Raw genomic sequence first — 115,343 nt, 5'->3', positions numbered from 1 at the left:
CCGTCGGCTGGCCGCTGGTGCCGGCGGTGGTGCTGCTCGTCGGGGTCGCCGCCCTGCTCACCGCCGCGCTCGGCGGCCCGGGTACGCCGGTGACCACCTCGGTCGGTCTGCTGTGGACCGCCGCCGGTCTGCTCGGGCTGTTCGCCAGCCGGGCCGGCACGCTGGCCGGGCTGGCCCTGCTGGTGACCGCGGCGGCCGTCGTCGGCGCGGTCGGCCGGTGGGCCGGGGTACGGCTGCTCGGCTGCCTGACCACTGTCGCGGCGGCCACCTGCTTCGCGCTCACCGCGACGCTGGCCGCCGGCCTGCCCCTGCGGACGGCCGGTCTCCCGGTGCTCGGGGTGGCGGTGGCGGTGCTCCTCGGCGCCCCTCTGCTGACCCGGCGCGGGCCGCTGACCGTACGGGCGTTGGAGGCGGCGGCGCAGGCGGTGGCCGTGCTCGCCCTGCTGCTCACCATCGGCGCGATCCGGCACGCGGCGGTGATCTGCGTGCTCTGGGGGGCCGCCGCCGCGCTGCGGGTGCTGTACCCGGGTCAGTCGGCCGGCGGCCGGTGGGTCATGGGTGCGGTGGCCGGTGGCAGTGAGCTGCTCGGGGCGTGGCTGCTGCTGGTCAGCGGCGAGGTGGCGCTGTTGGAGGCGTACACCCTGCCGGCGGCCGGGTTGACGCTGGTCGCCGGCCTGCTGGCGCTGCGTGCCCGACCCGGGTTGACCAGCTGGCTCGCGCTCGGCCCGGCGCTCGCCGCCGGTCTGCTGCCCAGCCTGGTGTCGGTGCTGGTGGCCCCGGACCCGCAGCCCTGGCGGCGGCTGCTGCTCGGCGCGGCGGCCCTGGGGGTGGTGCTGGTCGGGGCGGTGCGGCGCTGGCAGGCCCCGGTGGTGCTGGGCGGCGGCAGCCTCGTCCTGCTCGCGCTGCACGAGCTGGTCCGGGGCTGGGACCTGCTGCCCCGCTGGATCTACCTGGCGGTCGGCGGGCTGACGCTGATCACCCTCGCCGCCACCTACGAGCGACGTCGGCGCGACGTGACCCGGCTGCGGGCGGCGGTGGGCCGGATGAGTTGACCCGGCCACCGGTAGGGTCGTGCCAAGGCAGCGCCTGCCCACCGCCGAGTCGGCGCGGGCGCTGGTCGGGCCGGCGGTGGCGGCCCGGCAGAGCGACGAGATCCCCCGGAGCGCGCGATGAGATTCGAGATCAGCAAGGTGCTGGACGCCATCGAGGGGCGGGTCTGCACCGACCCGTCCCTGGCCCGAGCCGTCCTGGACCTGGCCGAGGTGATCCGCTACCAGGACCTCGACGGGGGCCGTCCGGCGAGCCTGCTGCGGCTCGGCATGGTGATCGACGCGCTCTCCCGCGAGCTGGCCGAGGACAGCGTCCCGGTCTACGCGGTCGTGCACCGGGCGCTGCTCTCCGACGCCGACCTCACCTCCAACGAGCGGATGGTGGTCCGTCGCTGGGCCGACGACGGCCTGGTGGAGGTGCTCGACAACCCCGGTGACCGGATGCTGGAGGTGGCCGACCTGCTCGGTCTCCCGGTCGTCAGCCGGGTCCGCTGGGACGGCCTGCGCGGTCGGTTCCCGTGGCTGGTGGAGCAGCCGGGGCGGGTGGTCGCCCCGGTGCCCGGTGCCGGCGGTCCGGCCTTCGTCGCCCACGTCGGCGGCGGGCACACCCCGGTCGAGGGCGACCGGTCCCCGACCGGCGGGCAGTTGCTGGCCCGGCAGTGGCGCTGCCCCGAGCCGGGGTGCGCGCTGTTCGGCGGCGGCGGTGGCGGTGGCGCGTTCGCCGACCTGGCCCGGGTGGACCGCGCCCCGGCCGGTCAGCCGCCGCCGGCCCTGCGTAACGGTGTGCCGACCTGTCCCCGGCACGGGGTCCGGCTCTCCGACGCCGGCCCCCGGCCGCGCAGCGAGGTGCTGGCGATCCGGATCGGCGGCCTGATCCGCCGCCGCTTCGTGCTGACCGAGGACCAGCCGGTGACGGTCGGCCGGGCACCCGAGGAGTCCGGCGGCGTGATGCTCGGCCAGTGGCTCAACGACGAGGCGCGACGCTGGATCAGCCGGGCCCACGTCCGGTTCGAGCTGCGGGTCGGCGAGGTGATCGTCACCGACGTCAGCACCAACGGCTCCGGCATCCGGCCGAACGGCTCGATGACCGAGGCGGAGCGGGTCGCGTTGGCCCCGAAGCAGTCCCGGGTGCTCGGCGGCGCGGACATGGTGGAGCTGTATCCCGGGGTGCAGATCGGCCGGGCCCGCGAGCTGCCCACCGGCGCGGCGTTCACCCCGACGTCGGTGATGGCCGAGGCCCCCACCATGGCGATGCGGCTGCCGCGCAACTGACCGGCACCGCTGCCGGGGGTGCGCCCCCGGCACGTGTCCGGAGCCCCGCCACCGTCACCGCCCCTGCCCGTCGGGCGGCGGCGTCCCACCGGGCGCGGGTCCAGTAGGGGTAACACCACCCCGGAATCGGGGGCTGACAGGATTGTCCGAAGCGGTCGATGTGGCGAGGATTGGTCACGGAGGGTCGCACACCGAGTGCTACCCGCGTTACCGGAAGGCGACATCAGATGAGTTCTTCGACGTTGGCAGCGTCGACCGCCCGGCGGGGCAGCGACTACGCGCGCCTGTCCCGCCGGGTCGCCGAGGCGGGGCTGTTGGATCGGCGCCCCAGCCGGTACGCGGTCCGCATCGTCGGAACCCTGGGCGCTTTCCTGGCCGGCTGGGTCCTGGTGGCAATGGTCGGCGACTCGTGGTGGCAGCTGGCGACGGCGGTCGTGATGGCGGTGGCCACCACCCAGGTGGCGTTCCTCGGCCACGACGCCGGGCACCGGCAGATGTTCCGCCGCCGCGGTCCCAGCGAGGCGGCCGGCCTGATCGCCGGCAATCTCGCCGTGGGCCTCAGCTACGGCTGGTGGGTGGACAAGCACAACCGACACCACGCCAACCCGAACCACGCCGACGACGATCCGGACGTCGGCGCGGGCGTGCTGGTCTGGACGGACGAACAGGTAATGGCGACCCGGGGCCTCGGCCGGTGGATGGCCCGCCGGCAGGCGTGGCTGTTCTTCCCGCTGCTCCTGCTGGAGGGGCTGGCGCTGCACGTGGCGAGCATCCGGGCGCTGACCGACCGGGAGCCGGACGGTAGCTGGCGGGTGCCGATGCGGCACCGGGTCGTGGAGGCGCTGCTGCTGGTGGTGCACACCGTCGGCTACGTCGGCCTGCTGCTGGCGGTGATGTCACCGGGGAAGGCGCTGGTCTTCGCCACCATCCACCAGGCGCTCTGGGGGCTCTACATGGGGTGCGCGTTCGCCCCCAACCACAAGGGCATGCTGATGCCGACCGACGAGGACGACCTCGACTACCTGCGCAAGCAGGTGCTGACGTCGCGCAACGTGGCGGGCGGCCGGCTCGTCGACCTGGCGCTGGGCGGCCTCAACTACCAGATCGAGCACCACCTGTTCCCGAACATGCCCCGGGGCAACCTGCGCCGGGCCCGGCCGCTGGTCCAGGCGTACTGCGCCGAGCAGGGCATCCCGTACGCGGAGACCGGGCTGATCGACTCGTACCGGCAGGGGCTGGCGCACCTGCACGCCGTGGGCCGACCGCTGCGCGAGGGCTGAGCCCGGGACGTCGGCGGAAGGGCGCCGGGACCACCGCGGTCCCGGCGCCCTTCCCGTGGTACGGGGTCAGCCGGCCAGCACCGCGGCGAGCTGCGCCACCGCGTGGTCGATCTCGTCGGCGGTGATCACCAGCGGCGGGGCCAGCCGGATGGTCGAGCCGTGGGTGTCCTTGGCGAGCACCCCCCGCGCCATCAGCCGCTCGCAGGCCTGCCGGCCGGTCATCAGCGCCGGGTCGATGTCCACCCCGGCCCACAGCCCGCGTACCCGCACCGCCACCAGACCCTTGCCGAGCAGCCCTTCCAGCCCGGCCCGCAACCGTTCCCCCAGCTCGGCGGAGCGGCGCTGGAACTCGCCGGTGGCCAGCAGCCGGACCACCTCGGTGCCGACCGCGCAGGCGAGCGGGTTGCCGCCGAAGGTCGAGCCGTGCTGGCCCGGCTTGAGCACGCCGAGCACGTCGGCGTCGGCGGCCACCGCGGAGACCGGGACGATGCCGCCGCCGAGCGCCTTGCCCAGCAGGTACATGTCCGGCACGACGCCCTCGTGGTCGCAGGCGAAGGTGCGCCCGGTCCGACCCAGGCCGGACTGGATCTCGTCGGCGACGAACAGCACGTTCCGCTCGGTGCAGGCCCGGCGTACGCCCGGCAGGTAGCCCTCCGGCGGCAGCACGACCCCCTGCTCGCCCTGGATCGGCTCCAGCAGCACGGCGACGGTGTTCTCGTCGATCGCCGCCTCCAGCGCCGCCAGGTCGCCGTAGGGGACCACGGTGAACCCCGCCGTGTACGGCCCGAAGTCGGCGCGGGCGTCCTCATCGGTGGAGAAGCTGACGATGGTGGTGGTCCGACCGTGGAAGTTACCCTCGGCGACGATGATGTTCGCCCGCCCCGGGGCGACCCCCTTGACCTGGTAGCCCCACTTGCGGGCCACCTTGATGCCGGTCTCCACCGCCTCGGCGCCGGTGTTCATCGGCAACACCAGGTCCTTGCCGCACAGCGCGGCCAGCTCCCGGCAGAAGTCGGCGAACTGGTCGTGGATGAACGCCCGGCTGGTCAGGGTGAGCCGGTCGAGCTGCTGGTGGGCGGCCCGGATCAGCTCCGGGTGCCGGTGGCCGAAGTTCAGCGCCGAGTAGCCGGCGAGGCAGTCCAGGTAGCGGCGGCCGTCGACGTCGGTGAGCCAGGAGCCCTCGGCGGAGGAGATCACCACCGGCAGCGGGTGGTAGTTGTGCGCGGTGTACCGCTCCGCGTCCCGGACGGCGGACGGGGTCCGCAGCATGTCGTCGATCACTGGCTCGCCTTTCCCTGACGGAGTCGCAACGTGCAGCACTTCGGTCCGCCGCCGGCCTTGCGCAGCTCGGACAGGTCGACACCGATGGTCTGGTAGCCCCGGTCGCGCAGCTGCGCGGCCAGTCCGGTGGCCTGCGCGGGCAGCACCACGTGCCGGCCGTCGCCGACCGCGTTGAGGCCCAGCACCTCGGCGTCGGCCATGCTGGCGTGGACCGCGTCCGGGAACAGCCGACGCAGCACCGCGCGGCTGCCGGGGGAGAACGCCTCCGGCAGGTACGCCACGGTCCGCTCGTCGAGCACGGTCAGCGCGGTGTCCAGGTGGTAGAAGCGCGGGTCGACGAGCTGCAGGGTGATCACCGGATAGCCGAAGACCTCCTGCAGCTGGGCGTGCGAGGCGTGCGCGGTGCGGAACCCGGTGCCGGCGAGCAGGCGGTCGCCGACCAGCAGCACGTCGCCCTCGCCCTCGTTGACGTGCTTCGGGTCGTACACCTCGAAGCCGGCGGCCTCGAACCAGGCCCGGTAGGCGGGGGCCTCGTCGGCGCGCTGCGGGTCGCGGAACTGCACCGCCATCGCCCGGTCCCCGATGACCGTGCCGCCGTTGGCGGCGAAGACCATGTCCGGCAGGCCGGCGACCGGGTCGATCAGCTCGACGGTGTGGCCGAGGTCGAGGTAGGTGCGGCGGAGCTGCTCCCACTGCCGGATCGCCAGCGCGGTGTCGACCGGCGCGGTCGGGTCCATCCACGGATTGATGGCGTAGTCGACGGCGAAGTACGTCGGCCGGCACATCAGGAAGCGCTGGCTGGTGGCGTCCATCGGCATTGTCCTGCTCCCGGGTTCGGGCGCGCCCGGCCTCCGTGGCCCACGGGCTGGCGCCGTGGCTCAACGGTATGCGGGCCTGGGGTGCGACAACCACCGCCGACACTTGCGTACCACGGTGGTTCGTTGCGTCTGGCCCGGCGGCAGTGGCGATCCGTTGCGTGGGGCGGACGCGCGAAGGGGCCGCCACCCCGGCGGAGGTGACGGCCCCTGTACGCATCGGTGGCGGCGAACCGCTGCCCCCGAACGAGCGGGTGCCCGGCTGGTGAACCACCAGACTGGTCGGGCGGTGCCGGCGAGCCGGCTGGTCCAACGTCGCCGGCGAACCGCCGGCGAGATCAAATGTGCCCTCAGAACCGGTCCACAAACTGTGAGTCAAGCCACTCGCGGAACCGGGCCACCCAGTCGCCGTCGGTGGTCGGCCAGTCGAACTGACCGGTGAAGGCGAGCACCCCCAGCACCACCGCGGTCAGGCCGACCAGCACGCCGAGCAGCGCGTCCGTGGTGCCGGCCACGTGCCGCCGCCGGGTCGCGACCAGGCCCAGCACCGCGAAGACCGCGCCGAGCGCGCCGAGGGCGATGCCGTACCCGGCCAGGGTGCCGGTGAGCACGAACGCCGCACCCACCACCGAGACGACCAGACCGAGGGTGGCGAGCAGGCTGGTCCGCGCCTTCGGACCGGCCGCCACCGGGGGCTCCGGGCGGGCCTCGTCGGCGGCCACCCGGTCCCGGTCGGCGGGGCGGGCGGCGACAACGGCCGGTGCAACGACACCGGCGGGTGCGGCGGGCGTCGTCCGGTCGGCGGGCGTCGTCCGGTCCCGGTCGCCCGGGCGGTCGGCGTCCACCGGGCGCGGTGCGGTCCGGACCGGAGCGGTGTCGGCGACCCGGATCGGGTCGGTCGGCGTACGCGGCTCGTCGTCGACCGGTGCGGGCCGGGTGGCAGCGGCGGCGCTACGGGTGCCGTCGACGGCGCTGCGGGCGGTCGCCGCCCGCGCCAGCGCGGCGCGCTCCGCCGCCCGCTGCTCCGCGTCGCCGTCGCGCTGGCCGTCGGTGCGTCGCGCCACGTCGGCGTCGCGCTGGCCGTCGGCGACCGGCGACCCGCTGCGGTACGTCGTCCGGTCGCCGTCCCGGTCCGTCACCACCGGCTGGCCGTCGCGCGCGTCGACCACCCCGTCACCGTTGCTGTCCTGCGCCGTACGACGCCGCAGGAGCGAAGGAACGTTCACCACCACACCTCCTTGTCGATGCGTGCAGCCCTCGGAAGGGTCGGTGGCCGCCACGCGGGAACGACCGGTATGTACCCCGTGCGTCGATCGACCACACTCCCGCTGTCCGGGCATGGCCGTCCAAGGAGGCGCGACCGTGGCGGTGCGCGCCCGGTCGCCGGCCGACCGGCGTACCGGACGCCTCACCTCGGCCAGGTCCGCGTGCGGGGCTATGGCCGCGCGGCGACGAACGTTCCCCGGGCGTGAACGGTGACGACCAGACCGCGTTCGCGCAGCTCACGCATTGCCATCCGGACGGTTCCCCGGGCCACGCCGTACGTCTGCTGCAGGTGCAGTTCGCTGGGTAACGGTTGGCCGGGCCGCAGCTTGCCCTCTTCGATCTCCCTGGCGAGCCGGTCCGCCAACTGCCGGTAGAGCGGCACGTTGTGCAGCGGGCTCGTCATGGGCGGCAGCGTAAACACGCACATGATCTGTACGTGTCCGGGGATGTCCAGCGTGTAGACGTCTAGCATCTGAACGTATAGTGACTGTACGTTTGTCACAGCCAGTACGAAGGCGGCCCCCGGCCAGCGATTGCGCCGCTGGCCGGGGGCCTTGATCGCCCGCTAGGAGGCGACCCTTGAGCACCCTACCCACCCTGCCCGCCTGCGGAGAACTTGCGACGGTCCGGATCGAGTTGTATACGCCGGGCTCCTTGGACGCCTGCGTGTACGCCTGCGCAGCGCACATCGTCCGCGCGGCTGTAGCCGTTGACAGAGCCGGCTTGGCAGCACAGCTGACGGGCATGGCACCGGACGTGGAGCGGTCCTGTGGTTACGTGTTCGTCTTCTCGACCGGGACCTTCGGCGATGCTCCGGCCGACCTGGTGCACCCGTGCTGGTGTAACCGGGACGACTGCGAACGTCGGGGTCAGCACCGCTCCCGTACCCTCAGCGCGGGCACCAACCGGCCAGCAGCGTTCGGCGTCGATGTGGCCCTGGTGCAAGCCGTGCACCCGGCCGCTGAGCCGATGGTGCGCCTGACGAGCGTGGAGAGCAGCACGCCAACGAGCCTGGTCCTGTCGGTCGGGCAGACGCGGATCTTGCGGTACCGCCTGGCCAACCTGCTCGACACGGCCAGAGCGGAGCGCAACGGAGGGCGCTGGGCGTAGTCCAGCCGGCGAGGGAGCCGCCCCGTTCGGAGCCGGGCGGTTCCCGACTACCCTTGGTACCCGTGCCAGAGGGACACACCATCCACCGCCTGGCGGCCCGGCACGCCGAGCTGTTCGCCGGGGACAAGGTCACCGCCAGCAGCCCGCAGGGCCGCTTCACCGAGGGCGCCGCCGTGCTCTCCGGCACCGTCCTGGACGGCACCGAGGCGTACGGCAAGCACCTGCTGCACCACTACGCCGACGAGCGGACCCTGCACGTCCACCTCGGCCTGTACGGCAGGTTCACCGACGGGGACGGCGAGCCGCCCGTACCGGTGGGGCAGGTCCGGTTGCGGCTGGCCAGCGACCGGCACTGGCTCGACCTGCGCGGACCCACCGCCTGTGAACTGCTCACCCCGCCCGAGGTGGCGGCGCTGCGCGGCCGGCTCGGCCCGGACCCGCTGCGCGCCGACGCCGACCCCGACCGGGCGTACGCCCGGATCCGGCGCAGCCCCACCCCGCTCGCCGCGCTGCTGCTGGACCAGTCGGTGGTGGCCGGCACCGGCCTGATCTTCGTGACCGAGGCGCTGTTCCGGGCCGGCCTGCGGCCGACGCTGCCCGGCCGGCAGCTCACCCCGGCGGGCTGGGTGGCGCTCTGGGCCGACCTGGTGACGCTGATGACCCGGGCGGTGGGGCGCGGCCGGATCGACACCGTCCGCGACGCCCACCTGCCCGAGGCGATGGGCCGCCCCGCCCGCGTCGACCGGCACGGCGGTGAGGTGTACGTCTACCGCCGTCCCGGCGAACCCTGCCACGTCTGCGGCAGCCCGGTCAGCCGGGGCGCGCTGGCCGGTCGCAACCTCTACTGGTGCCCCACCTGCCAACCCTGACCCCGTCCCCCGGTCGGTGGCTCAGGGGCCGTCGACCAGCCAGCTGGCCACCTCGACCTGGTTGGTGAAGACCGTGTCGCCGTCCAGGCTCCACGCGAGGCAGTGCGCGACCGTCCAGTCGGCCACCCGTTCCCGGTCCAGCCCGAGCGCGCCGGTGATCCGGTCCAGCCGCCGCCGTACCGCCGCCGGGGAGTGCCCCAGCTCGACGCCGCGCACGATCGGCACCACCGCGAACTCCCGTTCACCCAGCAACGGCTTCGGGTCGATCACCAGCCACGGCTCGCGGGTCGCCCGCAGCACGTTGCCGGCGTGCAGGTCCTGGTTGACCAGGACCTGCTCGCCCTGGCTGTCGACCAGCCGGTCCAGCCGGTCGAGCGCCGCGTCGACCAGTCGCCGCTCGTACGGCCGGCCGGCCCGTTCCCACGCGCGGGGCAGCCGCCGCCGCCAGCCGGCGGCCTCCTCGGCGAGCGGGGTGAACGGCCCGGCCGCCCGCCGCCACAGCCGGGGCAGCAGGGCGGCGACCACGTCCACCGCCTCGTCGGCGGGCAGCTCGTGCAGCGGCGAGCCGGGTCGGCACCGCTCCACCAGCAGCGCCCGTCGCCGCGGATCGTGGGCGAGCAGCCGGACCGCCGCCTCGCCGTCCCAGTGCGCCAGCGCGTCGGCCTCGTGCCGGCTGTCCGGATCCGGGTACTGCAACTTCAGCACCGCCGAGGTGCCGTCGGGCAGCTCGGCCGGCATCGCCAGCGAGGCGAACGCGTACGGAAAGGGCGGCCCGAGCCGCAGCGACCACTGCTGCGCGCACTCGTCACGCCACCGGGGCAGCGTCGCCAGCCACTCCGGCCCGCCCGGTCGCCGCCGCACCCACGACAGGCCCGCCGGTATCTCCACCCGTCCATGATGCGGATTGTGGAGAGTTGTTGTCGTCCTGGCGACAACAACTCTCCACAAAGACACCAGCCCGCCGGCGACAGTGTCGGTCAGTGCGCGTGCGGGCGGCGTTGCCCTGCCGGCTCTCGCAGCGCACCCGGCGTCGGTGCGCGGTCCGCTCTCGGAGCACCCGGTGTCAGCGTGCGGCCCGGCGTCGGTGCGCGGTCCGGTGCTCGCGTGTGGGGCGGTGTTGCGCGTGGCTCGTTGTCAGCGCGCGGCCCGGTGTTGGTACGCGGCCGGGGGTCGGTGCGCGGTCCGGTGCTCGCGGGTCGGGCGGTGTCAGCGCGTCGGCCGGTGCCAGTGTGCGGCCGGGTGTCAGTGCGTGGGGCGCTACTCGTGCGTGAGGCGGTGTCGCGTGCGGTCGGGTAGTAGGGCGGTGGAGCGGGTGGGGTGGAGTGGGTGGGGCTGGTCAGGGGTGCCAGCCGGCGGCGGTGAGGGCCGCGCGGAGCTGGGCCGCCACCTCTTCGGGGCGGTGCCGGACGTCGAAGGCGGTGAACCGCAGGATTCGGTCTCCGGAGATCCAGACTCCGTTCTGCCGGCGCAGGTCCGCCGCCCAGTGCCGGACGTCCATGTGGTGCGCCCCATCGACCTCGACGTGCAGGCCCCATCGCCGCCAGTAGGCGTCCAGGTACCGCACTCGCCCGTCGGCGTCCCGCCGCCGTTCCTGCAACTCGGGCCGGGGCAGTGCGTACCGGCGACAGAGCCGGACCAGGTCGATCTCGGACAGCGCCTCCGCCCCGCCGGCCAGGTCGCCGATGGTGTGCCGGATCAGGGTCGCCCGCCGCAGGCAGGGCAGCCGGCGGGTTACCGTGTCGAGTTCCCCGGGGGTCACCCGGCGCTGCTGGCAGCCGGCGGCCAGCACCGCCTGCGCCTCGTCGTCGGACCTCATCCACTGCGCGGCGTCGACGAGCGACCGGGCCATCGTGGTGCGGTCCGGCCGCCCCCGCTGCCGGTCGTCGTCGCCGAGGTGCCGGGTTCGGCGGACCCGCACCGCCGGCATCCCGAGCGGCAGCCGGCGCAGCAGGTCGGGGGCCTGGCGCTGGTACGGGATCAGCACGTCCACCGCCTCGTGCCGCCACCGCCCGCGGAGCCCGGCCGCCTGCGCCGCCGCGAGACCGGCCAGGACCGCGCCGTCACCGGCGGCCAGTACCGCCACCCAGCGCGACTGGTCGACGGTCACCGGGCCACCGCCGACCCGCAGGATGCCCCGGCAAACCCGCTCCCAGCGGCCGGTGGCCAGCAGGTGGCGGATCCGGGAGGGGGTGAGTTCGGCGGTGGCCTGTGCCCAGCTCACCACCCCCGCCTGCGTGAAGAGCAACCAGTCGAGGGCGGCATCGTCGTCGCCGGGCATCCGCATCCGCCGAGCAGACCATGCTTTGTGGAGAGTTGTTGTCGCCAGGGCGACAACAACTCTCCACAAAGCGCGCCGCGTGGCGGGGGGACGGGGGTGTCAGCGGTCGAGGGCGTCGACGGCCTTGCGGGCGGCGATCAGCACCGGATCCCAGACCGGGGCGTACGGCGGGGCGTAGCCGAGATCGAGGGCGGTCATCTCGTCCACCGTCATCTCGTTCCACAGCGCCACGGCCAGCGCGTCGATCCGCTTCGCCGCCTCCGAACGGCCGACGATCTGCGCGCCGAGCAACCGCCCGGTGGGACGTTCGGCGATCAGCTTCACCGTCATCGGTTCGGCCCCCGGGTAGTAGCCGGCCCGGTTCGTCGACTCGGCGATCACCGAGACGAACTCGAACCCGGCCGCCCGGGCGTCCCGCTCCCGTAGCCCGGTACGCCCCACCTCCAGGTCGCAGACCTTCGTCACGGCGGTGCCGATCACCCCGGGGAAGGTGGCGTACCCGCCACCGATGTTGATCCCGGCGACCCGGCCCTGCTTGTTGGCGTGGGTGCCGAGGGGGACGTGCACCGACATGCCGGTGACCCGGTGCAGGGTCTCCACGCAGTCGCCGGCCGCCCAGACGTCGGGCACCCCGACCACCCGCATCCGCCGGTCCACCAGCACCCCGCCGGTCTTGCCGAGCGGGAGGCCGGCGGTGGCGGCGAGCGCGGTGTTGGGGCGTACCCCCAGGCCGAGGACCACCACGTCGGCCGGCACCGGGCCGGCGGAGGTGACCACCGCGGACACCCGGCCGTCGCGCTGCTCGACCCCGCTGACCGTGACGCCGGTACGGATCTCGACGCCCAGCCCCCGCATCGCCTCGGCGACCAGGCGGGCCATGTCCTCGTCGACCGTGGCCATCGGCTGCTCGCCCCGCTCGACCAGGGTGACGGCGAGCCCGCGCTGGATCAGCGCCTCGGCCATCTCCACCCCGATGTAGCCGCCGCCGACCACCACCGCCCGGCGGGGCGCGGGGGTGTTGTCCAGCCAGGCCCGCAGCCCCGCCGCGTCGTCCAGCGTCTGGATGCCGAAGATGCCGTCGACGTCGTCGTCCGCCCAGTCGGGCAGGTTCGGGACCGCGCCGGTGGCGTACATCAGGGTGTCGAACCGTTCGCGGACCTCGCCGCCGTCGTCGAGCCGGCGGGCGGTGACCTCCCGCCGGTCGAGGTCGATGCCGGTGACCTCGGTGCGCAGCCGCACGTCGATGGCGAAGTCGTCGCGGAAGGTGGCCGGGTCGCGGGCGATCAGCGCGTCCCGCTCCTCGACCAGCCCACTGATCCAGTACGGGATGCCGCACGCCGAGTACGACGTGAAGTGTCCCCGCTCGAACGCCACGATCTCCAGGTCGTCGACGCCCCGGCGACGACGGGCCTGGGAGGCCGCCGCCATCCCGGCGGCGTCCCCTCCGACGACGATCAGCCGCTCTGCCACGACGCCCACTCTTCCACGCACCGGCCGTCCCCGGGCGGCCCACCGACACCCCGGCCGCCGTCGGGCCGGTCCGCACGACGACGGTCACCGACACGCCGGTCGCCGGAACGACGACCGGCGTCGGGTCGGCCGGCCCGACGGCGGCCAGTCCCGGGCCGGTCAGCCACGGGTCTGCCGGGCGACCTCGGCGACCACGTCCTCCAGCCGGCCCGACCGGGCGAACACGGCCCGCTGCCGGGCGGCCCCGGTGCCGTGCCGGCGCAGCCCGGCCAGCAGGTCGGTCACCTCGGCCAGGTCGTCGTGCGCCTGAAGCGCCGGGCGGACCCGCTCGACCAGCCGGTCCACCAGCTCCCAGGCCGGGCACAGCTCACCGTTGGCCAGGTCGACGCCGTCGCCCTCCAGCCCGTCGTGGGCGGCCCGCCAGTGCGCGGCGACCAGCAGGTGGTGGTCGGTGTTGACCGCCGGGCGGCCCGCCGCCACGTCCGCCATGGCGGTGGCGACCAACGCCCGGACCAGGGCGGCCACCAGCACCGCGTCGTCGACCGACGGGCAGACGTCGCCGATCCGGACCTCCACCGTCGGGTACTTCGCCGACAGCCGGGCGTACCAGTAGAGCATCCCCTCGTCGAGCATTACCCCACTGGAGATCAACTGCCGGATCAGCCGCTCGTAGTGCTCGTGGGACTCCAGGTAGGGGGTGGGCGCCACCGACGGCCAGCGTTCCCACTCGACGGACCGCCAGCTCGCGTACCCGGTGTCGACGCCCTCCGAGAACGGCGAGTTGGTGGTCATCGCGTGCAGCACCGGCAGCCACGGCCGGATGTGGTTGAGCACCTGCACCCCGGTGTCCGGGTCGGGGACACCCACGTGCACGTGCATGCCGTTGTTGCCGGGGCCGGGCACCAGCAGCCGGAACCGCTCGATCATCCGGTCGAAGCGGGGCTTGTCGACCACCGCCGGCACCGGTCCCGCCACCGGCCCCGTACCGATGGCCAGCACCCGGACGCCGGCCCGCTCGGCGGCGTCGGCCAGCGCGCCGCGCAGCACGCCCAGCGAGTGCCGGATCGACGCCAGCTCCAAGCCCGGCGGGCTGCCGATCTCGATCTGGCTGGTCTGGAACTCCCGCTCCACCTGCCCGCGCAGCTCGGCCGGCACCTGCTCCATGACCAGGTCGACGGCGGGCACCGCGGCACCGGTGTGCGGATCGACCAGGAGGAACTCCTCCTCCACCCCCACCGTGAGCCGGTCGACCCCGGTCCGCTCCGGAGTCACCTCCCCGGCCGCCACCCCACTGGTCATCGCCATCACCGTCCGTCCGTCCCGGCCGCGGCGGGTCCGCTGCGGTCCTGCCCGGCCCATTACCCGCGGTGTCCGGCGGAGAAAACGCGACACGGCGAGCCGTCGCGCCGGATGCTTACCATGACCCGGTCCGCCGACCGGTGCCGTGCCGCACCCCCGCCCCGGCCGGGGCGGGTCGGGGCGGCGAGGGAGGGAGGCCAGGTGACCCCGACGACGGTGGCCCGGGAGGCGTCCCCGCTGCCCGTCCGGCCCGGCCAGCCCGTCCGGCCGCCCGCGCCGGACTGGCGGCGGCAGGTGCCGAGGATGTTCGCGTCGCTGCTGTGGTTCGTCGCCGCGATCTGCGCGCTGGCGGCGGTGAGCAGCGCGGCCAACGCCGAGTTCCAGCCGGTCCGCAGCACCATCGACACGCTGCTGGTGCCGGCCCCCGCCAATCTGGCGTACGCCGTCTTCCTCGGCACCCTCGCCGCGGCCGTGCTGCGCCGCAAGCGGCTGGCGTACTGGGTGCTGGTCGTCTACTTCATCCTCAGCCTGGTCGTCGGCGTGCTGACCGGCCTGCTGCTGGTGACCGTCGGCGCGGACCAGCTCACCGACGACGCCGGCCGACGGCTGTTCACCCTGGTCGAGACCGTCGGCGTCTGGGTGGGCACCGGCTTCGCCGCCGTCGCGCTGGCGCTGCTGCGGGCCGCCCGACGGGAGTTCTACGCCCGGGTCCGCAGTGGCAGCACCCGGCGCGCCCTCGGGGTGTTCTTCGGCCTCGCCGCGGCGGCCGTCGGGCTGGGTTACCTGCTGCTCACCGCCGTGCCCGGCAGCCTGCGGAGCTGGCTGGACCGGGTCGGGTACGCCATCGAGAAGGTCTTCGGCGGGGCGATCACCCTGGACGTCACCCGGCAGGGCCAGGCCCCCGGCTGGGTCAACCTGCTGCTCGGCGGGATGGGTGCGGTCGCCTTCCTCGCCGGCCTGTTCACCCTGCTGCGCTCGCAGCGCGCCGCCGCCGTGCTGCACCCCGACGAGGAGCAGCGGATCCGGGAACTGCTGGCCCGGTACGGCGACCGGGACTCGCTCGGCTACTTCGCCACCCGGCGGGACAAGGCGGCGATCTTCTCGGCCAGCGGCAAGGCGGCGCTGACCTACCGGGTGGTCAACGGGGTGAGCCTGGCCAGCGGCGACCCGGTCGGCGACCCGGAGGCGTGGGGGCCGGCGATCACCGCCTGGTTGGACCAGGCCCGGGAGTACGCCTGGACCCCGGCGGTGATGGGGGCCAGCGAGATCGGCGCGCGGGCCTACCACCGGCACGGGCTGAAGGTGCTGCAACTGGGCGACGAGGCGATCCTGCTGGCCCGGGAGTTCGACCTGGGCGGGCGGGACATGCGGCCGGTCCGGCAGGCGGTGCACCGGGCCGAGCGGGCCGGTCACACCGCGCTGGTCCGCCGGCACCACGAGATCCCGCCGGACGAGCTGGCCGACCTCGCCGCGCTGGCCACCCGCTGGCGGGACACCGAACACGAGCGCGGCTTCTCGATGGCGCTGGGCCGGCTCGGCGACCCGGCCGACGGCGACTGTGTGCTGGTCGAGGCCAGGGACGGCAGCGGCCGGGTGCGGGCGCTGCTGTCGCTGAGCCCGTGGGGGGCCGACGGGTTGTCGCTGGACCTGATGCGTCGGGACCGCACCGCCGACAACGGGGTCACCGAGTTCATGGTGGCCGCGCTGCTCGGTGCCGCGCCCCGGCTGGGCGTCGAGCGGGTGTCGTTGAACTTCGCCGTGTTCCGGTCGGTCTTCGAGCAGGGCGCGCGGATCGGTGCCGGCCCGGTGATCCGGTTGTGGCGGCGTACCCTGCTGTTCTTTTCCCGCTGGTGGCAGTTGGAGTCGCTGTACCTGTCCAACGCCAAGTACCAGCCGCACTGGACGCCCCGCTACCTGTGCTTCGGCGAGCGGCGGGAGCTGGCCCGGGTGGGGTTGGCCGCCGCCGTCGCCGAGGGCTTCCTGGCGTTGCCCGGTGGCCGGCCGTCCCCGCTGCACGGGGTGCCCCCGGCCGGGGGCGGGGTGGGTTTCGTGCCGCCCGACGCCGGTGCGGTGCAGGCGGTCAGCCCGGAACCGGCCCGCGAGCAGCTTCCCGAGCAGGTCCGGGTCCGGCGGGCGAAGCTGGACCGGCTGCGGGCGCAGGGCGTCGAGGCGTACCCGGTGGGGTGGCCGCGTACCGACGACTGCGCGGCGGTGCGGCGGCGGCACGCCGGGCTGGCCCCGGACACCGGGACCGGGGAGACGGTCTCGGTGGCCGGGCGGGTGCTGCTGGTCCGCGACCACGGCCGGATCTGCTTCGTCACCGTCCGTGACGGTGGCGGCGACCTGCAACTGGTGCTGGAGAAGGAGCTGGACCGGTGGCGGGCCACCGTCGACATCGGCGACCACGTCGGCGCGACCGGCGAGGTGTACGCCACCCGGCGCGGCGAGGTGTCGGTCCGGGTGGCCGACTGGCGGCTCACCGCCAAGTGCCTGCGCCCGCTGCCGGACAAGCACCACGGCCTGGCCGACCCGGAGGCGCGGGTCCGCCGCCGCTACCTGGACCTGGCGATCAACCCGCAGGCGCGGGAGCTGCTGCGGGCGCGTAGCGCCACCCTGACCAGCCTGCGGCAGACCCTGGTGACCCGGGACTTCCTGGAGGTGGAGACGCCGATCCTGCAACGGGTGCACGGCGGTGCCAACGCCCGCCCGTTCGTCACCCACAGCAACGCCTACGACCTGCGGTTGACCCTGCGGATCGCCCCCGAGCTGTATCTCAAGCGGCTCGCGGTGGGCGGCGTCGAGCGGGTGTACGAGCTGGGCCGGGTGTTCCGCAACGAGGGCGTCGACTTCAGCCACAACCCGGAGTTCACCGTGCTGGAGGCGTACCAGGCGTACGCCGACTACCACGACATGCGGGAGCTGGCCCGGGAGCTGATCGTGGCGGCGGCGGTGGCGGTGCACGGCGCTCCGCTGGCCCGTCGACCCGACACCGGTGAGCTGGTGGACATCGGCGGGCCGTGGCCGGTGCACACGGTGCACGGGGCGGTCTCCGCCGCGCTGGGCGAGGAGGTGACCGTCGAGACCGGGGTGGCCACCCTGCGCCGCCTCGCCGATGCGGCCCGGGTGCCGTACGACCCGGGGTGGGAGCGCGCCGAGCTGATGTCGGAGCTGTACGAGCGGCTCGTCGAGGCGGCCACCGACCTGCCCACCTTCTATCTGGACTTCCCGACCGAGGTCTCGCCGCTGACCCGCCAGCACCGGGCCGATCCCCGGTTGGCCGAGCGGTGGGACCTGGTGGCGTTCGGGATGGAGCTGGGCACCGCGTACTCGGAGCTGGTCGACCCGACCGAGCAGCGACGGCGGTTGACCGCCCAGTCGCTGAAGGCGGCCGGCGGTGACCCGGAGGCGATGGAGCTGGACGAGGACTTCCTCACCGCGCTGGAGTACGCGATGCCGCCGACCGGTGGTCTGGGGCTGGGCGTGGACCGGCTGGTGATGCTGCTGACCGGCCGGTCCATCCGGGAGACCCTGCCGTTCCCGATGGTCCGCGAGTCCTCGTGAGCCGCCCCCGCCCGCACTCTGACCCGGACCCGGCGTCCGGGTCGGCGGGCCGTGCGGGCGACGGGCACCGGGCCGCCCGGACCGGGGCGGCGGTGGCGTTGCTGGCGGCGGCGGTCTGCTACGCCTCCTGGCTGCTCGCCCCGGTGCTCAATCCGGGGCTGCGGCCGGTGCGGAGCTACCTGAGCGAGCTGGCCGCGCGGGACCAGCCGTACCACCTGTTCTTCCAGCTCGGCGACGTGGTGACCGGGCTCTGCGCGGTGGTGGCCGGGGTGCTGCTGGGCCGGGTGGCCCGGGAGGTGCCCCGGGTGGCCCGCTGGGGGCTGGTGGTCTTCGGGGTGGCGACCGCCGTGGACGGCGGCTGGACCACGATGGACTGCGCGCCGTCGGTGGACGCCCGCTGCGCGCGGCTGGAGGAGCTGGGTGAGCTGTCCTGGCGGCACCAGGCGCACACCGTCACCTCGTCGGTGGCGGTGGCCGGGGCGTTGCTCTCCCTGGTGGCGCTGCTCGCCGTGCTGCGCGGCCCGGCCCGCCGCCGGGCCGGCCTGGTGGTGGCGGTGGTGCTGGCGGTCGGCACGGTCGGGACGCTGGTCGCCTCGGTCCACCCGGGGTACGGGCTGGGCCTGTGGCAGCGGACCCAGCTGACCGGGCTGTCCGGCTGGCTGCTGCTGGCCGCCGCCGTCGCCCTCCGGGGGACCGGCCCCCGCCCGGAGCGGCCCCGGTGACCGGCCCGCCCGCCGACCGGCCCGCCGCCGGCGCCGACCGGGTGGTCCGCCCCGCGGCCGACGACGACCGGGCGGTCCGCCCCGCGGCCCACGACGACCGGGCGGTCCGGCCCGTCGCCGAGGCCGACCGGGCGGCCCGGGCCGGCGGGCCGGGGGTGCTGCTCTGCCCGGGGATGGGGGAGGGGGCATCGACCTGGGACCGGCTGGTCCCGCTGCTGACCGCCGCCGGCTGCCGGGTGCGCCGGCTGGACCGGCCGGACGACGGCCGGGTGCCCACCCTCACCGCCGAGCTGGGCCGGATCGACGTGGCCGTCGCGGGGCTGGGCCGGCCGGTGCTGGTGGCGCACTCGGCGGCGGCGTTGCCCGCCGAGGCGTACGCCCGGCGGCATCCGGGCCGGCTGGCCGGGCTGGTGCTGGTGGATCCGAGCCTGGTGGATCCGGGCGGGGCGGCGCGGTGGGGGTGGTGGTCGGCGCGGTCGGCCGGCGCGGCGGCGGCGCTCGCCCCGGTGCTGGCCGGAGGGCTCGACCGGTCCGGGCTGGCCCGTCGGTGCGGCCCGTGGGCGTGGCGGCGGGCGGTGCGCCGGATGAGCGTCCGGCCGCCCGACCCGGCGTCGGCGGTGCCGTGGGGGTCGGGGGCGGTGCTGGTGGGGGCGTTGACGCAGTGGCTGGCGCATCCGGCGGTGGCGGCGGAGCTGCTGGCGTTGCGGGCGGTGACGCCCGCGCCGGTGCTCCCGGTGCGGGTGCTGACCGCGCTCGGCGACGTGGCCACCCCGGCCGGTCGGGCGGCGTGGCGGGTCGGGCACGCCCGGTTGGCGGCGAGCTTCCCGGCCGGTCGGCAGGAGGTGCTCCGGGACGCCCGGCACCTGGTGCACGTGGACCAGCCGGCGGTGGTGGCCGCCGCGGTCGCGGCCGTCCGGCGTGACAGCGGGTCCTAGTCTGGGGCGCGTGTCGGGGCTGCGGATGGTGACGGGTCTGTGGGCGTACACGCTCGTCGGGCTGACGTTGCTCGCGGACCGGCCGGGCGACCTGCTGGCCGGGGCGGCGGTGGTGGCCGCGCTGCTGCTGGTCGCCCTGCTGGCGGCCCGGCCCCGGCCGGCGGTCGGGTCGGGTGGCGGGCGGCGGCAGGCGGTCGGGTTACGGGCCCGGCGTCGGGACGTGCCCCGCCAGGTCGATCCGGACGCGCCGGGTCGGCCGCGTCCCCGGGCACCCGGGGGTTCCCCGCCGGTCGGCTGGTCCCCGGTCGCGGGCTGATTCCGCGCGCCGCCGACCCCCGACCGGTTCCGTCGTCAACCGTCGCACTGTGGAGCACCGGCAGCCCTGACGGGCGGCCGGCAGCCGTCCCGTGCGGACGACCGGATTCGGCCCGAGGGGTTCCATCATGCTCGCCTTCTCACCTGTGCACGACGCGGCCGCCGCCGCGGGTTCCGTCGTCGGCTGGCTCGCCGAGCTGCTGACGCCGCTGGCCGGCGGGGCCGCCACCGCCGCCGCGATCGTCGCCTTCACCATCGTCGTCCGCCTGTTGATCTCACCGCTCACCGTCGCCCAGGTCCGCGCGGAGCGGCGTCGCGCGGCGCTCGCCCCGCAGCTGCGCCAGCTCCAGCAGCGGTACGCGGGCGACCCGGCGACGTTGCAGTCGGAGGTGTTCGCGCTCTACCGCCGGGCCGGGGCGTCGCCGGTGGCGGGGTGCCTGCCGGCGCTGCTCCAGGCGCCGTTCTTCCTGGTCATGTACCGGCTGTTCGGCACCGGTGACGGTGCCGTCGGGCTGCTCGACGCGCGGCTGGCCGGGGTGCCGCTGGGCTGGCACCTGGGCGACGGTTTGTCGCCGTCGGTGCTGCTGGTCTTCGGGGTGCTGCTGGCGACCCTGGCCGGCCTGGCCACGGTGCTGTCCCGGCGGGCGGCGGCGTCGGCCGCCGTCCCGGGCGACCAGCCGGGAGCGGCGCTGCTGGCCCGGGTGCTGCCGCTGCTGCCGTACGGCACGGTGCTGCTGGCGCTGGTGGTGCCGTTGGCGGCGGTGCTCTACCTGGTCACCACGACCGGGTGGACGGTCGCCGAGCACGTGCTGCTGCGCCGGCCGCGACCGGAACCGGTCGAAGCCATCGACGAGCGTTGACAAGTGCGGGGACGGGAGCGTAGAAAACCGCTCAGAGAGCGCTCTCTAAGCTCCCGTCCCCGATGGAGAGGCACCCCCGATGAACGCTGTCCCGGCGGCTCCGGTCGCCCCCACCGCCCCGCGCCGGCCCCGTCGCCGGCTCGCCCTGGCGGTCACCCTCGCCGCCGCCACCGCGCTGACCGGCGTCTCGGTCGCCGCGCAGGCCGCCGTCCCGACGCCGCCGTCGGGGTGGAGCCTGGTGTGGAGCGACGACTTCACCGGCGCGGCCGGCACCCTGCCGTCCTCGGCCAACTGGATCGTCGACACCGGCACCAGCTACCCCGGCGGCCCGGCCAACTGGGGCACCGGCGAGATCCAGACGTACACCGGCAGCACCGCCAACCTGGCCCACGACGGGTCCGGCAACCTGCGGATCACCCCGCTGCGCGACTCCGGCGGCCGGTGGACCTCGGCCCGGATCGAGACGGTCCGCACCGACTTCAAGCCGCCGACCGGCGGGGTGCTGGCGATCGAGGGGCGGATCCAGATGCCCAACGTCACCGGCGCGCAGGCGGCCGGCTACTGGCCGGCGTTCTGGGCGCTCGGCTCGCCGTACCGGGGCAACTACCAGAACTGGCCGGGCATCGGCGAGATCGACGTGATGGAGAACGTCAACGGGCTCAACCAGGTGTGGGGCGCGCTGCACTGCGGGGTCGCCCCGGGCGGGCCGTGCAACGAGTTCAGCGGGCTGGGCGCCACCCGGGTCTGCCCCGGCAGCGCCTGCCAGGCCGCCTTCCACACCTACCGCACCGAGTGGGACACCTCGGTCAGCCCGCAGCAACTGCGCTGGTACGTCGACGGGCAGCTGTTCCACACCGTCACCCAGACCCAGGTCGGGGCCAGCTACTGGGCGCAGATGACCGGCCACGGTGGCTACTTCCTGCTGCTCAACGTGGCGATGGGCGGCTCCTTCCCGGACGGGGTGGCCGGTGCCGTCACGCCGACCGGCTCGACCGTCTCCGGCCGGCCGATGGTGGTCGACTACGTCGCGGTCTACCGCCGGGGTGGCGGCTCCACCCCGACGCCGACCCCCACCACGCCGGCCCCGACCACGCCGCCCCCGTCGGGCACCGTGGACGCCTACTCGACGATCCAGGCCGAGGCGTTCTCGGCGCAGAACGGGGTGGCCGTCGAGACGTGCGCCGAGGGCGGGCAGAACATCGCCGCGCTGCGCAACGGCGACTGGGCCCGCTACGACAACGTGGACTTCGGCACCAGCGGGCCGCGCGACTTCCTGGCCCGGGTGGCCTCCGGCGCGGCGGGCGGGGTGAGCGGCCTGGTCGAGGTGCGGCTGGACAGCCCGACCGGCACCCCGATCGGCAGCTTCGCGCTGGCCAACACCGGAGGCTGGCAGAGCTGGCGGTCGGTGCCCGGCAACGTGTCGGCGGTGACCGGCCGGCACAGCGTCTACCTCACCTTCAGCAGTGGCCAGCCGGCCGACTTCGTCAACGTCAACTGGTTCACCTTCCGCCGCTGACCGGGCGGTGCGGGGTCCGTGCCGGGGTGGCGCGGACCCCGCACCCATGCGCCGGGCCGGCTCGCGCCCCGGCGACCGCCCGTGCCGAGGTGGTCGGGAGGCGGCGGGGAGCGGGGCGGCCGGAACGGGCTCTGGACATTAACAGTTAAGAGTCTTAATAATGAGCGCGGACGTGGACGACCGTGGATCGGTTCCCCGGTCGTCCCGGCGGTCCCACCCCCGGACCGCGCCCCCGGCCCGCGCAGGCGGACCGGTCGCACCCCCCGCCCCGGTCCCTGGAGGCCACCCGTGAGACTCCGCTCCCCCCGCGCGGCCACCCTCGCCGTCGCGCTCGCCGCAGCCCTGGTCACCGGCACGATCGTGGCCCCGCCGGCCGCGTCCGCCGCCACCGCCGCCTTCGTCCGCACCGCCAGCTGGAGCAGCGGGTACGAGGCGAAGTTCACCGTCACCAACGACACCTCGACCGCCGTCAGCTCGTGGAACGTCCAGTTCGACCTGCCGTCCGGCAGCACCGTCGGCTCGTTCTGGGACGCCCGGCTCAGCAGCTCCGGCCAGCACGTCACCGCCCTCAACCAGAGCTGGAACGGCAGCCTCGCGCCGGGTGCCAGCACCACCTTCGGCTTCGTCGTCGCGGGCACCGGCGACCCGGTCAACTGCACGGTCAACGGCGCGGCCTGCACCGGCGGCGGCCCCGGCAACCCGACCGGCCCGGCCACCCCGGGCGGGCTGCGGGTCACCGGCACCACCGCCTCCTCGGCCACGCTGGCCTGGAACGCCGTCTCCGGCACGGTCACCGGCTACCGGGTCTACGAGGGCGGCACGGTCAAGGCCACCGTCACCGGCACCTCGACCACCGTCTCCGGGCTGGCCGCCTGCTCCGCACACAGCTGGACCGTCACGGCGTACAACGCGGCCGGCGAGTCGGCGAAGTCGTCCCCGGTGTCGGCCACCACCACCGGCTGCACCGGCGGCACCGGCACGATGGCCGCCGCCCCCTACCTCTACCCGGGCTGGGGTGACCCGCCCGCCCCGGCGACGGTGATGGGGGCGACCGGGGTGAAGTGGTTCACCATCGCGTTCGTGCTCTCCGGCGGTGGCTGCACCCCGGCCTGGGACGGCTCCGGGCCGCTCACCGGGGGCGCGCACGCCAGCACCATCGCCGCGATCCGGGCGGCCGGCGGCGACGTCATCCCGTCGTTCGGCGGCTGGAGCGGCAACAAGCTCGGCCCGAACTGCGCGTCGGCCAGTGCCCTCGCCGGGGCGTACCAGCAGGTGATCAACGCGTACGGCCTGAAGGCGATCGACGTCGACATCGAGAACAGCGACGAGTTCGAGAACGAGGTGGTGCAGGACCGCATCCTCGGCGCGCTGAAGATCGTCAAGCAGAACAACCCGGGGATCAGGACGATCGTCACCTTCGGCACCTCGACCACCGGGCCGTCGTACTACGGCACCCGGCTGATCAACCAGGCCGCCGCGCTCGGCGCGAACATCGACACCTTCACCATCATGCCGTTCGACTTCGGCGGCGGGGCGAACATGTACCAGAACACCGTCAACGCCGCCGAAGGGCTGAAGACCACGCTGAAGGCGGCGTTCGGCTGGTCGGACGCGACCGCGTACGCGCACATGGGCATCAGCGGCATGAACGGGCTCTCCGACCAGCAGGAGCTGACCTCGCCGGCCACCTGGACCCAGATCCGGGACTGGGCCAAGGCGCGGGGGCTGTCCCGCTTCACCTTCTGGTCGGTCAACCGGGACCGCCCGTGCCCGGGGGGCGGGGTGGTCGCCAACTGCTCCGGCATCGCCCAGAACCTGTGGGAGTTCACCTCGATCACCGCACGGTACTGAGCACCACCGCCCGGTGGGGCCGGCCGGTCCGGCCTCCCGGGCGGGCCGGCTCCCGGTCAGCGGCCGGTGGTCACCGACCGCCGGTCGTCCCGGTCGCGGCGGGAGCGGATCTTCCTGGCCGCCCAGCTCCCGATCATGACGGCGAAGACCGCGAAGATGGCGTAGTTGAACCAGTCGCTGTACTTCTCCACGTCCTGCCAGCGCGAACCCAGGGTGTAGCCGAGGCCGACGACCAGTGCGTTCCACACCCCGCTGCCGAGTGTGGTGAGCAGCACGAACTCGCCCATCGGCATCCGGTTCGCGCCGGCCGGGACGGAGACCAGGCTGCGCACCACCGGCACCAGCCGGCCGATCAGCACCGCCCACCGGCCGTGCCGCTCGAACCAGCGGTCGGCCTTCTCCAGGTCGTCCCGGTCGACCAGCGGGATGCGGTCCAGCCAGTGCTTGAGCCGCTCCTCGCCGATCGCCGCGCCGAGCCAGTAGAGCACCAGCGCGCCGACCAGCGAACCGACGGTGGCGGCGGCGACGATCACCACCAGGTTGAACCGGCCCTCGGCGGCGAGGTAGCCCGCCATCGCCAGCACGATCTCGCTGGGGATCGGCGGGATGATGCTCTCCAACGCCACCAGGAAGGCGACGCCGACCGCCCCGAGGGAGTCGATGACGCTCGCCACCCAACCGGTCAGCCCGGTGAACTTGTTCGGGTCGACGTCCTGGGCGAGAGCCATTGTCGTCCTTTCCACGGGGCCGGTGGGATCGGACAGTGTTACCCGCCGGGCCGCCGCTCACACCTGGTCGTGGGCGATCCCACCCGCCGCCGCCCGGCCTGCTGACCCGGCCGACCCCGGCCGCGGCCGGACCGGCCCCGGCTGATCCGGGGGTCAGTCCGTCGGGTGCAGCGCCGGATCCGCCGCCCCGCGCCGCCAGCCGGTGAACCGCACGGTCAACCCGGCCCGGGAGGGCGAGCAGCAGAACGGCCCGGCCAGCGCGACCGCGTCCGGGGCGAGCGGGGCGAGCCGGACCAGCCGCCACGGCGTACCGGCGGTGCGCGCCCGGACGGTCAGCGCGTCGCCGTCCCGGCTGACCCGCACGGTCACCTCGTGCCCGTTCCAGTCCGGCACCGGGGCCACCGACCAGTCCGAGACCTCCCGGGTGACCACCGCGCCGACCTGCGGCAACCCGTCGCTGATCTCCACCCCGGCCTTCACCCAGTTCCGTTCGTCCACCCGGACCAGCACCCCGGCCTGGTCGAACTGCGCCGTGTAGTCCAGCACGAAGGTCACCTCGACCGCGGTGCCGACGGGGAACCCGGCGAGCAGCGCCGACCCGTCGTCGTGGACGAAGCCGTAGCCGGTGTGCCGCCACAGGTCGCTCTCCGCCCCCGGCTCCACCAGCAGGCCACCATCGTCGGTCCGCTCCACCCGCACGGGTGGGTGCAGCCACCGGCCCTCGTCCCAGTCCACCACGCGGGCGCCCACCGTCGGATGATCAGCCATGCCGGCACCGTACCCCGGCCGGCGGCGCGGGGGCGGTGACCCGGATGCCCGGCGCGGGAGGGTGACCCGGGCGCCCGCTGCGGGAGGCGGTGACCCGGGCGCCCGGCGCGGCCACCGGAGGAGGGTTCGCGTTTGCGGGGCGGGCGGATCGGAGACATTAGGCCGGCATGGGTGACAGGTGGTACTCCGAGGCCGTCGTCTACTGCCTCGACGTCGACACGTACGCGGACTCCGACGGTGACGGGATCGGTGACTTCCGGGGCCTGATCGGGCGACTCGACTACCTGGCGCGGCTGGGGGTGACCTGCCTCTGGCTCAACCCGATCCATCCCTCGCCCAACCAGGACGACGGCTACGACGCGACCGACTTCTACAACGTCGACCCGCGACTGGGAACCCTCGGCGACTTCGCCGAACTGCTGCACCAGGCCCGGAACCGGGGCATCCGGGTGATCATCGACCTGGTGGTCAACCACACCTCCGACCAGCACCCGTGGTTCCAGTCCGCCCGCTCCTCGCCCGACTCGCCGTACCGTGACTGGTACGTCTGGGCCGACCACGAGCCGGCGGACCGGCACCAGGGGATGGTCTTCCCGGGCGAGCAGCACGAGACGTGGAGCTACGACCGGACCGCCAAGGCGTGGTACTACCACCGCTTCTACCGGTTCCAGCCGGACCTGAACATCGAGAACCCGAAGGTCCGCGCCGAGATCAAGAAGATCACCTCGTTCTGGCTCCAGCTCGGTGTCTCCGGGTTCCGGATGGACGCCGTGCCGTTCATCATCGAGCAGACCGAACCGGGCAACCCGAACGCGCCCAAGGACTTCGACTTCCTCACCGACCTGCGCCAGCACGTCCAGTGGCGACGCGGCGACGCGGTGCTGCTGGCCGAGGCGAACGTCGAGCCCGACCAGCTGCCGGTCTACTTCGGCGACGGCAGCGGCTCGGGCAACCGGATCCACATGCTCTTCGACTTCATGCTCAACGGCCGGCTCATGCTCGCCCTCGCCCGGGAGGACCCGGAGGCGATCATCGACGCGCTGCGCGACACCCCGAAGCTGCCCACCGGCGGCCAGTGGGCCACCTTCCTGCGCAACCACGACGAGATCGACCTGTCCCGGCTCACCGCCGACCAGCGCAACGACGTGCTGGCGAAGTTCGGCCCGGACGAGAACATGCAGCTCTACGGCCGGGGCATCAGGCGGCGGCTCGCCCCGATGCTCGGCAACGACAGGCGGCACATCGAGCTGGCGTACGCGCTCCAGTTCTCGCTGCGCGGCACGCCGGTACTGCGCTACGGCGAGGAGATCGGGATGGGGGAGAACCTCGCGCTCGACGGGCGGGACGCGATCCGTACCCCGATGCAGTGGTCGTACAAGGAGAACGCCGGCTTCTCCACGGCGGACCCGGAGAAGCTGATCCGCCCGGTGATCGACCAGGGTGACTTCGGCTACCAGAAGGTCAACGTCACCGCCCAACGGGGCGACGCGACGTCGCTGCTGGCCTGGTTCGAGCGGATGATCCGGACGCTGCGGGAGGCCCCGGAGATCGGCTCCGGCTCGACCTCGCACATCGACGTGCCGATGCCGGCCGGGGTGCTCGCACACCGCGCCGACGGCCCCACCGGCACGATGGTCTTCCTGCACAACCTCGGCACCGAGGACGTCGAGGTGGATCTGAGCAGCGTGGCCCCCGAGGCGGACCTGCCGATCGACGTCCTCACCGACCGGGGTTACGGCGACGTGGGCAAGCTGGACAGCCTCAAGCTGGCCGGGCACGGCTACCGCTGGATCCGGCTCTGCCGCTCCACCGGCTACTGACCCGCCACCACTGCACTGACCCGCCACCACTGACCCGCACCCGTCGCCGGCCGGCAGCGTCGCCGGCCGGCGACGGGTCCGTCCGGGCCACCGTTGCGTTAAGCTCCTCCGATCGAGCCACAAGTTACCGGGAGGTAATCGTGTCGGAGGAGACCCGCGTCGCCATCGTGACCGGAGCCGCGCGCGGCATCGGCGCGGCCACCGCCCGGCGGTTGGCCGCCGACGGCATGGCGGTCGCCGTGGTCGACATCGAGGAGTCGGCGACCGGGCAGACGGTGGACGCGATCACCGCCGCGGGCGGCCGGGCGCTCGGGGTCGGCGCCGACGTCGCCGACCGGGCACAGGTGGAGGCCGCCGTCGCGCGGGTCGCCAGCGAGCTGGGCGAGCCGACCGTGCTCGTCAACAATGCCGGGGTGCTGCGGGACAACCTGCTGTTCAAGATGACCGACGCCGACTGGGACACCGTGCTGGGCGTGCACCTGCGCGGTGCGTTCCTGTTCAGCCAGGCCACCCAGCGGCACATGGTCGAGCAGAAGTACGGCCGGATCGTCAACCTTTCCAGCACCTCCGCGCTGGGCAACCGGGGCCAGGCCAACTACGCGGCGGCGAAGGCGGGCCTCCAGGGCTTCACCAAGACCCTCGCCATCGAGCTGGGGCCGTTCGGGGTCACCGTCAACGCGGTCGCCCCCGGCTTCATCGTCACCGACATGACCGCCGCCACCGCCGCCCGGATGAAGGTCGACTTCGACGCCCTCCAGAAGCACGCCGCCGCCGAGATCCCGGTCCGCCGCCCCGGCCGACCGGAGGACGTCGCGCACACCATCTCGTTCCTGGCCAGCGAGGGCGCGTCCTTCGTCTCCGGGCAGGTCATCTACGTCGCCGGCGGGCCGAAGGACTGACCATCCCGCCTGCCGCCTGCCGCCTGCCGCCTGCCGCCCCGGGGGCCTCAGGCGTGGGGGCGGGTGGCGGCGCGGGTACGCCAGAGCCAGAGCAGCCCCAGCACCGGCAACACCAGCGGAATGTAGCCGTACCCGCTGCCGAAGCCGGACCAGACCGTCTCGTCGGGGAAGAGTTCGGCGTCGACCAGGCTGAGTACTCCGACGCCGACCACCCCCACCAGCTCCACCGAGCAGCAGACCAGCGCGACCCGGCGGCCGGCGTGCCCGGCGCGGGCCAGCCCGACCGCCGCCACGATGTAGATCACCGCAGCCATCGCCGAGAGCAGGTACGCCACCGGCGCCTCGTCGAACTTCGTGGCGATCTGCAGCCCGGCCCGGGAGGTGGCGGCGATGGCGAACAGGATGTAGACGGCGATCAGCAGCCGGCCCGGTCCCGCGTTGGTGGCGGGGTGCGTCGCGCGGGTGTCAGCCACCGGCGACCTCCCAGGTCTGTTGCAGCCGGACCACGACCACCGGCAGGACCAGGCAGACCGCGCAGACGATCGCCGACCCCCACCGGGTCGGCTCCATCCGGGCCAGCACCCAGGCCAGCGGAGGCAGGCAGACCAGCGTCACCAGGTATCCGAAGAACGCGCCCGGCTCGCCGGCCCGCTCACCCCCGGCGACGGCGACCAGGGCCAGCACGGTCAGCACCAGCAGCGCCACCTCCAGCAGGCCCAGGCCGACGGACTGCGCGAGGTCCGGCGGCCGGTGCCGGACCGCCGCCACCAGAGCCCAGAGCGCGAGTACGAGCGACAGGACGATCGTCACCGTGGCGGGGACGCCGTCCACCGGCGAACCGGCCGACGCCGCACCGGTCATCGCGGACGTCCGATGGGTGTGTCGTTCACCGGCACAGCCTACTGACCGCCACGGCACGCCCGGACGGCCATGTCGGCTGCGGCCTGCGGTACGGCGCGTCGGCTGCGGCCCGCTGGGCGGCGTGCATCGCTTCGGTCCCCTGGGCGGCGTGCATCGCTGCGGCCCGTGGTGCGGCGTGCATCGCTGCGGCCCGCTGGGCGGGCGACTAGCGTGGGCGTCGGCCACGGGCTCCCGTGGCCGACGACGACACCGGGGGTTCCTCGTGCTGCGGTTCGGCCTGTTCGGCACCGGTCACTGGGCGGCGCAGACGCACGGCGCCGGGCTGGCCGCGCATCCGCGCGCCGAGGTGGTGGGCGTCTGGGGGCGCAACCCGGAACGGGCCGCGGCGTTGGCCGCCCGGCACGGCGTACCGGCGTTCGACGAGGTCGACGCGCTGCTCGACGTCTGCGACGCGGTGGCCGTGGCGCTGCCCCCGGAAGTACAGGCCGAGATCGCCGTCCGGGCCGCCACCGCAGGCCGGCACCTGCTGTTGGACAAGCCCCTGGCGCTGGCGACCGCCGACGCCGACCGGGTCGTCGCCGCCGCGCAGGCCGCCGGGGTGGCCTCGGTCGTCTTCTTCACCCAGCGGTTCCTGCCCAACATCGACGCCTTTCTCGCCGCCACCGCCGCGGCCGGCGGCTGGCAGCACGCCCGGGCCGTCCAGCTCGCCTCGATCTACCAGCCCGGCAATCCGTACGCCGACTCCGCCTGGCGGCGGGAGCAGGGCGCGCTGTGGGACCTCGGCCCGCACGCGTTGTCGATCGTCCTGCCGGTGCTCGGCCGGGTCACCCGGGTGGCGGCGGTGGACGGCCCCCGGGGCCTGGTGCACCTGCTGCTCACCCACGACGGCGGTGCGACCAGCGCACTGTCGCTGACCCTGGACGCGCCACCGGCGGCGGTCACCCGGGACTACACCTTCTACGGCGAGAACGGCACCAGTTCCGTCCCACCGGGCGACGGCAGCGCGCTGACCGCGTTCGGCACCGCTGTCGACCAGCTCATGGCACAGGTCGACGCGGGTACCCGGGACCACCGGTGCGACGTCCGGTTCGGCCGGGAGGTGGTGGCCGTCCTGGCGGCGGCGGAGACCGCCCGCGCCGAGGCCCGCACCGTCGCCGTCTGACCCGGCCCGCCGAGGTCGGTGCCGCCGACCGGGTCGCCCCGCCCACCGGCCGCCCGCGCTGTCCGCCTCCCGGTCGTCCGTGGTCAGGTGAGGGTGCCGAGGGCCTCGTGCAGCGCGGCCGGGTCGTCGAACCGCTCGACGGGCAGGGTACGCAGCGCCTGGAGCAGTTCGGTGCTCGCGCCGTTCTCCTGCCCCCAGCGGACCAGGTCCTCCCGGGAGACCGGATAGTCGAGGCCGGCCAGGTACTCCTGCAACCGCATCCCGGTGCCGCTCATGACCGTCCGGCTACCCGTTCCGGCCGCCGCCACACCGCCGACACCGAACGGCACGGGAATGGGCGGCCCGGACCGGGATCGGGCGGCCCGGGTCGGGACCGTCCGGGTCGGGGCGGCGGTTCGGGCGGGACCTCCGGGTCGGGCGGCGGGGTCGGGATCGTCCGGGGCGGCGGGACGGTCCGGTCCGGGCGGCGTTTGTCCGCCGACGCTGCCGGGTAGCCCCGCCCATGCTGGTACAGCGGCTCGGTACGCCGGGCGACTTCGACCCGCTGCTGAGCCGGGTCCGGAACGCCCGTGTGGTCATGATCGGCGAGGCGACGCACGGCAGCCACGACTACTACCGGTTACGCGAGCAGCTCACCCGGCGGCTGGTCGCCGAGCAGGGGTTCGACTTCGTGGCGGTGGAGGGGGACTGGCCGGCCTGTGACCGGGTGCACCGGTCGGTGGTCGGCGCACCCGGCGGGGCACCGGACCCGCGTACCGCACTGGGGTGTTTCACCCGGTGGCCGACCTGGATGTGGGCCAACGCCGAGGTGGACCGGTTCTGCCGCTGGCTGCGGGCGTGGAACCTGCAACGTCCCGAGGGGGAGCGGACCGGCTTCCACGGGCTGGACGTCTACAGCCTCGGGGAGTCCATGCAGGCGATCTTCGACTATCTCGGCGAGGAGGACCCGGCCGCGATGGAGGCGGCGCAGGACGCGTACCGGTGCTTCGAGCCGTACGGCGGGCGGGTCGAGGATTACGGCGCGGCCAGCCGGTTCGTCTCGGCGCGCTGCGAGGAGGAGGTGGTCCGGCTGCTGGCGCGTACCCGGGCGCATGTCCTCTCGGACGGCCCGGAGGCCTTCGCGGCCTGGCAGAACGCGGAGGTGGTGGCCGGTGCGGAACGGTACTACCGGGCGATGGTGCACGGCGGGCCGGATTCCTGGAACGTGCGGGACATCCACATGGCGGACACCCTGGACCGGTTGCTGGACCGCTACGGCCCGGGAGCACGTGGGATCGTCTGGGCGCACAACACCCACATCGGGGACGCCCGCGCCACCGACATGGCCGGCGACGGGATGGTCAACATCGGGCAGCTGGCCCGGGAGCGGTGGGGCCGGGACGCGGTGGCGTTGATCGGCCTCGGCGGCTACCGGGGGACGGTGATCGCGGCCCCGCACTGGGGTTCACCGGCCGAGGTGATGACGGTGCCGCCGGCCCGGGAGGGTTCGGTGGAACACCGGCTGCACGAGTTGCTGCCGGAGCGGGCGGTGCTCGTCTTCGGGGGCGCCGACCAGCCCGCCTGGTTCACCGGTGTGGCCGACCACCGGGCCATCGGGGTGGTCTACGACCCGGCCGCCGAGCGCTGGGGCAACTACGTGCCCACCCGGCTGGCCGATCGCTACGACGCCTTCGTCTGGTGCGACGACTCCACCGCCCTGCACCCGCTCCCCGCCATGACCACCGTCGGCGAGCTGGAAACCTACCCCTCCGGCCTCTGACCCACCCCACACACCGCCCCCACCCTGCTGCCCGGACCCCACCCTGCTGGTGGATCATGGGGTTGTGGTGCCCGGTCGGTGGGTTTCTGCCACCATTGTCCGGCACCACAACCCCATGATCGACAGGGGTGGGGGTGGGGGTTAGGCGTTGACGGGGTGCTTGTCGAGGTGGGCGCGGAGGCCCTCGCCCTCGATGTCGACGTTGGGCAGGGCCCGGTCGAGCCAGCGGGGGAGCCACCAGGCCCGGGTGTTGAGCAGCGACATCACCGCGGGCACGATGGTCATCCGGACCACGAAGGCGTCGATGGCGACACCGACCGCCAGCGCGAAGCCCATCGACTTGATCACCGGGTCGTCGAGGAACACGAAGCCGCCGAAGACCGACATCATGATCAGCGCGGCGGCGGTGACCACCCGCGCGCCGTGCCCCATCCCGTTGATGGTGGCCTGCCGGGCGGTGTCCCCGTGCACGAAGTCCTCCCGCATCCGGGAGACCAGGAAGACCTCGTAGTCCATGGCCAGGCCGAACAGGATGCCGATCAGCAGGATCGGCAGGAAGCTGATCAGCGGGGCCGGGCTGTCCAGGCCGACCAGGCTGGCCAGGTGGCCCTGCTGGAACACCGCGACGGTGATGCCGAAGGTGGCGGCGACGGTGAGCAGGAAGCCCAGGGCGGCCTTCACCGGCACCAGGATCGACCGGAAGACCAGCATCAGCAGCAGGATCGACAACCCCACCACCAGCAGCAGGTAGACCGGCATCGCGTCGGCGAGCTTCTCGGACACGTCGATGCCGATCGCGGTCACACCGGTCAGCAGCACCTCGGCGTTACCGACCGAGCCCACCCGGTCCCGGATGTCGTGGACCAGGGTCTCGGTGGCGGCGTCGGTCGGACCGCTCTTCGGGATCACCCCGATCAGCGCCGTGCGCCCGGACGGGTCGAGCTGCGGCGGAGCCACCGCCAACACCCCTTCGGTACGCTGGACCAGCGCCGTGACCTGCGGCACCGCGGTCGCGGTGTCCTGCGGGGAATCCGAGGTGACCACCACGGCGAGCCGGCCGGTGAACCCCGGACCGAAGCCCTCCCGGATCAGGTCGGCGCTGGTCCGGGCCGGGCTGCCCACCGGGGCGGTGCTGGCGTCCGGCAGGGCGATCCGCATGTCCTGGGCCGGTAGGGCGAGCAGCCCCAGGCCGAGCAGGCCGACCAGGATGACCGGGATGCGCAGCCGGGTCACCCAGTGCGCCCAGCGGAAACCGAAACCGGAGCGGTCCTCGGCTGCCGGCGCGGCCCGGTGGGCGGCCCCGGTCGCCTCGGTGACCTCGGTCGCCCCGGTGGTCTCGGTCGCCCCGGCGGCGGGCGCGTCCCCGGCCCTGCGCAGCTTGCGGGGGAGCACCCGGCGGCCGGCGAAACCGAGGAGCGCCGGAGCCAGGGTGACCGCCACCAGCACCGCCACGCTGACCGTGCCGGCGGCGGCCAGACCCATCACGGTGAGGAACGGGATGCCGACGACGGCGAGGCCGGCGAGCGCGATGACCACGGTGGCGCCGGCGAAGAGGACGGCGGAACCGGCGGTGCCGACGGCCCGGCCGACCGCCTCCTCGGGGGTGAGTCCTTCGAGCAGGTGCTGCCGGTGCCGGGAGGTGATGAACAGCGAGTAGTCGATGCCGACCGCCAGACCCAGCATCAGGGCCAGGATGGGCGCGGTGCTGGTCAGCTCCACCGCGCCGCTGAGGGCGAACAGCCCGGCCATGCCGACCCCGACGCCGATCAGCGCGTTCAGCATGGTCATTCCGGCGGCGACCAGCGAGCCGAAGGTGATGATCAGGACGATCGCGGCGACCAGCACACCCAGCGCCTCGGTCGAGCCGACCTCCGGCTCGGCGTTGAGCACCTCACCGCCGGGGGCGATCTGCCAGCCCTGCGCCTCGGCCTTCGCGCCGACCTTCTCGTACGCCTCGCGCTGGTCGGCGGTGACGTCGTCGCCGCCGGTGGCGAACTGCACCTGGATCAGCGCGAACCGGCCGTTGGGGGTGATCGCCTGGGACTGGTACGGGTCGACCGCGCCGACGACGCCGGGCAGCGTCGCCGCCTCCTGGACGACCTCCTTGACCACGGCCTGCCCCTCGGGGGTGGTCAGCTGGCCATCCGCCGGGGCCTTCACCGCGATGGTGCCGGTGGCGCCGCTGGCCGCCGGGAACCGCTCGGCGAGCAGGTCCAGCGCCTGCTGCGACTCGGTGCCGGGCATGGTGAAGTTGCTGGCCGTCGGCCCCTTGAGGGTGGCGGCGGCGATGCCGAGGCCGACGAGTACGACGAGCCAGACGGCGACGACGAGTCGCCGGCGGCGCAACGATGCCCGGCCTAGCCGGTACAGCAGGGTCGCCATCAGATCCTTGTCCTCAATCCTGGTGTTGGTGGTCGGGAGTTGGCGGTGGTGGCGGCGGTGCGGGAGTCACGAGGACCCGCTGGGCGACGGCCAGCAGGGCGGGACGCAGTTCGTCGTCGGGGATGTCGGCGAACGCGCCGCACCCCTCGGCGATGCCGGCGAGCAGCACCAGCGCGGCGACCCGCGCGTCCTGCCCGCCGTCGGGGCCGGTCATCGCCTCGATCAGCCGTTCCGAGATGCGCTGGATGTGGGCGAAGGCGGGCTGGGCGAGCAGCTCCGGGAACTCTCCGCGGAGCAGCGTGATCTCGCCCCGGAACCGCACCGCGAGGTCGACGAAGCCCTCCGCCGCCGCCCGCTGCGCCGCCACCCCGGACAGTGCCGAGATCCGCTCGTCCAGCTCGCAGAGCGCCGAGATGGGCCCGGCCATCAGCTCGGCGAGCAGGGTCTCCTTGCCGGCGAAGTGGTAGAGCACCGCCGCCTTGGAACAGCCCACCTCGCGGGCGATGTCCTGCAACGAGGTGCCCTTGTAACCGGTCACCGCGAACCGTCGGGCCGCCGCGGCGAGGATCTCGCCGTGGGTGCGGGGGGCGCGTCGGATCATGCGTTCCAGCATGCCTGACCGATCGGTCAGACACTGACCGATCGGTCAGAGAAAGAGGGTGGCGTTCACCACAGGCCCGCCTCCGCGCCCGGTGGACCGTCCGCGCCGTACACCGTGCTCCGGGGACCGCCGGCCTCCCGGAGTCGCGGCTGGGACCTCACGGCCGGTCGGGCCTGACGGCCGGTCGGGCCTGACGGCCGGTCGGGCCTGACGGTCGGTCGGGCCTGACGGTCGGTCGGGCCTGACGGTCGGTCGGGCCTCACGGCCGGTCGTGCCCGCGGTCGTAGGTGGCCCGTGCCTCGCTGATCGCCGCGCGGTGCCGCTGCGCCCAGGCGGTCAGGGCCAGCAGCGGCTCGTACAACTCCATCGCCATCGGGGTGGCCCGGTACTCGACCTTCGGCGGCACGGTCGGATAGGCCCGGCGGTGCAGCAGTCCGTCCCGTTCCAGGTTACGCAGGGTCAGGGTGAGCATCCGTCGGCTGATCCCCTCCACCCGCCGCTCCAACTCGGAGAAGCGAACCGGTCCCGGGGAGGCGGCCAGCAGGATGCCGATGCTCCACTTGCCGCCCACCCGGTCCAGCGCCTCCCGCAGCGTGCAGCCGTCCTCCCGCCCGCCGACGGCGCAGCCGTCGCCGCTGGCTTCCGCGTCGGCGCAGCCGTCGCCGTGTTCCTGGGACACGAGGCTCCTCCTTCCGCCGGTGCCATCGTCACAGACGAACGTCGGGGCGACGGATCCGTGGGTCGCCCGGGTCGGGGTTGCGCCGGGCCGGTGCGGCCGGAAGGGTGGACGGATGGCCGGGGTACAGGAGACGCGGGGCGGGGTCGGCCTGACCAACCTGGGTCAGCCCCTGCTCGCCGGGGGCGAGGTGACCAAGCGGGACCTGGTCGACTATCTGGACGCCGTGCGCGACCGCATCCTGCCCGGCCTGCGCGACCGGCCGCTGTCGGTGGTCCGGCTGCTGCGCGGGCAGGAGCCGTTCATGCAGAAGAACCTGCCGACGTACACCCCGGAATGGGTACGCCGCACCGCGATCTGGGCCGAGACCTCCCACCGCCAGGTGTCGTACGCGCTCTGCGACGACCGGCGCACCCTGCTCTGGTTCGCCAACCAGCGCGCCGTCGAGTACCACCCGGCGCTGGTCACCGCGACCCACCCGGAGCAACCCACCCATCTGGTGCTCGACCTCGACCCGCCCGAGGGGGACGCCTTCCCGGCGGTGGCCCGGGTCGCCGGGGCGGTGCGCCGGGCACTCGCCGACGTCGGGCTGGCCGGCGCGGTGAAGACCAGCGGCGGCAAGGGGCTGCACATCTTCGTCCCGGTGTACCCGGACACCACCGCCGAGGAGGTGGCCGCCGCCACCCGGGCGCTCGCCCTGCACACCGAACGCCTCGATCCGGAATCCGCCACCACGGCGTTCATCCGCGAGGACCGGGGTGGGCGGGTGTTCGTCGACCCGACCCGGTCCGGCGGGGCGACCGTGGTGGCCGCGTACAGCCCCCGGCTACGCCCCGGGCTGCCGGTGTCGTTCCCGGTTGCCTGGGACGACCTCGACACCGTCACCCCCGGCGACTTCACCGTACGGACCGTCCCCGCGTTGCTCGACGACCGGGATCCGTGGGCCGGGGCGATGCCCGCGCCGCAGCGGCTCCCGGCCGACCTGGTGGCCGAGGGACGCACCATCCCGGTGCCCCGGGTGCAGGCGATGCACGAGGGGAAACGCCGCGCCAAGGCCCGCCGCGAGACCGGCCACTGACGGCCCGCCGCCCGGCCGCCGACGGTCCTGCCCCGCCTGCCGCCCGGCCGCTGAGGGTCCTGCCGCCTGCCGGCGGCTGACGGCCGGACATACGACGAAGGCCGCTGATCGGGTTTCCCCTGGTCAGCGGCCTTCTCGTGCTGGTCGTCCGTGGTGCCCCCGGCAGGATTCGAACCTGCGCCCCCGCCTCCGGAGGGCGGTGCTCTATCCCCTGAGCTACGGGGGCTCAGCGACCTGAGAAGAGTAGCAAACCCCTCCGGGATCACCGAATCGCCACCCGGCCCCCACCGGCGCACCCCGCTGACCTGCGTGATCATGGCAGCGGGCAGGTCGGGGCCGACCGCGACGACCGGCGGCGGCGGAGCGCCACCGGCAGCCGGCCCGGCTGGTCAGGCGGCGGCCAGGGCGCGACCGCAGCTCGGCAGCGGGTGCAGGGCGATGCGCCGGGGGAGCCGGCGCGGCCATTCGTTGCGGGGCCAGGAGCCGTCCACGATCAGGTGCACCGGGTGCTGGTCGGCGCCGCTGAGCCGGAACACGAAGTCGCGGGGCAGCGGCGGGTCCACGCTCGGCGTGGTCACCATGAACCGGACCCGGCCCCGGGACGACACCGCCGAGACGACCTCGGCGGCCGGCATGGTGCCCCGCAGCCGTACCCGGCCGATCCAGTAGACCTCCGCGTCGTGTTCCTGGGCGGCCCGGGTGATGGCCGGGTACTCGCCGCGTACCCAGCGTTCGACCGCGCCGACGCAGAGCCCGCAGGCCCGTTCGCGCGGCTCCCGGGGGCCGAGCCCCCAGGCCCGCAGGTACGCCCCGACCGTGCCGGCGTCGATCGTCAGGTCGAAGCGGCGCTGGATCAGCGCGGCCAGGCTCTGCCGCGTCCACAGCTCCTCGTCCAGCCCGAAGTCGTCGGGGTGGACGCCCCGCAGCACGTCGATCAGTTCGAGTTCCTGTTCCCGGCTGAGCGCTCCCGACTCGCCCTGCCGGTGTCCGCGACGGGCGGCTGCCACCGCTCCGTCACCGCCGATGGTGTGGCGTCGGCACCAACTGGTGACCGAGCGCCGCGCGTCTCTGAGTGCAACCCCCACGTCCTGCGCAACGAGCACGAATCACAACTGGTCACGATATGTAGGTAGAAAAGTCTCTTAGGTCTTCAAAGGTGCGCGACGCGCGAAAAACGCAAAACGCCCATAACTCTCATAAGGTGTCAGGGTGGGCGTGCCGACTCCCGGGGGGCGCGGGGAAGGTCTGGGGCAGGCCCGCGGACGCGCGCAGGCCCGCGTCCGCCGGAGCGGGACGCGGGCCTGCCGGCGCGCGGGAGTGGGTCAGCCGCCCAGGCGCTTCAGGGCGTTCTGCAGGTTGGTCAGGTCGGTCTGCTGGGTGTTCTTCATGGTCTGCGCCACCGTGCGGACGTCGTCGTCGCCACCGGCGTCGAGGATGCCCTGGATCATGTGGATGCCGCCGAGGTGGTGCTTGATCATCATCTGGAGGAAGAGGACGTCCAGCTCGCGCCCCTGGGCAACGCGCAGCTTCGCCATCTCCTCCGGGGTCGCCATGCCCGGCATCAGACCGTTTTCGATCTTGCCGGTGCCGTCCGGCATCCAGGCCATCCGGGGCTGGTCGCCGGTCGGGTCGAGCCCCCACGACCGCAGCCAGGTCTGCATGGTACCGATCTCGCCCTGCTGGCCGGTGGCGATGTCGCCACCGATCTGGCGTACCTCCGGGTCGGTGCCCCGGTCGAAGGCGATCAGCCCCATCTCCACCGCCTGGGCGTGGTGGGTGGTCATGTCCCGGGCGAAGCCCGCCTCCGCGGAGTCGTCGCCCGGCCGGGTCAACGTCGGGGTCAGCAGGCCGCCCGCGTACCCGAGGAGGAGGCCGACCACGACGGCGGCGGCCAGGGCGAGCACGCCGTAGCGGCCGGCGGGCCGCCGGTCACCGGAACCGGTGACCGAGGGCTCGGCCGACGGGGTGCTGGTCGTCACGGAGGCGGTCATCGCCACGTCCTCACTGGGTGGGGGGCTGCTGCTGTTGCTGCGGGACGTTGTCGCGCGGGGCCGTGCCGGTGGCCGTGATGCCCTGGCCGCAGTTGGCGTTCGGACCCTCGACCGAGGCGTTCACCCGCAGCGTCTTGATGAACTCGTCGATCCGGCTGTCGTCGGCGTTGTCGACCTTGAGCTGGTAGCCCCACGCCTGGAGCGAGATCGGCTTGTCCAGCCCCTCGAACGGGCTGAGCATCGCCTTCTCCACACCCTGCACCTTGCTCCGGAGCTTGCTGACCTGGTCGGCCGGCAGGTCGGGGCGGTAGGTGACCCAGACGGTGCCGTGCTCCAGGCTGTGCACCGCGTGCTCGTTGGCGATCGGGGCGTCGTAGACGTCACCCATGCAGTTCTGCCAGGCCGGGTTGTGCGGGCCGGCGACCGGCGGGAGGACGTCGTACTTGATCGCGCCCTGCTGGTGCTGACCGCCCTGGACGAGCTTGGGGTCCTTCTCCCGGAAGTCGACGATGCCGTCGATGTCGGCGGCCCGCTGCTCCCAGGACTTGGAACCCTGGAAGGCCGCGTACGCGCCGTAGCCGATGATCGAGACGGCGAGCACACCCACGGCGACGAACAGGGCGATCGGACCCCAGGAACGGCCCTGGCTGACCTTCACCGGGGTGATCGGCTTGCGGGGGCCCTTGCCGCCCGACGTCTGCCGGGGTGCGGCGGACTTGGCTGCCCCGGGCTTGGCGCCGGACGCGGGCCGGCCCGCCGCCGGCTTCTTGCCGGTGCTGACCACGGTCGGACGGCGCTCAGGGCCGCCCGGGGTGCTGATGCTCATCGTGCCTCGTCAGGTCGGTCGGTCAGGGGATCTGGCGGGCCGGGTGACGCTCAGGGTCGCCGCCGAGTGCCCGAGTCTACCCCCGATAACATGGTTCGGTGACTCCCGCAGAACTCGCCGAGGTCGTCCTCTCCGCAGCCCACGCCGTTTTCACCGAGCGCGGGCTCGACCCCGCCGCGCTTCCGGGGCGTACGACGGTGGAGCGACCGCGTAACCCCGACCACGGCGACTACGCCTCGACGCTGGCCCTCCAGCTCAGCAAGAAGGTCGGCGTCCCGCCCCGGGAGCTGGCCGCCGCGCTGGCCGGGCAGCTCGGCCGGGCGGCCGGGGTCAAGTCGGTGGAGATCGCCGGCCCGGGGTTCCTCAACATCCGGCTCGACGCCGCCGCCGCCGGCCAGCTGGCCCGGGTGATCGTCGAGGCCGGCGAGGAGTACGGCCGCAGCGACCGGCTCGCCGGCCAGCGGATCAACCTGGAGTTCGTCTCGGCGAACCCGACCGGCCCGGTGCACATCGGCGGGGTCCGCTGGGCCGCCGTCGGTGACGCGCTCAGCCGGCTGCTGCGGGCCGCCGGCGCGGACGTCGGCACCGAGTACTACTTCAACGACGCCGGGTCGCAGATCGACCGGTTCGCCCGGTCGCTGCTGTGCGCGGCGAAGGGCGAGCCGGCCCCCGAGGACGGCTACGGCGGGGCGTACATCGCCGAGATCGCCGAGCAGGTCCGGGCGGTCCGGCCGGACGTGCTCGACCTGCCCGACGGCGAGGCCCAGGAGGTGTTCCGGGTCGAGGGCGTCACGCTGATGTTCGCCGAGATCAAGTCCTCGTTGCGCGGCTTCGGGGTGGAGTTCGACACCTACTTCAACGAGAAGGACCTGCACGACCGGGGCGAGCTGGACCTCGCCCTGGCCCGGCTCGGGGCGCAGGGCCACCTGTACGAGGCCGACGGCGCGACCTGGCTGCGCACCACTGACTTCGGTGACGACAAGGACCGGGTGCTGCGCAAGTCCAACGGCGAGTGGACGTACTTCGCCGCCGACTGCGCCTACTACCTGGACAAGCGGGAGCGCGGCTTCGAGCGGGTCGTGATCATGCTGGGCGCCGACCACCACGGCTACCTCGGCCGGATGAGGGCGATGTCCGCCTGCTTCGGCGACGACCCGGCGGTCAACCTGGAGATCCTCATCGGCCAGCTGGTCAACCTGGTCCGCGACGGCGTCCCGGTGCGGATGAGCAAGCGGGCCGGCACCGTGGTCACCCTGGAGGACCTGGTCGAGGCGATCGGGGTGGACGCGGCCCGCTACGCGCTGGCCCGCTACTCCAGCGACTCGCCGATCGACATCGACGTGGAGCTGTGGACCCGGGCCACCCGCGACAACCCGGTCTACTACGTGCAGTACGTCGCGGCCCGGACGGCCAGCGTCGGCCGCAACGCCGCCGAGGTCGGCCTGGGCCGGGGCGACGGGGCCGGCTTCGACCCCGGGCTGCTCGACCACGACAAGGAGAACGAGCTGCTCAAGGCGCTCGCCGAATTCCCCGCCGTGGTCGCCGCCGCCGCCGAGCTGCGCGAGCCGCACCGGGTGGCCCGCTACCTGGAGGACCTGGCCGGGGCGTACCACCGGTTCTACGACAACTGCCGGATCCTGCCGCGCGGCGACGAGGAGGTCACCGACCTGCACCGGGCCCGGCTCTGGCTCAACGACGCCACCCGCACGGTGATCGCCAACGGGCTGCGCCTGCTCGGCGTCTCCGCCCCGGAGAGGATGTAGCCCTGATGCGTACCCGAGGAACGGGCCTGCGTCGACAGGTCGGCGCAGGCCGGCGGTCGCCGCGGCCCCGGGGCGGCGGTCGCTGATGCGCGCCCACGAAGCCGGTGCGATGCACGGCGACATCGGGGACCGGGGGCCGGGCTGGCTGCGGCCCCCGGCCGACGTCAACACCCTGGTCCCGCAGCTCTGGCCGCGCCAGGTGGAGCGCGGCGCGGACGGCGCGCTGACCGTCGCGGGGCTCGACGTGCGCGAGCTGGCCGCCGGGTACGGCACCCCGGCGTACGTCCTCGACGAGGACGACCTGCGCTCGCGCGCCCGGGACTTCCGGGCCGCCTTCCCCGACGTGGACGTCTACTACGCCGGGAAGGCGTTCCTCTGCCGGGCGGTGGTCCGGATGATCGCCGAGGAGGGGCTGCACCTGGACGTCTGCTCCGGCGGCGAGCTGGCCACCGCGCTGTCGGCCGGGATGCCGGCGGAGCGGATCGGCTTCCACGGCAACAACAAGTCGGTCGCCGAGCTGACCCGGGCGCTGGACGCCGGGGTGGGCCGGATCATCCTCGACTCGTTCACCGAGATCGACCGGCTGACCGCGCTGGCCCGGGAGCGCGGGGTCCGCCCCGGCGTGCTGATCCGGGTCACCGTCGGGGTGGAGGCGCACACCCACGAGTTCATCGCCACCGCCCACGAGGACCAGAAGTTCGGCTTCTCGCTGGCCGGCGGGGCCGCCGCCGCGGCCGCCTTCACGGTCCTCGACGAGGGCGTGCTGGACCTGCGCGGGCTGCACTCGCACATCGGCTCGCAGATCTTCGACACCAGCGGTTTCGAGGTCTCCGCCCGCCGGGTGCTCGCCCTGCAGGCGCAGATCCGCGACGCGCGCGGGGTGGAGCTGCCCGAGCTGGACCTGGGCGGCGGCTTCGGCATCGCGTACACCACCCAGGACGACCCGGCCACCCCGGACGAGCTGGCCAAGCGGCTCCGCAAGATCGTCGACTCGGAGTGCGCGGCGGAGAACCTGGCCGTCCCGCACCTGTCGATCGAGCCGGGCCGGGCCATCGTCGGTCCCGCCGTGTTCACCCTGTACACGGTCGGCACCGTCAAGGACGTCGACGGGCTGCGGACGTACGTCAGCGTGGACGGCGGGATGAGCGACAACATCCGGACCGCCCTCTACGACGCGTCCTACTCGGCGACGCTGGCCGACCGGGCCTCGACCGCCGAGCCGCTGCTGGCCCGCGTGGTGGGAAAGCACTGTGAGTCCGGGGACATCGTGGTGAAGGATGAATTCCTGCCCGCCGACGTGCAGCCCGGAGATCTTGTCGCGGTCCCCGGCACGGGGGCGTACTGCCGCAGCATGGCCAGCAACTACAACCATGTGCCCCGCCCCCCGGTGGTCGCGGTGCGTGACGGCCGAGCCCGGCTGATCGTTCGACGGGAAACCGAAGAAGACCTGCTCGCCTTGGATGTGGGATGACGTCACCTGTGCGCTTGGCCCTGCTCGGTTGCGGAACGGTGGGCAGCGAGGTGGTCCGGCTGCTGCACACCCAGGCCGCCGACCTGGCCGCCCGGATCGGCGCTCCGTTGGAGATCGCCGGCATCGCCGTCCGCCGGGTCGGCCGGGACCGGGGTGACCTCCCCGTCGACCCGGCGCTGTTCACCACCGACCCGCTCGGCCTGATCAAACGCGACGACGTGGACGTGGTCGTCGAGGTGGTCGGCGGCATCGAACCGGCGCGGAGCTGGCTGGTGGAGGCGCTGCGCGCCGGCAAGAGCGTGGTCACCGCCAACAAGGCGCTGCTCGCCGAGGACGGCGCGGCCCTGCACGACGCGGCGGCCGAGGGCGGGGCCGACCTCTACTACGAGGCGTCCGTGGCCGGGGCGATCCCGCTGCTGCGCCCGCTGCGCGAGTCGCTGCACGGCGACCGGATCAACCGGGTCACCGGCATCGTCAACGGCACCACCAACTTCATCCTCTCCGCGATGGACGCCACCGGCGCCGGCTTCGCCGAGGCGCTGGACGAGGCGACCGAGCTGGGGTACGCCGAGGCCGACCCGACCGCCGACGTGGAGGGCTTCGACGCCGCCGCCAAGGCCGCCATCCTGGCCTCGCTCGCCTTCCACACCCGGGTCACCGCCGCCGACGTGCACCGCGAGGGCATCACCGAGGTCACCGTCGCCGACATGGCCAGCGCCAAGGCGATGGGCTGCACCATCAAGCTGCTCTGCATCGCCGCCCGGGGCACCGACGCGGCCGGTGGGGAGACGGTCAGCGTCCGGGTGCACCCCGCGATGATCCCGCTGACCCACCCGCTGGCCAGCGTCGGCGACGCGTTCAACGCGGTCTTCGTCGAGGCCGAGGCGGCCGGGCAGTTGATGTTCTACGGCCGGGGGGCCGGTGGGGCGCCGACCGCCAGCGCGGTCCTCGGCGACGTGGTGGCGGTGGCCCGCAACCGGCTCGCCGGGGCGTACGCGGCCAGCGAGTCCGCCTACGCCGACCTGTCGGTCCGGCCGATGGGCGAGGCGCTGACCCGCTACCACATCAGCCTCGACGTGGTCGACCGCCCGGGTGTGCTCCAGGCGGTGGCCGGGGTGTTCGCCCGGCACGACGTCTCCATCGCCACCGTCCGGCAGGGGCCGGCCGGTGGCGGCCCGGCGGGGCGGGGCGAGGACGCCGACCTGGTGATCGTCACCCACGTCGCCCCGGACGCCGCGCTCGCCGCGACGGTACGGGAGCTGCGCGGGCTGGACATCGTCCGCTCGGTGGCCAGCGTGCTGCGGGTCGAGGGCGGGGCGTGACCCGGCGTCTCGCCTGATGGTTATCAGTGGGTGTGCCGGCGCCCGGTCGGCGAGGCTGGTCCAGGCTGGCAGGGGCTCCGGCACGGCCGGGGCGGCAGAGGCGAGGAGAGCGACATGTGGCGGGGCCTGATCGAGACCTACCGGGACCGGCTGCCGGTCACCGACGCCACGCCCGTGGTCACCCTGCACGAGGGGAACACCCCGCTGCTGCCCGCGCCGGCGCTCTCCGCCCGGCTCGGCGCGGACGTCTACCTGAAGGTCGAGGGGGCCAACCCGACCGGCTCGTTCAAGGACCGGGGCATGACGGTCGCCGTCTCCAAGGCCGTCGAGGCCGGCGACAAGGCGATCATCTGTGCCTCCACCGGCAACACCAGCGCCTCCGCCGCCGCGTACGCGGCCCGCGCCGGGATCACCTGCGCGGTGCTGGTGCCGCAGGGCAAGATCGCGCTGGGCAAGCTGGCCCAGGCGCTGGTGCACGGGGCCAAGCTGCTCCAGGTGCAGGGCAACTTCGACGACTGCCTCGCGCTGGCCTCGAAGCTCGCCCAGGACTTCCCGGTGGCCCTGGTCAACTCGGTCAACCCGGACCGGCTGCACGGCCAGAAGACGGCCGCCTTCGAGATCGTCGAGGCGCTCGGTGACGCCCCCGACATCCACTGCCTGCCGGTCGGCAACGCCGGCAACATCTCCGCCTACTGGATGGGCTACTCGGAGGACCTGCGGGCCGGCAACGCCACCCGCGCCCCGAGGATGTACGGCTTCCAGGCCGCCGGGGCGGCCCCGATCGTCAGCGGCCAGGTGGTGCCGGAGCCGTCGACCATCGCCACCGCCATCCGGATCGGCAACCCGGCGAGCTGGACCAAGGCCCTTGACGCCCGGGACGCCTCGCAGGGGCTGATCGCCGCGGTCACCGACCGGGAGATCCTCGCCGCCTACCGGCTGCTGGCCCGGGAGGTGGGGGTCTTCGTCGAGCTGGGCAGCGCGGCCAGCGTGGCCGGTCTGCTCCAGCAGGGGGCCGAGGGCCGGGTGCCGGCCGGGGCGACGGTGGTCTGCACGGTCACCGGCCACGGCCTGAAGGACCCGGAATGGGCGATCTCCACCGCGCCCGCCCCGATCACCATCGCCAACGACGCCCTGACCGCCGCCCGCTCCCTCGACCTGGCCTGATCCCGGTCCCGGCCCGGGCGGCGGTGCCCGCCGGCGTGCCGTCCCAGCGACCCGGCCGGCGGTGACCACCCCGTTACGGGTGGGGGAGACCGGATCGGGCAGACTTTCCTACGCCTGTCCCCTCTCCCAGGAGTGAGCCACGCCGATGTCGCTGCTCGCCAGATCAAGCCTCGCCAACCGGGGGCTCGTCGCCCTCATCGCGGTGGTGACCGCGGCGTTCGGGGCGTTCACCGTCCCCTCGCTCAAGCAGCAGCTCCTGCCGTCGCTGGAGTTCCCCGGGGCGTTCGTCGTCGCGGTCTACCCGGGCGCGTCGCCGGAGATCGTCGAGGCGCAGGTCACCGAGCCGATCGAGAACAGCCTCCAGGGCATCGCCGGGCTGGAGAAGGTCACCTCCACCTCGCGCGAGGGGTCGGCGACGATCGCCGTGGAGTTCGCCTTCGGCACCGACATCGACGACGCGGCCAACAAGATGCAGACCGCGCTGAGCCGCGTCGACGCGCAGCTCCCGGCCGACGTCGACCCGCAGGTCCTCACCGGCAGCACCGACGACCTGCCGGCGGTGGTGCTGGCCGCCACCGGTGGCGGTGACGAGCGGGCGCTCGCCGAGCGGCTGCGCGCCACCGTCGTACCCGAGCTGGAGGGGATCGACGGCGTCCGCACGGTCGCCGTGACCGGCACCCGCGAGCAGGTCGTGACGATCGTGCCGGACCCGGCGAAGTTCGCCGCCGCGAAGCTGACCCCGACCGCGATCAGCACCGCGCTGAAGACCAACGGCATCGCCGTCCCGGCCGGCGCGGTCGTCGACGGCACCAGCACGCTGCCGGTGCAGGTGGGGGCACCGGTCACCACCCTCGACGAGTTGCGCGGCATCGCGCTCACCCCGACCGCGCCGAAGGCCCCGGCGGTCCGGCTCGGCGACGTGGCGACCGTGGAGCAGCAGCTCGCCCCGGCCACCGCGATCACCCGCACCAACGGCAAGGAGAGCATCGGGATCCAGGTCACGGCGGCCCAGGACGGCAACGCCGTACGCGTCTCGCACGAGATCCGGGACCGGCTCGACGATCTGCGGTCCGCCTCCGGCGCCGAGCTGACCATCGTGTTCGACCAGGCCCCGTTCGTGGAGAAGTCGATCGAGAGCCTGACCACCGAGGGGCTGCTCGGCCTGCTGATGGCGGTCGTGGTGATCCTGGTCTTCCTGCTCTCGGTCCGCTCCACCCTGGTCACCGCGGTCTCCATCCCGCTGTCGGTGGTGGTGGCGCTGCTCGCCCTCTGGATCGGCGACTACTCGCTCAACCTGCTCACCCTGGGCGCGTTGACCATCGCGGTCGGGCGGGTGGTCGACGACTCGATCGTGGTGTTGGAGAACATCAAACGCCACCTGGAGTACGGCGAGCCGAAACGGGACGCCATCGTCACCGCCGTCCGCGAGGTGGCCGGGGCGGTCACCGCGTCGACGCTCACCACGGTGGCGGTGTTCGCGCCGATCGCCCTGGTGGGTGGCTTCGTCGGGCAGCTCTTCGCGCCCTTCGCGATCACCGTCACGGTTGCCCTGCTCGCCTCGCTGCTGGTGTCGTTGACGGTGATCCCGGTGCTGGCGTACTGGTTCCTCAAGCCGCCGCGTGACGGGGCGGACGAGGCGGTGCGCCGGGCCGCCGAGGCCAAGGAGCTGCGCAGCCCGTTGCAGCGGGCGTACCTGCCGGCGATCGGGTTCGCCACCCGCAGCCGCCGGACCCGGTGGATCACCGTGGCGGTGGGCATCCTGCTGCTGTTCGGCACGTTCGGGCTGGCCCAGAAGCTGGAGACCAACTTCCTGGACGACTCCGGCCAGGACACCCTCAACATCAGCCAGAAGCTGCCGGCCGGGGCGGGGCTGGCCGCCACCGACCAGGCGGCCCGCCTGGTGGAGGGGGTGCTGGGGCGTACCGACGGGGTCGAGTCGTACCAGGTGAGCGCGGGCGGCAACGACCAGCCGTGGCTGGCCGGCGGCGGCAACAACACCGCCCAGTGGTCGGTCGCGCTCGACGGTGACACCGACGCCAAGGAGATGCGGCAGGTCCTGCGCGGGGAGTTCGACCGGCTCGGTGCCGCCGCCGGGGAGCTGAGCTTCGGCACCGGGCAGGGCGCCACCTCGGGCAACCAGCTGGAGGTGGTGGTCAAGGCCGCCGACACCGACACCCTGAACCGGGCCGCCGAGCAGGTCCGGGCCGCGATGGCCGGCATCTCCGGGGTCGAGGACGTGGCCACCAGCCTCTCCGAGCGGGTGCCCCGGGTCGACGTCACCGTCGACCGGTTGGCCGCGGCCCGGGTGGGGCTCAGTGAGGCGGCGGTCGGGCAGCTCGTGTCGCAGGCGTACCGGGGCAGTCCGCTGGGCCGGGTGACGCTCGACGGCGGTCAGCAGGACGTGGTGCTGCGGACCACCGCCACCCCGCCGACGACCGAGGAGCAGTTGCGGGCGCTGCCGGTGGGTCCGGTGAAGCTGGACGACATCGCCGACGTGAGCCGGGGCGAGGGGCCGCAGCAGGTCACCCGGATCGACGGCGAGCGCAGCGTGTCGGTGACCGGGACGGCCACCGGCTCGAACCTCGGCGCGACCACCGCGGAGCTCAAGAAGCGGCTGGCCGACGTGGACGTGCCGGGGGCGACGGTCGCCGTGGGCGGGGCCAGTGCCCAGCAGGAGGACGCCTTCGGTGACCTGGGCCTGGCCGTGCTGGCCGCGATCGCGATCGTCTTCCTGATCATGGTGGCGACGTTCCGGAGCATCACCCAGGCGCTGATCCTGCTGATCTCCATCCCGTTCGCGGCGACCGGCGCGATCGGTCTGCTGCTGGCCACCGGGACGCCGTTGGGCGTGCCCGCGCTGATCGGCGTGCTCATGCTGGTCGGCATCGTGGTGACCAACGCGATCGTGCTGCTGGACCTGGTCAACCAGTACCGGGCGCAGGGGATGGGCGTCACCGAGGCGGTGGTCGAGGGCGGTCGGCGGCGGCTCCGGCCGATCCTGATGACCGCGGTGGCCACCATCTTCGCGTTGCTGCCGATGGCCCTCGGGCTCACCGGGGAGGGCGGCTTCATCTCCCAGCCGCTCGCGGTGGTGGTGATCGGCGGCCTGCTCAGCTCCACCCTGCTCACCCTGGTCCTGGTGCCGACCCTCTACACGATGGTGGAGCGCACCAAGGAGTCGCTGCGGGCGCGGCGGGCCGCCCGGCGGGGCGACGCCCCCGCCGACGGTGACCCGACCGGCACCCCCGACGACCGGGACGCCGAGGTCCCGGTTCCGGTGGGTGCCCCGGCCGCCGGGGCGTCGGCCGAGGCGCCGGGCCGCCCGACCCCGTCCGCGGCGCTGGTGGACGGCACCGACCAGTTCGAGGTGCTGCGGCTGCCGAAGAGTCGCCGGTCACCGCTCCCGCCGGCCGAGTAACCTCCGCCGTCGCGCGTGCCGCGCCCCCGGTCCGGGTGTCCCCGGCCGGGGGCGCGTCGCGTCGGGCCCGGGACATCGGGTCGACCGACGGGTACGGTCAGCCCGTGGGCATCGACTTTCCGTCAGCACCGACCCACCCTGGGTGATGGCAGCCGAGGCGGAGCCGGCCGGTCCCGGCGGCGGACGGTGGGGCCGGCGACGGGTGCTGCGTGGTGGGGCGCTGCTGGCCGGGGGCGTCGCCCTGGGGGCCGCCGGCATGTCGCAGGGCACCTGGCTCGCCGACCGGCACCTGCCGTTGTCCACCGGCCCGGCCAGCGCCACCGTCGGCAACCGGCGGCAGGACGTCGGCGCCGGTGCGATCCAGGTGGTCTGGCACGTGCCGACCACCGAGCGGCTGGTCGCGCTCACCTTCGACGACGGGCCGCTGCCGCAGTGGACCCCGACGGTGCTGGACACCCTCGACCGGTACGCGGTGCCGGCGACCTTCTTCCTGGTCGGTAGCCGGGTACGCCGGCACGCCGACCTGATCCGGGGTCGGCTGGCCCGGCACGAGGTCGGCAACCACAGTTGGCGGCACCGTGACCTGGCCAGGCTGGCCGCCGCCGCCGTGCACGACGACCTGCGCCGCTCGCACGACGCCATCGCCGAGGTCACCGGGGTGCCGCCCCGGCTGGCCCGGCCGCCGTACGGGCACCTGGGCGGTGGGGTGCTGCACGCCGCCGTACGCCTCGACTACCGCATCGTGCTCTGGTCGTTGCAGATGGTGGAGGGCGAGTTCCCGGACGACCCGGCCGGACACGCCCGGCGGATCGTGGCCGACGTGGTGCCGGGCACCATCCTGCTGGCCCACGACGCCGGCCCGGCGAACCGGCAGGTGGCGTTGCGCGGTCTGGGCGAGATGATCACCGGGCTACGGTCCCGCGGCTACACCTTCGTCACGGTCTCCCAGCTCCTGGGCCGCACGACTGCCCCCCGCCAGGGCGGGTAGGGTCCGGGCACGTGTCGTCTCCGCTCTCGGTCCTGGTCCGCAACCGGGACTTCCGCAACCTCTTCCTGGCTGAGCTGGTCGTCTTCGGTGCCGACTGGTTCGTCATGGTGCCGCTGCTGGTGCTGTTGCCGGAGCTGACCGGCAGCGGGGTGTGGGGTGCCCTGGTGCTGGCGCTGGACACCGGGGTGCTGGCGTTGCTGCTGCCGTACACCGGGACCATCGCCGACCGGTTCGACCGCCGGAAGGTCATGATGGCCGCGAACGGCCTGACGCTGCTCGGCGTGCTGCTGCTGCTCGGCGTCCGGAGCGCCGGTACGGCCTGGCTGGCCATGGTGGCGATCAGCCTGGTGGCGGTCGGCAAGGCGTTCTACTCGCCGTCGGCGCAGGCCGCCCTGCCCAACGTGCTCGACCCCGCCGACCTGGCCGCGGGCAACGCCGTGGCCGGGTCCGCCTGGGGGACGATGACGGTGGTCGGCGCGTCCCTCGGCGGCGTGTTGAGCGCGGCGGTCGGGCCGTACGCCTGCTTCTGGGTGGGGGCGGTCGGCCTGGTGCTGGCGGCGGGCCTGGCCGCGCGGATCCGCCGCCCGTTGCAGGCGGCCCGGGAACCCGGTCGGCCGATGCCGCGCACCTGGGCGGCGATCGGCGAGGCGTTGGGCCACATCCGGCACCGGCCGAGGGTGCTGGCGCTGGTCACGGTGAAGTCGGCGGTGGGGCTGGGCAACGGCGTGCTGACCGTCTTCCCCCTGCTGGCCGCCCTGTACGGGGTGGGTCCGGTCGGCACCGGGCTGCTCTTCGCGGCGCGCGGGGCGGGGGCGCTGGTCGGGCCGATCCTGATGCGTCGGGTGCTGACCAACCGGGCCTGGCTGCTGCCCGGTCTGGCGCTGTCGATGTCGCTGTACGGGCTGGCCTATCTGGGCGCGGCGGTGACGCCCTGGTTTCCGCTGGTGGTGGTGCTGGTCTTCGTGGCCCACTTCGGCGGTGGCAGCAACTGGGTGCTGTCGAACTTCGCGCTCCAGGGTGAGGTGCCCGACCGGCTGCGGGGCCGGGTGTTCGCCACCGACATGATGCTGGCGACCCTGGCGATCTCGGTCAGCCAGCTGGTGGTCGCCGGCGTGGTCGACCGGGTGGACGAGCGGCTGGTGCTGGCCGGCTGCGGCCTGGTCACCCTGGTGTACGCGGTCGGTTGGCGGATCGCGACCCGCCGGCTCTCGCTCACCGACCCGGTCACCGGCACCGACCCGCTGCCCGCCCGCTGACCGCCGGCCGGGACTCAGTCGGCGCGGTCGACCTGCGGCGGCGTCCAGGCCCCCCACGGTCGGCCGGGTACGGGGGTCGGGGTGCGGCCGACGAACACGGCGGCGGCGATGAGCCCCAGGCCGACGGGGTAGCCGAGCCAGCGGACCACGTTGACGGTGAGGTTCATCAGCTCGAACTGCCGCATCCCGCCGGAGAGGGAGCGCGACCGGAGCAGCTCCGGCAGGGCGGTCACCCAGGCGGCGCCGAGCAGCTCCAGCAACAGCAGGATGACGGCCCCGGCCAGCAGCAACGACCGGACCCGGCCCGGCAGCCGGCGGCGGGCGGTGGCGGCGAGCACCACGATGCCGAGCAGGGTCAGCAGCACGGGCAGGTGGCCCAGCAACTGGGTGAGCCGGTAACCGAACATGTCCATCCGTCCTCCCGACCGGGGTGGGGTCGGCGTCAGGCTAACCGAGGTGATCCAGTCCCACCGTCCGGGCGAGCGGACGCGACGTCGGCCCCTGGCCCTAGCATGGGTCGGTGCCGACGACTTTCGCCTCCGGGCCGGTGCGGGTGCGGGTGCCCGCGACCAGTGCCAACCTGGGCCCCGGGTTCGACGCCCTCGGGCTGGCCCTCGCCCTGCACGACGACGTGGCCGCCGAGGTGGTCCCGGCCGGCGTCCGGGTGACGGTGGCCGGCGAGGGCGCCGGTGAGTTGCCGCCGGACGACCGACACCTGGTGGTGGTCGCCATGCGGGCCGCCTTCGAGCAGCTCGGTGGGCAGCCGCCGGGGCTGGCGCTGGAGTGCGTCAACCGCATCCCGCAGGCCCGCGGCCTGGGCTCCTCCTCGGCGGCGATCGTGGCCGGGGTGCTGCTGGCCCGCGCGTTGGTCACCGACGGCGAACGGCGGCTCGACGACGACGCGGTGCTCCGGCTGGCGGCCGGGATCGAGGGGCACCCGGACAACGTCGCCCCCTGCCTGCTGGGCGGGTTCACCATCGCCTGGACCGAGCCGGCCGGCGGTCGGGCGGTCTCGCTGCCGGTCGCGGCCGGGGTACGGCCCACGGTCTTCGTGCCGGCCGGGCGGGGGCTGACGGCCACCGCGCGGGCGGCGCTGCCGTCGACGGTGCCGCATCCGGACGCGGCGTCGAACGCGGGCCGGTCGGCGTTGCTGGTGCACGCGTTGACCACCGAGCCGGCGTTGCTGCTGCCGGCCACCGTCGACCGGCTGCACCAGGATTACCGCGCGGCGGGAATGCCGGCGACCGCGGCCCTGGTCGGTGAGCTGCGTGCGGCGGGTGTGGCCGCCGTGGTCAGTGGGGCGGGGCCGACGGTGCTGGCGTTCGACGCGCCGCCCGAGGGGTTCACCCCGGGAACAGAATGGGAAGTCTGGCGGTTGCCGGTAGAGGTGCGCGGAGCGACGGTCGCACGGGGTAGACTTGGACACGCCGAGCGGGGCCCTGTTGCCGCAGGTCGGAAGAGTTGATTACGCTCTAGACTCAGCACAGCCGCGAAGCACGCGATCTCTCTGCGGGTCGGCGCACCCCGAAGCTCTCGGCGGTCAGCCCGTCACCCCTGCCAAAGGCCCACGCCGCACCGCAGTTTCCGCAGGTCGCCGCAGACGGCGAGACCTGCTCACCGACGTTGGTGAGTTGGGAAACCGCCCGGCTGCTGTGCCACAGACTCCCGCGACGCGTCATGCGAGGCGGGTGCACCGAGGCCGCCCGGCCACCTTGCTTGTCGATCCCGGGCAGTCCCGGCCTATCGAGGGAAGGAATCCATTGAGCGACACCACCGACGTGACGTCGGATGTTTCCAACGTCGCTGGCGATGCCACCACCGCCGCCCCCGCCCGCCGTCGGCGCAGCGGCACCGGCCTGTCGGCGATGCTGCTGCCGGAGCTGCAAAGCCTGGCCGCGTCGCTCGGCATCTCCGGGACGGCTCGCATGCGTAAGGGCGAGTTGATCAGCGCGATCTCCGAGCGGCAGCAGGGCGGCGCCGCGACCGGCACCCCTCGACCGCGGGCCGAGGTGGCCGCCGCGGCTGCCCCCGTCCGGGAGGAGGTGCGCGCCGAGGTCGCCCCGGAGCGGGTGACCGAGCCGGCGGCGACCCCTGCCGCCACCGGCGAGACCGAGGGCCGGACCAGGACCCGGCGCAGCCGGGCCAGCACCGCCGAGGCGCGACCGGTCGCCGAGGCGCGGCCCGTCGAGGCCCGTACCGAGGAGCCGCCGATCGAGACCGGTGAGCGCCCCGAGCGGGCCGAGGGACGCGGCGGTCGGGACCGTGGCGAGCGGGCCGAGCGCGGCGAGCGGGCCGGCGGCGAGCGGGCCGAGCGGACGGACGGCGACCGGGCCGGTCGCGCCGGCAACGAGCGGTCCGGTGGCGACCGGGCCGAGCGGGCCGGCAACGAGCGGTCCGGCGCTGACCGGGCCGAGCGGGCCGGCAACGAGCGGTCCGACCGTAACGACCGGTCCGAGCGGTCCGACCGTAACGACCGGGGTGACCGGGTCAACGACCGGGGTCAGCGCGACAACCGCGACAACCGGGACGACTCGGACGACGACGGCGAGGGTGGCGGCCGGCGCGGCCGGCGCAGCCGGTTCCGGGACCGTCGGCGTGGCCGGGGTGACCGGGTCGAGGGCGGCAACGACAACGGTGGTGGCCGCGAGCCGCAGGTCGGCGAGGACGACGTGCTGGTGCCGGTCGCCGGCATCATCGACGTGCTCGACAACTACGCCTTCGTCCGGACCACCGGCTACCTGGCCGGCCCGAACGACGTCTACGTCTCGATGTCCCAGATCAAGAAGCACGGCCTGCGCCGGGGTGACGCGATCACCGGTGCCGTCCGGGCCGCCCGGGACGGCGGCGGCAGTGGCGACCAGCGGCGGGACAAGTACAACCCGCTGGTCCGGCTGGACACCATCAACGGCATGGAGCCGGAGGAGGCCCGTCGCCGGCCGGAGTTCTACAAGCTCACGCCGCTCTACCCGCAGGAGCGGCTGCGGCTGGAGACCGAGCCGCACATCCTCACCACCCGGGTGATCGACCTGGTGATGCCCATCGGCAAGGGGCAGCGCGCGTTGATCGTGTCGCCGCCCAAGGCGGGCAAGACGATGGTGCTCCAGGCCATCGCGAACGCCATCACCCGGAACAACCCGGAGTGCCACCTGATGGTGGTGCTGGTGGACGAGCGGCCGGAAGAGGTCACCGACATGCAGCGGTCGGTGAAGGGCGAGGTCATCGCGGCCACGTTCGACCGTCCGCCGCAGGACCACACCACGATCGCCGAGTTGGCGATCGAGCGGGCCAAGCGCCTCGTCGAGCTGGGCCACGACGTGGTCGTCCTGCTCGACTCGGTGACCCGGCTCGGTCGGTCGTACAACCTGGCGGCGCCGGCCTCCGGCCGGATCATGTCCGGTGGTATCGACTCCACGGCGCTCTACCCGCCGAAGCGGTTCCTGGGCGCGGCCCGCAACATCGAGAACGGCGGCTCGCTGACCATCCTCGCCACCGCGCTGGTGGAGACCGGGTCCATGGCGGACACGGTCATCTTCGAGGAGTTCAAGGGCACCGGCAACGCCGAGCTGAAGCTGGACCGGAAGATCGCCGACAAGCGGGTCTTCCCGGCGATCGACATCAACCCCTCCGGCACGCGCAAGGAGGAGGTCCTGTTCGCGCCGGAGGAGCTGGCGATCATCCACAAGCTCCGCAAGGTGCTGCACTCGCTGGATTCGCAGGCCGCGCTGGATCTGCTGATCGACCGGCTCAAGCAGTCCCGTACCAACATCGAGTTCCTGATGCAGATCGCCAAGTCGACGCCGGGGGAGTGACCCCACCTGGGTGAGACCGCCACGAAGGGCACGGCCGCTGCGGCCGTGCCCTTCGTCGTACCCGGAACTGCTGTTACGGGGAAATTCCACCGTAGAACTTTCTTTCATTGGGATTCCTGCTCTTGAAAATCCTGTGCGCGGCCGGGTTGACTGGGACACACGGGTTCGCGGTCATCCGGCCGGGGCGCGATCACCGAGGGCGGCGGTAAGACCTGGGGAGGCGTCCGCCGCCCGGCTGCCCCGTCGGGCGGGCTCCTGAACCTGGGGGAGGAGCCCGCCCGTTCCCGCCCGGTCGCCGCGCCCGGCCCACCGCCCGGCCCTCCGCCCGGTGGCCGCGCCCTGTCCGCCGCGCCCGGCCGCTCGCGCCGGTCTCCGCGCCGGGTGAGGAATGTGGGTCGGGAGCGGCGGGAATGCGACCCGGTGAGCGGGCGTTACCACTGCCGGACCGATCGTGTGGCCCGCCCGTCGGGTCGGCTCACGCCCATGGCACACTGGTCAATCGGCCACCGGTTCCGGTTCACGCCCGAGTCCGTCGCGCACCAGGCGGCGGGGGATCAGCGGCGACCCGGCGACCACCTGACGAAAGGACCGAGGCGACATGAAGCCCAACATCCACCCCGAGTACGTGACCACCGAGGTCAAGTGCTCGTGCGGCAGCTCCTTCACCACCCGCAGCACCGCCAAGGGTGGCGCGATCAGCGTCGAGACCTGCAGCGCCTGCCACCCGTTCTACACCGGTAAGCAGCGCGTCCTCGACACCGCCGGCCGGGTCGCCAAGTTCCAGCAGAAGTACGCCAAGGTTCAGGCGAAGAAGGCCAAGTAGCTTCACCGACGACGCCCGTGTCCGGCCCCGTGCCGGACGCGGGCGTTCGTCCGTTCCGCCTACTTTCGCCGTCCTGTGCCCTGCCGTCCTGCCCTGCCGTCCCGTCCCCGTCGAAGGAGCATCCCGTATGAGCAGCGAGCGCCTGGCCGCCCTCCTCGACGAGTACGCCGAGCTGGAGAAGCGGCTGGCCGACCCGGCCATCCACGCCGACCAGAACACCGCGCGACGGGTCGGCCGCCGCTATGCCGAGCTGGTCCCACTGCACAAGGCCGCAGGCGAACTGGAGCAGGCCCGGGCGGATCTGGTCGCGGCCCGGGAGCTGGCCGCCGAGGAACCGGCCTTCGCCGAGGAGGCGGAGTCGATCGCGGCGACCCTGCCGGTGCTCGAGGAACGGCTGGCCGAGCTGCTGATCCCCCGGGATCCGCACGACGCCAAGGACGTGATCATCGAGATCAAGGCCGGTGAGGGCGGGGAGGAGTCGGCGCTCTTCGCCGGGGACCTGCTGCGGATGTACACCCGGTACGCCGAGCGGCACGGCTGGCTGACCGAGGTGATCGACGCGCAGGACTCCGACCTCGGCGGGGTCAAGGACGTCTCGTTGGCGATCAAGACCAGGGGAGTCCCGGACGCCGGCAACGGGGTCTGGTCCCGGCTCAAGTGGGAGGGCGGCGTGCACCGGGTGCAGCGAGTCCCGGTCACCGAGTCGCAGGGGCGCATCCACACCAGCGCGGCCGGGGTGCTGGTGCTGCCCGAGGCCGAGGAGGTCGACGTCACCATCGACCCGAACGACCTGCGGATCGACGTGTTCCGGTCGTCCGGGCCGGGTGGGCAGTCGGTGAACACCACCGACTCGGCCGTCCGGATCACCCACCTGCCGACCGGCGTGGTGGTCTCCTGCCAGAACGAGAAGTCCCAGTTGCAGAACCGGGAGCAGGCGATGCGGATCCTGCGGGCCAGGCTGCTGGCGGTGGCCCAGGAGCAGGCCGACGCCGCCGCCTCGGACGCCCGCAAGGCGCAGGTCCGCACCGTGGACCGCTCGGAGCGGATCCGCACCTACAACTTCCCGCAGAACCGGATCACCGACCACCGGATCGGCTACACGGCGTACAACCTCGACCTGGCCCTCGCCGGGGAGCTGGACGGCGTCCTGGACGCCCTCACCGAGGCCGATCGCGCCGCCCGGCTCGCCGGCGACACCGAACTGACCCGCCACTGACCCGGGGCCGGGGGCGGGTCAGCAGACGCGGGGGCGGGTCTTGGCCCGCAGCATCTCCCGGTCGGCGATCTCGAACGCGGCGCCGAGGGCGTCGCGCACCGCGGTGCCGCCACCGCCGCCGTGGACCTCGGCGAAACCGATGCTCACCCCGACCGGGGTGCCGGGCACCAGCGACTCCCAGTCCTCGGTACGCACGGCCGCGTCGATCCGGCGGGCCACCTCGGCGGCCTCGGTCATGCCGGCCCCGGAGAGCACCACCACGAACTCGTCGCCGCCGTAGCGGGCCACGACGTCGCCGCGGCGCATCACCCGGTTGATCACCCCGGCGATGCGTTGCAGCACCAGGTCGCCGGAGTGGTGGCCGTGGGTGGTGTTGACCGCCTTGAAGCCGTCCAGGTCGCAGACGCCGATCACCACCCGCTCGCCCCGGGACACCACCGAGGCGACGTGCCGCTCCAACTGACGCCGGTTGGCCAGGCCGGTCAGCGGGTCGGTCAGCGCCTCGCCCTCGTAGCGGGCCGCCTCCCGGCGCATCTCCTCGTGGTCGATCCGGGCCGCGATGCCGTCGATGTAGACGTCCCGCAGCCGGTCGTTACGCTGTGCGGCCAGCCGGAACGCCCGCCGGTCGGCGCGGTGCGCGGCGGCGTGGTCACCGGCCCGGGAGAGGGCGATGCTGCGCAGCCGGGACGCCTCCGCCGCACCGAGCGTCTCGGCCGACACCCGGGCCGAGTCCAGCCGGGTGATCGCCTCGATCGGGCGTTCGTCGGCGACCGCCAGGCACACGTGGCCGAGCTGGCGCATGTCCCGGGCACGGGCGCTGTCACCGCCGTAGCCGAGCAGCCGGGCCGGTTCCGGGCCGACCGGGGCCGGGTCACCGAGCGCGGCCCGGCGGACGGCCGCGTAGCCGTACGCGGCGAGACTGCTCGGGCGCAGCCGGTCGGCCCGGCCGTCGGCGGTGAACCGGGACAGGTCGGCCGCGATGTCGCGGAGCACCCGCAGGCAGCCATCGCTGTCGCCGTTGTGGTCCAGCGCGACGGCGTTGCGCAGCCGGATGCCCGGTGCGGCGAAGGTCTCCTCCGGGATGCCGGCGGCGGCGCCGTGCTGGCGGGCCCGTTCGATAGCGCCCAGCGCATAGCCGTGGAAGCTGAGGTAGGAGTACGCCATCGCCAGGTCGTGCCAGCCCCAGGCGGTGTCCCGGTCGCGGTCCTCCGCCGCGCCGAGCGCGCGGGCCGCCCGGACCAGGTGGGTGACGCACCGGTCCAGCGCGCCCTGGTGGTGCGCGGCCAGCGCCGCCAACGCATTGAGGTGCCCGTGCAGGTAGGGCTCGGGGAGGTCCCGGACGGCGCCGGAGGCGTCCTCGATGGCCCGGGTGAACTCGGCGGTCCGGCCGAGGTTGATCAGCGCGCAGAGCCGCTGTACCAGGGCGTCGGCCCTGGTGTACGGGTCGGTGGAGGTGCGCAGCACCCGGTCGAGCACCACGATCGCCTCGGCCGAGCGGCTGGCCTCCTGGAGGTGGCGGGCGTGCGTCAGGGCGTCAACCTGGTCGTCGACCCGGTCGAGCCACCCCACCTGGCGAACCTCCTGTCGGCGCGCGATCGGACGATCCGTGTCACCACCGGGACGGCGCGGTGACCTACCCGCACGTGTACGGCCGGCGACGCCTCATGATTATGTCGTGACCTCACTTCCGCGCCACCCGTCCGAAGGGACAGAACGCGAGCGGCCCTCGCCGGTGGTGGCCCGTGCCGCCCGTACCCTCGCCGCCGCCGGGGTGGCCTCGGCCCGTTCCGAGGCGGAGCAGCTCGCCGCGTACGTGCTGGAGGTGCCCCGGGGGCGGCTGGCCCTCGCCGACGGCTTCACCCCGGCCCAGCGGGACCGGTACGACGCGCTGGTGGCCCGGCGGGCCGACCGGGAGCCGTTGCAGCACCTGACCGGGCGGGCCGGCTTCCGGCACCTGGAGCTGGCGGTCGGGCCGGGGGTCTTCGTGCCCCGCCCGGAGACGGAGCTGCTGGCCGGCTGGGGGATCGAGCGGGCGTCGGCCCGACCGGCTCCGGTGGTGGTCGACCTGTGCAGTGGTTCCGGGGCGGTCGCGCTGGCGGTGGCCCAGGAGGTCCCGACGGCCCGGGTGGTGGCGGTGGAGCGGTTCCCCGCCGCGCTGGCCTGGCTGCGGTGCAACGCGGCCGGTCGGGCCGCCGCCGGGGACCGGCCGGTCGAGGTGGTGGCCGCCGACGTCACCGACCCGGGGCTGCTCGCCGACCTGGTCGGCGCGGTGGACGTGCTGCTGTGCAACCCGCCGTACGTGCCGCGTGCGGTGGTGGTCCCGCCGGAGGTGGCCGGGTTCGACCCGGACGAGGCGGTGTTCGGCGGGGCGGACGGGCTGGCGGTGGTCCGGCCGGTGCTGCGCCGGGCGGCCGACCTGCTGCGCCCCGGCGGTGACCTGGGTGTCGAGCACGACGACACGCACGGCGCGGCGGTGCCGGCGTTGCTCGCCGCGGACGGCCGGTACACGGCGGTGCGGGCGCACCGGGACCTGGCCGGCCGACCCCGGTTCGCCACCGCGTCCCGCGGGTCGGACGGCCCGCACGCCGTCCGCGGGCCGGCGTGGCAGACTGGCTCCTCGTGATGCTCTACGACTGTCGGTCGCCCGCCGACCGGGACCGCGGGGTGGCCGCGGCGATCGAGGCGGTCAAGAACGGCGAGCTGGTCGTTCTGCCCACCGACACGGTCTACGGGATCGGCGCGGACGCGTTCACCCCGTACGCGGTGCGGGCGCTCTCCGATGCCCGGGGCGGCAGCCAGCAGGCGCCGCCGGTGCTGATCGGCTCCCGGCACACCCTCGACGGCTTGGTCTTCTCGCTGCCCAAGGCAGCCCGGGACCTGGTGGAGGCGTTCTGGCCGGGGGCGTTGACCATCGTGGTGGAGCACTCGCCGAGCCTCGCCTGGGACCTGGGCGACGCCAGCGGCACGGTCGCGGTGCGGATGCCGCTGCACCCGGTGGCGCTGGAGGTGCTGCGGGAGACCGGCCCGATGGCGGTGGCCGCCGCCAACAAGGTGGGCCAGCCGGCCGCGGTGACCGCCGAGGAGGCCCGCGACCAGCTCAGTTACTCGGTGCGCGTCTATCTGGAGGCGGGCGCGTGCCCCGACCCGGTGCCGAGCACCATCGTCGACCTGACCGGTGAGACGCCCCGGCTGCTCCGGGCCGGCGCGATCGACCTGGACCAGCTCCGGGAGGTCGCGCCGGACGTCCTCGACGAGCGGAGCGCCTGAGTGCCGCCGTTCACCGTCCTGCACGTCTGCATGGGCAACATCTGCCGGTCCCCGATGGCCGAGCGGCTGCTGGTGCTGGCCGTCCGGGAGCGGCTGGGCCGGCTCGGTGTCGATCCGGCCGGCTCGGACGCGCTGCTGCACAGCCACAGCGCCGGGACGGGCGGCTGGCACGCGGGGGAGGAGATGAACCCGCCCGCGGCAAGGCAGGTACTGGGCCGGGGTGGTGACGTCGAGGGCTTCGCCGCCCGCAAGCTGCGCTCCGACCTGATCGACGCCGCCGACCTCGTCCTCACCGCCACCGCCGACCAGCAGGAGTACGTGGTGGCGCTGCGCCCGGACGCGGCCTCACGCACCTTCGTGCTGAGGGAGTTCGGCCGGCTGCTCGGTGTGCTGGACACCGCCGCCCTGCCGCCGGCCCGGGCCGTTCCGGAGGCGGTGTACGCCCGGGGGGTCGCCCTGGTGGCGGCGGCCGACGCGGCGCGGCAGGGTGCGGCCGCGGTGCACTCCGACGACCTGGACGATCCGTGGGGCCGGGGCGACCAGTGCTTCAGCCGGGTGGCCGACGAGATCGAGGAGACGGTGCACCCGCTCACCTCGGCCCTACTGCCCTGATCCGCCGCCGTTTCCACCCCGGTCGGCGGCCCTGGTGGCGGTGCGGTCTCGTCCGGGTGACCGGGGCGGCGTGTCCCGCTCCGCGCGCCGTGTCCGCCCCGCGCGCTTAATCCGTTTTTACGGAAAGATGAGAGTTCGGGTGTTTTTGCGGGTCATGCTGAACGGGTCCTGACGACTCCGGCGGGGAGTACTGATGATCCGGGCCCACCTCGACAAGGTGTTCACCGTGTTGCTCGCCGGCGTGCTCGCCGGACTGGTGTTGGCAGCGGCGGTCCTGCCGCTCGCCCTGGTGTTCGGCATCGGCTTCGGCGGGCTCGCGTCCTCCTACGCCGAACTGCCCAACACCCTGCGCGCCCCGCCCACCGCCCAACGCTCCACCCTGTACGCCGCCGACGGCGTCACCCTGATCACCTCGTTCTACACCGAGGACCGGGTGGACGTCCCGCTGACCAAGGTGGCCCCGGTGATGCGGCAGGCCATCGTCGCTGCCGAGGACGCCCGCTTCTACCAGCACCGGGGGGTCGACCCGCGGGGCGTGGTGCGGGCGTTCACCGCCAACCAGCGCGACGGCCGGGCCCGGCAGGGCGCCTCCACGCTGAGCATGCAGTACGTCCGCAACGTGCTCAGCAACGATCCCCGACTGACCAAGGAACAGCGGAAGAAGGCCACCGAGATCAGCACGGCCCGCAAGCTCCAGGAGATGCGGTACGCCCTGGCGCTGGAGCGCGAGCTGAGCAAGGACGAGATCCTCACCCGCTACCTCAACATCGCCTACTTCGGCGCTGGGGCGTACGGCATCGCGGCGGCGACCAAACGCTACTTCTCCACCACCCCGGCCAGGCTGACCCTGGCCCAGGCGTCGCTGCTGGCCGGGCTGGTCCGGTCCCCGGACACCGACGACCCGATCAACGGCGACGCCGACGCGGCGCTGACCCGCCGGTCGTACGTGCTGGACCGGATGGTGGCGCTGGGCCAGGTGCCGCCGGCCGACGCGGCGGCGGCCCGGGACGCCCCGCTGGCGCTACGGCCCAGCCGGACACCGAACGACTGCACCGCCGTGCCCGAGCAGCGCAACGACTGGGGCTTCTTCTGCGACTGGTTCACCCAGTGGTGGAGCGACCAGCCCGCCTTCGGCGCCACCGCCGCCGAACGGCAGGACAACCTGCGCCGGGGTGGATTCCGGATCGTCTCCTCGCTCGACCCGGCCGTGCAGCGGGCGGCCGTGCGCCAGGTGGCCGACATCTACGACGTCGACGATCCCCGGGCCGCGCCGGTGGCGGTGGTCCAGCCGGGCACCGGACGGGTGCTCGCCCTGGCGGTGAACCGCTACTACAGCGTGGCCCCCAACCCGGTCGGGCAGCGCAACCATCCGAACACGGTCAACCAGCTGATCGCCGGTGGCAACGGCATCGAGGGTTATCAGGCCGGCTCGACGTTCAAGCTGTTCGCCCTGCTGGCGGCCCTGGAGTCCGGGCTGCCGCTGGAGACCGGCTTCGCCGCGCCCAGCCGGATCGTGACCCGGTTCCCGACCGACGACCCCCGGTCCGGCTGCGGCGGGCGGTGGTGCCCGGCCAACGCCACCCCGGAGTGGATGGACGGCTACCGGACCATGTGGACCGCCTTCGGCCGCTCGGTGAACACCTACTTCGCCTGGCTCACCGAGAAGGTCGGCGCGGACCGGGTGGTGGAGATGGCCGAGCGGCTGGGCATCCGGTTCCGCGCCCCCGACGACGCCGCGCTGGCCCGGCACAGCGCCCGGGACTGGGGGGCGTTCACCCTCGGGGTCTCCTCCACCACCCCGCTCGACCTGGCCAATGCGTACGCCACGGTGGCCGCCGAGGGGACGTGGTGCGCGCCGCTGCCGGTGGTGTCGATCACCGACAGCGCCGGACGGGAGGTGGCCGCCGCCCGGCCCGACTGCCGGCAGGTGATCGACACCGAGGTGGCCCGGGCCGCCGCCGACGCGGCCCGCTGCCCGGTCGGCGACCAGTCGATGTACCGCCGCTGCGACGGGGGCACGGCGGAGAAGCTCCGGCCGGGGCTGGGTCGCCCCGTGGCCGGCAAGACCGGCAGCTCGGAGCGGAACGAGACCGAATCGGTGGTGGCCTTCACCCCGCAGCTCGCGGTGGCCCAGATCGCCGCCAACCCGGATGATCCACGCGACGCCGTCGGTGCCGCCGTCCAGTCCCGGATGGTCGACGCGGTGGGCCGGATCCTGGCCGACGCCCTGTCCGACACCCCGGTCCGGGACTTCGTCCCCCCGGGCGAGTCGATCACCTACCGCCTCGCCCCCACCCCCCGCAACGGCAACTGACCCACCCCACCCTCGCCCCACCCTCGCCCCGCCCCCGCCCCGTCCTGCCCTGCCCCCCGCCCCGCCCCGTCGATCATGGAGTTGTGGTGCCCCGCATAACGGGTCAAAGCGGTCTGATCCTTCCACCACAACTCCATGATCGACGGGAGCCGGGGGTGGGGGCAGGGCGGGGGTGGGGGTGGGGGTGGGGTGGGGTGGGGGATTAGGGGGTGGGGGTGTGGCGGGCGATGTTGCGGGCCATGCCGCCGAAGATGACGGCGTGGAAGGGGGCCACCGAGAGCCAGTAGAGGTGGCCGGGGAGGCCGCGCGGGAGGAAGACGGCGCGTTGGACGTAGCGGCTGCGGCCGTCGCCGAGGGGTTCGGCACGCAGCTCCAGCCAGGCCCGGCCGGGCAGGCGCATCTCGGCGCGCAGCCGGAGCAGCGTGCCGGGGACGATCTCCTCGACCCGCCAGAAGTCCAGCGCCTCGCCCACCTGGAGCCGGTGCGGGTCGCGGCGGCCCCGGCGCAGCCCCACCCCGCCGACCAGCCGGTCCAGCCAACCGCGCACCGACCAGGCGAGCGGGAACGAGTACCAGCCGTGCTCACCACCGACGCCCTCGATGGTCCGCCAGAGCGCGGCCGGTGGCGCGTCGACCTCCTGCTCGCGCAGGTCGGTGTAGACCGTCCCGCCGGACCACTCCGGGTCCGTCGGCAGCGGCTCGGCCGGCGCGTCCGGGCCGCTCGCGTTCGACCAGCGGGTCTCCACCTGGGCGTCGCGTACCCGGCTCAGGGCCAGGGCGACGGCGTCGTCGAAGCCGGTCAGCCCGCCCGGCGGGTCGGGCAGCCAGCGGGCGATGTCGTGCTCGTGGGTCACCGCCTCGTGGATCAGGCTCTCCACCAGGGGGCGGGCGATGGCGTTCGGCACCGGGGTGATCAACCCCACCCAGTGCGAGGAGAGCGCCGGGGTCAGCGGGCGCACCGGCACGATGATCCGGCGACGCAGCCCGGCGACCCGGGCGTAGCGCTGCATCATCTCCCGGAAGGTCAGCACGTCGGGGCCGCCGATGTCGAGGGCCCGGTCCACCTCGGGCGGCAGGGTGGCACAGCCGACCAGGTAGCGCAGCACGTCCCGGACGGCGATCGGCTGGATCCGGTTGCGCACCCAGCGGGGGGTGACCATGGCCGGCAGGCGTTCGGTGAGGTAGCGCAGCATCTCGAACGAGGCCGACCCGGACCCGATGATCACGGCGGCCCGTAGCACCACCGTCGGCACCTCGCCGGACAGCAGGATCCGGGCCACCTCGGCCCGGGACCGCAGGTGCGGCGAGGGCACCCCGCCGTCCGCCGTCGGCTCCGGGCCACCCAGGTAGACGATCCGGCGTACGCCGGCCGCGGCGGCGGCCGCGGCGAAGTGGGTGGCGGCCTCCCGGTCGGCCGCCTCGAAGTCGGCCCGGCCGAGCGAGTGCACCAGGTAGTACGCGACGTCGACGCCCGCGAAGGCGGCCGGCAGCGTCTCCGGTCGGCGCAGGTCGCCCTCGACCACCTCGGCCTCGGCGGCCCAGGGCACGTCGCGGAGCCGCCCGGCCTTGCGGGCCAGGCAGCGCACCTGGTGCCCCTCGGCGAGCAGGCGGGGCGCGAGTCGTCCACCGATGTAACCGGTGGCGCCGGTGACGAGGCATCTCACGGTCACCAGTGTGCGGCTCCGTAGACTTCTTCGCTGTGGAGAACGCGAAGCACACCTCGTGGGGGCCGGGCCCGGCGCGGCCCGGCGCCGGTCCGGCGCCCGTCGACCGGGCCGGCGGCTGCCGGGCGTGCCGGCGTGGCTGAGTCCGGGGTGCGCGCGGCCGGGGCGGCCGACGACCGGGGCTGGCGGCTGCGCCACCTGCCGGTGCTGCTGGTCGCCTCGGCGGTGCTGGGCGCGGTGGCGGCGCTGGTCGGCGCGGTGACCGGCGGTGGTACGGCGGCGGCCGGCGCGGTGGCCGGGGTGGCGGTGACGGTGCTCAGCTACACCCTGAGCACCGTGGTGCTGGCCCGGGCCGACGCGATCAACCCGCAGCTGGTGCTTCCGCTCGGGCTGGGCCTGTACGCCGTGAAGTTCACCGTCCTGGGCGTGGTGATGGTGGCGGTGGCGTCGGCCGGGTGGGACGGGCTGGTGCCGCTCTGTGTCGGCATCGTGGCCGGGGTGGTGGTCTGGACCGGAGTGCACATCTGGTGGCTGACCAGGGTGTTTTCCCGTCGACCCGGGAGCTGACCGTCCCAATTGGTGGACATCCGCGCGACTGTGGGCGTGCGGTCATTCTCTCACTGGCCGAAGGGGAGTACCGTGCCCCCAGACGAAGGAGCCCGCCCGACGCCCACACAACGACGGTTGTGCGGGGGGTGAGGCACAGCCTCGTCTCTCCGGCTGATATCGTTCGCCCCGTCATGGCTGATGACCGAACCCCCCAACCAACCGGCGGTCCGGGCGACGTTCCGACCGGCGCCGGTCAGGGCTGGACCGCGCTCTCGTACCTCATCGGGGGCATGCTCGTCTGGGGTTTCATCGGCTGGCTGGTCGACCAGTGGCTCGACTCCGGCGGCATCGCCACCGGGATCGGTGTCGTGCTCGGCATGGCCGGGGGGATCATCCTGGTCGTCCGCCGGCTCGGCACGCCTACATAGGAAGGGACGCGGTGTTCGGACAGGCGAACGTCCTGGCAGCGGGCCAGGCGGCATTCCCACCCAGCGTGGAGGACTTCTACCTGCCCAGCATCCTGCCCTGGGGTGCACACGACTCGTACTGGTTCACCAAGATCACGGCGATGGTGTGGGTCGCCGCCGGCATCCTGATCATTTTCTTCCTGGCGACCTACCGGAAGCCGCAGCTGGTCCCGACCAAGAAGCAGTGGCTCGCCGAGTCGATCTACGGCTTCGTGCGGAACAACATCGCGGTCGACATGCTCGGGCACCGGGGGGTGCGGTTCGCGCCGTACTTCACCACGCTGTTCTGCTTCGTGCTGCTGACCAACTTCTTCGCGATCGTGCCGCTGTTCCAGATCTCGCCGAACTCGCACATCGCCTTCCCGGCGATCCTCGCGGTGATCAGCTACGTGCTGTTCAACTACGTCGGCATCCGGCAGCACGGCTTCGTGAAGTACTTCAAGAACTCTCTGGTTCCGCCGGCGCCCTGGTTCATCCTGCCGCTGCTGATCCCGATCGAGCTCTTCTCGACCTTCATCGTCCGGCCGTTCTCGCTGGCCGTGCGTCTGTTCGCCAACATGTTCGCCGGGCACATGCTGCTGCTCGTCTTCACCCTCGGCGGCTTCGCGATGCTCAGCGCCAACGCCTGGCTGGCGCCGGTCTCGGTGCTGTCCTGGGTGATGACCATCGCGCTCACCTTCCTCGAGTTCCTGGTCATCTGCCTGCAGGCCTACGTCTTCACCGTCCTCACCGCAAGCTACGTGCAGGGCGCGCTCGCCGACGAGCACTGATCCACCGGGCGGGGGTTCGCCAGCGAACGCCGGTCCACGGGCGGGGGCTCGCGAGCGAGCACTGGTCCACCGCATCAACCCGTTGTCGTCCCGCGTGAGAGTCACGCGAGATACCCAGGAGGAACCACACCCATGGACGCTAGCGTTCTCGCCGAGGTCACCGGCAGCACCGCCGCCATCGGCTACGGCCTCGCCGCCATCGGCCCGGGCATCGGCGTCGGCCTGGTCTTCGCCGCCTACATCCAGTCGACCGCCCGCCAGCCGGAGTCGTCCCGGATGACCCTGCCGTACGTCTGGATCGGCTTCGCCGTCATCGAGGCGCTCGCGCTGCTGGGCATCGCCTTCGGCTTCATCTGGGCCGGCTGACCCAGTCCCGCAGACCAGGAGGTCATCCATGTACTTCCTCGCCGCTGAGGGTGGTGAGTCGACGCACAACCCGATCCTTCCGATCTGGCAGGAGATCGTGGTCGGCAGCGTCGCCTTCGCCGTGCTCTGCTTCGTACTGATGAAGTTCGTCTTCCCGCGCATGGAACAGACGTTCCAGGCCCGGGTCGACGCGATCGAGGGCGGCATCAAGCGTGCCGAGGCCGCCCAGGCCGAGGCCAACCAGCTCCTCGAGCAGTACCGCGCGCAGCTCGCCGAGGCGCGTACCGACGCCGCCAAGATCCGGGACGACGCCCGGGCCGACGCGGAGGGCATCCGGCAGGACATCCTCGGCAAGGCGCGGGAGGAGTCCGACCGGATCATCGCGGCCGGCAAGGAGCAGCTCGCCGCGGAGCGGGCCACCATCGTGCGCGAGCTGCGTACCGAGGTGGGCACCATCGCGGTCGACCTGGCCAGCAAGATCGTCGGTGAGTCGCTGGCCGACGAGGCCCGCCGCAAGGGCACCGTCGACCGGTTCCTGAGCAACCTCGAGAGCACGGGGGCCCGCTGATGCAGGCCGCCAGCCGGGAGTCGTACGCCGCCGCGGCCGAGCGCCTCGACGCGTACGTCCGCGGGGCGGAGCCGTCGGCGGTGGCGACCACCGCCGACGACATCCTCTCCGTCGCCGCCCTGTTGTGGGGCGAGCCGCGGCTGCGCCGGGCGCTGTCCGACCCGGCCCGCAGCGGCGAGGACCGGGGTGCGCTGCTCGACGGCATCCTGGCCGGCAAGATCGGCGCGGACGCGCTCGGCCTGCTGTCCGGCCTGGTCTCCGGCCGTTGGTCGACGCCGTCGGAGCTGCTCGACGGCACCGAGCGGCTCGGGGTGGAGGCGCTGCTGGCCAGCGCCGACTCCGCCGGTGACCTCGGTGAGGTCGAGGACGAGCTGTTCCGCTTCGGTCAGGTGGTCTCCGGTCAGTCCGCGCTCTCCGCGGCGCTGGCCGACCCGGTCGCCCCGGCCGGGCAGCGGGCCGCGCTGGCCCGCGAACTGCTCGCCGGCAAGGCCCGTCCGGTCACCGTCCGCCTCGTCGAGGTGGCGCTCGGCGGGTTCGGGGGACGCTCCTTCACCGGGGCGCTCACCCGGCTGGTCGAGCTGGCCGCCGACCGGCGGGACCGCCAGGTCGCGTACGTGACCGTGGCCGCCCCGTTGAGTGAGTCCGACGAGCGCCGGCTCGGTGCCCGCCTTTCCGCGATGTACGGTCGAGAGGTTTCCGTCAAGCAGACGGTCGACCCGGAGGTGCTCGGTGGGGTGAGCGTGCGGGTCGGTTCCGACCTGTACGACGGCACCGTCCTGCGCCGCCTCAACGAGACCCGCAACGCGCTCGTGCAGCGCTGACCAGCGGCCTCGCCGCCCCTTTGATCGACGCCATTCGGACCGGTCGGTACTAGGTATCCCGGGCCCCTGATACTTAAGGAAGCAGAGGATGGCCGAGCTGACCATCTCGACGGAGGAGATCCGCGGCGCCCTGGAGCGCTACGTCTCCTCCTACTCGACCGACGTCTCCCGCGAGGAGGTCGGCACCGTCGCCGACACCGGTGACGGCATCGCCCACGTCGAGGGCCTGCCCTCGACCATGACCAACGAACTCCTGGAGTTCGAGGACGGCACGCTCGGCGTGGCGTTGAACCTCGACGTGCGGGAGATCGGTGTCGTCGTTCTCGGTGACTCCGCCAAGCTGGAGGAGGGGCAGCGCGTCAAGCGCACCGGCCGGGTGCTCTCCGTACCGGTCGGCGACGCCTTCCTCGGCCGCGTGGTCAACGCGCTCGGCCAGCCGATCGACGGCCTCGGCGACATCGCCGACGAGGGCTACCGCGAGCTGGAGCTCCAGGCCCCCAACGTGATGTCCCGGCAGTCCGTCGACGAGCCGCTGCAGACCGGTATCAAGGCGATCGACGCGATGACCCCGATCGGTCGGGGCCAGCGGCAGCTGATCATCGGCGACCGGAAGACCGGCAAGACCACCGTCGCGCTGGACACCATCCTCAACCAGCGGGACAACTGGCGCTCCGGCGACCCGAAGAAGCAGGTCCGCTGCATCTACGTCGCCATCGGCCAGAAGGCCTCCACGATCGCCTCGATCAAGGGCATCCTGGAGGACGCGGGCGCGCTGGAGTACACCACCATCGTGGCCTCCCCGGCGTCCGACCCGGCCGGCTTCAAGTACCTCGCCCCCTACACCGGCTCGTCCATCGGGCAGCACTGGATGTACGGCGGCAAGCACGTCCTGATCGTCTTCGACGACCTGAGCAAGCAGGCCGAGGCGTACCGGGCCGTGTCGCTGCTGCTGCGCCGCCCGCCGGGCCGTGAGGCGTACCCGGGTGACGTCTTCTACCTGCACTCCCGCCTGCTGGAGCGCTGCGCGAAGCTCTCCGACGAGCTGGGCGGCGGCTCGATGACCGGCCTGCCGATCATCGAGACGAAGGCCAACGACATCTCGGCCTTCATCCCGACCAACGTCATCTCCATCACCGACGGCCAGATCTTCCTGGAGTCCGACCTGTTCAACCAGGGCGTCCGGCCGGCCATCAACGTCGGCACCTCGGTCTCCCGGGTCGGCGGCGCCGCCCAGATGAAGCCGATGAAGAAGGTCTCCGGCTCGCTGCGGCTCAACCTGGCCCAGTTCCGTGAGCTGGAGGCGTTCGCCGCCTTCGCGTCCGACCTGGACAAGGCCTCGCAGGCCCAGCTGAACCGGGGTTCCCGGCTGGTCGAGCTGCTCAAGCAGCCGAACTACTCGCCGTACCCGGTGCAGGAGCAGGTCGTCTCGGTCTGGGCCGGCGTCGAGGGCAAGCTGGACGACGTCCCGGTCGGCGAGATCCGGCGCTTCGAGTCGGAGTTCCTCCAGTACCTGCGGCACAAGCACGAGGGTGTGCTGGCCTCGATCGCGGACGGCAAGTGGGGCGACGACCTCTCGTCCTCGCTCGACTCGGCCATCACCGAGTTCAAGCAGGTCTTCCTGGGCAAGGCCGACGAGCGTCGGGTCAACGACGCGCCGGCCAAGCCGCTGGAGGGCGAGGCCGACCGCGAGACGGTCACCCGCTACGCCGGCGGCGACGCCGAGAAGCAGTAGGGCTGACTCATGGCGGCCCAGGTACGCGTTCTTCGCCAGCGGATCCGTTCGGCGAAGGGGATGAAGAAGATCACCAAGGCGATGGAGCTCGTGGCGACGAGCCGCATCGCCAAGGCCCAGGCCCGGGTGACGGCGTCCCTGCCGTACGCCCAGGCGATCACCGGCGTGCTCACCGCGCTGGCCTCGAACGCCCGGATCGACCACCCGCTGCTCACCCCGCGCGAGCGGGTGCGGCGGGCGGGCGTCCTGCTGGTCACCTCGGACCGGGGCCTGGCCGGTGGGTACAGCTCCAACGCGATCAGGACCGCCGAGTCGCTGATCGCCCGGCTCACCGCCGACGGCAAGGAGCCGGTGCTCTACGTCATCGGGCGCAAGGGCCTGACGTTCTACCGGTTCCGCAACCGGAAGATCGCGGCGAACTGGACCGGCTTCTCGGAGCAGCCCACCTTCGCCGACGCCCGCGAGGTCGGTGAGACGCTGATCGCGGCGTTCACCGCCGGGGCGGACGACACCGACGGTGACGCCGGGCCGGACGGCGTGCTCGGCATCGACGAGTTGCACATCGTCTACACCGAGTTCCACAGCCTGATGACCCAGAACCCGGTCACGAAGATCATCGGTCCGATGCAGGTCGAGGACCGGCCGCGCTCCGAGGGGCTGCTGCCGGCGTACGAGTTCGAGCCGGAGGCGGAGTCGCTGCTCGACGCGCTGTTGCCGAAGTACATCAACACGCGGATCTACGCGGCGTTGCTGGAGTCGGCGGCGAGCGAGTCGGCGGCCCGGCGGCGGGCGATGAAGAGCGCCACCGACAACGCCGAAGAGATGATCGAGAAGTACACGCGTGAGATGAACTCGGCCCGCCAGGCCGGGATCACCCAGGAGATCAGTGAGATCGTCGGCGGCGCGAACGCGCTGGCCGCGTCGGGAAGTGAAGTGTGATGACTGTATCCGCAGTTGCCGGGGGACCGGCAGAGACCAGGACGGCCACCGGTCGTGTGGTCCGGGTCATCGGCCCGGTCGTCGACGCCGAGTTCCCGCGCGACGCCATGCCGACCCTGTTCAACGCCCTGCACGTCGAGGTCAACCTGTCCGGCGGTGAGAAGACGCTGACCCTGGAGGTCGCCCAGCACCTGGGTGACAACCTGGTCCGGGCCATCTCGATGCAGCCGACCGACGGTCTGGTCCGGGGCGCCGAGGTGGTCGACACCGGCTCCCCGATCACCGTCCCGGTGGGCGACGCGGTCAAGGGCCACGTCTTCAACGCCATCGGCGAGTGCCTCAACCTCACCGAGGGCGAGACGCTCGACGCGGACGACCGGTGGGGCATCCACCGCAAGGCCCCGGCCTTCGCGGACCTGGAGCCGAAGACCGAGATGCTGGAGACCGGCATCAAGGTCATCGACCTGCTCGCCCCGTACGTCAAGGGCGGCAAGATCGGCCTGTTCGGCGGCGCGGGCGTGGGCAAGACGGTGCTCATCCAGGAGATGATCACCCGGGTGGCCCGGAACTTCGGTGGCACCTCGGTCTTCGCCGGTGTGGGTGAGCGCACCCGTGAGGGCAACGACCTCATCGCCGAGATGACCGAGTCCGGCGTCATCGACAAGACCGCGCTGGTCTACGGCCAGATGGACGAGCCGCCGGGCACCCGGCTGCGGGTGGCGCTGTCCGCGCTGACCATGGCCGAGTACTTCCGGGACGTCAAGAAGCAGGAGGTGCTGCTCTTCATCGACAACATCTTCCGCTTCACCCAGGCCGGTTCCGAGGTCTCCACCCTGCTCGGCCGGATGCCGAGCGCGGTGGGCTACCAGCCGACCCTGGCCGACGAGATGGGCGAGCTCCAGGAGCGGATCACCTCCGTCCGGGGCCAGGCCATCACCTCGCTCCAGGCGATCTACGTGCCCGCCGACGACTACACCGACCCGGCGCCGGCCACCACCTTCGCCCACCTGGACGCGACCACCAACCTGGAGCGGTCGATCTCCGACAAGGGCATCTACCCGGCCGTGGACCCGCTGGCGTCCTCGTCCCGGATCCTCGCCCCGGAGTTCGTCGGCGAGGAGCACTTCACGGTGGCCACCGAGGTCAAGCGCATCCTCCAGCGCTACAAGGACCTCCAGGACATCATCGCCATCCTCGGTATCGAGGAGCTCTCGGAGGAGGACAAGCTCACCGTCGGCCGGGCCCGTCGGATCGAGCGCTTCCTCTCCCAGAACACCTACGCCGCCGAGCAGTTCACCGGTGTGCCGGGCTCGACGGTCGCGATCGCCGAGACCATCGAGGCGTTCAAGAAGATCAGCGAGGGTGAGTACGACCACTTCCCCGAGCAGGCCTTCTTCATGTGCGGTGGTCTGGAGGACCTGGAGCGCAAGGCGAAGGAGCTGATGTCGGAGGGCTGAGTCCCCCGACGGTCTCCACGAAGGCCACCCCGGTGCATCCGGGGTGGCCTTCGGCGTCGTCGTGGCTGGTGGGGGCCGGTGTCCGGTTACCGGGCACGCGGCTCCCAGGCGGGCGAGGTACCGTTTCGAGCGCGACACCGGGAAACGGGTGTCGATCGGAGGCAACTTTTCGGCGGTGTACGCCCGTCTTCTGTTCGTGGGCGTGACGAATCTTCGTGACTCGTGACGAGTCCTCGTGGCGCGACGAATGGAGCTGCTCGTGGGTAAGACCGGCAAGGACGGCCGCAGGTCGTCCATCTGGTCGGGGGTGCCGCGCTGGGCCCGCGTCTGTACCGTCTTCGGGGTCGTGCTGATGCTGCTCAGCGGTGCGGTCCTGGTCGGCTACGAGACACTGCTGTCGCGCTACGAGGGCTCGGTGGGCAAGGCCGACCTCTTCGGCGACAAGGCGGCCGGGGCGCAGGAGCGCAAGAGCAACGTCAAGGGTCCGCTGAACATCCTGCTGGTGGGGATCGACCCGCGGGACGCGAAGACCCCGCCGCTGGCCGACTCGATCATGGTGTTGCACGTGCCGGCGTCGCTGGACCGGGCGTACATCTTCTCGGTTCCGCGTGACCTCTACGTCGAGATCCCCAAGTTCGACAAGGCCGGCTACCGGGGCGGCTCCGGCAAGATCAACGGCGCGATGTCGCACGGCAGCATCGTCGAGGGCAGGAACCCCAGCGCCGCGCAGGGCTTCGAGCTGCTCGCCAAGACCGTGCAGAAGGCCACCGGGATCGACCGGTTCGACGCCGGCGCGATCATCAACTTCACCGGCTTCCAGAAGATCGTCGACGCGATGGGCGGCGTCGACATGTACATCGAGCGGGAGGTCAAGTCCGAGCACCGCGAGCCGAACGGCAAGCACCGCAAGGGCAACCCGTACGGCGAGGGCTACATCGGGCCACAGGCGGTCTACAAGAAGGGCAATCAGCACCTCAGCGGCTGGCAGGCGCTGGACTACGTGCGGCAGCGCTACCCCAAGAACGGCGTCCCGGACGCCGACTACGGCCGGCAGCGCCACCAGCAGCAGTTCATCAAGGCGATGGTCAGTCAGGCGTTCAGCGCCGACGTGGTGACCAACCCGATCAAGCTGGACCGGGTGATCCGGGCCGCCGGCCAGTCACTGACCTTCAACGGCCGGGGCAGCAGCGTGGTCGACTTCGCCATCGCGCTCAAGGGCATCCGCTCGGAGAACGTCGAGCTGATCAAGCTGCCGGGGGAGGGGATCGGCACCGGCAACGGCTACCGGGGGGAGCGGCTGCTGCCCGCCGCCGACGACTTCTTCACCGCCCTCGGCAAGGAGCAGTTGGACGCCTTCCTGCTGGAGCACCCGGAGTTCCGTAACAAGGCCAGGTGATTCCCGCCCGGCGCGAACGCCACCCCCCGGTGAAGCGACACGCCGGGGGGTGGCGTATGTCTCGGTACCCGCGTTGGGGTGGTCACCACGGTCCGACTAGACTTTCGACAATCCGTCGCCGCAGCAAGGAGACAGCGTGGCACAGCAGCTTCACGTCGACCTCGTAGCCGTCGAGGAGAAGGTCTGGTCCGGCGAGGCCGAGATGGTCGTCGCCCGCACGACCGAGGGTGAGCTGGGTGTGCTGCCGGGGCACGCGCCCCTGCTCGGCCAGCTCGCCGAGCCCAGCCAGGTCCGGATCAAGCAGGCCGGCGGCCAGCAGGTCGCCTACGACATCACCGGCGGGTTCCTGTCGGTCGGCGCCGAGAGCGTGACAGTGCTCGCCGAGAGCGCCACCCCGGCCACTCCGGCCCGCTGAGCCCACCCGCCGATGGAGATCGTCGAAGGGATCGGAATCGGCATCGCGGTGATCCTGGTCGCGGTCCTGATCCTCTTCGTCCGGCGGGCACTGGTCACCCGTAGCGGTGGCATCATCCGGCTGAGCGTCCGGGTGACCACCGTCCTCGACGGTCGGGGCTGGTCACCGGGCTTCGCGCGGTTCGTCGGCGACCAGCTCCGCTGGTACCGGATGTTCAGCTTCGCCCTGCGGCCCAAGCGGGTGCTCTCCCGCAAGGAACTGGTGGTGGAGCGTCGGCGGCTCCCCGAAGGGCAGGAACGGCTCTCCATGCCGTCCGACTGGGTGATCCTCCGCTGTACCAGTCAACACGCACCGGTCGAGATCGCCATGGCGCGATCCACGGTGACCGGCTTCTCGTCCTGGCTCGAGGCCGCCCCACCCGGGGCGGCCTCGCCGCGTATGGCCTCCCAGGACTGGCCCGCCGCCTGACCCACTCCGCGCGCCGCGCGGCCTTCCCCGGCACGACTCCCGTGCGGCCTTCCCGCGCGCCGTGTGGCCTTCCTCAGCACGACTCCCGTGCGGCCTTCCCGCGCCGTGCGGCCCGAGCGATCCGCGTGCGGCTGACTCCCGTGCGCCGCGGCGTGGGCCTCCCGCCCGCCGAGCGGAACGACTTCCCTACGCCGTGCCGGCTGCGGCGTCGCTCCCGTCGCCGGCCGGATCCGGGCCGGCCCACCGCGCCGCCGCCCCCGGCGGGGCTTGGCGGCGGCCGGGCCGGGTATCCGCACGCCGGTGCGGGGCAGCCCGGCCGGGCTCAGCGCTTGCCGCCCGGCACCCATAGCACATCGCCGCCCGGGTTGGCCGTTCTTGACAGGATGAACAGCAGGTCGGAGAGGCGGTTGAGATACTTTGCCGGCAGGGAGCTGGTGCGATCCGGATCGTGGGCGAGCAGTGCCCAGGCCGTCCGTTCGGCCCGCCGGGCGATCGTCCGTGCCACGTGCAGCAGCGCCGCGCCAGCGGTGCCGCCGGGGAGGATGAAGGAGTCGAGCTTGCCCAGACGCCCGTTGAACTCGTCGCACCAGCCTTCGAGGCGTTCCACGTACTCCTCCGTGACCCGCAGCGGCGGATACGCCGGTTCCGGCTCGACGGGGGTGGCCAGGTCGGCGCCCACGTCGAACAGGTCGTTCTGGATCGACTCCAGCACGGTCCGCAGCTCGTCGTCGAGCTGTCCCAGGGCGAGCGCCACGCCGAGCGCGGCGTTGCACTCGTCGACGTCGGCGTACGCGGCGATCCGGGGATCGGTCTTCGGCACCTGCTCGTTGTTGCTCAGCCTGGTCATGCCGGCGTCGCCGGCCTTGGTGTAGATGCGCGTGAGGTGGACAGCCATGACGCACAGCCTACGGATAGCGGACCTGACGCTCCCGGCCCGGACGGTCCCGGCCGGTCGGCCGGTGGGGACGGGCCCGGGTGACGCCGGTGACCCGGCGGTCGACGACGTCGACGTCATCCGGGTCGGTGGGAACGCCCGGCTGGCCGGCACGGTGCACGTCGTCGGGGCGAAGAACTCGGCGTTGAAACTGATGGCGGCGGCGTTGCTGGCACCGGGGCGGACGGTGATCACGAACGTGCCGCGGATCACCGACATCGCCATCATGGGCGAGGTGCTGCGCCGGCTCGGCTGCGCGGTGCGCTTCGAGGCGGACGACCCGGTGGACCCGATGGTCGGGTACGGCGGTCAGGCCCGGTCCCGCTCGGTCGTCATCGACGTGCCCGAGCAGCCCGGCGCGGACGCCGACTACGACCTGGTCCGCCGGCTGCGGGCGTCGATCTGCGTGCTCGGCCCGCTGCTGGCCCGCCGGGGGTACGTGCGGGTGGCCCACCCGGGCGGCGACGCGATCGGCTCCCGGGGGCTGGACATGCACGTCGCCGGGCTGGCCCGGATGGGCGCGGACGTCTCCGGTGAGCACGGCTTCGTCATCGCCGCCGCTCCGGACGGTCTGCGGGGCGCCGACATCGTGCTGGACTTCCCGAGTGTGGGCGCGACCGAGAACCTGGTCATGGCGGCGGTGCTGGCCCGGGGCGTGACGACGATCGACAACGCGGCCCGGGAGCCGGAGATCGTCGACCTGTGCACCATGCTCAACCGGATGGGCGCCCGGATCTCCGGCGGCGGCAGCTCCACCCTGCGCATCGTCGGGGTGCCCGCCCTGCGGCCGGTGCGGCACGCCACGGTGGGGGACCGGATCGTGGCCGGCACCTGGGCGTTCGCCGCGGCGATGACCCGGGGGGACGTGACGGTCACCGGGATCGATCCGGCCTACCTGGAGGTCGCGCTGGACAAGCTGGTGTCGGCCGGCGCGCTGGTGGAGACCCGGAGCGACGCCTTCCGGATCCGCGCCGACGACCGGCCCGCCGCCGTCGACGTGGTGACCCTGCCGTACCCGGGGTTCGCCACCGACCTGCTGCCGATGGCGATCGGCCTGGCGGCGGTCAGCGACGGGGCCTCGCTGATCACCGAGAACATCTTCGACGGCCGGTTCATGTTCGCCAACGAGATGATGCGTCTCGGCGCGGACATCAAGACCGACGGCCACCACGCCGTGGTCCGGGGCCGGGACCGTCTCTCCGGCGCACCGGTGCGGGCCACCGACATCCGGGCCGGTGCCGGGCTGATCATCGCGGGGCTCTGCGCCGACGGGGTCACCGAGGTCTCCCACGTGCACCACGTGGACCGGGGCTACCCGGATTTCGTGGCCGATCTGCGGGCGCTCGGCGTGGAGGTGGAGCGCGGCACCGCCCCGGAAGCGCCCGAGCTGACCATCTGATCCGCCCGCCATCTCCCGTCCCCGGCCCGACCGTCAGGGGCTTAGCGTTCGTTCAGGCTCGCCGACTAGGGTGCTGGCAGACACTCAATCGCAGCGAGGGAGAAGCAGATGGCGGGTCGACTCGCGGTCGTCGGGGCCGGGCTGATGGGTTCCGGTATCGCCCAGGTGGCGGCGCAGGCGGGCTGGCAGGTGACCCTGCGGGACGTCGACGACGCGGCCACCGCCCGGGGCCTGGCCGGCATCCGGACGTCGCTGGCGAGGTTCGCCGAGAAGGGGAAGATCGACCCGTCCGACGTCGAGGCGACGCTCGGCCGGATCACCCCGACCACCGAGCTGGAGGCGGTGGCCGACGCGGACGTGGTGGTCGAGGCGGTCTTCGAGAAGATCGAGATCAAGCACGAGGTGTTCCGCGCGCTGGACAAGATCTGCCGCCCCGACGCGGTGCTGGCGACCAACACGTCGGCCATCCCGGTGACCCAGATCGCCGCGGTGACCGAGCGGCCGGAGGCGGTCGTCGGCACGCACTTCTTCTCCCCGGTGCCGATGATGAAGCTCTGCGAGCTGGTCCGTGGCCACAAGACGAGCGACGCGACCATCGCCACCGCGAAGGCGTTCGCGGAGGAGATCGGCAAGACGGTCGTGGTGGTCAACCGGGACCTCGCCGGCTTCGTCACCACCCGGCTGATCTGCGCGCTGGCCATGGAGGCGGTGCGGCTGGTCGAGTCCGGGGTGATGTCGGCCGAGGACCTGGACACCGCCTGTCGGCTCGGCTTCGGTCACGCGATGGGTCCGCTGGCCACGGTCGACCTGACCGGCGTGGACGTGCTGCTGAACGCGACGAGGAACATCTACACCGACACCGCCGACGAGAAGTTCTTCCCCCCGGAGCTGCTCCAGCGGATGGCCACTGCCGGGGACCTGGGCCGCAAGACCGGCCAGGGCTTCTACTCCTACTGAGCCTGCCCCGGCGGGCCGGTGCGCCGTGTCGCCGATCTGAGCCTGCCCCGACGGGCCGATCCGCCGTGTCGCCGATGTTGCGGTATCCCCACCAGCGGATACCGCAACATCGGCACACCTGGGCCGGCCACGGCCGGCCCGGCGTGAACCTGGACCGGCCACGGCCCGGCCGGCGCCCCGGGCCTGCCCCGGCCCGGCGTGTTGCGGGGCGGCGGGGTCAGCCGTCGCGCTTGGTGGTCCAGCGGAAGGTGGTCAGGCAGAGGACCAGGCCGATCACGCACCACAGGGCGAGGACCAGGGCGACCCGGCCCAGCTCGAAGGAGCCGCCGGGCTCCTGGGCGCCGAAGCTCTCCGGCAGGAACACCGCGCGCAGGCCCTGGCACATCCACTTGAGCGGGAAGAGCGCCGCCACCTGCTGCATCCAGCTGGGCAGGTCGGTGAAGACGAAGAACACCCCGGAGATGAACTGGAGCACCAGGGAGACCGGGGTGACCACGGCGGACCCGCTGCGGGCGGTGCGGGCCAGCGACGAGATGGCGATCCCGCACAGGGTGCAGGCGGTCACCCCGAGCACGGCCACCCAGCCGAAGGTGAACCACTTCCCGGCGGTGGCCGGCAGGTCGAGGTCGAACAGCGCCACGGCGACCGCCAGCAGCAGGGCGGTCTCGGCGATGCCGATGGCCACCACCATGATCACTTTGCCGGCGAACCAGACCCACTTCGGCATCGGGGTGCCCCGGTAGCGCTTGAGCACGCCCCGGTCCCGCTCGATCGGGATCCAGATGCCCAGGTTCTGGAAGCTCACCGTCATCAGGCCGGTGGCGATCATGCCGGTGATGAAGTACTGGGTGAACTTCACCCCGCCGCCGATCGTCCCGTCGAAGATCGACGCGAAGATCAGGATCATGATGATCGGGAAGCCCATCGTGAAGACGACGGACTCCCGGCTGCGCAGGAACTGGGTGATCTCCAGCCGGCCCTGGCGCAGGGCGAGCGCCCCCGGCCCGATCCGTCGGCTGCCGGTGGCGGCGACCGGGTCGCCCGGCCTCGTGGTGGTCGTCATCAGTGTCCGATCATGCTGAGGTAGACGTCTTCCAGGGTCGGCCGGGTCACCGTCAGGCCGGGCACCTCGCCACCGAAGCGCGCGGCCAGCTCCGCCACCAGCGCCGTCGGCGTCGCGCTCTGCGCCGACTCCGGCGTCCCGTCCGGGGTACGCCAGGAGACCGTCGCCAGGGCGTCCTGCCGGTTGCCGAGCCGGTCGGGTGGGGCCACCTCGATCACCCGGCCGGCGGCGATCACCCCCACCCGGTCGGCGAGCGACTCGGCCTCGTCCAGGTAGTGGGTGGTGAGCACGATGGTGGTGCCGGCGGCGGCGAGGTCCCGGATCAGCTCCCAGAAATCGCGTCGGGCCTCCGGGTCGAAGCCGGTGGTGGGCTCGTCGAGGAAGAGCAGCTCGGGGCGGCCGATGATGCCCAGCGCCACGTCGAGCCGGCGCTTCTGCCCGCCGGAGAGGGTGTGTGTGCGGGCGTTGGCCTTGGCCCCCAGCCCGACCCGCTCGACGACCCTGGCCGGGTCGTCCGCGCCCGGGTAGAAGCCGGAGAAGTGCCGCACCACCTCGGCCACTGTCAGCTCGTCGAACTCCCCGGTGCCCTGGAGCACGATGCCGACCCGGGAACGCCAGTCGGCCGTCCGGTGCCGGGCGGTGCCGGGGGAGCGGGCCGGCGAGCCCCGCCGTCGTGAGCCGAGGGCGAGCCCGGGGTCGACGCCGAGCACGCTCACCTCGCCGGCGTCGCGCTGGCGGTAGCCCTCCAGGATCTCCACCGTGGTGGTCTTGCCCGCGCCGTTCGGGCCGAGTAGGGCGAACACCTCGCCCCGGCGGACGTCGAGGTCCACCCCCGCCACCGCGACGTTGTCGCCGTACGCCTTGCGCAGTCCCCGTACGGAGATCGCGAGCTCGTCATCCATGACGTCCAGTGTGCGACCAGGCCGGCCGGCGCGGCGGCCGGGGGTGCGCCGGTGCGGCCGGCACGGGTCGGGACGCTCCGGTCGCCCCGGCCCGGCCCGGGTGCGTCGGGTCGTGGCGGGCCACCTCACCCGGCTCCGCACCGGCCCGATCCCCACCGCGTGACCCACCTGCACGACTTCTACCGGGAGTCACCGGTGGGCGGCCGGGGTGCCGTACCGCCCGTCGTGGTGGGGCGGGCCGGGGCGGGGTCGGGAGCGGCCGGTCAGCGGCTCTGGTAGGTCATGCAGTCGGCCAGGTCGTTGTCGGGGCCGACGGTGATCGCCGGGGCGCGGCACTCCAGCTCGGCGTTGTGCCGGCAGTCGGCGCGGCTGCACGCGCCGACCTGGGCGATCAGCCGGTCGAGGCCACCGCGCACGGGCAGCTCCACGAAGGTGTGGCAGTGGGCGTGGTCGGTGCTGCCGATGGTGATGGCGAACGCGTGACAGTCGTTGGTGTGGTTGTAGGCGCAGGACGAGGCCGCGCACTCCTGGACCCGGGGCATTTCCATCGCTGCGGTCATGACACTCTCCCTGTAGACGGATTCGCCCCCATAGTTAGGTATGTGATGAGTGGCCGCGCGGGTTTCCGCCGCCGGTCACCCCGTCGTGGTGCCGCCCGCCAGGGGGAAGCGGCGGGCATCCCGGGTCGTGCGGAATGTCCGGTTCGTTCGGCGGGGTGCCCGGTGCGCAGGGTGTCCGGGCCGGGCCGGGCGGGGTCGTGCGTCCGTGGGCCGATCCGGGCGGTCCGCGTGCCGTGTCCCGTGACCGGCGGCACGCCGACGGCGGAATCCCGGCCGACCCCCGGTCGTTACACCCTCTGTACGACCGCAGCAGGACCCCCGCCCGGCCAGCCCGGGACGCGGGCAGCGCCCCGGAATGACCCGGCGCCCCCGGTCGTTACACCTGGCTCCGGCGCAGGTGGCAGGACCCGCCGGAGACCGCAGAGACCCCCCTCATGAGCGCCTCGTCGTGGTGCTTACGCCCCCACCGCCGGCCACGGCCGGTGGCCCGGTCCCCCCGACCGGCCGGGTGGCGTCGACCCCCTCGAAGGAGCATCCCCCATGAAGACCACCATGCTGCGTAAGAGCGTCCTCGGTATCGCCGGTCTGGCCGTCGCCGGCGGCCTCGCCGCCGGCCCGCTGAACCACGGCACCGTCGAGTCGGGCACCACCGACCGCCCGGTGGCCGTGGTGCAGGCCGACAGGCCGGCCGTGGACAAGGACAAGCTGATCCCGCACGGTGTGCAGGGCGAGCAGTCCCGCATCGACCTCGACGACGAGCAGACCGCCAACGTCAAGGCCATCATCGCCGCCACCAAGAAGACCGGCATGGACGAACGCGCCGCCGTCGTCTCCATCGCCACCGCCCTGCAGGAGTCGAAGCTGGAGAACCTCGGCCACCTCGGCGACCGCAACGACCACGACTCCCAGGGCCTGTTCCAGCAGCGCCCGTCCTCCGGCTGGGGCACCGTCGAGCAGATCACCGACCCCGAGTACGCCACCACCGCGTTCCTCAAGGGCCTCAAGCAGGTCGACGGCTGGCAGGACATGCCCCTGACCAAGGCCGCCCAGACCGTCCAGGTCTCCGCCTACCCCGACCACTACGCCCAGTGGGAACAGCAGGCCGCCGACCTCGTCACCGACCACTGGAACAGCTGACCGCACACGACCACCCGCACGACACGACGGCCGGTACCCCCACCCGGGGTGCCGGCCGTCGGTGGCTGCGGGTCAGACCCGGTAGCCGGCGGCGCGGGCCGCCTCGCGTTCCCGGCGGCGGCCCCGCCGCCGACGCAGGAACCAGACCACGAACGCCGCCATGCCCAGCAGGAACGCCAGTACCAGCACCGGCAGGATGATCGCCACCAGGGACATCAGCACGCTGGTCGCGTCCTCGGCGGTGCTGGCCACCGGTGCGCCGAAGCCTGCCGTGGTCGCGTTGACCACCGGCCGGGCCGCCGCCTTGAACAGGTGCACCCCGAGCGCGATGGCCACCCCGGCGACCACCGGTGCCCACTGGTGGGAGGTGAAGAACCCGCCCGGGTCGCTCACCGTCACCGTCTCCGAGCCCGAGCCGGCACCGAAGGCGAGGCCGCCGGCGGTGGGTCGGACCACCGTCTGCACGACGTCGTTGACGTGGTCGACCACGGGCACCTTGTCGGCGACCACCTCGACCGCGAGCAGCGCCGCCAGGATCGCCAGCACCCACCCGTTGCCCAGCCACTGCCAGCCGCTGGGCAGGTCGATCAGGCTGGTGTAGCGGGCGAGCAGACCCATGGTGAGCAGGGGAATGTAGGCGTTGAGGCCCGCCGAGGCGGCGAGACCGGTACCGGTGAGGACTTCGAGCACCATCTCAGCATCGCACCGGCACGCCAGTGCCGCGCGACGGTGACCGGCCGGTCCTCGGCTACCCTCGTCGGGTGCGTCTGGTGATTGCGAAGTGCTCGGTGGACTATGTCGGACGGCTCTCGGCACACCTGCCGCTGGCCACCCGCCTGCTCATGGTGAAGGCGGACGGGTCGGTGTCGATCCACGCCGACGACCGGGCGTACAAGCCGTTGAACTGGATGAGCCCGCCCTGTCGGCTGGAGGAGGCACCCGGCGTCTGGCGGGTGGTCAACAAGGCCGGCGAGGAGCTGCGGATCAACCTGGAGGAGATCTTCCAGGACACCTCGTACGAGCTGGGGGTGGACCCGGGGCTGCGTAAGGACGGCGTCGAGGCGCACCTGCAGGAGCTGCTGGCCGCCAACCCGGAGACCCTCGGCGAGGGCTTCACCCTGGTCCGGCGCGAGTACATGACCGCGATCGGCCCGGTTGACCTGCTCTGCCGGGACGCCAACTCCGGTGCGGTCGCCGTCGAGGTCAAGCGGCGCGGTGAGATCGACGGGGTGGAGCAGCTCACCCGCTACCTCGAACTGATGAACCGGGATCCGCTGCTCGCCCCGGTGACCGGTGTCTTCGCCGCCCAGGAGATCAAGCCGCAGGCCCGGGTCCTCGCCACCGACCGGGGCATCCGCTGTGTGGTCGTCGACTACGACCGGCTGCGCGGCATCGTCCGCGACGAGCTGACCCTCTTCTGACCGGCCCGGCCCTGATCGATCCCCGACGCTGACCGGCCGGCCCGGCAGCCGGGCGGGTGGCCCGGGGTGTCACCCGCCCGGGGCCCCGGGTCGGGTCAGCGTCGGCCGTAGAGCGCCTTGGTGACCTTGACGAGGCGGGCCACGTCGGTCGGGGTCCGCTCGAAGGTCATCGACGGCAGCAGCGACCGGGCCCGCCGCCTGGTGATCGACTTGGCCCGGCCGAACTCGCGCAACCCGTCCTCGCCGTGGATCCGGCCGAAGCCCGAGTCGCCCACCCCGCCGAACGGCAGCGTGGACATCCCGGCGAAGGTGAGCGCCGAGTTGATCGACGCCATCCCCGAGCGCAGCCGTCGGGCGATCGACACCGCGTCGCGCCGGCCGAACACCGAACCCCCCAGGCCGTACGGCAGGGCGTTGGCCCGGCGGACGGCCTCGTCGGCGTCGGCGACCCGGCTGATGGTCACGGTGGGGCCGAAGGTCTCCTCGCGGACGGCCGAGGCGGACTCGGGGACGTCCACCAGCACCGTCGGGTGCACGTACGGCGGCTGCACGGCGCCGGGACCGCCCACCACCGCCCGCCCGCCGGCGGCGATGGCCTCGTCGATGTGCCGGCGGATCACGTCGAGCTGGCTCGGCATGGTGATCGGGCCGAGGTCGGCCCCGTCCGCGCCGACGGTCAGCCGTTCGGCGCGGGCGACCACCTTGCCGACGAACTCGTCGTAGACCGGTGCCACCGCATAGACCCGTTCGATACCGATGCAGGTCTGGCCGGCGTTGGTCAGCGCGCCCCAGACGCAGGCCTCGGCGGCGGCGTCCAGGTCGGCGTCGGCGGCCACGATCATCGCGTCCTTGCCGCCGGCCTCCAGCAGCACCGGGGTCAACGACTCGGCGCAGGCCGCCATCACCCGGCGGGCGGTCGCGGTGGAACCGGTGAACGCCACCTTGTCCACCCCCGAGCGGCACAGTGCCGCGCCGACGTCGCCGAGGCCGTGCACCGCGGTGAAGACCGGTTGCTCCGGCACCACCTCGGCGAACGTGTCGACCAGCCACTGGCCGACGACCGGGGTGTACTCGCTGGGCTTGAGGACGACCGCGTTGCCGGCGGCCAGCGCGTACGCGGCGGAGCCGACCGGGGTGAAGACCGGGTAGTTCCACGGGCCGATCACCCCGACCACGCCGTGCGGCTGGTATTCGAGGTGGCCGGAGAACTCGGCGAGGATCACCCGGGACCGGACCCGGCGGGGGCCCAGCACCCGGCGGGCGTTGCGGGCCGCCCAGTCGATGTGCTCGACGGCGGTGAGGACCTCGACGACCGCGTCGCCGACCGGCTTGCCGCCCTCGACGTGGACCAGTTCGGCCAGTTCCTCGATCCGCTGGGCGAGCAGTGCCCGCCAGCGCAGCAGCCGCGTACGGCGGCCGTCGAAGCCGAGCCCGGCCCACCACTGCCCGGCCGTCCGGGCGGCGGTGACCGCGGCGGCCACCTGTCCGGCGGTGGCGACCGGTAGGCTTCCGGCTTCGCGGCCGGTGGCGGGACTGGTCGACACCAGTCGACCCTCGGCGATGACCGGGACACCCGGGACCTGCACAGCCGTCATGGCGGAAGTCTAGACCCGGAGGCTACCGGCCGGTAGTTGTGAGCAGTCCTCGTCTATGGCTCGCCGACCGCCTGTTCGGTGGACGGCAGGTGTCCGCCAGGGGTCGCGGAGATGACCGGGCGGGTGGTGAGGTGGTCACGCGGAGCTGGCAGGCTGACGGCGGGCGACTCTGGGAGAGCGGACTGTTCATGCAGGATCATCCGGAACTGATGCCGCTGTTGACGGTGGCCGGTGGGCCGATGCGGGGGGCGAGTTTCCGCGTCCGGCCCCAGCCACAGGTGATCGGCCGGGCTCCGATCGCCGACATCGCGGTCGCCGACGCGCACCTGAGCCGGCGGCACGCCGAGGTGCGGCTGACCGACGCCGGGGTGGTCCTGACCGACCTGGCGTCGACCAACGGCACCTGGCTGAACGACCGGCGGATCACCGGATCCGAGCCGCTCACCGACGGCGACGTGATCCGGCTGGGCCGTACCGAGCTGCGCTACTTCGACCCCGGACTGGCCACCACCGACCCGGTCGGCCTGCGTTTCAGCGGGGGCACCGGAGGGCGTCGGGACCACCGGCCGACGCTGCCGTTGCCGCCGCGCGTCCCCGGCCCGACCGATGCCCTGCCGGCCGCCCCGGTCGGCGGCGGCACGCAGGCCTGACCGCGCCGGTACCGGGTACGGCCGTACCGCCCACCCGCGCCGTGCTCCGGCCGAGTTCGTCGCCGAACTCCTGGCCCCGGCCGAGCCGGTCACCGTGCCCTCACCGAGGGCCGGTGTGGCGTCGCGTGGCAGAATCCGGCGGACAACCTTAGCGTTCGTTAACGTTGGCGACGGACCGTTCGTCGCCGTCGGCGACGGCGGAGTCAACCAGGGAGGCCGGTCGTGGCGCGGGAGTTCACCAGGGTGGGCGTGGTGGGTCTGGGCACCATGGGTGCCGGCATCGTCGAGGTGTTCGCCCGCAACGGCGTCGACGTCGTCGCCGTGGAGATCTCCGAGGCGGCCCTGGCACGTGGCCGGGCCACCCTCGCCCGGTCGACCGACCGGGCGGTGGCGAGGGGCAGGCTGGCCGAGGCCGACCGGGACGCCCTGCACGCCCGGGTCGACTTCCAGGTCGGGCTGGACGCGCTGCACGCGGTCGACCTGGTGGTCGAGGCGGTCCCCGAGCAGCTCGACCTCAAGCGGCGGATCTTCGCCGAGCTGGACCGGGTCTGCCGGCCCGACACCATCCTCGCCACCAACACCTCGTCGCTGAGCGTCACCGACATCGCGGTCGCCACGAACCGGCCCCGGCAGGTCGTCGGCCTGCACTTCTTCAACCCGGCACCGGTGATGAAGCTGGTCGAGGTGGTCCGCACGGTGATCACCGCCGACGAGGTGGTCGACGACGTCGAGGCGCTCTGCGTCCGGCTCGGCAAGGTCGCCGTCACCATCGGCGACCGGGCCGGCTTCATCGCCAACGCCCTGCTGTTCGGCTACCTCAACCACGCGGTGAGCCTGTTCGAGGCCCGGTACGTCACCCGGGAGGACCTCGACGCGGCGATGCGGCTCGGCTGCCGGCTGCCGATGGGTCCGCTCGCCCTGCTGGACCTGATCGGGCTGGACACCGCGTACGAGATCCTGAACACCATGTACCGGCGCGGCGGGCGGGACCGCCGGCACGCCCCGGCGCCGCTGCTGCGGCAGCTGGTCACCGCGGGGCTGCTCGGCCGCAAGTCCGGACGCGGCTTCTACACCTACGACAGGCCCGGCTCGTCGACGGTCGTACCCGACGAGTGGACCCCGGCCGCGACCCCCGCCGGTGCCGACGGCGCGCGGGAGGTCACCCGGGTCGGCGTCGTCGGCGCAGGGGCACTGGCGGCCGGCCTCGTCGGTCTCTTCGCCCGGTCCGGCTACCAGGTGGTCTCGGTGCCCGGCGGTGCGGAGGAGCCCGCCGGGACCGGCGCAGGGGAGTCCGCCGGGATCGGCGGGGCGGTCCGGGGTTCGCTCGACGAGGAGGTGGGGCGGGGCGGCCTCGACGGGGCCGACCGGGACGCCGCCCTGGCCCGGATCACCTGGTCGGCGACCCTGGAGCAGCTCGCCGACGTCGACCTGGTGGTCGAGGCGGTCGCCGGGGGGCCGGGCGTCGAGCAGACGCTGTTCGCCAGCCTCGACGAGATCTGCAAGCCGGGCGTGTTGCTCGCCACCACCGGCTCGTCGCTGCCGGTGATCGAGGTGGCGATGGCCACCGGGCGCCCCTCCGACGTGCTCGGCCTGCACTTCGTCGACCCGGCGGCGGCGGTGCCGCTGGTCGAGGTGGTCCGCACGGTCCGTACCTCGGCGGAGGCCACCGCCACCGCCCGCGCGGTCTGCGCCGCGCTCGGCCAGACCGCTGTGGTCTGCGGCGACCGGGCCGGCTTCGTGGTCGACGCGCTGCTCTACCCGTACCTCAACGACGCGGTGCGGATGCTGGAGGCCGGCTACGCCACCGCCGACGGCATCGACCACGCGATGACCCTCGGCTGCGGCTACCCGACGGGTCCGTTCGCGCTGCTCGACACGATCGGCCTGGACGTGGCGCTGGCCGCGCAGCGGGCGCTCTACCGGGAGTCGCGCGAGCCGGGCCTCGCCCCCGCCCCGCTGCTGGAGCACCTGGTCACCGCCGGCTACCTGGGCCGGGGGACCGGCCGGGGCTTCCGCGACCACACCCGGCGCTGATCCGGATCCCGGCGGCGGTGCCGGCCGACGACCTCACCCGGCCGGCGACCTGGAGGTGACCGTAACCTTGGCAAGGTGAGCCCCCGTCGCAACCGTCCCCGCCGCGAGGACCCCACCCAGCTGGACGCCGACCGGGCCCGGCAGGGCGTGGAATCGGTGCAGCAGTGGCGCGACGGCGAGTGGCAGGTCCGCGGGATCAGCGGCGGGGCCTCGGTCAAGACGTACCGCTGCCCCGGTTGCGACCAGGAGATCCGCCCCGGGGTGGCGCACCTGGTGGCCTGGCCGGCCGACGGCGCGGGTGACCTGACCGACCGCCGGCACTGGCACCGTGGCTGCTGGCGGGCCCGGGACCGCCGGGGGCCGAACCTGCTGCGCGGCCGGGGCGCTCCCCGGTACGGGTGACCCGGTTTGCGGCCGGACGGGCGACCTAGATCACGTCGTTTCCTACCCGGGCGAGCGACCGGCGCGACTTCACGTCAGACTTGGGTGGTGAGCACACCGATCCGCGCGTCGTCGATTCTGCCCGGCCACCGGGAGGACATCGAGCTGCACACCGCCGACGGCCTGCGGCTCGTCGGTGAGCTGTCCCGCCCGGTCGACCGGCCGCCGGTGGGCACCCTGGTCTGCCTGCACCCGCTGCCCACCCACGGCGGGATGATGGACAGCCACATCTTCCGCAAGGCGGCCTGGCGGTTGCCCGCCCTGGCCGACCTGGCGGTGCTCCGGTTCAACACCCGGGGCACCAGCAGCGTCCGGGGCACCAGCGAGGGAGCCTTCGACAACGCGGTGGGCGAGCGCTTCGACGTGGCCGCCGCGATCGAGTACGCCGAGTTCCACGAGCTGCCCAACATCTGGCTGGTCGGCTGGTCGTTCGGCACCGACCTGGCCGTCAGGTACGGCTGTGACCCGGCGGTGGCCGGGGCGATCCTGCTCTCGCCGCCCCTGCGTTTCTCGAAGCCCGAGGACCTGGCCGTCTGGGCGGAGTCGGGTCGGCCGCTGGTCGCGCTGGTGCCCGAGTTCGACGACTACCTGCGCCCCGACGAGGCCCGGGAACGCTTCGCGGTGGTGCCGCAGGCCGAGGTGGTCGGCGTGCCGAAGGCCAAGCACCTCTGGGTGGGCGACGCCGAGCGGGTGCTCGACGAGATCGTCCGGCGGGTGAACCCGGCGCTGCCGCTGCCTCTGCCGACCAGCTGGGACGGCCCGGTCGAGACCGGCAACGTCAGCGCGTACGCCGACCGTACGGTGGCCGCCTTCGCCGACACCCCGGTGCCGGGCCCCGCCACCGACTGAGCGAGCCCGCCGTCGCCCCGATGGGGCGTGAGCCGTCGTGGCCCCGGTGCGGCGTGAGTCGTCGTCGCCCCGACGGGGCGCGAGTCGTCGCGGCCCCCGGTGGGGCCTCAGCGGCGTTCCTGGCGGGGGAGCACCACCTCGCGCAGGATCAGCTGGAGGGCGGCGACCACCGGGATGGCGATCAGCGCGCCGACCACCCCCATCAGGGCCACCCCGAGTAGCGCGGCGAGTAGCGCGGCCACCTCGTTGACCTGCACCGAGCGCCGCATGATCTTGGGGTAGATGAGGTAGTTCTCCACCTGCTGGTAGAGCACGAAGAAGACCGCGCAGGCGATACCGATCGGCAGCCCGGTGGCGAACCCGACCAGACTGACGATCACCGCGCCGAGGGTGGCCCCGATCTGCGGGATCAGGTCGGTCACCGCCACCACCACGGCCAGCGCGAACGGGTAGGGCAGCTCGACCACCAGCGCGAAGACGAAGGTGCTCGCACCGGCCAGGACCGCGATGCTCAGCGCCCCCACCATGTACGCGCCGACCTTGGCCAGGATCTCGTCGCCGATCAGGCTGACCCGCTGCCGGCGTGACCTCGGCACCAGGGCGTAGCCGAGGTCACGCAGCCGGTCGAAGTAGGCCAGGAAGTAGATCGTCAGCACCAGCACGGTGAGCACCCGGAAGATGGTCCCGAAGATCAACTGTGCGCCGCCGAGGACCCCGCCGAGCGCCCGGCCGACGGTGTCCGCGTTCGCCAGCTCCTGCACCCGCTGCATCACGTCGTACCGCACCACGAGGTCGTTGACGGTGCGGTTGCGGCGCAGCTCCTCGACGTAGCTGGGCAACTGGTCGATGAACTGCCCGGTCTGCGTCAACACCGGCGGCACCAGCGCCACCAACCCGGCGACGATCAGCAGGATCAGGGTCAGCACCACCACCGTCACGGCCAGGCCGTGCGGCAGCCCCCAGCGCCGCAACCGGACCACGGCCGGGTTGAGCCCCACCGCCAGGAAGAGCGCGATCACCACCAGGACCAGAATCCCGCCGGCGTTGCGGATCCCCAGGAACACGGTGTACGCCAGCAGCACGCCGAGCGCGCCGGTGAAGCCGACCAGGAAACTGCTGCGGCGCAACGGTCGACCGGGCCGACCGAACCGCCCCGAGCCGAGGGCGGTCGATTCGGCGGACCGGTGGTCCTCCCGGTCGCCGCCCACCGCCACATCGCCCGGCCCGGCCTCCGCCGTGCGGGTGACGCCGCCCCCGTGCCCGGTCGGGGTGTCGCCCGCCAGCCCGGCCGGGGTGTCGCCGTGCCCGGTCGGAGTGTCGCTCATCGGTCCCGTCATGGTGCCCCCCTGCCGGGTCGGGGTGTGGCCGCCTTGCTCGGTCGGGGTGTCGCCCGCCGGCCCGGTCGGGGTTCCGCCGTCCGGCCGGGTCGGTGTGGTCGACCGGCCGGGTCGGCCCGACGCCGGCTCCGGGCCGGGCCGGGGCGCCGGCAGGCCCCGGGAGGCGTCGTCCCGGGTCACGTCGTCGCGCGCCGGGTCCTGCTGTGCCACCGAGCCTCCCTGCCGTACCCGGACCGCCGCCGCGCTCCGGTCCCGCTCCGGTGCCGCGCACCGGGGCAGCCCGCCCGGTCCAGGTTGCCGGACACCTACCGTACGAGCCCCTGCCCGCAGGGTAGTGGCCGCCCGCCGGCACCGGCCACCCGGCCCGTCGGGGCAGCCGACCCGGCCGCCCGGCCCGTCGGGGCAGCCGACCGGCCGCCGCGGGTCACTCCGACTCGACGGTCACCGTGCTCGGTGTGGCGCTGCGTTCGTCGGTGGTCGGCTTGGTGGGCCGTTTGCCGTTCTCACCGGTGCTGGTGATCTTCGTCGGGGTGGCCTCCCGGCCGGCGGTGCCCGGCACCGCGGCGACGGTCGGCTCGCCGTCCACCCCGGCGCTGGCCGTCCCTCCGTCCACCGTGGTCACCGGCTCCGCCTTCGGTTTCCTGCCGTTGCCGCGGGAACCCGTCCCGGGCCGGCCGCCGTCCGGCACCGCCGCGTCGAGGACCGCCGGTGCGGTGGCGCGCACCCGGAGCTCGGTGACCTCCCGCTGGAGTTCGTCGTGCTCCTGCCGTGCCTGCCAGGTCTCCTGACGCAGGTCGGCCAGCTGCTGCTGGGCCTGGGCGATCTCCAGCATCACCCGGGCGAGCTGCTGCCGGCCCGCCGCCGCCTCCTGCTGGGTGGCGGCGAGGTGCTGCTGGGTGGTGGCCAGGTGCTGCTGGGTGGTGGCCGCGTACTCGTCGAACTGCCGGCGCGAGGCGGCGACGTGCTCGTCGGCCTGGCGACGCTTGTCGGCGGTCTCCCGCTCGGCCCGGTCGCGCAGCTCGGCGGTCTCCTGCTCCACCCGCCGACGCAGCTCGGTGGTCTCCTGCTCGGCCGTGCGGCGCAGCGTCGCCGCGTCCGCCTCGGCGGCCCGGCGGATCTCCGCCGCGCCCTGCTCGATCTCGTCGCGCCGGGCGGTCCACTCCCGCTCCAGCTCCGCCTGCCGGGCCTGGTGCTGCTGCGCCAACTCGTCGTGCCGGGCCTGGTGCTTGCGGTCCAGCTCGTCGCGGCGCTTGGCGAAATCCTGCTCGGCGGCGGCGCGGCGCTGGGCCAGCTCCCGGTCGGCGGCCTCCCGCCGACCGTTGACCTCCTGCTCCACCCCCGCGCGCCAGGCGCCCAGCTCCTGCTGCGTCTGGGCACGGGATTGCCGGACGTACTCCTCGGTCTCGGTGTGCATCCGCTGCACGTACGCCTCGGCCTCGGCCCGGCTGCGCTTTGCCGCCTCGGTCGCCTCGGTGACCAGCCGGTGCGCCTCCTGGCGGGCCTGGTTCCGGGTCGCCTTCGCCGCCTCGCCGGCGTCGTCGGTGACCTGCTTCGCCTCCTGCTGCGCCCTGGCGTGGGTGGCCCGGCTGGTCTCGGTGGCCGTCTCGGTGAGCCGCCTGGCCTCCTGCTGCGCCTTGGTGTGCACCTCCTTGGCGGCGTCCCGCAGGTCGGTGGCCTCCTTCTGGGCCTTGGCCAGCGCCGCCTTGGCCATCTCGCGGAGCTTGGCGGCCTCCTGCTGGGCCCGGCTGTGGATCTCCCGAGCGGTGTCGCGGAGCTGGGTGGCCTCCTGCTTGGCCTTCTCCAGGGCCTCCCGGGCGGTGCTCCGCAGCCGGTTCGACTCCTCCTCGGCGGCGGCGCGCAGCCGGTTCGCCTCCTCTTCGGCGGTGGCGCGCAGCAGGGTCGACTCGTCCCTGGCGGTGGCGCGCAGCCGGCCGGCCTCCTGCTTGGCCGTACGCACGGCGGCGTCCGCCTCGGCCTTGCGGGCGCTGGTGTGCCGCTCCTCCTCGGCCCGCCGGGCGGCAAGCGCGATCTCGAAGTCCTTGAGTGCCCTGGCGGCCTGCTCGCGGGCCTCGACGATGATGTGCTCGGCGGCGGCCCGGCGGGCCTCGATCTCCTCGTTGGCGGCGACCAGGATGGCGTCCGCCTGCTCCTCGGCGAGGGCGAGGATCTGCTCGACCCGGGGGCCGAGATGCTTGAAGGAGGCCCGGTCCACCACGCCGACCTGCTTGCGCACCTGGGCGAGATCCCGCTGGAGGTGCTCGACCTGGCCGGCCAGCTTGTGGATCTGGGTGTACGCCTGTTCCCGCTCACCCGTGAGGGTGGTGATCTCGTGCTCCGCGCGAGCGACGTACCGGTCGACCTGTCGTTTGTCGTATCCCCGCAGGGCGGACTCGAAGCTGGGCTCCGTGGTCACATCCCCGCCGAGAGCGAACAGTTCCTCGCCGTGCGACATGCCCCCATCCTCACACGCATCCGGCCCTCCTGGGGCGATACGGACGCCGCTGTGGGGAGCTGTTTCACTGTGGTCGCGCGACAGGGTGTCACAGCGGGAAAACGGGCGCGGCGCGGGGGTCCACCGGTCTTCCGGTGTCCGCCCGCGCCGCGACACATGCCCCGTCGATGCAGTCGGTCAGCTGGCGGTCTCCGCGGTGGCCCGGGACTCGGCGTCGGCCTTGGCCGGATCCGCCTTGGCCGGCGCGGCGGCCGGCTGCTGGGCCGGCACACCCGGCACGATCCCGGCCAGGCCGGAGAGCATCTGGCCGAGCTGGGAGGTGACCGCGTCCTTCTGGCGGGTGAGGTCCTCCACCTCGCGGCGGGCCGCCTGGGTGGTCAGGTCCGCCTCGGTACGCGCCTCGGTGAGCAGCCGCTTCGCCTCGGCCTTGGCCTCGTTGAGGGTCTTCTCGGACAGCGCCTTGGCCTTGTCGACGGTCTCGTTGGCGGTGCGCTCGGACTCGATCCGGCGGGCCTCGGCGCGCTGCTCGATCTCCTTGGCGCGCTCCTGGGCGGCCCGTGCCCGCTGCTCGGCCTCGCCGACCAGCTTCTGGGTCTGCGCCACCTGGGCGGCGTGCCGCTCCGACTCCTCGCGCTCGGCCTTCTCCCGGCGCTCGGCGAGCTGCAGTTCCAGGGCCTGGAGGTCCTTGTCCCGCTTGTCGCGGGCGTCGGTGAGCAGCTTGGTCGCCTCGGCGCGCTTCTCCTCGGCCTCCCGGGCCGCCTTCGCCCGCTGCTGGGTGATCTCCCGCTCGGCGGTGGCGCGCAGGGTGGCGACCTCACGCTCGACGGTCGACTTCAGCTCGGCCACCTCGTGCGCGGTGACCGTACGCAGCTGCTTGGTCTCCCGGTCGGCGTCGGCGCGCAGCGTGTCGGCCTCCCGACGGGCCTGCACCCGGGCCTCGGCGGCCTCCCGCTCGGCGGCGGTACGGACGGTGCCGGCCTCCCGCTCGGCGGTGGCCTTCATCGCGGCGGCCTCCGCGCGGGCCTTGTCGGTGATCTCCCGCGCCTCCAGCCGGGCGGCGGAGAGGATCCCCTCGGATTCGCGCTTGGCCTCGTTGCGGTGGTCGTTGGCCTGCTCTTCGGCCAGCCGGAGAATCTGCTCGACCCGGGTGCCGAGACCGGAGAGGGTCGGCCGGCTGTTCTCCTCGAGCTGCTTGTTGGTGTCGGTGAGCTTCTGCTCGAGCGCGGCCTGCCGCTGCTCGGCCTGGCGGAGCCGGCGCTGGGCGTCGTTCATCCGCTGCTCGGCCTCGGCGCGGGCCTGCTCCGACTGGGTCAGCGCGGCCGTCATCCGGCCGAGGAAGTCGTCGACCTGGTGGGTGTTGTATCCGCGCAGGCCGACCGTGAAGTCCGGCTGAGAGTTCGCGTTGTCGAAGAACGCGAGAGGGGAGGACTGCTGCTGGGGCATTGGGACATACTCGCAGACCCACCGGGGTCGTTCGCAAGAGCGGTGCCGAGCTTTCGTGTCCTCTTTACAGGGTCTGCCGGATCGTCGCCCCGATCCGGCCCATAGGGCGATCTTGCCAGGTCCCGGCGGTGCCCCAAGCCCTCATCGTGACGACGGAACACGTCACCTGCGGCCCTTTACCACCACTCTCCCGAACCCCACTCCCACCAATCCCCCACCCCTCATGCCTCAACCCCAACCCTCAACCCCAACCCCGCTCACCCGCGCCGCGCCCGTGCCCGCGCCCCACCGCTCGGTTGATCAAGAGGTTTGCGTCAGTCGGATCGGAAAACCTGACGTAAACCTCTTGATCAACGTCGACGGGCGCGGGCGGGCGGGCGGGCGGGGCGAGGGTGAGCGGGAGCGGGCCGGAGCGGGCGGGAGCGGGTGGGAGTGGGGACGGGCGGTAGCGGGGGTGGGGGTCAGTGGGGGGTGGGGGCGGGTTCCACGAGTTCTATGAGGACGCCGCCGGCGGCCTTCGGGTGGACGAAGTTGACCCGGGAGTTGGCGGTGCCGCGCTTCGGGGTGTCGTAGAGGAGCCGGACGCCGCGTTCGCGCAGCGTCGCGCAGGCGGCGTCGATGTCGGCCACGGTGTAGGCGAGCTGTTGCAGGCCGGGGCCGTTGCGGTTGAGGAACTTGGCGATGGTCGACTCCGGCGTGAGCGGGGCGAGCAGCTGCACGCAGCCCCCCTCGGCGGTCGGGCCGACCGCCATCATCGCCTCGCGGACACCCTGCTCGGTGTTGGTCTCCTCGTGGATGCAGCGCATCCCGAAGGTGCGCTGGTAGAAGTCGATCGCGGCGTCCAGGTCGGGGACCGCCACGCCGACGTGGTCGATACGGCGCAGCCCGATGTCTGTGACGCAGTCGGCAGCGGGCTCGACGGGGGAGTTCTCAGCCATGAGGCTAGTCTGGCCGAACAGCCGTTAAGGCGTACAGTTCGGTACCCCCTCGGAGGCAGGCAGTGGCATCGGTGATCGTCAGCGGCGCGCGGACCCCGATGGGCCGGCTGCTGGGCAACCTCAAGGACCTCCCGGCGACGAAGCTCGGCGGGATCGCGATCAAGGCGGCCCTGGAGCGCGCCGGGGTCGCCCCCGACCAGGTGCAGTACGTGATCATGGGCCAGGTGCTCCAGGCGGGCACCGGGCAGATCCCGGCCCGGCAGGCGGCCGTCGAGGCCGGCGTCCCGATGTCGGTGCCCGCGCTGACCATCAACAAGGTGTGCCTCTCCGGCCTGGACGCGATCGCCCTGGCCGACCAGCTCATCCGGGCCGGCGAGTTCGACATCGTGGTGGCCGGCGGCATGGAGTCGATGACCAACGCCCCGCACCTGCTGCTCGGCCAGCGCACCGGTTACAAGTACGGCGACGTCACGATCAAGGACCACATGGCCCACGACGGCCTCAGCGACGCCTGGGACTGCTGCTCGATGGGCGAGTCCACCGAGCGGCTCGGCGCCCGGCACGGCATCACCCGGACGGAACAGGACGCGTTCGCCGCGGCCAGCCACCAGCGGGCCGCGGCCGCCCAGAAGAACGGGCACTTCGCCGACGAGATCACCCCGGTGGTCATCCCGCAGCGCAAGGGTGAGCCGCTGGTGATCACCGAGGACGAGGGCATCCGGCCGGACACCACCGTCGAGTCGCTGGCCAAGCTGCGGCCGGCGTTCGCCACCGACGGCACGATCACCGCCGGCTCCTCGTCGCCGATCTCGGACGGCGCGGCGGCGGTCGTGGTGATGAGCAAGGCCAAGGCGAACGAGCTGGGCCTGACCTGGCTGGCCGAGGTCGGCGCGCACGGCAACGTGGCCGGCCCGGACAACTCCCTGCACTCGCAGCCGTCGAACGCCATCCAGCACGCCCTGAAGAAGGGTGGCCTGAGCATCGAGGACCTCGACCTGATCGAGATCAACGAGGCGTTCGCCCAGGTCGGCATCCAGTCCGCGCGGGACCTCGGGGTCAGCACCGACAAGATCAACGTCAACGGCGGGGCCATCGCGCTCGGTCACCCCATCGGGATGTCCGGCGCCCGGCTGGTGCTCACCCTCGCGCTGGAACTCCAGCGGCGCGGCGGCGGCACCGGCGCGGCGGCGCTCTGCGGCGGCGGTGGCCAGGGCGACGCCCTGATCATCCACGTCCCCGCCGACGCCCGGAGCTGACCGGCCGTCGAGCCTGGCAGTGAGGGTTGGCGAGCACCGCAGTCGGGAGTGAAGGTGACCCAGTGAGTGTCGAGAACGCCCCCGTCGTGGCCGCCGTCGGGGTGCGCCGCAGTCGGGACGTACCGATGCTGGTGCGACGGGCGCGCGAGGGTGACCCCCGGGCGGTGGCCCGGCTGATCACCCTGGTCGAGTCCGGGGACGCGGTGCTGCCGCAGGTGGCGGCGGCGCTCGCGCCGTACGCCGGGCAGGCCCAGGTGGTCGGCTTGACCGGCTCCCCGGGGGTGGGCAAGTCGACCACCACCAACGAGCTGGTCCGGGCGCTGCGGGCGGCCGGGCGACGGGTCGGGGTGCTGGCCATCGACCCGTCCAGCCCGTTCACCGGCGGGGCGATCCTCGGCGACCGGGTGCGGATGCAGGACCACGCCACCGACCCGGGCGTCTACATCCGGTCGATGTCCAGCCGGGGGCACCTCGGCGGGCTGTCGGCGGCCACCCCGCAGGCGGTCCGGGTGCTGGAAGGCGCCGGCTGCGACGTGGTGCTGGTGGAGACCGTCGGGGTCGGGCAGGCCGAGGTGGAGGTCGCGTCGCTCGCCGACACCACGCTGGTGCTGCTCGCCCCGGGCATGGGGGACGCGATCCAGGCGGTCAAGGCCGGCATCCTGGAGATCGCCGACGTCTTCGTGGTCAACAAGGCCGACCGGGACGGCGTTGACGCCACCGTCCGCGACATCCAGGGCACGATCGCGCTGGGCGAGCGCGGGCCGGGCGAGTGGCGTCCGCAGGTGGTCCGGTCGGTCGCCGCGCGGGGCGAGGGGATCGACGACATCGCCGCCGCGATCGACAAGCACCGCGCCTGGCTGGAACAGCACGACGAGCTGCGCCGCCGCCGCGAGAAGCGGGCCGCCGCCGAGATCGAGGCGATCGCGCTGGGCACCCTCCGCGCCCGCATCGGTTCCCTGCGCGACGGTACGCAGCTGAGCACGCTCGCCGCGAAGGTGGCCGAGGGTGCCCTCGACCCGTACGCGGCGGCGGACGAGTTGTTGGCCCAGATCAGCTCCTGACCGGGCCTGCTTGACCGGACACCACCCGGCCCTCTTCGGGCGACGCATTGCCGCTCTTGAATGCTGTGATGTGCGCGTGTATACAGGAGGCACGAAACTGATCTCGGGACCGGGCGCATTCTGCCGCCCGGGGCGCGGTCTCCGGATCGAGGAAGGGAAGGAATACCGTGACCAGGATCGGCACAATGGCCACCCGGCTCGGCGTCTCCGGCGCGCTCGTCGTCGGCGCGGTGTCGCTGACGTTGGCGACGACGGCAGCCGCCGCGAGCGCCGGCTCGGTGAGCGGCGGTTGGTTCACCAACAGCACCTCCTGTTACCAGGCCGGCAGCAACGCGGTCGAGCTGCCGAATTCGCGGTACCGCGACTATGCCTGCAACTATTCCGCCAGCCACAACCCGCACTGGCACCTGGTCCTCTACACCTGATCGGCACCGCACCCGCGCGCAATGGGGACGGCCATTCCCGCTGGCCGCCTGCGGTGTGCGGTCAGCCGGTCGGTTGCCGCAGGTACGGCTCCAGCAGCCCGCGCGCGAGCGAACGGGCCTTGGCCTCCCCGACACCGTTCTCGATCATGTGGGAGGCGGTGTAGACGATCGCCTGGATGAGTTCGGCGGTGCCGGCCGGGGCGGGTGCGCCGTGCTCGGCGAGGGCTTCGACGAACGGGGCGCGTAGCTGTTCGTGGAGGCGACCGCTGGGTTCGGCGAGCGCCGGGAGCAGGTTGCCGGACTGGAACACGAAACCGACGGTCTCCCGCCGCAGGGTCGTCCGGCCCCGGCGGCCGGCCACCGCCATGTCCCGCCCGGCCATCCGGACCGAACCGGACGTCGGCACGCCCAACCCGCCAGCCACGGCCGGCAGGCTCGACTTGCCGGCGCCGGAGGGGCCGACCACGGCGACGAACTCGTCGGGCTCGACGGCGAGCGAGACCCGTCGAGCGCGCGCACGGTGTCCTCACCGTCGCCGAAGCGCAGGCACATGTCCCGCATGACCAGTCCGTCGAGCCGGCGACCGGCCGGGCCGTCCGCGCCGGCCGCCGGTCCGAGGTTGTCGGGGTGCGTGCTCATTGGTTCGCTCCCAACGCCGTCGCCGGATCCACCGCGGTGATCCGGATGATCGCTGCGACCGCTCCCAGCAGGCCGAGCACGATCAGCAGCAGGCTCGCCCCGGCGATCGCGGACACCCCCAGGGTGAACGGGACACCACCGCCGCCGATCAGGCTGCCCCGCCCGACGCCGGCGGTGACGCCGACACCGGCGGCGAGGAGCAGCAGGATCAGCGCCTGGGTCAGCCCGTCCCGCGGCAGGAAGCGGGTTGGTGCGCCCATCGCCCGCATCACGGCGATCTCGTGCTTGCGCTGATCGTCCAGACTGAGGAGGTTTGCGTCAGTTGATCAAGAGGTTTGCGGCGAACCCGCCGTCGGATCATGACGCAAAACTCTTGATCACCGAGATGCGGCGTGTGTCGGGGCGAGATGCTGCGCGTGCCGGGCGAGGCGCAGCGTGTGTCGGGGCACGGGAAGGGGTGGGTGGGCTTCCTTAGCGATCGTTCAGGTGTTCGTTCTACACTCGGGGCTCGGTCGAGGACTCGAGGAGGAGCCCCGCGGATGAACGCCGACGAGATCGCCGCCGGACGGGCGCGCTGGCAGGCCCGGTACGACGCCGCGCGCAAGCGGGACGCGGACTTCACCACCCTGTCCGGGGCCACCGTGCAACCGGTGTACGGACCACCCGAGGGGACCGCGTACCCCGGGTTCGAGCGGATCGGCTGGCCGGGCGAGTTCCCGTACACCCGGGGGTTACATCCGACCGGCTACCGGGGTCGGGCCTGGACGATCCGGCAGTTCGCCGGGTTCGGCAACGCCCAGCAGACCAACGAGCGGTACAAGATGATCCTCGGCGCGGGCGGCGGTGGGCTCTCCGTCGCGTTCGACATGCCGACCCTGATGGGGCGCGACTCCGACGACCCGCAGGCGCTCGGCGAGGTCGGCCACTGCGGGGTGGCGGTGGACTCCGCCGCCGACATGGAGGTGCTCTTCGACGGCATCGACCTGGCCGGCGTCACCACCTCGATGACCATCTCCGGCCCGGCGGTGCCGGTGTTCTGCATGTACCTGGTCGCCGCCGAGCGGCAGGGCGTCGACCCGTCCCGGCTGGACGGCACGTTGCAGACCGACATCTTCAAGGAGTACATCGCGCAGAAGGAATGGCTGTTCGACCCCGAGCCGCACCTGCGCCTGATCGGCGACCTGATGGAGTACTGCGCCGCGGAGATCCCGCGCTACAAGCCGTTGTCGGTCTCGGGCTACCACATCCGCGAGGCCGGCTCGACCGCCGCGCAGGAGTTGGCGTACACCCTGGCCGACGGGTTCGGCTACGTCGAGCTGGGGCTCTCGCGCGGGCTCGACGTCAACGTCTTCGCCCCGGGGCTGAGCTTCTTCTTCGACGCGCACCTGGACTTCTTCGAGGAGATCGCCAAGTTCCGCGCCGCCCGCCGGATCTGGGCCCGCTGGCTGCGCGACGTCTACGGCGCCACCAGCGAGAAGGCCCTCTGGCTGCGGTTCCACACCCAGACCGCCGGGGTGTCGCTGACCGCGCAACAGCCGGTCAACAACGTGGTACGCACCGCGGTGGAGGCTCTCGCGGCGGTGCTCGGCGGCACCAACTCGCTGCACACCAACGCCCTCGACGAGACGTTGGCCCTGCCCACCGACGAGTCCGCCGAGATCGCCCTGCGCACCCAGCAGGTGCTGATGGAGGAGATCGGGGTGACCAACGTGGCCGACCCGCTCGGCGGCTCCTGGTACGTCGAGGCGCTCACCGACGCCATCGAGGCCGAGGCGGAGGAGATCTTCGCCCGGATCCGCCAACTCGGCGGCGACGGGCCGCACCGGATCGGCCCGATGACCTCCGGCATCCTGCGCGGCATCGAGGACGGCTGGTTCACCGGCCACATCGCCGAATCGGCCTTCGTCTACCAGCAGGCCCTCGAAAAGGGCGACAAGAAGATCGTCGGGGTCAACTGCCACACCGGTACGGTCGCCAAGGAGCTGGAGATCCTGCGTATCTCGCACGAGGTGGAGCTGGAACAGCGCCGGGTCCTCGCCGAGCGTAAGGCCGCCCGCGACGACGCGGCGGTGACGGCGGCGGTGACCCGGATGATCGAGGTCAGCCGCACCGGCGGCAACATGATCCCGCCCATGCTCGACGCCGTCCGCGCCGAAGCCACCCTCGGTGAAATCTGCGACGCCCTACGCGCCGAATGGGGCACCTACCGCGAACCCCCCCGCTTCTGACCCCCACCCGCCCTCCCCTCTCCACCCCACCCCACCCACCCCATCCACCCACCCGCCCCACCCGCCCCACCCGCCCCACCTGCCCCCTCACCTGCCCTCCTCACCCGCCCCCCTCACCCAACCTCCCTACTCGCCCCGCCCGCCCCCGGCCCCCCGCCCACCCCTCACTCCGTCGATCATGGAGTTGTGGCGGCGGTAGAGCCGGATAAAAGGGGCGCTACGCCCACCACAACTCCATGATCGACGGAGTGGGGGGTGGGGCGGGTGCGGGGAGGGGGGAGAGGGGGAGGAGGAAGGGGGAGGGAGAGGAGGAAGGGGGGAGGTGAGAGTGGCAACTGTGGGCGTTGCGGCTGAGCTGAGAACGCTGGGGCTCGTGCGAGACTAGGTAACCATGAGCGACCCACGGATCACCTCGTCGATCTTCACCCGCGGCGCGGTCGACCTCAGCGCGCTGCGCGGCACCGCCCCGGCCAGTTCCCGTCCCGCCACACCGAGCCAGACCGGCGCACCCACCGGGGTGCCGGGTGGCCCCGCCGCAGCTGGCGGCGCACTCGACGTGACCGAGGCGAACATCCAGGCCGAGGTGCTCGAACGATCGTTGACCACCCCGGTGGTGGTCTTCTTCGGCGCGGCCGGCTACCCCGACAGCGACCAGTTCGCCCCGGTGCTGGAGCGGTTGGCGGCCGAGGGCACCGGCCAGTGGGTTCTCGCCCGGGTGGACGTCCAGGAGAATCCCCGGATCGCGCAGATGTTCCAGATCCAGGCGATCCCGACCGTCTACGCGGTCGTCGGTGGGCGGCCGATCGACGCCTTCCCCGGCGTGATCCCCGAGCCGCAGCTGCGCCAGTGGCTCGCCGCCGTGCTGAAGGCCGGTGGGGTCACCGTGGCCGAGCCGGAGGACCCGCGCCTCGACGAGGCCGACGACGCGTTGATGAGCGGCGACCTGGACGCCGCCGAGCAGGCGTACCGCAAGATCCTGGCCGAGTCCCCGGCGGACGCCGCGGCCGAGGCCGGGCTGGCCCAGGTCGGGGTGGCCCGGCGGGTCGCGGGTGCGGACCCGCAGGCCGCGCTGGCCGCCGCGCAGGCCAACCCCGACGACGTCGACGCGCAGCTGCTCGCCGCGGACATCGAGGTGCTCAGCGGGATGGCCGAGCAGGCGTACGCCCGGCTGGTCGGGCTGGTCCGCCGGAGCAGCGGCGACGACCGGGACCGGGCCCGCCAGCACCTGGTCTCGCTGTTCAGCATCGCCGGCCCGGACGACCCCGCCGTGGCCTCCGCCCGCCGTGCCCTGGCCAGCGCTCTGTTCTGAACCCCTGACACCCGTGCGGGCCGGCCACCCGGCCGGCCCGCCGACCATCGAGGACGGGAGCCTGTGATGCGCCGAATCGCCGTCCTCGACGCGCCGACCAATCTCGGTCTGCGCCCGCCCACCGCCACCTCCGTCCCCGGCTGTGGCAAGGCCCCCGGGGCGCTGCGCGACCACGGCCTGCTGGCCCGGCTGGGCGCGCGGGACGCCGGCTGCCTCACCGCCCCCCGGTACGACCCGGGCGACTGGCGGCCCGGCGACGGGGTCTGCCACGCCCGGGAGATCTCCGGCTACTCGACGGTGCTCGCCGACCGGATCGGCGCGATTATCGACCGGGGCGAGTTCCCTCTGGTCCTCGGTGGGGACTGTTCGGTGCTGCTCGGTTCGGCCCTGGCCATGCACCGGCTCGGCGAGGCCGTCGGCGGGCGGATCGGGCTGGTCTTCGTCGACGGCCACTCCGACTTCCGGCACCCCGGCAACGCCTCGTACGTCGGTGCGGCGGCCGGCGAGGACCTGGCCCTGGTCACCGGGCGCGGGCAGGCCGACCTGGCCGCCATCGAGGGCCGCCGACCGTATTTCCGGGACATCGACGTGGTGGTGCTCGGCATCCGGGCGCAGGACGAGTACCGCCTCGACCTCCAGGCCGCCGGGATCACCACCCGCCCGGTGCCGGCGCTGCGCGCCGAGGGGGCCGCCCGCAGCGCCCAGTGGGCGCACGAGCAACTGGCCGACTGCGCCGGTTACTGGGTGCACATCGACGTGGACGTGCTGGACCCGGCGGTGATGCCGGCGGTGGACGCCCCCGACCCCGGCGGGATCGCCTTCGCCGAGCTGGAGATCCTGCTCGCCGGGCTGGTGGACACCCCGCACTGCCTCGGTGTGGAGCTGACCGTCTTCGATCCCGACTACGACCCGGACGGCGCGTACGCCGCCGAGATCGTCAACACCGTCGTCGCCGGGCTGGCCCCGGTCGTCGCCCCGGACGCGGTCGCGCCCCGGCTGCTGCCACCCCGGGCGGCCCACCCCGACCCGGTCCCGGCACAGCCGGACCTGAGCGGGAGCGCAGGGCTGGCCGGCGGCGCAGGGCTGGCCGGGGAGCCGAACCCGGCCTGGGAGTCGGGGCGGGCCGGGCAGCTGGGCCGGGCCGGGGAGCAGGACCGGGCCGGGGGGACAGGGTTGGTCGGGGGGACAGGGTTGGCCGGGCAGCCGGGCCGGGTCGAGGGGCCGGACCGGGCCGGGGAGCTGGGCGGCCGGGCCGAAGGGGCGGGCCGGGCCGAGGAGCCGGTGGCCTGACCGCAGGGTCAGCCCAGGGCGCGGAGGAAGCGTTCGGCGATCGGGACGGCGCTGGCCGTGCTCGATCCACCCTGCTCGACGAAGACGGCGAACGCGACGTCCCCCCGCCAACCGACGAACCAGGCGTGGGTGTGCGTCGGGTCGTTGTCGTACTCGGCGGTGCCGGTCTTGCCGTACACCGGATCCCCCGGCACGTCGGCCAGCGTCCTACCGGAACCGGCGGTGACCACCTCGCGCATCATCGTCTTCAGCCCGGCCACCGACTCGGCCTTCAGCGGCGGGCCGGACCCGGCGGGCGCGGCCGGGGCCGGGTCGAGCACCAGCTTGGGCTGCTCCCACCGGCCGCGGGCGACGGCGGCGGTCGCCCCGGCCATGGCCAGCGGGCTGACCACTGTGGTGCCCTGGCCGATCGCCGCGGCCGCCTGCTCGGTGGGGCCGCCGCCGGTGGAGACCTTGCCGGTGAAGACGTCGGCGCCGAGGTCCCAGCGGCCCTCCAGGCCCAGGGTACGGCCGGTGGCGGCCAGCCCGTCCGGACCGAGCTGCGGAGCCAGCGCGACGAACGCGGTGTTGCAGGACTTCGCGAAGTCGGTCCGGAACGGCACCCGGCCCAGGACGAAGTCGTCGGAGTTCTTGAACGACCGACCGTCCACCACGCGGGTCTTCGGGCAGTCGACGACGGTCTGCGGGGTCACCGCGCCCCGGTCCAGCAGGCCGAGGGCGCTGACCGTCTTGAAGGTGGAGCCCGGCGGCACCTGGGCGGTGAAGGCGAGGTTCTCGCCGGCCGCCCCGGGGCCGTTGGCGGCGGCGAGCACCGCGCCGTCGCTGATCCGCAGCGCTACCACCGCCGACCGTCGCTTCTCGGCCCGCAACGCGGCGTCGGCGGCGTTCTGGGTGGCCACGTCGAGGCTGGTGCGTACCGGCTGACCGGCGGTGGGCTCCTGCCGGAACGCCTCGGTGACCACCGTGCTGCCCCCCTCGGGGGTGGGCCGGCGGATCTCCACGGTCGTCCCGGGGGCGCCGCGCAGCCGCTCGTCGTAGCGGCCCTGGAGGCCGCCGTGCCCCACCAGGTCACCCTTGGCGTAGAGGTCGGGGTGGGCGGCCAGGTCGTCGGCCTGTGCCTGGTCGACCGTGCCGAGCAGGGCGCGGGCGAACTCCCGGGTGGGGGCCAGGTCGAGCTTCTCGGCCCGGAACGTCGTCCCCGGCAGGTCGTAGATCCGGGACCGGATCTGCCGGTACGCCTCGTCGCGCAACGTCACCACCTCGACGAAGGCACCGGGGTCGGCGGCGCTGAGCCGCTGCGGCAGGTCGGTCAGGTCGACCGGCGGGCTGATCGGCGGCCGGACCGCCTTGAACGCCGCGTCCAGTCGTCCGACCAGGGCCTTGACGTCGCCGGCCTCGCTCGGCTGCACGCCGATCCGGACCACTGGCCGGGGCGTCACGATCGGCTGGCCCGCGCCGTCGAGCACACCGGCCCGGGGCGCGGCGGTCCGCCGGAGCGCCAGCCGGTCGCCTCTGGCCAGCTGCTCGTGCAGCACCTGGGGTTCCCAGATCACCTGCCACTGGTCGCCGCTGTTCTGGCGCAACCGGACCGGCCGCTGGTAGGCCCAGGTCGCCCCGCCCGGCAGCGCCCACCGGATGTCGACCCGGGCGGTGGCCAGGTTCTTGGTGATCTCCACGTCACCGACGCGCTCCAGGGTGGGCGGGGTGGCGGCGAGGTCACCGGAGAGCTTCTTGATCTCCTCGGCGACGGTGGCGGCGGGCACCCTGGCCCCGGTGGCCTCGACGAAGCCCACCTCGTCGAGGTTGCCGGAGCGCCAGCCCGCGAGGAACGCGTCCACGCTGTCGTCCAGCCCGTCGTCGCCGGAGCAGCCGACGAGGGTGGCCGCCGCCAGCGCGCAGACGGCCAGAGCGGCGAGCCACCGCCGAGGGGGAGTGCCGGGGCGGCGGTACGGGTACGACAGGGGCATGGAGCTGCACCTTCCGGAGGGCGGGCTGCCCTGCACGCTAGTACGCGCCCGCCGCCGGCACTGCCCCGCGCCACCGGCCCGGCCGCCGGGGCGCACCTGACGGCTGCCGGATCCGGGCGCTGCGTGACCGCCCGGTGGGCGGATCGCGACGGGCCGGCGGCGGGCGGGGACGCGGACCCGCGGGTGTCCGGCGGCGGGCGAAGACGCGGACCCGCAGGTGTGATGAACATCCCGAGACGGGGTACTCGGCACCCGGCCGCTCGGGCATCTGCAACGGATGCCAGGCCAGCGTCTCGAACCGGACGTCCCACCGGTGGTCCGCCGACGCAGACACGCAACGGCAGGGCCTATGGTGGGGCGGCAGAGTGACCCACAACGCGGTGGGTCGTCGAGGGGAGTGGCACCGATGGACCGGCGTCCGGCGATCAAACCGGTACCCGACCTCCGGCAGGGCGACACGGGCCGGGACGACAGCTTCGATTCGGCGACCGACGGGGACAGTCCACCCGGCGGGGACGGCTACGGTCGACTCGACACAGGCGTGACCGGGATGACCGGTTCGAGCGTCGACACCCTCTACGACCTGGGCCTTCCGGTGGAAGTGCTCGGCGACGACGTGGAGGACGCCGCACTCGACGAGCCGGTGCCCAACGCGGAGCGCCTGGTCGCCCAGGCGGTGGCGCTGGCCGGTGACGACCACGACGCGGCGACCCTGGTGGGGCGGTTCTGGCGGTTCGCGCCGGACGAGGAGCTGATCGGGTTCACCGCCGAGGAGATGCTCGACGCGGCCCGCGCGCACCGGGACCTGGCCCAGCAGCGGGTGCCGGGCGAGCTGAAGCTGCGCATCCACTCGCCCGACGCCGACCAGCACCACACCGTCGTCGAGATCGTCACCGACGACATGCCGTTCCTGGTCGACTCGGTGACCGCCCTGCTCAACGCGCACCACCTCGACGTACACCTGCTGGTGCACCCGCTGGTGGTGGTCCGGCGGGAGCCGCTGGGCCGGCTGACCGAGGTCTCCGCCGACGTGGAGCCGGACGACGCGATCGCCGGTGACCTGGTCGAGAGCTGGATGCGGATCGAGATCGACCCGGTCCGCGACGCGGACCAGCGCGACCAGTTGCGCCGCGAGTTGCAGCGGGTGCTCACCGACGTGCGGGAGGCCGTCGAGGACTGGCCCAAGATGCGTCAACGGGCGTTGGCCCTGGCCGACGAGCTGGCCGCGGCTCGGACGGCGGACGACCGCCCGCCGGTGCCGGAGAAGGACATCACCGACTCGGTGGAGCTGCTGCGCTGGCTGGCCCACGACCACTTCACCTTCCTCGGCTACCGGGAGTACCGGCTGGTCGACTCCGGTGGTCAGGGCGGCCCGGCGCTGGAGGCGGTGCTCGGCACCGGCCTGGGCATCCTGCGGTCGGACTCGCCGGAGGCGCGGGCGCTGTCGTCGATGACGCCGGAGGCGCACGAGAAGGTGATGGAGAAGCGGCTGCTGATCATCACCAAGGCGAACTCCCGGGCCACGGTGCACCGTTCGGCCTACCTGGACTACATCGGGTTCAAGATCTTCGACGAGGCCGGCGAGGTGGTCGGCGAGCGGCGGTTCCTGGGCCTGTTCTCCACCGCGGCGTACCGGACCAGTGTGCGGGAACTGCCGGTGGTCCGCCGCAAGGTGGCCGAGGTGCTGGACCGCTCGGGGCTGAGCCAGCGCAGTCACTCCGGCAAGGACCTGCTCCAGATCCTGGAGACCTACCCGCGCGACGAGCTGTTCCAGATCAAGACCGACGACCTGTACCACGCGGTGGTCGGCGTGCTGCGGATGGCCGGCCGCCGGCAGCTGCGGGTGTTCCTGCGCCGCGACGCGTACGGGCGGTTCATCTCCTGCCTGATCTACCTGCCCCGGGACCGGTTCACCACCCAGAACCGGCTACGGATGCAGGACATCCTGCTGCGCGAGCTGAACGGCGTCGGGGTGGACTACACCACCCGGGTGACCGAGTCGATGCTGGCCCGGGTGCACTTCATCGTGCGGACCGACCCGAACCGGCCGCCCGGGGAGATCGACGCCGACCTGCTCGCCGAGGAGTTGGCCGACGCCACCCGGCTCTGGGACGACGACTACCGCCTGGTGCTGGAGCGCAAGCTCGGCGACGAGCAGTCGAAGCACCTGTTCACCCGGTACGCCGACGCGTTCCCGGAGGGCTACAAGGACGGGCACACGCCGTACGAGGCGATGAAGGACCTGGCCAAGCTGGAGCTGCTGGAGGAGCCCGGCCAGCTGGAGATGCACCTGTTCCGCAAGCAGTGGGCGCCCCGGCCGGGGCAGCGCGACACCGGCGCCGACGAGGCGATGGACGTGCGGTTCAAGGTCTACCGCTACGGCGAGCCGATGATGCTCTCCGCCGTGCTGCCGGTGCTGCACTCGTTGGGCGTCCGGGTGGTCGACGAGCACCCGTACGAGGTGGACCGGATCGACGGCCGGGTCTTCCTGTACGACTTCGGGCTGCGGCTGCCCGAGGGGCACCAGGAGCTGGCCGAGGTGCGCCCGCACGTGGAGAACGCCTTCGCCGCCGCCTGGCGGGGTGAGGCCGAGGTGGACGGCTTCAACGAGCTGGTGCTGCGCGGCGGCCTCACCTGGCGGCAGGTGGTGGTGCTGCGGGCCTACGCGAAGTACCTGCGGCAGACCGGGGCGGTGTTCTCGCAGGAGTACATGGAGCAGACCTTCATCGCGTACCCGCGGATCGCGGCGCTGCTGGTGGAGCTGTTCGAGGTGCGGTTCGCCCCGGACGGGCGCGACGCCGGGCAGCGCCGGGAGCGCAGCGGCGAACTGGTCGACGCGGTCGGCGTCGCCCTGGACGACGTGGCCAGCCTCGACCAGGACCGCATCCTGCGCGCCTACCTGACGCTGATCCAGGCCACCCTGCGGACCAGCTTCTACCAGAAGCGCGCCGACGGGCGGCCCAAGCCGTACGTGGCGTTCAAGCTGGACCCGCAGTCCATTCCGGACCTGCCGGCGCCCCGGCCCAAGTTCGAGATCTTCGTGTACTCGCCCCGGTTCGAGGGCGTGCACCTGCGGTACGGGCCGGTGGCCCGGGGCGGGCTGCGCTGGTCCGACCGGCGGGAGGACTTCCGTACCGAGGTGCTCGGCCTGGTCAAGGCGCAGATGGTGAAGAACGCGGTGATCGTGCCGGTGGGCGCCAAGGGCGGCTTCGTGCTCAAGCAGAAGCCGGGCGACCGGGACGAGGCGGTCGCCTGCTACCAGGAGTTCGTCGGCGCGATGCTCGACGTCACCGACAACATCGTCGCCGGGGAGATCGTCCCCCCGGCGGACGTGGTGCGGCACGACCCGGACGACCCCTACCTGGTGGTCGCGGCGGACAAGGGCACCGCCACGTTCTCCGACATCGCCAACCAGATCTCGGCGGCGCACGGCTTCTGGCTGGGCGACGCGTTCGCCTCCGGCGGCTCCGCCGGCTACGACCACAAGAAGATGGGCATCACCGCCCGGGGCGCCTGGGAGTCGGTCAAGCGGCACTTCCGCGAGCTGGGCCACGACACCCAGACCCAGGACTTCACCGTGGTGGGGGTCGGCGACATGTCCGGCGACGTGTTCGGCAACGGGATGCTGCTCTCCGAGCACATCCGGCTGGTGGCCGCGTTCGACCACCGGCACATCTTCCTCGACCCGGATCCGGATGCCGCGACGTCGTTCCGGGAGCGCAAGCGCCTGTTCGACCTGCCCCGCTCGTCCTGGGAGGACTACGACCGCGCGCTGATCAGCGAGGGCGGCGGGATCCACCCGCGTACCGCCAAGTCGGTGCCGCTCTCGCCGCAGGTGCGCGCGGTGCTCGGCCTCGACGACGACGTCACGCAGCTCAGCCCGGCGGAGCTGATGAAGGCGATCCTCACCGCGCCGGTGGACCTGTTCTGGAACGGCGGCATCGGCACCTACGTCAAGGCGTCCAGCCAGACCAACGCCGAGGTGGGCGACAAGTCCAACGACGCGATCCGGGTGGACGGCAGGAGCCTGCGGTGCCGCGTCGTCGGCGAGGGCGGCAACCTGGGCTGCACCCAGCACGGCCGGATCGAGTACGCGGCTGGCGGCGGCCGGATCTACACCGACTTCATCGACAACGCGGCCGGGGTGGACTGCTCCGACCACGAGGTGAACATCAAGATCCTGCTCAACACGGCGGTCGCCGACGGCGCGCTGGACGTCCCCGCCCGCGACGAGCTGCTGGCCCAGATGACCGACGAGGTCGCCGAGCTGGTGCTGCGGGACAACTACGACCAGGCGCGGGCGATCAACAACTCGCAGGCCCAGGCCGCCTCGCTGCTGCCGGTGCACCGCCGGATGATCAGCGAGCTGGAACGGGCCGGCCAGCTCGACCGGGCGCTGGAGGCGCTGCCCCCGGACGAGGAGCTGGCGGTACGCACCGAGTCCGGGTTGACCGCGCCGGAGTTCGCCGTGCTCCTGGCGTACGTGAAGATCGTGCTGGAGCGGGAGATCCTGGCCGAGGGCCTCGCGGACGAGGAGTGGACGACCAGGGTGCTGGTCGACTACTTCCCCACGCCGATGCGCGAGCGGTTCGCCGACCGGATGGCCCAGCACCGGCTGCGCCGGGACATCGTCACCACCGTCCTGGTCAACGAGGCGATCAACCGGGGCGGCATCTCGTTCGTCTTCCGGGTCGTCGAGGAGACGGCCGCGTCGGCGGCCGACGTGATCCGGGCGTACGTGGTGGTCCGGGAGGTCTTCGGGCTGCGCGAGCTGTGGGACGCCGTCGAGGCGCTGGACAACCGGGTCTCGCCGGAGCTGCAGACCAGCGTCTATCTGGACACCCGGCGGCTGCTCGACCGGGCGGTGCGCTGGCTGGTGAGCAACCGGCGCTCGCCGATCGACGTGCCGGCCGAGATCGAGCGGCTCCGCGACGGGGTGGCCCGGCTGCTGCCCGACCTCCAGGACCGGTTCCACGGCAGCGAACGGGAGTCGCTGCGGGCGCACATCGACGCGATGACCGCCCGGGGTCTGCCGTCCGGCCTGGCCGAGCAGGCGACCCGGCTGATGTACAGCTTCGGGTTGCTGGACGTGGTGGAGACGGCGCGCACCAGCGGGCGGGACGTCGGCGAGGTGGCCTCGGTCTACTTCGTGCTCTCCGACCGGTTCCGGGTGGACTCGCTGCTGTCGAAGATCTCCCTGCTGCCCCGGGAGGACCGCTGGCAGACGCTGGCCCGGATGGCGCTGCGGTACGACCTGTACGCCGCGTTGGCCGCGCTCACCGGGGAGGTGCTCGACTCCACGGCCGGTGACCTGTCGCCGCAGGAGCGGGTGCTCCAGTGGGAGCAGTCGAACGCCACCTCGATCCACCGGGCGCACCGGGCGATGGGGGAGTTCGACGAGTCGCGGGCCGACCTCGCGTCGCTGTCGGTGCTGCTCCGGCAGATCCGTACCCTGGTGCGGACGTCGGCGGCGGCCTGACGGTACGGCGACCCGCGCCCCCGGTTCGTCACCGGGGACGCGGGTCGGTGTGCTGCCGCCGGGTGGGGTGCCCGCGCGGCGGTGGACGGGTGCCGGGTCAGGACGTCAGCGTCGCGAAGACGATCACGTTGTCCCGGTAGCTGGCGGCGCTCTCGTCGAACTGGCCGCCGCAGGTCACCACCCGCAGTCCGGGCCGGTCGTTCGGGCCGTATACCAGCTCGGTGGGGAACTGCTCCTTGGGGTAGGACCGCACCTCGTCGACGGTGAAGGTGGCGGTGCTGCCGTCGGCCCGGGAGACCGCGACGAGGTCGCCCGGCAGGAGCGCGCCGAGTTGGAAGAAGACCGCCGGCCCGAGCTTCGCCGAGTCGACGTGCCCGACGATCACCGCGTTGCCGGTCTCGCCGGGGCTGGTGCCGGGCTCGTACCAGCCGGCCCGCTGGGCCTGCTCCAGCGGGGGCACCTGGACCGTGCCGTCCGGGTTGGTGCCCAGCGGCATGATCTCCGCGTTCACCCCGATCTTCGGGATCGTGATGGTGGTGGGGGCGGACCGGGGCAGCGGGTCGGGGCCCGCCGGCGCGCTGGCGTCGGCCGGGGTGCCGGCGTCCGGGTCGTCGACCGGCCCGGCGTCCGGGTCGGTGGCCGCCGGGGCGGTCTGCGGCGCGGCCTGGGCCGCCGGCTGCGGCGGACGCGGCGGGGGCGTGGTACGCAGGGACGCGCCGACGAGGCCGGAACCGGCCATGGCGAGCAGGACGACGACGGCCGCGCCGGCGGCTCGCCACGGTCTCCCGTGACGGCCGCCGGCCCGTGTCGCCGTCAGGTCAGCCGAGCTCATCGGCCCGACGCCGACGCATCAGCACGATGCCGCCGAGGGCAGCCGCGCCGATCATGCCCGCCCCGCCGGCGACCATGCTCCGGTCGGCACCGGTGGTGGTCATCCCACCGTCGCCGCCGTCGACGTGCCCCCTCGGCAGGACGACCAGTTCGCCCTCGCCGCACGAGCCGTTCAGCTCGTACCGGCCCGGACGGGCGTCCCGGGAGACCTCGGCCTCGCCGTAGTAGACGAAGTCCTTCTTGTGCTCCCAGCCGCCCTCGTCCTTGCCGTGGTCGTACTCCTCGTCCTCGCCGTACCCGTCGTGGCCCAGCCAGTCGTCCTCGTCGGACTCCTCGCCGTAGCCCGGCTTGCCGTGCTCGCCGGACTCTTCGCCGGGCTTGCCGTGCTCCTCGCCGGGCTTGCCGTGCTCTTCTCCCGGCTTGCCGTGTTCGCCGGACTCTTCGCCCGGCTTGCCGTGCTCCTCGCCCGGCTTGCCGTGCTCTTCTCCCGGCTTGCCGTGTTCGCCGGACTCCTCGCCGGGCTTGCCGTGCTCTTCACCGGGCTTGCCGTGCTCGTCGCCCTTGCCCTCGTCGCCCTTGCCGCCGTGGTCCGGACCCTGGTCGGCGGCCATGAAGCCACCGCCCCGGCCGCCGGCCGGTGGCTGCCCGCCGTCGGCCGGCGGCTGTCCACCCTCGGCCGGCGGTTGCGGCTTGGGGCCGTTGTCGTCGGGGCCCTTGCCGTCAGGACCCTTGCCGTGGTCCTCGCCCTTGCCTTCTTCGCCCTTGCCGTGGTCCTCGCCCTTGCCCTCGTCGTCCTTCCAGTCACCGTGGTCCTCACCCCGGCCCTCGGCCGGCTTGAGCTTGACCTTGCCGGTGACCTTGGACCAGACGAAGGCGTGCTCCTGCGCCTCCGGGCAGATCTCGATGAGCTTGACCTCTTCGCCGGGCTTGACGACGTGCGGCTTGGCGAAGACCTTGCCGTCCCGGCTCTCGCCGTCGTGGTGACCGTCCGCGAACGCGATCCCCGGCGTGAATACCAGAAGGGACGCGCCACCGAGAGCGGCACCCGCGACGACCTTCCCGAGCATCTTGTTAGCCATGACCTGCGTCACTCCATCCCCTGTTGTCCTGAGCCCGACGACAGTCGAGCTATGACCAACGTTAGACGGTTTCACGACTTATTCGGGGAAAGATTCGTGTTTTCGGCTTTAACGATGGTGCGGGGCATAAGGGGGCTAGGTGGCCTGTGTTGGCATTTGCCGCCCCGGCGCGCGGTTGGTGCGCTGCCGGCCGAGCTGGGCGGGGATACCCTCGTGGGGGCCGGAGTGCCGGTCCGGGCGTTGCGGGCAGGTTGCCGCAAGGTATCGAGCCATTGCCATGGAAGCGCTCCCATGCAAGAATCCCTACACGCGGTTCGGGGAGCCACACCGCGCACGGCAGAGGTCGAGGGCAACCGGTGCACCGGACGACATCGCCGCCGACCGGTCCCACGGGGCCGGTGCAGCTCGCCACCACCACGCCCGCCCCCCGGGTCGGGCACCCCCCGAGATGTCCCGTTGGCGCCGGGCTCGTCCGTACCTCAGGACGCTCACGCGCCACTTGCCGGTCCCCACGCGGTGCCGGTCTCGCCCAAGGAGTGCAAAAGGCATGAATCTGTGGAGAAGTATGTCCGCCCGACGCCGGGCGTTCGCCCTCACCGGGGCGAGCGTGCTGGTCGCGGGCGGGCTGGTGACCATCCCGGTCACCGCGGCGCAGGCCGCCACCCAGTGCAGCATCGACTACACCACCAACGACTGGTCCGGCGGCTTCACCGCGAGCGTCACCATCCGCAACGTGGGTGACCCGATCAGCAACTGGACCCTCGGCTTCACCTTCCCCAACAGCAGCCAGCGGGTGACCCAGGGCTGGTCGGCCAGGTGGTCGCAGAGCGGCCAGAACGTGACCGCCACCAACGAGTCCTACAACGGCTCGCTGGGTCGCGGCGGCAGCACCACCCTCGGCTTCAACGGCTCGTGGAGCGGCAGCAACCCCAAGCCGACCTCGTTCACCCTGAACGGGGTGGTCTGCGGCGGTGTCACGCCGACGACGCCTCCGCCCACCACCACCCCTCCGCCGACGACGCCTCCGCCCACCACGCCTCCGCCGACGACGCCGCCGCCCACCACCCCACCGCCCACCACGCCCCCGCCGGGGCAGAAGGTGGACAACCCGTACGCCGGGGTCAAGGGTTACGTGAACCCGGAGTGGAAGGCCCACGCGGACGCCGAGGCGGGTGGCAGCCGGATCTCCAACAACCCGACCGCGGTGTGGCTGGACCGGATCGCCGCGATCAACGGCACCACCGACAGCAGCTCCAACGGTGCGATGGGCGTCAAGGACCACCTGGACGCGGCCCTGGCCCAGGGTGCCGGCTACATCCAGTTCGTGATCTACAACCTGCCCGGCCGGGACTGCTCGGCGCTCGCCTCCAACGGTGAGCTGGCCGCCGACGAACTGCCGCGCTACAAGTCGGAGTACATCGACCCGATCGCCGCGATCCAGAGCCAGGCCAAGTACGCCAGCCTGCGGATCATCAACATCGTCGAGATCGACTCGCTGCCGAACCTGGTCACCAACACCTCCGGCAACGCCGGTGGCACGGTGCAGTGTGACGTGGTGAAGGCCAACGGCGCGTACGTCAACGGTGTCGGCTACGCCCTGTCCAAGCTGGGCCCGATCGGCAACGTCTACAACTACATCGACGCCGGTCACCACGGCTGGCTGGGTTGGGACACCAACTTCGGCCCGACCGCCGACATCCTGAAGACCGCCGCCGTCGCCTCCGGCAGCAACGTCAACTACGTGCACGGCTTCATCACCAACACGGCGAACTACTCCGCCCTGAAGGAGCCGTACATCAAGATCACCGACTCGGTGAACGGCCAGACCGTCCGCCAGTCCAAGTGGATCGACTGGAACTACTACGTCGACGAGCTGTCGTTCGCCCAGGCGTTCCGCGACAAGCTGGTCTCGGTCGGCTTCAACAGCAACATCGGCATGCTGATCGACACCTCCCGTAACGGCTGGGGCGGCACCGCCCGGCCCACCGGCCCGGGCGCGTCGACCAGCGTCGACACCTACGTCAACGGTGGTCGCGTCGACCGTCGCCTCCACGCCGGCAACTGGTGCAACCAGGCCGGTGCGGGTCTCGGCGAGCGGCCGAAGGCCAACCCCGAGCCGGGCATCGACGCCTACGTCTGGGTCAAGCCCCCGGGTGAGTCCGACGGCTCCAGCTCCCTCATCCCGAACAACGAGGGCAAGGGCTTCGACCGGATGTGCGACCCGACCTACACCGGTAACGCCCGTAACGGCAACAGCATGAGCGGCGCCCTGCCCAACGCGCCGATCTCCGGTGCCTGGTTCTCCGCTCAGTTCCAGGAGCTCATGAAGAACGCCTACCCGGCGCTCTGACGGACCTGCCCGCCGCGGCTGGAGTGAGGCACTGACGCGGTAGGGCGCACCCGGGCCCCCGGTCCGACCGAGAGGTCGGACCGGGGGCCCACCCGTGGTACCGGCGTCCCCGTGGGGTGACGGATGGCGCGCGGGCCACACCGTGGCACGGACCCGGCTCGAAGCCCGCAGCGGAGCCGGATTCGCCCGGCTCGAAGCCCGCAGCGGAGCCGAATGCGCCCCGGCGCGGCAGCGCCCGCAGCGGAGCCCGAACCCGCAGGGTCAGGGCACCGTCCGCTCCACCGCGGCCCGGCCCAGTTCGGCCAGGTCACGGCGGGCCCGTTCCAGGTTCGCCGGCGTCAGGTCCTGACCGCGTGCCATCACCAGGTCCTCCGGCTCCCAGGGCTGTTCGGCCCCGGTGCGGATCTCGTCCCCACCGGCCCCGGTGCCGGTGCCGGTCGCCCCGGTGCCGGCGGCGTACGGGTCACCGATCAGGTCCGCGGTCGGAGCGTCGGCCGCCGCCGTCCGGCCGTCCGGCTCGACGAACGACGGGTTCGCCGGGTCGACGCCACCGGCCCGGGTCATCTGCGGCACGGTGGAGTCGTCGTCCACCGCGGCGGCCACCTCCGGGCGCTCCTCCAGCGGTCGGTTCGGGTCACGATCGGTCATGGTGCCGCCCTCCTGTCCCAGACGCGTTCCCGCGCCCCGGGTACCCCGTCCGGGCGACCCCATGCCGGGCGCGGATCAGACCTCCCGGGCCTCCTCGGCAGTGGGCGGCACCACCGGACGCAGCCACTGCCAGGCCAGCATGAGCAGTCCGAAGACCAGCATCGCCAGCCCGGCCCACAGGTTGATCCGGACGCCCTGCGCCTTGTCGATCTGGGCAGCCGAGTCGAAGAGGCCGACCAGCCCGACGATCACGCCGTACGCGACGAAGAGGCCACCGATCACCCGGCGGATGTCGAACAGCCGGGCGGCGGCGGACCGCTTCCGTTCGTTCTCGG

99 protein-coding genes and 1 tRNA gene (2 of these 100 cut by a window edge) are annotated in these 115,343 nt (G+C 73.2%); 60 read left to right on the top strand and 40 right to left on the bottom strand.

The genetic code is table 11. The annotated features are described in order from the left end of the window. The 3 genes from O7625_RS01805 to O7625_RS01795 form a co-directional block, all read left to right on the top strand. Positions 1 to 1,052 carry the end of a hypothetical protein gene (locus tag O7625_RS01805; RefSeq protein WP_282343826.1) on the top strand. Its footprint begins 2,740 nt before the window's first position, so only the last 1,052 of its 3,792 coding nucleotides appear in the window; its start codon lies beyond the left edge, outside the window; the stop codon is at positions 1,050 to 1,052. A 117-nt stretch (positions 1,053 to 1,169) separates the two neighbouring features. Continuing rightward, entirely contained in the window at positions 1,170 to 2,321 is a 1,152-nt protein-coding gene (locus tag O7625_RS01800; protein ID WP_067313977.1) for an FHA domain-containing protein, read from the top strand. Between the two features lie 227 nt (positions 2,322 to 2,548). Beyond that, positions 2,549 to 3,601 (top strand): acyl-CoA desaturase, encoded by a 1,053-nt coding sequence (locus O7625_RS01795; protein ID WP_282343824.1) that lies wholly within the window; start codon positions 2,549 to 2,551, stop codon positions 3,599 to 3,601. Between the two features lie 66 nt (positions 3,602 to 3,667). Here O7625_RS01795 and rocD read toward each other — a convergent pair whose 3' ends face one another. From rocD to O7625_RS01775, 4 genes are all read right to left on the bottom strand, one after another. Then, positions 3,668 to 4,882, bottom strand: coding sequence for an ornithine--oxo-acid transaminase (rocD, locus tag O7625_RS01790; RefSeq protein WP_282343822.1), 1,215 nt, complete (start codon positions 4,880 to 4,882; stop codon positions 3,668 to 3,670). Then, entirely contained in the window at positions 4,879 to 5,694 is an 816-nt protein-coding gene (gene ddaH, locus O7625_RS01785) for a dimethylargininase (protein ID WP_282343820.1), read from the bottom strand. Before ddaH ends, rocD begins: the two co-directional genes overlap by 4 nt. A 353-nt stretch (positions 5,695 to 6,047) precedes the next feature. Beyond that, positions 6,048 to 6,926 (bottom strand): DMT family transporter, encoded by an 879-nt coding sequence (locus O7625_RS01780; protein ID WP_282343818.1) that lies wholly within the window; start codon positions 6,924 to 6,926, stop codon positions 6,048 to 6,050. A 206-nt stretch (positions 6,927 to 7,132) separates the two neighbouring features. Further along, on the bottom strand, positions 7,133 to 7,435 hold the full coding sequence (locus O7625_RS01775) for a winged helix-turn-helix domain-containing protein (protein WP_348773982.1): 303 nt from the start codon (positions 7,433 to 7,435) through the stop codon (positions 7,133 to 7,135). Between the two features lie 251 nt (positions 7,436 to 7,686). On the opposite strand from O7625_RS01775, the gene O7625_RS01770 reads away from it, so the two are divergent. Both O7625_RS01770 and O7625_RS01765 read left to right on the top strand, forming a co-directional pair. Next, complete coding sequence (locus O7625_RS01770; RefSeq protein WP_282343816.1) at positions 7,687 to 8,073, top strand: hypothetical protein; 387 nt, start codon at positions 7,687 to 7,689, stop codon at positions 8,071 to 8,073. Between the two features lie 62 nt (positions 8,074 to 8,135). Next, a complete protein-coding gene (locus O7625_RS01765) occupies positions 8,136 to 8,942 on the top strand; it encodes a DNA-formamidopyrimidine glycosylase family protein (RefSeq protein ID WP_282343814.1) in 807 nt (268 codons plus the stop codon). Between the two features lie 21 nt (positions 8,943 to 8,963). Here the strand turns inward: O7625_RS01765 and O7625_RS01760 are convergent, their stop codons facing one another. From O7625_RS01760 to O7625_RS01745, 4 genes are all read right to left on the bottom strand, one after another. Beyond that, a complete protein-coding gene (locus O7625_RS01760; protein WP_282343812.1) occupies positions 8,964 to 9,830 on the bottom strand; it encodes an aminoglycoside phosphotransferase family protein in 867 nt (288 codons plus the stop codon). Between the two features lie 448 nt (positions 9,831 to 10,278). Next, on the bottom strand, positions 10,279 to 11,226 hold the full coding sequence (locus O7625_RS01755; RefSeq protein WP_282343810.1) for a hypothetical protein: 948 nt from the start codon (positions 11,224 to 11,226) through the stop codon (positions 10,279 to 10,281). 93 nt (positions 11,227 to 11,319) lie between these two features. Continuing rightward, positions 11,320 to 12,690 carry an FAD-dependent oxidoreductase gene (locus O7625_RS01750; protein ID WP_282343808.1) on the bottom strand — a complete coding sequence of 457 codons (1,371 nt, stop codon included), beginning with the start codon at positions 12,688 to 12,690 and terminating at the stop codon, positions 11,320 to 11,322. A gap of 159 nt (positions 12,691 to 12,849) precedes the next feature. Next, positions 12,850 to 13,989 carry a glutamate--cysteine ligase gene (locus O7625_RS01745; protein WP_282343806.1) on the bottom strand — a complete coding sequence of 380 codons (1,140 nt, stop codon included), beginning with the start codon at positions 13,987 to 13,989 and terminating at the stop codon, positions 12,850 to 12,852. Positions 13,990 to 14,190: 201 nt separating this feature from the next. Here O7625_RS01745 and lysX point away from each other — a divergent pair, with 201 nt between their 5' ends. The 7 genes from lysX to O7625_RS01710 all read left to right on the top strand — a co-directional run bounded on the left by lysX (position 14,191) and on the right by O7625_RS01710 (position 23,749). Then, entirely contained in the window at positions 14,191 to 17,550 is a 3,360-nt protein-coding gene (gene lysX, locus O7625_RS01740; protein WP_282343804.1) for a bifunctional lysylphosphatidylglycerol synthetase/lysine--tRNA ligase LysX, read from the top strand. Continuing rightward, positions 17,547 to 18,272, top strand: coding sequence for a DUF998 domain-containing protein (locus tag O7625_RS01735; protein WP_282343801.1), 726 nt, complete (start codon positions 17,547 to 17,549; stop codon positions 18,270 to 18,272). Before lysX ends, O7625_RS01735 begins: the two co-directional genes overlap by 4 nt. Continuing rightward, positions 18,269 to 19,207: an alpha/beta hydrolase gene (locus tag O7625_RS01730; protein WP_282343799.1), complete on the top strand. Its 939-nt coding sequence runs from the start codon at positions 18,269 to 18,271 to the stop codon at positions 19,205 to 19,207. Before O7625_RS01735 ends, O7625_RS01730 begins: the two co-directional genes overlap by 4 nt. A gap of 10 nt (positions 19,208 to 19,217) precedes the next feature. Beyond that, positions 19,218 to 19,523, top strand: a complete 306-nt coding sequence (locus O7625_RS01725; RefSeq protein ID WP_282343797.1) for a DUF6412 domain-containing protein — start codon at positions 19,218 to 19,220, stop codon at positions 19,521 to 19,523. A 127-nt stretch (positions 19,524 to 19,650) separates the two neighbouring features. Beyond that, entirely contained in the window at positions 19,651 to 20,382 is a 732-nt protein-coding gene (yidC, locus tag O7625_RS01720; RefSeq protein ID WP_282343795.1) for a membrane protein insertase YidC, read from the top strand. Between the two features lie 79 nt (positions 20,383 to 20,461). Next, positions 20,462 to 21,898, top strand: coding sequence for a carbohydrate-binding protein (locus tag O7625_RS01715; protein WP_282343793.1), 1,437 nt, complete (start codon positions 20,462 to 20,464; stop codon positions 21,896 to 21,898). A gap of 288 nt (positions 21,899 to 22,186) precedes the next feature. Further along, on the top strand, positions 22,187 to 23,749 hold the full coding sequence (locus O7625_RS01710) for a cellulose binding domain-containing protein (RefSeq protein WP_282343791.1): 1,563 nt from the start codon (positions 22,187 to 22,189) through the stop codon (positions 23,747 to 23,749). A 56-nt stretch (positions 23,750 to 23,805) separates the two neighbouring features. On the opposite strand, the gene O7625_RS01705 is transcribed toward O7625_RS01710, so the two are convergent. Both O7625_RS01705 and O7625_RS01700 read right to left on the bottom strand, forming a co-directional pair. After that, positions 23,806 to 24,477, bottom strand: coding sequence for a DedA family protein (locus tag O7625_RS01705; RefSeq protein ID WP_067310215.1), 672 nt, complete (start codon positions 24,475 to 24,477; stop codon positions 23,806 to 23,808). A gap of 153 nt (positions 24,478 to 24,630) precedes the next feature. Beyond that, the gene (locus O7625_RS01700; protein ID WP_282343788.1) at positions 24,631 to 25,245 is read right to left on the bottom strand and encodes a DUF1349 domain-containing protein; all 615 of its coding nucleotides are present in this window, start codon (positions 25,243 to 25,245) and stop codon (positions 24,631 to 24,633) included. Positions 25,246 to 25,412: 167 nt separating this feature from the next. On the opposite strand from O7625_RS01700, the gene O7625_RS01695 reads away from it, so the two are divergent. Both O7625_RS01695 and fabG read left to right on the top strand, forming a co-directional pair. Then, the gene (locus O7625_RS01695) at positions 25,413 to 27,065 is read left to right on the top strand and encodes an alpha-amylase family protein (protein ID WP_067310224.1); all 1,653 of its coding nucleotides are present in this window, start codon (positions 25,413 to 25,415) and stop codon (positions 27,063 to 27,065) included. Positions 27,066 to 27,205: 140 nt separating this feature from the next. After that, on the top strand, positions 27,206 to 27,964 hold the full coding sequence (fabG, locus tag O7625_RS01690; RefSeq protein ID WP_282343786.1) for a 3-oxoacyl-ACP reductase FabG: 759 nt from the start codon (positions 27,206 to 27,208) through the stop codon (positions 27,962 to 27,964). A 47-nt stretch (positions 27,965 to 28,011) separates the two neighbouring features. Here fabG and O7625_RS01685 read toward each other — a convergent pair whose 3' ends face one another. Both O7625_RS01685 and O7625_RS01680 read right to left on the bottom strand, forming a co-directional pair. Then, on the bottom strand, positions 28,012 to 28,437 hold the full coding sequence (locus O7625_RS01685; protein ID WP_282343784.1) for a hypothetical protein: 426 nt from the start codon (positions 28,435 to 28,437) through the stop codon (positions 28,012 to 28,014). Beyond that, positions 28,430 to 28,825: a hypothetical protein gene (locus tag O7625_RS01680; protein WP_067310233.1), complete on the bottom strand. Its 396-nt coding sequence runs from the start codon at positions 28,823 to 28,825 to the stop codon at positions 28,430 to 28,432. Before O7625_RS01680 ends, O7625_RS01685 begins: the two co-directional genes overlap by 8 nt. A 262-nt stretch (positions 28,826 to 29,087) precedes the next feature. Between O7625_RS01680 and O7625_RS01675 the strand changes: the two genes are divergently transcribed. Next, a complete protein-coding gene (locus O7625_RS01675) occupies positions 29,088 to 29,987 on the top strand; it encodes a Gfo/Idh/MocA family oxidoreductase (RefSeq protein WP_282343782.1) in 900 nt (299 codons plus the stop codon). An 83-nt stretch (positions 29,988 to 30,070) separates the two neighbouring features. On the opposite strand, the gene O7625_RS01670 is transcribed toward O7625_RS01675, so the two are convergent. Further along, complete coding sequence (locus tag O7625_RS01670; protein WP_067310263.1) at positions 30,071 to 30,262, bottom strand: DUF2795 domain-containing protein; 192 nt, start codon at positions 30,260 to 30,262, stop codon at positions 30,071 to 30,073. A gap of 227 nt (positions 30,263 to 30,489) precedes the next feature. On the opposite strand from O7625_RS01670, the gene O7625_RS01665 reads away from it, so the two are divergent. Further along, entirely contained in the window at positions 30,490 to 31,746 is a 1,257-nt protein-coding gene (locus O7625_RS01665; protein WP_282343779.1) for an erythromycin esterase family protein, read from the top strand. A gap of 141 nt (positions 31,747 to 31,887) precedes the next feature. On the opposite strand, the gene O7625_RS01660 is transcribed toward O7625_RS01665, so the two are convergent. The 3 genes from O7625_RS01660 to O7625_RS01650 form a co-directional block, all read right to left on the bottom strand. Continuing rightward, positions 31,888 to 34,128 (bottom strand): MMPL family transporter, encoded by a 2,241-nt coding sequence (locus O7625_RS01660; protein WP_282343777.1) that lies wholly within the window; start codon positions 34,126 to 34,128, stop codon positions 31,888 to 31,890. 13 nt (positions 34,129 to 34,141) lie between these two features. After that, the gene (locus O7625_RS01655) at positions 34,142 to 34,729 is read right to left on the bottom strand and encodes a TetR/AcrR family transcriptional regulator (RefSeq protein WP_282343774.1); all 588 of its coding nucleotides are present in this window, start codon (positions 34,727 to 34,729) and stop codon (positions 34,142 to 34,144) included. 259 nt (positions 34,730 to 34,988) lie between these two features. Beyond that, positions 34,989 to 35,321, bottom strand: a complete 333-nt coding sequence (locus O7625_RS01650; RefSeq protein ID WP_067310269.1) for a helix-turn-helix domain-containing protein — start codon at positions 35,319 to 35,321, stop codon at positions 34,989 to 34,991. 199 nt (positions 35,322 to 35,520) lie between these two features. On the opposite strand from O7625_RS01650, the gene ligD reads away from it, so the two are divergent. After that, positions 35,521 to 36,483, top strand: coding sequence for a non-homologous end-joining DNA ligase (gene ligD, locus O7625_RS01645; RefSeq protein WP_282343772.1), 963 nt, complete (start codon positions 35,521 to 35,523; stop codon positions 36,481 to 36,483). A 151-nt stretch (positions 36,484 to 36,634) separates the two neighbouring features. Here ligD and O7625_RS01640 read toward each other — a convergent pair. The 4 genes from O7625_RS01640 to O7625_RS01625 all read right to left on the bottom strand — a co-directional run bounded on the left by O7625_RS01640 (position 36,635) and on the right by O7625_RS01625 (position 39,300). Beyond that, a tRNA-Arg gene (locus tag O7625_RS01640) sits at positions 36,635 to 36,709 on the bottom strand. A 163-nt stretch (positions 36,710 to 36,872) separates the two neighbouring features. Continuing rightward, positions 36,873 to 37,568 carry a winged helix-turn-helix domain-containing protein gene (locus tag O7625_RS01635; protein ID WP_282346774.1) on the bottom strand — a complete coding sequence of 232 codons (696 nt, stop codon included), beginning with the start codon at positions 37,566 to 37,568 and terminating at the stop codon, positions 36,873 to 36,875. Between the two features lie 237 nt (positions 37,569 to 37,805). Continuing rightward, the gene (locus O7625_RS01630; protein WP_282343770.1) at positions 37,806 to 38,474 is read right to left on the bottom strand and encodes a DUF305 domain-containing protein; all 669 of its coding nucleotides are present in this window, start codon (positions 38,472 to 38,474) and stop codon (positions 37,806 to 37,808) included. A gap of 10 nt (positions 38,475 to 38,484) precedes the next feature. Further along, positions 38,485 to 39,300 carry a DUF3105 domain-containing protein gene (locus O7625_RS01625; RefSeq protein ID WP_067313545.1) on the bottom strand — a complete coding sequence of 272 codons (816 nt, stop codon included), beginning with the start codon at positions 39,298 to 39,300 and terminating at the stop codon, positions 38,485 to 38,487. Positions 39,301 to 39,398: 98 nt separating this feature from the next. Between O7625_RS01625 and argS the strand changes: the two genes are divergently transcribed. The 7 genes from argS to O7625_RS01590 all read left to right on the top strand — a co-directional run bounded on the left by argS (position 39,399) and on the right by O7625_RS01590 (position 50,682). Beyond that, positions 39,399 to 41,063, top strand: a complete 1,665-nt coding sequence (argS, locus tag O7625_RS01620) for an arginine--tRNA ligase (protein ID WP_282343767.1) — start codon at positions 39,399 to 39,401, stop codon at positions 41,061 to 41,063. 85 nt (positions 41,064 to 41,148) lie between these two features. Next, on the top strand, positions 41,149 to 42,534 hold the full coding sequence (lysA, locus tag O7625_RS01615; RefSeq protein WP_282343765.1) for a diaminopimelate decarboxylase: 1,386 nt from the start codon (positions 41,149 to 41,151) through the stop codon (positions 42,532 to 42,534). Positions 42,535 to 42,542: 8 nt separating this feature from the next. After that, the gene (locus O7625_RS01610) at positions 42,543 to 43,856 is read left to right on the top strand and encodes a homoserine dehydrogenase (RefSeq protein WP_282274040.1); all 1,314 of its coding nucleotides are present in this window, start codon (positions 42,543 to 42,545) and stop codon (positions 43,854 to 43,856) included. Positions 43,857 to 43,970: 114 nt separating this feature from the next. Then, entirely contained in the window at positions 43,971 to 45,020 is a 1,050-nt protein-coding gene (thrC, locus tag O7625_RS01605) for a threonine synthase (RefSeq protein WP_282343763.1), read from the top strand. 145 nt (positions 45,021 to 45,165) lie between these two features. Beyond that, complete coding sequence (locus O7625_RS01600; RefSeq protein WP_282343761.1) at positions 45,166 to 48,438, top strand: efflux RND transporter permease subunit; 3,273 nt, start codon at positions 45,166 to 45,168, stop codon at positions 48,436 to 48,438. Positions 48,439 to 48,583: 145 nt separating this feature from the next. Beyond that, entirely contained in the window at positions 48,584 to 49,426 is an 843-nt protein-coding gene (locus O7625_RS01595; protein WP_282343759.1) for a polysaccharide deacetylase family protein, read from the top strand. Positions 49,427 to 49,437: 11 nt separating this feature from the next. Next, complete coding sequence (locus O7625_RS01590) at positions 49,438 to 50,682, top strand: MFS transporter (protein WP_282343757.1); 1,245 nt, start codon at positions 49,438 to 49,440, stop codon at positions 50,680 to 50,682. A gap of 14 nt (positions 50,683 to 50,696) precedes the next feature. Here the strand turns inward: O7625_RS01590 and O7625_RS01585 are convergent, their stop codons facing one another. Then, positions 50,697 to 51,095 (bottom strand): hypothetical protein, encoded by a 399-nt coding sequence (locus tag O7625_RS01585; protein WP_282343755.1) that lies wholly within the window; start codon positions 51,093 to 51,095, stop codon positions 50,697 to 50,699. A 107-nt stretch (positions 51,096 to 51,202) separates the two neighbouring features. On the opposite strand from O7625_RS01585, the gene thrB reads away from it, so the two are divergent. The 4 genes from thrB to prfA all read left to right on the top strand — a co-directional run bounded on the left by thrB (position 51,203) and on the right by prfA (position 56,530). Then, positions 51,203 to 52,147, top strand: a complete 945-nt coding sequence (thrB, locus tag O7625_RS01580; RefSeq protein ID WP_067313523.1) for a homoserine kinase — start codon at positions 51,203 to 51,205, stop codon at positions 52,145 to 52,147. 295 nt (positions 52,148 to 52,442) lie between these two features. Beyond that, positions 52,443 to 54,491, top strand: coding sequence for a transcription termination factor Rho (rho, locus tag O7625_RS01575; protein ID WP_282343753.1), 2,049 nt, complete (start codon positions 52,443 to 52,445; stop codon positions 54,489 to 54,491). 598 nt (positions 54,492 to 55,089) lie between these two features. After that, a complete protein-coding gene (rpmE, locus tag O7625_RS01570; RefSeq protein WP_067314506.1) occupies positions 55,090 to 55,314 on the top strand; it encodes a 50S ribosomal protein L31 in 225 nt (74 codons plus the stop codon). Positions 55,315 to 55,441: 127 nt separating this feature from the next. Further along, positions 55,442 to 56,530, top strand: coding sequence for a peptide chain release factor 1 (gene prfA, locus O7625_RS01565; protein WP_067314508.1), 1,089 nt, complete (start codon positions 55,442 to 55,444; stop codon positions 56,528 to 56,530). Between the two features lie 18 nt (positions 56,531 to 56,548). On the opposite strand, the gene O7625_RS01560 is transcribed toward prfA, so the two are convergent. Further along, the gene (locus O7625_RS01560) at positions 56,549 to 58,099 is read right to left on the bottom strand and encodes a GGDEF domain-containing protein (protein WP_282343750.1); all 1,551 of its coding nucleotides are present in this window, start codon (positions 58,097 to 58,099) and stop codon (positions 56,549 to 56,551) included. Between the two features lie 106 nt (positions 58,100 to 58,205). Here O7625_RS01560 and prmC point away from each other — a divergent pair, with 106 nt between their 5' ends. The 4 genes from prmC (at position 58,206) to O7625_RS01540 (ending at position 62,723) form a co-directional block, all read left to right on the top strand. Beyond that, positions 58,206 to 59,153, top strand: coding sequence for a peptide chain release factor N(5)-glutamine methyltransferase (gene prmC, locus O7625_RS01555; RefSeq protein WP_282343748.1), 948 nt, complete (start codon positions 58,206 to 58,208; stop codon positions 59,151 to 59,153). Beyond that, the gene (locus O7625_RS01550) at positions 59,153 to 59,797 is read left to right on the top strand and encodes an L-threonylcarbamoyladenylate synthase (protein WP_067314514.1); all 645 of its coding nucleotides are present in this window, start codon (positions 59,153 to 59,155) and stop codon (positions 59,795 to 59,797) included. The genes prmC and O7625_RS01550 overlap by 1 nt, the downstream gene beginning before the upstream one ends. After that, positions 59,798 to 60,409, top strand: coding sequence for a phosphotyrosine protein phosphatase (locus O7625_RS01545; protein ID WP_067314516.1), 612 nt, complete (start codon positions 59,798 to 59,800; stop codon positions 60,407 to 60,409). A gap of 193 nt (positions 60,410 to 60,602) precedes the next feature. Then, complete coding sequence (locus O7625_RS01540) at positions 60,603 to 62,723, top strand: transglycosylase domain-containing protein (protein WP_282343745.1); 2,121 nt, start codon at positions 60,603 to 60,605, stop codon at positions 62,721 to 62,723. Positions 62,724 to 62,925: 202 nt separating this feature from the next. On the opposite strand, the gene O7625_RS01535 is transcribed toward O7625_RS01540, so the two are convergent. Next, positions 62,926 to 64,386 (bottom strand): SDR family oxidoreductase, encoded by a 1,461-nt coding sequence (locus O7625_RS01535; protein WP_282346773.1) that lies wholly within the window; start codon positions 64,384 to 64,386, stop codon positions 62,926 to 62,928. Between the two features lie 135 nt (positions 64,387 to 64,521). On the opposite strand from O7625_RS01535, the gene O7625_RS01530 reads away from it, so the two are divergent. The 12 genes from O7625_RS01530 to O7625_RS01475 all read left to right on the top strand — a co-directional run bounded on the left by O7625_RS01530 (position 64,522) and on the right by O7625_RS01475 (position 74,334). After that, the gene (locus tag O7625_RS01530) at positions 64,522 to 64,953 is read left to right on the top strand and encodes a hypothetical protein (RefSeq protein ID WP_282343744.1); all 432 of its coding nucleotides are present in this window, start codon (positions 64,522 to 64,524) and stop codon (positions 64,951 to 64,953) included. A 173-nt stretch (positions 64,954 to 65,126) separates the two neighbouring features. Beyond that, a complete protein-coding gene (locus O7625_RS01525; protein ID WP_067312844.1) occupies positions 65,127 to 65,363 on the top strand; it encodes an AtpZ/AtpI family protein in 237 nt (78 codons plus the stop codon). 11 nt (positions 65,364 to 65,374) lie between these two features. Beyond that, complete coding sequence (gene atpB, locus O7625_RS01520) at positions 65,375 to 66,172, top strand: F0F1 ATP synthase subunit A (protein WP_282343742.1); 798 nt, start codon at positions 65,375 to 65,377, stop codon at positions 66,170 to 66,172. Positions 66,173 to 66,304: 132 nt separating this feature from the next. Next, positions 66,305 to 66,538 carry an ATP synthase subunit C gene (locus tag O7625_RS01515; protein ID WP_067312849.1) on the top strand — a complete coding sequence of 78 codons (234 nt, stop codon included), beginning with the start codon at positions 66,305 to 66,307 and terminating at the stop codon, positions 66,536 to 66,538. Positions 66,539 to 66,566: 28 nt separating this feature from the next. Beyond that, on the top strand, positions 66,567 to 67,106 hold the full coding sequence (locus tag O7625_RS01510) for a F0F1 ATP synthase subunit B (RefSeq protein ID WP_067312851.1): 540 nt from the start codon (positions 66,567 to 66,569) through the stop codon (positions 67,104 to 67,106). Then, positions 67,106 to 67,927, top strand: a complete 822-nt coding sequence (locus tag O7625_RS01505; protein WP_282343740.1) for a F0F1 ATP synthase subunit delta — start codon at positions 67,106 to 67,108, stop codon at positions 67,925 to 67,927. The genes O7625_RS01510 and O7625_RS01505 overlap by 1 nt, the downstream gene beginning before the upstream one ends. Before the next feature lie 88 nt (positions 67,928 to 68,015). Then, a complete protein-coding gene (gene atpA, locus O7625_RS01500) occupies positions 68,016 to 69,659 on the top strand; it encodes a F0F1 ATP synthase subunit alpha (protein WP_282343738.1) in 1,644 nt (547 codons plus the stop codon). 9 nt (positions 69,660 to 69,668) lie between these two features. Then, positions 69,669 to 70,598, top strand: a complete 930-nt coding sequence (locus tag O7625_RS01495; RefSeq protein WP_067312858.1) for a F0F1 ATP synthase subunit gamma — start codon at positions 69,669 to 69,671, stop codon at positions 70,596 to 70,598. Continuing rightward, positions 70,598 to 72,055, top strand: coding sequence for a F0F1 ATP synthase subunit beta (gene atpD, locus O7625_RS01490; protein ID WP_067312860.1), 1,458 nt, complete (start codon positions 70,598 to 70,600; stop codon positions 72,053 to 72,055). The genes O7625_RS01495 and atpD overlap by 1 nt, the downstream gene beginning before the upstream one ends. A gap of 253 nt (positions 72,056 to 72,308) precedes the next feature. Beyond that, positions 72,309 to 73,451: an LCP family protein gene (locus O7625_RS01485; protein WP_282346772.1), complete on the top strand. Its 1,143-nt coding sequence runs from the start codon at positions 72,309 to 72,311 to the stop codon at positions 73,449 to 73,451. A gap of 136 nt (positions 73,452 to 73,587) precedes the next feature. Further along, positions 73,588 to 73,866, top strand: coding sequence for a F0F1 ATP synthase subunit epsilon (locus O7625_RS01480; RefSeq protein WP_067312863.1), 279 nt, complete (start codon positions 73,588 to 73,590; stop codon positions 73,864 to 73,866). Between the two features lie 12 nt (positions 73,867 to 73,878). Continuing rightward, positions 73,879 to 74,334: a DUF2550 domain-containing protein gene (locus O7625_RS01475; protein WP_067312866.1), complete on the top strand. Its 456-nt coding sequence runs from the start codon at positions 73,879 to 73,881 to the stop codon at positions 74,332 to 74,334. Between the two features lie 322 nt (positions 74,335 to 74,656). Here O7625_RS01475 and O7625_RS01470 read toward each other — a convergent pair whose 3' ends face one another. After that, positions 74,657 to 75,229 carry a cob(I)yrinic acid a,c-diamide adenosyltransferase gene (locus O7625_RS01470; protein ID WP_282343732.1) on the bottom strand — a complete coding sequence of 191 codons (573 nt, stop codon included), beginning with the start codon at positions 75,227 to 75,229 and terminating at the stop codon, positions 74,657 to 74,659. On the opposite strand from O7625_RS01470, the gene murA reads away from it, so the two are divergent. Beyond that, positions 75,228 to 76,667: a UDP-N-acetylglucosamine 1-carboxyvinyltransferase gene (gene murA, locus O7625_RS01465; protein WP_282343730.1), complete on the top strand. Its 1,440-nt coding sequence runs from the start codon at positions 75,228 to 75,230 to the stop codon at positions 76,665 to 76,667. The two genes, O7625_RS01470 and murA, sit on opposite strands and share 2 nt — an antisense overlap. Positions 76,668 to 76,775: 108 nt before the next feature. Beyond that, positions 76,776 to 77,624 (top strand): 3-hydroxyacyl-CoA dehydrogenase family protein, encoded by an 849-nt coding sequence (locus O7625_RS01460; protein ID WP_282343728.1) that lies wholly within the window; start codon positions 76,776 to 76,778, stop codon positions 77,622 to 77,624. A 217-nt stretch (positions 77,625 to 77,841) separates the two neighbouring features. Here O7625_RS01460 and O7625_RS01455 read toward each other — a convergent pair whose 3' ends face one another. The 3 genes from O7625_RS01455 to O7625_RS01445 all read right to left on the bottom strand — a co-directional run bounded on the left by O7625_RS01455 (position 77,842) and on the right by O7625_RS01445 (position 80,149). After that, entirely contained in the window at positions 77,842 to 78,687 is an 846-nt protein-coding gene (locus O7625_RS01455; RefSeq protein WP_067312875.1) for an ABC transporter permease, read from the bottom strand. After that, positions 78,687 to 79,589 (bottom strand): ABC transporter ATP-binding protein, encoded by a 903-nt coding sequence (locus O7625_RS01450; RefSeq protein ID WP_282343725.1) that lies wholly within the window; start codon positions 79,587 to 79,589, stop codon positions 78,687 to 78,689. Before O7625_RS01450 ends, O7625_RS01455 begins: the two co-directional genes overlap by 1 nt. A gap of 263 nt (positions 79,590 to 79,852) precedes the next feature. Then, complete coding sequence (locus O7625_RS01445; protein WP_067312880.1) at positions 79,853 to 80,149, bottom strand: DUF1540 domain-containing protein; 297 nt, start codon at positions 80,147 to 80,149, stop codon at positions 79,853 to 79,855. 540 nt (positions 80,150 to 80,689) lie between these two features. Here O7625_RS01445 and O7625_RS01440 point away from each other — a divergent pair. Further along, positions 80,690 to 81,286 carry a hypothetical protein gene (locus tag O7625_RS01440; protein ID WP_282343723.1) on the top strand — a complete coding sequence of 199 codons (597 nt, stop codon included), beginning with the start codon at positions 80,690 to 80,692 and terminating at the stop codon, positions 81,284 to 81,286. Between the two features lie 72 nt (positions 81,287 to 81,358). On the opposite strand, the gene O7625_RS01435 is transcribed toward O7625_RS01440, so the two are convergent. Continuing rightward, complete coding sequence (locus O7625_RS01435) at positions 81,359 to 81,976, bottom strand: DUF4126 domain-containing protein (protein ID WP_067315883.1); 618 nt, start codon at positions 81,974 to 81,976, stop codon at positions 81,359 to 81,361. A gap of 71 nt (positions 81,977 to 82,047) precedes the next feature. On the opposite strand from O7625_RS01435, the gene nucS reads away from it, so the two are divergent. Continuing rightward, positions 82,048 to 82,707, top strand: coding sequence for an endonuclease NucS (gene nucS, locus O7625_RS01430; protein WP_282343721.1), 660 nt, complete (start codon positions 82,048 to 82,050; stop codon positions 82,705 to 82,707). A 95-nt stretch (positions 82,708 to 82,802) separates the two neighbouring features. Here the strand turns inward: nucS and O7625_RS01425 are convergent, their stop codons facing one another. After that, a complete protein-coding gene (locus O7625_RS01425; RefSeq protein ID WP_282343719.1) occupies positions 82,803 to 84,302 on the bottom strand; it encodes an aldehyde dehydrogenase family protein in 1,500 nt (499 codons plus the stop codon). Between the two features lie 131 nt (positions 84,303 to 84,433). Between O7625_RS01425 and O7625_RS01420 the strand changes: the two genes are divergently transcribed. The 4 genes from O7625_RS01420 to O7625_RS01405 all read left to right on the top strand — a co-directional run bounded on the left by O7625_RS01420 (position 84,434) and on the right by O7625_RS01405 (position 88,276). Next, a complete protein-coding gene (locus tag O7625_RS01420; RefSeq protein ID WP_282343717.1) occupies positions 84,434 to 84,952 on the top strand; it encodes an FHA domain-containing protein in 519 nt (172 codons plus the stop codon). A gap of 222 nt (positions 84,953 to 85,174) precedes the next feature. Then, the gene (locus tag O7625_RS01415) at positions 85,175 to 86,986 is read left to right on the top strand and encodes a 3-hydroxybutyryl-CoA dehydrogenase (RefSeq protein WP_282343715.1); all 1,812 of its coding nucleotides are present in this window, start codon (positions 85,175 to 85,177) and stop codon (positions 86,984 to 86,986) included. Between the two features lie 75 nt (positions 86,987 to 87,061). Further along, positions 87,062 to 87,388 (top strand): ATP/GTP-binding protein, encoded by a 327-nt coding sequence (locus O7625_RS01410; RefSeq protein WP_067314966.1) that lies wholly within the window; start codon positions 87,062 to 87,064, stop codon positions 87,386 to 87,388. An 87-nt stretch (positions 87,389 to 87,475) separates the two neighbouring features. After that, the gene (locus O7625_RS01405; RefSeq protein ID WP_067314968.1) at positions 87,476 to 88,276 is read left to right on the top strand and encodes an alpha/beta hydrolase; all 801 of its coding nucleotides are present in this window, start codon (positions 87,476 to 87,478) and stop codon (positions 88,274 to 88,276) included. A 107-nt stretch (positions 88,277 to 88,383) separates the two neighbouring features. Here O7625_RS01405 and O7625_RS01400 read toward each other — a convergent pair whose 3' ends face one another. From O7625_RS01400 to mce, 4 genes are all read right to left on the bottom strand, one after another. Continuing rightward, entirely contained in the window at positions 88,384 to 89,490 is a 1,107-nt protein-coding gene (locus O7625_RS01400; protein WP_282346771.1) for an AI-2E family transporter, read from the bottom strand. Between the two features lie 547 nt (positions 89,491 to 90,037). Then, positions 90,038 to 92,065, bottom strand: coding sequence for a hypothetical protein (locus O7625_RS01395; RefSeq protein WP_282343712.1), 2,028 nt, complete (start codon positions 92,063 to 92,065; stop codon positions 90,038 to 90,040). A gap of 177 nt (positions 92,066 to 92,242) precedes the next feature. Then, complete coding sequence (locus tag O7625_RS01390; protein WP_282343710.1) at positions 92,243 to 93,508, bottom strand: DivIVA domain-containing protein; 1,266 nt, start codon at positions 93,506 to 93,508, stop codon at positions 92,243 to 92,245. Positions 93,509 to 93,969: 461 nt separating this feature from the next. After that, complete coding sequence (gene mce, locus O7625_RS01385; protein WP_282267650.1) at positions 93,970 to 94,446, bottom strand: methylmalonyl-CoA epimerase; 477 nt, start codon at positions 94,444 to 94,446, stop codon at positions 93,970 to 93,972. Between the two features lie 62 nt (positions 94,447 to 94,508). Between mce and O7625_RS01380 the strand changes: the two genes are divergently transcribed. The 3 genes from O7625_RS01380 to O7625_RS01370 all read left to right on the top strand — a co-directional run bounded on the left by O7625_RS01380 (position 94,509) and on the right by O7625_RS01370 (position 97,188). Then, positions 94,509 to 95,702 carry an acetyl-CoA C-acetyltransferase gene (locus tag O7625_RS01380; RefSeq protein WP_067314049.1) on the top strand — a complete coding sequence of 398 codons (1,194 nt, stop codon included), beginning with the start codon at positions 94,509 to 94,511 and terminating at the stop codon, positions 95,700 to 95,702. A gap of 125 nt (positions 95,703 to 95,827) precedes the next feature. Continuing rightward, the gene (meaB, locus tag O7625_RS01375; protein ID WP_282346770.1) at positions 95,828 to 96,763 is read left to right on the top strand and encodes a methylmalonyl Co-A mutase-associated GTPase MeaB; all 936 of its coding nucleotides are present in this window, start codon (positions 95,828 to 95,830) and stop codon (positions 96,761 to 96,763) included. A 167-nt stretch (positions 96,764 to 96,930) separates the two neighbouring features. Beyond that, positions 96,931 to 97,188, top strand: coding sequence for a hypothetical protein (locus tag O7625_RS01370; RefSeq protein ID WP_282343708.1), 258 nt, complete (start codon positions 96,931 to 96,933; stop codon positions 97,186 to 97,188). 61 nt (positions 97,189 to 97,249) lie between these two features. Here the strand turns inward: O7625_RS01370 and O7625_RS01365 are convergent, their stop codons facing one another. Beyond that, positions 97,250 to 97,654: an ATP-binding cassette domain-containing protein gene (locus tag O7625_RS01365; RefSeq protein WP_282343707.1), complete on the bottom strand. Its 405-nt coding sequence runs from the start codon at positions 97,652 to 97,654 to the stop codon at positions 97,250 to 97,252. A gap of 169 nt (positions 97,655 to 97,823) precedes the next feature. Next, positions 97,824 to 98,129 carry an FtsX-like permease family protein gene (locus tag O7625_RS01360; protein WP_348774008.1) on the bottom strand — a complete coding sequence of 102 codons (306 nt, stop codon included), beginning with the start codon at positions 98,127 to 98,129 and terminating at the stop codon, positions 97,824 to 97,826. Between the two features lie 237 nt (positions 98,130 to 98,366). On the opposite strand from O7625_RS01360, the gene O7625_RS01355 reads away from it, so the two are divergent. The 3 genes from O7625_RS01355 to O7625_RS01345 all read left to right on the top strand — a co-directional run bounded on the left by O7625_RS01355 (position 98,367) and on the right by O7625_RS01345 (position 102,654). Continuing rightward, positions 98,367 to 100,055: a methylmalonyl-CoA mutase family protein gene (locus O7625_RS01355; protein ID WP_282343704.1), complete on the top strand. Its 1,689-nt coding sequence runs from the start codon at positions 98,367 to 98,369 to the stop codon at positions 100,053 to 100,055. Between the two features lie 391 nt (positions 100,056 to 100,446). Continuing rightward, entirely contained in the window at positions 100,447 to 101,364 is a 918-nt protein-coding gene (locus O7625_RS01350) for a tetratricopeptide repeat protein (RefSeq protein ID WP_282343702.1), read from the top strand. 63 nt (positions 101,365 to 101,427) lie between these two features. Further along, positions 101,428 to 102,654: an arginase family protein gene (locus tag O7625_RS01345; RefSeq protein ID WP_282343701.1), complete on the top strand. Its 1,227-nt coding sequence runs from the start codon at positions 101,428 to 101,430 to the stop codon at positions 102,652 to 102,654. Between the two features lie 8 nt (positions 102,655 to 102,662). Here the strand turns inward: O7625_RS01345 and O7625_RS01340 are convergent, their stop codons facing one another. After that, positions 102,663 to 104,621 carry a penicillin-binding transpeptidase domain-containing protein gene (locus tag O7625_RS01340; protein WP_282343699.1) on the bottom strand — a complete coding sequence of 653 codons (1,959 nt, stop codon included), beginning with the start codon at positions 104,619 to 104,621 and terminating at the stop codon, positions 102,663 to 102,665. A 406-nt stretch (positions 104,622 to 105,027) separates the two neighbouring features. Here O7625_RS01340 and O7625_RS01335 point away from each other — a divergent pair, with 406 nt between their 5' ends. Next, entirely contained in the window at positions 105,028 to 110,100 is a 5,073-nt protein-coding gene (locus O7625_RS01335; RefSeq protein ID WP_282343697.1) for an NAD-glutamate dehydrogenase, read from the top strand. 97 nt (positions 110,101 to 110,197) lie between these two features. On the opposite strand, the gene O7625_RS01330 is transcribed toward O7625_RS01335, so the two are convergent. Together O7625_RS01330 and O7625_RS01325 are read right to left on the bottom strand one after the other, a co-directional pair. Then, positions 110,198 to 110,917 (bottom strand): class F sortase, encoded by a 720-nt coding sequence (locus O7625_RS01330; protein ID WP_282346769.1) that lies wholly within the window; start codon positions 110,915 to 110,917, stop codon positions 110,198 to 110,200. A 1-nt stretch (position 110,918) separates the two neighbouring features. After that, positions 110,919 to 112,010: a hypothetical protein gene (locus O7625_RS01325; RefSeq protein WP_282343695.1), complete on the bottom strand. Its 1,092-nt coding sequence runs from the start codon at positions 112,008 to 112,010 to the stop codon at positions 110,919 to 110,921. A 547-nt stretch (positions 112,011 to 112,557) separates the two neighbouring features. On the opposite strand from O7625_RS01325, the gene O7625_RS01320 reads away from it, so the two are divergent. Beyond that, positions 112,558 to 114,360 (top strand): glycoside hydrolase family 6 protein, encoded by a 1,803-nt coding sequence (locus tag O7625_RS01320; RefSeq protein ID WP_282343693.1) that lies wholly within the window; start codon positions 112,558 to 112,560, stop codon positions 114,358 to 114,360. Positions 114,361 to 114,621: 261 nt separating this feature from the next. Here O7625_RS01320 and O7625_RS01315 read toward each other — a convergent pair whose 3' ends face one another. Continuing rightward, positions 114,622 to 115,008, bottom strand: coding sequence for a hypothetical protein (locus O7625_RS01315; protein WP_282343691.1), 387 nt, complete (start codon positions 115,006 to 115,008; stop codon positions 114,622 to 114,624). Between the two features lie 75 nt (positions 115,009 to 115,083). Then, positions 115,084 to 115,343: the 3' portion of a hypothetical protein gene (locus tag O7625_RS01310; RefSeq protein WP_282343690.1), read on the bottom strand. Its footprint extends 46 nt past the window's final position; 260 of the gene's 306 nt are visible here — the last part of the coding sequence; its start codon lies beyond the right edge, outside the window; its stop codon occupies positions 115,084 to 115,086.

It is taken from the genome of Micromonospora sp. WMMD714 (genome assembly GCF_029581315.1).
Lineage (GTDB): Bacteria > Actinomycetota > Actinomycetes > Mycobacteriales > Micromonosporaceae > Micromonospora > Micromonospora rifamycinica.
Note: the sequence above shows the minus strand (reverse complement) of the source record. Positions and strands in the feature narration are given on the sequence as shown.

Coding starts and splice junctions, on each gene's coding strand:
- O7625_RS01680 (WP_067310233.1), bottom strand. CDS start 28,825: ATGACCGGTGCGGCGTCGGCCGGTTCGCCGGTGGACGGCGTCCCCGCC.
- O7625_RS01625 (WP_067313545.1), bottom strand. CDS start 39,300: ATGAGCATCAGCACCCCGGGCGGCCCTGAGCGCCGTCCGACCGTGGTC.
- O7625_RS01800 (WP_067313977.1), top strand. CDS start 1,170: ATGAGATTCGAGATCAGCAAGGTGCTGGACGCCATCGAGGGGCGGGTC.
- O7625_RS01425 (WP_282343719.1), bottom strand. CDS start 84,302: ATGACGGCTGTGCAGGTCCCGGGTGTCCCGGTCATCGCCGAGGGTCGA.
- mce (WP_282267650.1), bottom strand. CDS start 94,446: ATGGCTGAGAACTCCCCCGTCGAGCCCGCTGCCGACTGCGTCACAGAC.
- O7625_RS01670 (WP_067310263.1), bottom strand. CDS start 30,262: ATGAGCGGCACCGGGATGCGGTTGCAGGAGTACCTGGCCGGCCTCGAC.
- O7625_RS01325 (WP_282343695.1), bottom strand. CDS start 112,010: ATGGCTAACAAGATGCTCGGGAAGGTCGTCGCGGGTGCCGCTCTCGGT.
- O7625_RS01475 (WP_067312866.1), top strand. CDS start 73,879: ATGGAGATCGTCGAAGGGATCGGAATCGGCATCGCGGTGATCCTGGTC.
- O7625_RS01505 (WP_282343740.1), top strand. CDS start 67,106: ATGCAGGCCGCCAGCCGGGAGTCGTACGCCGCCGCGGCCGAGCGCCTC.
- O7625_RS01445 (WP_067312880.1), bottom strand. CDS start 80,149: ATGACCGCAGCGATGGAAATGCCCCGGGTCCAGGAGTGCGCGGCCTCG.
- O7625_RS01395 (WP_282343712.1), bottom strand. CDS start 92,065: ATGTCGCACGGCGAGGAACTGTTCGCTCTCGGCGGGGATGTGACCACG.
- O7625_RS01700 (WP_282343788.1), bottom strand. CDS start 25,245: ATGGCTGATCATCCGACGGTGGGCGCCCGCGTGGTGGACTGGGACGAG.
- O7625_RS01510 (WP_067312851.1), top strand. CDS start 66,567: ATGTACTTCCTCGCCGCTGAGGGTGGTGAGTCGACGCACAACCCGATC.
- O7625_RS01655 (WP_282343774.1), bottom strand. CDS start 34,729: ATGATCCGACGCGCCCCCCGCACCCACGGCGAGATCCTCGCCGCGGCG.
- O7625_RS01525 (WP_067312844.1), top strand. CDS start 65,127: ATGGCTGATGACCGAACCCCCCAACCAACCGGCGGTCCGGGCGACGTT.
- O7625_RS01705 (WP_067310215.1), bottom strand. CDS start 24,477: ATGGCTCTCGCCCAGGACGTCGACCCGAACAAGTTCACCGGGCTGACC.
- atpD (WP_067312860.1), top strand. CDS start 70,598: ATGACTGTATCCGCAGTTGCCGGGGGACCGGCAGAGACCAGGACGGCC.
- ddaH (WP_282343820.1), bottom strand. CDS start 5,694: ATGGACGCCACCAGCCAGCGCTTCCTGATGTGCCGGCCGACGTACTTC.
- O7625_RS01540 (WP_282343745.1), top strand. CDS start 60,603: ATGATCCGGGCCCACCTCGACAAGGTGTTCACCGTGTTGCTCGCCGGC.
- O7625_RS01470 (WP_282343732.1), bottom strand. CDS start 75,229: ATGGCTGTCCACCTCACGCGCATCTACACCAAGGCCGGCGACGCCGGC.
- yidC (WP_282343795.1), top strand. CDS start 19,651: ATGCTCGCCTTCTCACCTGTGCACGACGCGGCCGCCGCCGCGGGTTCC.
- O7625_RS01495 (WP_067312858.1), top strand. CDS start 69,669: ATGGCGGCCCAGGTACGCGTTCTTCGCCAGCGGATCCGTTCGGCGAAG.
- O7625_RS01745 (WP_282343806.1), bottom strand. CDS start 13,989: ATGACCAGTGGGGTGGCGGCCGGGGAGGTGACTCCGGAGCGGACCGGG.
- O7625_RS01795 (WP_282343824.1), top strand. CDS start 2,549: ATGAGTTCTTCGACGTTGGCAGCGTCGACCGCCCGGCGGGGCAGCGAC.
- lysA (WP_282343765.1), top strand. CDS start 41,149: ATGCGCGCCCACGAAGCCGGTGCGATGCACGGCGACATCGGGGACCGG.
- O7625_RS01350 (WP_282343702.1), top strand. CDS start 100,447: ATGAGCGACCCACGGATCACCTCGTCGATCTTCACCCGCGGCGCGGTC.
- meaB (WP_282346770.1), top strand. CDS start 95,828: ATGCTGGTGCGACGGGCGCGCGAGGGTGACCCCCGGGCGGTGGCCCGG.
- O7625_RS01550 (WP_067314514.1), top strand. CDS start 59,153: ATGCTCTACGACTGTCGGTCGCCCGCCGACCGGGACCGCGGGGTGGCC.
- O7625_RS01660 (WP_282343777.1), bottom strand. CDS start 34,128: ATGGCGACCCTGCTGTACCGGCTAGGCCGGGCATCGTTGCGCCGCCGG.
- prfA (WP_067314508.1), top strand. CDS start 55,442: ATGAGCAGCGAGCGCCTGGCCGCCCTCCTCGACGAGTACGCCGAGCTG.
- O7625_RS01600 (WP_282343761.1), top strand. CDS start 45,166: ATGTCGCTGCTCGCCAGATCAAGCCTCGCCAACCGGGGGCTCGTCGCC.
- murA (WP_282343730.1), top strand. CDS start 75,228: ATGACGCACAGCCTACGGATAGCGGACCTGACGCTCCCGGCCCGGACG.
- thrC (WP_282343763.1), top strand. CDS start 43,971: ATGTGGCGGGGCCTGATCGAGACCTACCGGGACCGGCTGCCGGTCACC.
- O7625_RS01355 (WP_282343704.1), top strand. CDS start 98,367: ATGAACGCCGACGAGATCGCCGCCGGACGGGCGCGCTGGCAGGCCCGG.
- O7625_RS01390 (WP_282343710.1), bottom strand. CDS start 93,508: ATGCCCCAGCAGCAGTCCTCCCCTCTCGCGTTCTTCGACAACGCGAAC.
- O7625_RS01315 (WP_282343691.1), bottom strand. CDS start 115,008: ATGACCGATCGTGACCCGAACCGACCGCTGGAGGAGCGCCCGGAGGTG.
- O7625_RS01715 (WP_282343793.1), top strand. CDS start 20,462: ATGAACGCTGTCCCGGCGGCTCCGGTCGCCCCCACCGCCCCGCGCCGG.
- O7625_RS01340 (WP_282343699.1), bottom strand. CDS start 104,621: ATGCCCCTGTCGTACCCGTACCGCCGCCCCGGCACTCCCCCTCGGCGG.
- ligD (WP_282343772.1), top strand. CDS start 35,521: ATGGCCGGGGTACAGGAGACGCGGGGCGGGGTCGGCCTGACCAACCTG.
- O7625_RS01515 (WP_067312849.1), top strand. CDS start 66,305: ATGGACGCTAGCGTTCTCGCCGAGGTCACCGGCAGCACCGCCGCCATC.
- O7625_RS01440 (WP_282343723.1), top strand. CDS start 80,690: ATGAAGACCACCATGCTGCGTAAGAGCGTCCTCGGTATCGCCGGTCTG.
- O7625_RS01320 (WP_282343693.1), top strand. CDS start 112,558: ATGAATCTGTGGAGAAGTATGTCCGCCCGACGCCGGGCGTTCGCCCTC.
- rpmE (WP_067314506.1), top strand. CDS start 55,090: ATGAAGCCCAACATCCACCCCGAGTACGTGACCACCGAGGTCAAGTGC.
- O7625_RS01595 (WP_282343759.1), top strand. CDS start 48,584: ATGGCAGCCGAGGCGGAGCCGGCCGGTCCCGGCGGCGGACGGTGGGGC.
- O7625_RS01460 (WP_282343728.1), top strand. CDS start 76,776: ATGGCGGGTCGACTCGCGGTCGTCGGGGCCGGGCTGATGGGTTCCGGT.
- O7625_RS01450 (WP_282343725.1), bottom strand. CDS start 79,589: ATGGATGACGAGCTCGCGATCTCCGTACGGGGACTGCGCAAGGCGTAC.
- O7625_RS01585 (WP_282343755.1), bottom strand. CDS start 51,095: ATGGACATGTTCGGTTACCGGCTCACCCAGTTGCTGGGCCACCTGCCC.
- O7625_RS01695 (WP_067310224.1), top strand. CDS start 25,413: ATGGGTGACAGGTGGTACTCCGAGGCCGTCGTCTACTGCCTCGACGTC.
- atpA (WP_282343738.1), top strand. CDS start 68,016: ATGGCCGAGCTGACCATCTCGACGGAGGAGATCCGCGGCGCCCTGGAG.
- O7625_RS01335 (WP_282343697.1), top strand. CDS start 105,028: ATGGACCGGCGTCCGGCGATCAAACCGGTACCCGACCTCCGGCAGGGC.
- O7625_RS01755 (WP_282343810.1), bottom strand. CDS start 11,226: ATGCGGATGCCCGGCGACGACGATGCCGCCCTCGACTGGTTGCTCTTC.
- O7625_RS01455 (WP_067312875.1), bottom strand. CDS start 78,687: ATGACGACCACCACGAGGCCGGGCGACCCGGTCGCCGCCACCGGCAGC.
- O7625_RS01665 (WP_282343779.1), top strand. CDS start 30,490: ATGCTGGTACAGCGGCTCGGTACGCCGGGCGACTTCGACCCGCTGCTG.
- O7625_RS01775 (WP_348773982.1), bottom strand. CDS start 7,435: ATGCTAGACGTCTACACGCTGGACATCCCCGGACACGTACAGATCATG.
- O7625_RS01630 (WP_282343770.1), bottom strand. CDS start 38,474: ATGACCGCCTCCGTGACGACCAGCACCCCGTCGGCCGAGCCCTCGGTC.